This is a genomic window from Aquincola agrisoli, assembly GCF_036621135.1.
In the GTDB taxonomy this organism is placed as follows: domain Bacteria; phylum Pseudomonadota; class Gammaproteobacteria; order Burkholderiales; family Burkholderiaceae_C; genus Aquincola; species Aquincola agrisoli.
In genome coordinates, this window is the sequence record NZ_JAZIBG010000020.1 from 109,534 (window position 1) to 219,294 (window position 109,761).

The 109,761-nt window shown below is 70.4% G+C and carries 109 protein-coding genes and 1 tRNA gene (2 of these 110 cut by a window edge); 46 read left to right on the forward strand and 64 right to left on the reverse strand.

Annotated elements, in window-relative coordinates; translation table 11 throughout:
• Nucleotides 1-215: the beginning of an NINE protein gene (locus tag V4F39_RS08415; protein WP_332288871.1), read on the reverse strand. The gene continues 235 nt to the left of window position 1, outside the view; the window shows 215 of its 450 coding nt (coding positions 1-215); the start codon lies at nt 213-215; the stop codon falls past the left edge of the window.
• On the reverse strand, nt 212-748 hold the full coding sequence (locus V4F39_RS08420) for a GNAT family N-acetyltransferase (protein ID WP_332288872.1): 537 nt from the start codon (nt 746-748) through the stop codon (nt 212-214). Before V4F39_RS08420 ends, V4F39_RS08415 begins: the two co-directional genes overlap by 4 nt.
• 174 nt (nt 749-922) lie before the next feature.
• Between V4F39_RS08420 and rpsP the strand changes: the two genes are divergently transcribed.
• The 6 genes from rpsP to V4F39_RS08450 all read left to right on the forward strand — a co-directional run bounded on the left by rpsP (nt 923) and on the right by V4F39_RS08450 (nt 4,833).
• Nucleotides 923-1,177, forward strand: a complete 255-nt coding sequence (gene rpsP / locus V4F39_RS08425) for a 30S ribosomal protein S16 (RefSeq protein WP_332288873.1) — start codon at nt 923-925, stop codon at nt 1,175-1,177.
• 60 nt (nt 1,178-1,237) lie between these two features.
• Nucleotides 1,238-1,792, forward strand: a complete 555-nt coding sequence (gene rimM / locus V4F39_RS08430) for a ribosome maturation factor RimM (RefSeq protein ID WP_332288874.1) — start codon at nt 1,238-1,240, stop codon at nt 1,790-1,792.
• A gap of 19 nt (nt 1,793-1,811) precedes the next feature.
• Nucleotides 1,812-2,567: a tRNA (guanosine(37)-N1)-methyltransferase TrmD gene (gene trmD / locus V4F39_RS08435; RefSeq protein ID WP_332288875.1), complete on the forward strand. Its 756-nt coding sequence runs from the start codon at nt 1,812-1,814 to the stop codon at nt 2,565-2,567.
• Between the two features lie 123 nt (nt 2,568-2,690).
• A complete protein-coding gene (gene rplS / locus V4F39_RS08440) occupies nt 2,691-3,044 on the forward strand; it encodes a 50S ribosomal protein L19 (RefSeq protein WP_332288876.1) in 354 nt (117 codons plus the stop codon).
• 82 nt (nt 3,045-3,126) lie between these two features.
• On the forward strand, nt 3,127-3,819 hold the full coding sequence (locus V4F39_RS08445) for an NUDIX hydrolase (protein ID WP_332288877.1): 693 nt from the start codon (nt 3,127-3,129) through the stop codon (nt 3,817-3,819).
• A gap of 24 nt (nt 3,820-3,843) precedes the next feature.
• Nucleotides 3,844-4,833, forward strand: coding sequence for a CobD/CbiB family protein (locus V4F39_RS08450; protein WP_332288878.1), 990 nt, complete (start codon nt 3,844-3,846; stop codon nt 4,831-4,833).
• Nucleotides 4,834-4,857: 24 nt separating this feature from the next.
• Here the strand turns inward: V4F39_RS08450 and rsgA are convergent, their stop codons facing one another.
• Both rsgA and V4F39_RS08460 read right to left on the reverse strand, forming a co-directional pair.
• Nucleotides 4,858-5,814, reverse strand: a complete 957-nt coding sequence (rsgA, locus tag V4F39_RS08455; RefSeq protein WP_378235046.1) for a ribosome small subunit-dependent GTPase A — start codon at nt 5,812-5,814, stop codon at nt 4,858-4,860.
• On the reverse strand, nt 5,804-7,075 hold the full coding sequence (locus tag V4F39_RS08460; protein WP_332288880.1) for a M48 family metallopeptidase: 1,272 nt from the start codon (nt 7,073-7,075) through the stop codon (nt 5,804-5,806). The genes rsgA and V4F39_RS08460 overlap by 11 nt, the downstream gene beginning before the upstream one ends.
• Nucleotides 7,076-7,127: 52 nt before the next feature.
• On the opposite strand from V4F39_RS08460, the gene orn reads away from it, so the two are divergent.
• Together orn and V4F39_RS08470 are read left to right on the forward strand one after the other, a co-directional pair.
• Nucleotides 7,128-7,718: an oligoribonuclease gene (gene orn / locus V4F39_RS08465; RefSeq protein ID WP_332288881.1), complete on the forward strand. Its 591-nt coding sequence runs from the start codon at nt 7,128-7,130 to the stop codon at nt 7,716-7,718.
• Nucleotides 7,719-7,970: 252 nt separating this feature from the next.
• Complete coding sequence (locus V4F39_RS08470; protein WP_332288882.1) at nt 7,971-9,353, forward strand: DEAD/DEAH box helicase; 1,383 nt, start codon at nt 7,971-7,973, stop codon at nt 9,351-9,353.
• A 102-nt stretch (nt 9,354-9,455) separates the two neighbouring features.
• Here the strand turns inward: V4F39_RS08470 and V4F39_RS08475 are convergent, their stop codons facing one another.
• Nucleotides 9,456-10,619, reverse strand: coding sequence for a mandelate racemase family protein (locus V4F39_RS08475; RefSeq protein ID WP_332288883.1), 1,164 nt, complete (start codon nt 10,617-10,619; stop codon nt 9,456-9,458).
• Nucleotides 10,620-10,669: 50 nt separating this feature from the next.
• Between V4F39_RS08475 and V4F39_RS08480 the strand changes: the two genes are divergently transcribed.
• The gene (locus V4F39_RS08480) at nt 10,670-11,431 is read left to right on the forward strand and encodes a FadR/GntR family transcriptional regulator (protein ID WP_332288884.1); all 762 of its coding nucleotides are present in this window, start codon (nt 10,670-10,672) and stop codon (nt 11,429-11,431) included.
• Nucleotides 11,432-11,510: 79 nt separating this feature from the next.
• Here the strand turns inward: V4F39_RS08480 and V4F39_RS08485 are convergent, their stop codons facing one another.
• From V4F39_RS08485 to V4F39_RS08495, 3 genes are read right to left on the reverse strand one after another with little or no spacing between them, the layout of a single operon-like run.
• The gene (locus V4F39_RS08485; protein ID WP_332288885.1) at nt 11,511-11,867 is read right to left on the reverse strand and encodes an FKBP-type peptidyl-prolyl cis-trans isomerase; all 357 of its coding nucleotides are present in this window, start codon (nt 11,865-11,867) and stop codon (nt 11,511-11,513) included.
• Between the two features lie 33 nt (nt 11,868-11,900).
• Complete coding sequence (gluQRS, locus tag V4F39_RS08490) at nt 11,901-12,821, reverse strand: tRNA glutamyl-Q(34) synthetase GluQRS (RefSeq protein ID WP_332288886.1); 921 nt, start codon at nt 12,819-12,821, stop codon at nt 11,901-11,903.
• Nucleotides 12,822-12,823: 2 nt separating this feature from the next.
• Complete coding sequence (locus tag V4F39_RS08495; RefSeq protein WP_332288887.1) at nt 12,824-13,813, reverse strand: LysR family transcriptional regulator; 990 nt, start codon at nt 13,811-13,813, stop codon at nt 12,824-12,826.
• Between the two features lie 87 nt (nt 13,814-13,900).
• Here V4F39_RS08495 and V4F39_RS08500 point away from each other — a divergent pair, with 87 nt between their 5' ends.
• From V4F39_RS08500 to V4F39_RS08510, 3 genes are all read left to right on the forward strand, one after another.
• Entirely contained in the window at nt 13,901-14,623 is a 723-nt protein-coding gene (locus V4F39_RS08500) for a pirin family protein (RefSeq protein WP_332288888.1), read from the forward strand.
• A 20-nt stretch (nt 14,624-14,643) separates the two neighbouring features.
• Nucleotides 14,644-15,231 (forward strand): NADPH-dependent FMN reductase, encoded by a 588-nt coding sequence (locus V4F39_RS08505; protein ID WP_332288889.1) that lies wholly within the window; start codon nt 14,644-14,646, stop codon nt 15,229-15,231.
• A gap of 158 nt (nt 15,232-15,389) precedes the next feature.
• Complete coding sequence (locus tag V4F39_RS08510; RefSeq protein WP_332288890.1) at nt 15,390-15,572, forward strand: DUF3563 family protein; 183 nt, start codon at nt 15,390-15,392, stop codon at nt 15,570-15,572.
• Nucleotides 15,573-15,581: 9 nt separating this feature from the next.
• Here the strand turns inward: V4F39_RS08510 and V4F39_RS08515 are convergent, their stop codons facing one another.
• Together V4F39_RS08515 and V4F39_RS08520 are read right to left on the reverse strand one after the other, a co-directional pair.
• A complete protein-coding gene (locus V4F39_RS08515) occupies nt 15,582-16,574 on the reverse strand; it encodes an alpha/beta fold hydrolase (RefSeq protein ID WP_332288891.1) in 993 nt (330 codons plus the stop codon).
• Complete coding sequence (locus V4F39_RS08520; RefSeq protein WP_332288892.1) at nt 16,571-17,329, reverse strand: sulfurtransferase; 759 nt, start codon at nt 17,327-17,329, stop codon at nt 16,571-16,573. Before V4F39_RS08520 ends, V4F39_RS08515 begins: the two co-directional genes overlap by 4 nt.
• Before the next feature lie 40 nt (nt 17,330-17,369).
• Between V4F39_RS08520 and dnaE the strand changes: the two genes are divergently transcribed.
• The 3 genes from dnaE (at nt 17,370) to V4F39_RS08535 (ending at nt 22,723) form a co-directional block, all read left to right on the forward strand.
• Nucleotides 17,370-20,879, forward strand: a complete 3,510-nt coding sequence (gene dnaE / locus V4F39_RS08525; protein WP_332288893.1) for a DNA polymerase III subunit alpha — start codon at nt 17,370-17,372, stop codon at nt 20,877-20,879.
• 113 nt (nt 20,880-20,992) lie between these two features.
• Nucleotides 20,993-21,409: a hypothetical protein gene (locus V4F39_RS08530; RefSeq protein WP_332288894.1), complete on the forward strand. Its 417-nt coding sequence runs from the start codon at nt 20,993-20,995 to the stop codon at nt 21,407-21,409.
• 45 nt (nt 21,410-21,454) lie between these two features.
• On the forward strand, nt 21,455-22,723 hold the full coding sequence (locus V4F39_RS08535) for a patatin-like phospholipase family protein (protein ID WP_332288895.1): 1,269 nt from the start codon (nt 21,455-21,457) through the stop codon (nt 22,721-22,723).
• Between the two features lie 29 nt (nt 22,724-22,752).
• Here the strand turns inward: V4F39_RS08535 and V4F39_RS08540 are convergent, their stop codons facing one another.
• The 17 genes from V4F39_RS08540 to V4F39_RS08620 form a co-directional block, all read right to left on the reverse strand.
• Nucleotides 22,753-23,118 (reverse strand): ComEA family DNA-binding protein, encoded by a 366-nt coding sequence (locus V4F39_RS08540; RefSeq protein ID WP_332288896.1) that lies wholly within the window; start codon nt 23,116-23,118, stop codon nt 22,753-22,755.
• A 131-nt stretch (nt 23,119-23,249) separates the two neighbouring features.
• Nucleotides 23,250-24,287: a polysialyltransferase family glycosyltransferase gene (locus V4F39_RS08545; RefSeq protein ID WP_332288897.1), complete on the reverse strand. Its 1,038-nt coding sequence runs from the start codon at nt 24,285-24,287 to the stop codon at nt 23,250-23,252.
• A gap of 125 nt (nt 24,288-24,412) precedes the next feature.
• On the reverse strand, nt 24,413-25,333 hold the full coding sequence (locus V4F39_RS08550) for a hypothetical protein (protein ID WP_332288898.1): 921 nt from the start codon (nt 25,331-25,333) through the stop codon (nt 24,413-24,415).
• A gap of 7 nt (nt 25,334-25,340) precedes the next feature.
• Nucleotides 25,341-26,441 (reverse strand): glycosyltransferase, encoded by a 1,101-nt coding sequence (locus V4F39_RS08555; protein ID WP_332288899.1) that lies wholly within the window; start codon nt 26,439-26,441, stop codon nt 25,341-25,343.
• The gene (waaF, locus tag V4F39_RS08560; protein ID WP_332288900.1) at nt 26,438-27,502 is read right to left on the reverse strand and encodes a lipopolysaccharide heptosyltransferase II; all 1,065 of its coding nucleotides are present in this window, start codon (nt 27,500-27,502) and stop codon (nt 26,438-26,440) included. The genes V4F39_RS08555 and waaF overlap by 4 nt, the downstream gene beginning before the upstream one ends.
• A complete protein-coding gene (gene gmhB, locus V4F39_RS08565; RefSeq protein ID WP_332288901.1) occupies nt 27,499-28,068 on the reverse strand; it encodes a D-glycero-beta-D-manno-heptose 1,7-bisphosphate 7-phosphatase in 570 nt (189 codons plus the stop codon). Before gmhB ends, waaF begins: the two co-directional genes overlap by 4 nt.
• Complete coding sequence (locus V4F39_RS08570; protein WP_332288902.1) at nt 28,065-28,577, reverse strand: adenylyltransferase/cytidyltransferase family protein; 513 nt, start codon at nt 28,575-28,577, stop codon at nt 28,065-28,067. The genes gmhB and V4F39_RS08570 overlap by 4 nt, the downstream gene beginning before the upstream one ends.
• Nucleotides 28,574-29,503 (reverse strand): D-glycero-beta-D-manno-heptose-7-phosphate kinase, encoded by a 930-nt coding sequence (gene rfaE1 / locus V4F39_RS08575; protein WP_332288903.1) that lies wholly within the window; start codon nt 29,501-29,503, stop codon nt 28,574-28,576. Before rfaE1 ends, V4F39_RS08570 begins: the two co-directional genes overlap by 4 nt.
• Nucleotides 29,504-29,526: 23 nt before the next feature.
• The gene (locus V4F39_RS08580; RefSeq protein WP_332288904.1) at nt 29,527-30,096 is read right to left on the reverse strand and encodes a D-sedoheptulose-7-phosphate isomerase; all 570 of its coding nucleotides are present in this window, start codon (nt 30,094-30,096) and stop codon (nt 29,527-29,529) included.
• 93 nt (nt 30,097-30,189) lie between these two features.
• The gene (gene lapB / locus V4F39_RS08585) at nt 30,190-31,344 is read right to left on the reverse strand and encodes a lipopolysaccharide assembly protein LapB (protein WP_332288905.1); all 1,155 of its coding nucleotides are present in this window, start codon (nt 31,342-31,344) and stop codon (nt 30,190-30,192) included.
• Entirely contained in the window at nt 31,334-31,657 is a 324-nt protein-coding gene (locus V4F39_RS08590; RefSeq protein ID WP_332288906.1) for a LapA family protein, read from the reverse strand. Before V4F39_RS08590 ends, lapB begins: the two co-directional genes overlap by 11 nt.
• A gap of 94 nt (nt 31,658-31,751) precedes the next feature.
• Nucleotides 31,752-31,827, reverse strand: a tRNA-Thr gene (locus V4F39_RS08595).
• Between the two features lie 25 nt (nt 31,828-31,852).
• Nucleotides 31,853-32,863, reverse strand: a complete 1,011-nt coding sequence (locus V4F39_RS08600) for a class 1 fructose-bisphosphatase (RefSeq protein WP_332288907.1) — start codon at nt 32,861-32,863, stop codon at nt 31,853-31,855.
• 3 nt (nt 32,864-32,866) lie between these two features.
• Complete coding sequence (gene pepN, locus V4F39_RS08605) at nt 32,867-35,539, reverse strand: aminopeptidase N (RefSeq protein ID WP_332288908.1); 2,673 nt, start codon at nt 35,537-35,539, stop codon at nt 32,867-32,869.
• A 147-nt stretch (nt 35,540-35,686) separates the two neighbouring features.
• The gene (locus tag V4F39_RS08610; protein WP_332288909.1) at nt 35,687-36,430 is read right to left on the reverse strand and encodes a hypothetical protein; all 744 of its coding nucleotides are present in this window, start codon (nt 36,428-36,430) and stop codon (nt 35,687-35,689) included.
• 64 nt (nt 36,431-36,494) lie between these two features.
• Nucleotides 36,495-37,599 (reverse strand): peptide chain release factor 2 gene (gene prfB / locus V4F39_RS08615; RefSeq protein WP_332288910.1). Its coding sequence is split into 2 segments (ribosomal slippage): nt 36,495-37,517 and nt 37,519-37,599, totalling 1,104 coding nucleotides; the frame shifts between segments, so codons are not numbered across the junction.
• A gap of 45 nt (nt 37,600-37,644) precedes the next feature.
• Nucleotides 37,645-38,571 (reverse strand): alpha/beta fold hydrolase, encoded by a 927-nt coding sequence (locus V4F39_RS08620; protein WP_332288911.1) that lies wholly within the window; start codon nt 38,569-38,571, stop codon nt 37,645-37,647.
• Nucleotides 38,572-38,653: 82 nt separating this feature from the next.
• Between V4F39_RS08620 and V4F39_RS08625 the strand changes: the two genes are divergently transcribed.
• The 7 genes from V4F39_RS08625 to V4F39_RS08655 all read left to right on the forward strand — a co-directional run bounded on the left by V4F39_RS08625 (nt 38,654) and on the right by V4F39_RS08655 (nt 44,091).
• A complete protein-coding gene (locus V4F39_RS08625; protein WP_332288912.1) occupies nt 38,654-39,175 on the forward strand; it encodes a GNAT family N-acetyltransferase in 522 nt (173 codons plus the stop codon).
• On the forward strand, nt 39,172-40,899 hold the full coding sequence (locus V4F39_RS08630) for an acetate--CoA ligase (RefSeq protein ID WP_332288913.1): 1,728 nt from the start codon (nt 39,172-39,174) through the stop codon (nt 40,897-40,899). The genes V4F39_RS08625 and V4F39_RS08630 overlap by 4 nt, the downstream gene beginning before the upstream one ends.
• A gap of 45 nt (nt 40,900-40,944) precedes the next feature.
• Complete coding sequence (locus tag V4F39_RS08635; RefSeq protein ID WP_332288914.1) at nt 40,945-42,030, forward strand: aldo/keto reductase; 1,086 nt, start codon at nt 40,945-40,947, stop codon at nt 42,028-42,030.
• Between the two features lie 43 nt (nt 42,031-42,073).
• Entirely contained in the window at nt 42,074-42,565 is a 492-nt protein-coding gene (ybaK, locus tag V4F39_RS08640) for a Cys-tRNA(Pro) deacylase (RefSeq protein ID WP_332288915.1), read from the forward strand.
• Between the two features lie 82 nt (nt 42,566-42,647).
• Complete coding sequence (plsY, locus tag V4F39_RS08645; protein WP_332288916.1) at nt 42,648-43,325, forward strand: glycerol-3-phosphate 1-O-acyltransferase PlsY; 678 nt, start codon at nt 42,648-42,650, stop codon at nt 43,323-43,325.
• Nucleotides 43,325-43,669, forward strand: coding sequence for a RidA family protein (locus V4F39_RS08650; protein ID WP_332288917.1), 345 nt, complete (start codon nt 43,325-43,327; stop codon nt 43,667-43,669). The genes plsY and V4F39_RS08650 overlap by 1 nt, the downstream gene beginning before the upstream one ends.
• Nucleotides 43,670-43,683: 14 nt before the next feature.
• Entirely contained in the window at nt 43,684-44,091 is a 408-nt protein-coding gene (locus V4F39_RS08655; RefSeq protein WP_332288918.1) for a glutaredoxin family protein, read from the forward strand.
• On the opposite strand, the gene V4F39_RS08660 is transcribed toward V4F39_RS08655, so the two are convergent.
• Nucleotides 44,072-44,713 (reverse strand): L-threonylcarbamoyladenylate synthase, encoded by a 642-nt coding sequence (locus V4F39_RS08660; protein WP_332288919.1) that lies wholly within the window; start codon nt 44,711-44,713, stop codon nt 44,072-44,074. The genes V4F39_RS08655 and V4F39_RS08660 overlap by 20 nt on opposite strands.
• Nucleotides 44,714-44,744: 31 nt before the next feature.
• Nucleotides 44,745-47,891 (reverse strand): PAS domain-containing protein, encoded by a 3,147-nt coding sequence (locus V4F39_RS08665; RefSeq protein ID WP_332288920.1) that lies wholly within the window; start codon nt 47,889-47,891, stop codon nt 44,745-44,747.
• A gap of 165 nt (nt 47,892-48,056) precedes the next feature.
• On the opposite strand from V4F39_RS08665, the gene V4F39_RS08670 reads away from it, so the two are divergent.
• Nucleotides 48,057-48,782, forward strand: coding sequence for a 2OG-Fe dioxygenase family protein (locus tag V4F39_RS08670; protein WP_332288921.1), 726 nt, complete (start codon nt 48,057-48,059; stop codon nt 48,780-48,782).
• A 21-nt stretch (nt 48,783-48,803) separates the two neighbouring features.
• Here V4F39_RS08670 and V4F39_RS08675 read toward each other — a convergent pair whose 3' ends face one another.
• The 5 genes from V4F39_RS08675 to V4F39_RS08695 form a co-directional block, all read right to left on the reverse strand.
• Nucleotides 48,804-49,448 (reverse strand): DUF502 domain-containing protein, encoded by a 645-nt coding sequence (locus tag V4F39_RS08675; RefSeq protein WP_332288922.1) that lies wholly within the window; start codon nt 49,446-49,448, stop codon nt 48,804-48,806.
• Between the two features lie 86 nt (nt 49,449-49,534).
• Nucleotides 49,535-50,575: a VWA domain-containing protein gene (locus V4F39_RS08680; RefSeq protein WP_332288923.1), complete on the reverse strand. Its 1,041-nt coding sequence runs from the start codon at nt 50,573-50,575 to the stop codon at nt 49,535-49,537.
• Nucleotides 50,572-51,522 (reverse strand): DUF58 domain-containing protein, encoded by a 951-nt coding sequence (locus tag V4F39_RS08685; RefSeq protein ID WP_378235050.1) that lies wholly within the window; start codon nt 51,520-51,522, stop codon nt 50,572-50,574. Before V4F39_RS08685 ends, V4F39_RS08680 begins: the two co-directional genes overlap by 4 nt.
• On the reverse strand, nt 51,522-52,535 hold the full coding sequence (locus V4F39_RS08690) for an AAA family ATPase (protein WP_332288925.1): 1,014 nt from the start codon (nt 52,533-52,535) through the stop codon (nt 51,522-51,524). The genes V4F39_RS08685 and V4F39_RS08690 overlap by 1 nt, the downstream gene beginning before the upstream one ends.
• A 40-nt stretch (nt 52,536-52,575) precedes the next feature.
• The gene (locus V4F39_RS08695) at nt 52,576-53,547 is read right to left on the reverse strand and encodes a S1C family serine protease (RefSeq protein WP_332288926.1); all 972 of its coding nucleotides are present in this window, start codon (nt 53,545-53,547) and stop codon (nt 52,576-52,578) included.
• A gap of 101 nt (nt 53,548-53,648) precedes the next feature.
• Here V4F39_RS08695 and V4F39_RS08700 point away from each other — a divergent pair, with 101 nt between their 5' ends.
• The 5 genes from V4F39_RS08700 (at nt 53,649) to V4F39_RS08720 (ending at nt 59,520) form a co-directional block, all read left to right on the forward strand.
• The gene (locus tag V4F39_RS08700; protein WP_332288927.1) at nt 53,649-54,482 is read left to right on the forward strand and encodes a TatD family hydrolase; all 834 of its coding nucleotides are present in this window, start codon (nt 53,649-53,651) and stop codon (nt 54,480-54,482) included.
• Nucleotides 54,479-55,006, forward strand: coding sequence for a DNA-deoxyinosine glycosylase (locus V4F39_RS08705; protein WP_332288928.1), 528 nt, complete (start codon nt 54,479-54,481; stop codon nt 55,004-55,006). The genes V4F39_RS08700 and V4F39_RS08705 overlap by 4 nt, the downstream gene beginning before the upstream one ends.
• Nucleotides 55,006-55,782 carry a class I SAM-dependent methyltransferase gene (locus V4F39_RS08710; protein ID WP_332288929.1) on the forward strand — a complete coding sequence of 259 codons (777 nt, stop codon included), beginning with the start codon at nt 55,006-55,008 and terminating at the stop codon, nt 55,780-55,782. Before V4F39_RS08705 ends, V4F39_RS08710 begins: the two co-directional genes overlap by 1 nt.
• Nucleotides 55,779-57,608, forward strand: coding sequence for a GspE/PulE family protein (locus V4F39_RS08715; protein ID WP_332288930.1), 1,830 nt, complete (start codon nt 55,779-55,781; stop codon nt 57,606-57,608). Before V4F39_RS08710 ends, V4F39_RS08715 begins: the two co-directional genes overlap by 4 nt.
• Nucleotides 57,609-57,771: 163 nt before the next feature.
• Nucleotides 57,772-59,520 (forward strand): ATP-binding protein, encoded by a 1,749-nt coding sequence (locus V4F39_RS08720; RefSeq protein WP_332288931.1) that lies wholly within the window; start codon nt 57,772-57,774, stop codon nt 59,518-59,520.
• Here V4F39_RS08720 and V4F39_RS08725 read toward each other — a convergent pair.
• A complete protein-coding gene (locus V4F39_RS08725; protein ID WP_332288932.1) occupies nt 59,509-60,192 on the reverse strand; it encodes an N-acyl amino acid synthase FeeM domain-containing protein in 684 nt (227 codons plus the stop codon). The genes V4F39_RS08720 and V4F39_RS08725 overlap by 12 nt on opposite strands.
• Before the next feature lie 258 nt (nt 60,193-60,450).
• On the opposite strand from V4F39_RS08725, the gene V4F39_RS08730 reads away from it, so the two are divergent.
• The 6 genes from V4F39_RS08730 (at nt 60,451) to V4F39_RS08755 (ending at nt 66,291) form a co-directional block, all read left to right on the forward strand.
• Nucleotides 60,451-60,921: a tripartite tricarboxylate transporter TctB family protein gene (locus V4F39_RS08730; protein WP_332288933.1), complete on the forward strand. Its 471-nt coding sequence runs from the start codon at nt 60,451-60,453 to the stop codon at nt 60,919-60,921.
• Nucleotides 60,922-60,928: 7 nt separating this feature from the next.
• On the forward strand, nt 60,929-62,434 hold the full coding sequence (locus tag V4F39_RS08735; protein ID WP_332288934.1) for a tripartite tricarboxylate transporter permease: 1,506 nt from the start codon (nt 60,929-60,931) through the stop codon (nt 62,432-62,434).
• A 96-nt stretch (nt 62,435-62,530) separates the two neighbouring features.
• Nucleotides 62,531-64,150: a gamma-glutamyltransferase family protein gene (locus tag V4F39_RS08740; protein ID WP_332288935.1), complete on the forward strand. Its 1,620-nt coding sequence runs from the start codon at nt 62,531-62,533 to the stop codon at nt 64,148-64,150.
• A 102-nt stretch (nt 64,151-64,252) separates the two neighbouring features.
• Complete coding sequence (locus V4F39_RS08745) at nt 64,253-64,480, forward strand: hypothetical protein (RefSeq protein WP_332288936.1); 228 nt, start codon at nt 64,253-64,255, stop codon at nt 64,478-64,480.
• A gap of 102 nt (nt 64,481-64,582) precedes the next feature.
• Entirely contained in the window at nt 64,583-65,500 is a 918-nt protein-coding gene (locus V4F39_RS08750; RefSeq protein WP_332288937.1) for a DMT family transporter, read from the forward strand.
• 2 nt (nt 65,501-65,502) lie between these two features.
• Nucleotides 65,503-66,291 carry an SDR family oxidoreductase gene (locus V4F39_RS08755; RefSeq protein WP_332288938.1) on the forward strand — a complete coding sequence of 263 codons (789 nt, stop codon included), beginning with the start codon at nt 65,503-65,505 and terminating at the stop codon, nt 66,289-66,291.
• On the opposite strand, the gene V4F39_RS08760 is transcribed toward V4F39_RS08755, so the two are convergent.
• Nucleotides 66,273-67,235: a DMT family transporter gene (locus V4F39_RS08760; RefSeq protein ID WP_332288939.1), complete on the reverse strand. Its 963-nt coding sequence runs from the start codon at nt 67,233-67,235 to the stop codon at nt 66,273-66,275. The two genes, V4F39_RS08755 and V4F39_RS08760, sit on opposite strands and share 19 nt — an antisense overlap.
• Nucleotides 67,232-67,537, reverse strand: a complete 306-nt coding sequence (locus V4F39_RS08765; RefSeq protein ID WP_332288940.1) for a putative signal transducing protein — start codon at nt 67,535-67,537, stop codon at nt 67,232-67,234. The genes V4F39_RS08760 and V4F39_RS08765 overlap by 4 nt, the downstream gene beginning before the upstream one ends.
• Nucleotides 67,538-67,590: 53 nt before the next feature.
• Here V4F39_RS08765 and V4F39_RS08770 point away from each other — a divergent pair, with 53 nt between their 5' ends.
• The 4 genes from V4F39_RS08770 to V4F39_RS08785 all read left to right on the forward strand — a co-directional run bounded on the left by V4F39_RS08770 (nt 67,591) and on the right by V4F39_RS08785 (nt 74,008).
• The gene (locus V4F39_RS08770) at nt 67,591-68,589 is read left to right on the forward strand and encodes a quinone oxidoreductase family protein (protein WP_332288941.1); all 999 of its coding nucleotides are present in this window, start codon (nt 67,591-67,593) and stop codon (nt 68,587-68,589) included.
• Nucleotides 68,590-68,931: 342 nt separating this feature from the next.
• Nucleotides 68,932-71,148: a DUF6351 family protein gene (locus tag V4F39_RS08775; protein ID WP_332288942.1), complete on the forward strand. Its 2,217-nt coding sequence runs from the start codon at nt 68,932-68,934 to the stop codon at nt 71,146-71,148.
• A 53-nt stretch (nt 71,149-71,201) separates the two neighbouring features.
• On the forward strand, nt 71,202-71,777 hold the full coding sequence (locus tag V4F39_RS08780) for a carbohydrate binding domain-containing protein (protein WP_332288943.1): 576 nt from the start codon (nt 71,202-71,204) through the stop codon (nt 71,775-71,777).
• Nucleotides 71,778-71,935: 158 nt separating this feature from the next.
• Nucleotides 71,936-74,008, forward strand: a complete 2,073-nt coding sequence (locus V4F39_RS08785; protein WP_332288944.1) for a DUF6351 family protein — start codon at nt 71,936-71,938, stop codon at nt 74,006-74,008.
• A 47-nt stretch (nt 74,009-74,055) separates the two neighbouring features.
• Here the strand turns inward: V4F39_RS08785 and V4F39_RS08790 are convergent, their stop codons facing one another.
• From V4F39_RS08790 to mhpA, 7 genes are all read right to left on the reverse strand, one after another.
• The gene (locus tag V4F39_RS08790; protein ID WP_332288945.1) at nt 74,056-75,015 is read right to left on the reverse strand and encodes an alpha/beta fold hydrolase; all 960 of its coding nucleotides are present in this window, start codon (nt 75,013-75,015) and stop codon (nt 74,056-74,058) included.
• The gene (dmpG, locus tag V4F39_RS08795; RefSeq protein WP_332288946.1) at nt 75,012-76,025 is read right to left on the reverse strand and encodes a 4-hydroxy-2-oxovalerate aldolase; all 1,014 of its coding nucleotides are present in this window, start codon (nt 76,023-76,025) and stop codon (nt 75,012-75,014) included. Before dmpG ends, V4F39_RS08790 begins: the two co-directional genes overlap by 4 nt.
• Nucleotides 76,026-76,147: 122 nt before the next feature.
• Nucleotides 76,148-77,089 (reverse strand): acetaldehyde dehydrogenase (acetylating), encoded by a 942-nt coding sequence (locus V4F39_RS08800; RefSeq protein WP_332288947.1) that lies wholly within the window; start codon nt 77,087-77,089, stop codon nt 76,148-76,150.
• Between the two features lie 16 nt (nt 77,090-77,105).
• The gene (locus V4F39_RS08805) at nt 77,106-78,086 is read right to left on the reverse strand and encodes a Bug family tripartite tricarboxylate transporter substrate binding protein (RefSeq protein WP_332288948.1); all 981 of its coding nucleotides are present in this window, start codon (nt 78,084-78,086) and stop codon (nt 77,106-77,108) included.
• Between the two features lie 38 nt (nt 78,087-78,124).
• Entirely contained in the window at nt 78,125-78,916 is a 792-nt protein-coding gene (mhpD, locus tag V4F39_RS08810) for a 2-keto-4-pentenoate hydratase (protein WP_332288949.1), read from the reverse strand.
• A 26-nt stretch (nt 78,917-78,942) separates the two neighbouring features.
• Complete coding sequence (locus tag V4F39_RS08815) at nt 78,943-79,902, reverse strand: 3-carboxyethylcatechol 2,3-dioxygenase (protein WP_332288950.1); 960 nt, start codon at nt 79,900-79,902, stop codon at nt 78,943-78,945.
• Nucleotides 79,903-79,905: 3 nt separating this feature from the next.
• Entirely contained in the window at nt 79,906-81,717 is a 1,812-nt protein-coding gene (mhpA, locus tag V4F39_RS08820; protein ID WP_332288951.1) for a bifunctional 3-(3-hydroxy-phenyl)propionate/3-hydroxycinnamic acid hydroxylase MhpA, read from the reverse strand.
• 144 nt (nt 81,718-81,861) lie between these two features.
• Between mhpA and V4F39_RS08825 the strand changes: the two genes are divergently transcribed.
• Nucleotides 81,862-82,677 (forward strand): DNA-binding transcriptional regulator, encoded by an 816-nt coding sequence (locus V4F39_RS08825; RefSeq protein WP_332288952.1) that lies wholly within the window; start codon nt 81,862-81,864, stop codon nt 82,675-82,677.
• Between the two features lie 30 nt (nt 82,678-82,707).
• A complete protein-coding gene (locus V4F39_RS08830) occupies nt 82,708-82,878 on the forward strand; it encodes a hypothetical protein (RefSeq protein WP_378235054.1) in 171 nt (56 codons plus the stop codon).
• Nucleotides 82,879-82,911: 33 nt separating this feature from the next.
• On the opposite strand, the gene V4F39_RS08835 is transcribed toward V4F39_RS08830, so the two are convergent.
• The 4 genes from V4F39_RS08835 to V4F39_RS08850 all read right to left on the reverse strand — a co-directional run bounded on the left by V4F39_RS08835 (nt 82,912) and on the right by V4F39_RS08850 (nt 87,005).
• Nucleotides 82,912-83,760, reverse strand: coding sequence for an AraC family transcriptional regulator (locus V4F39_RS08835; protein ID WP_332288953.1), 849 nt, complete (start codon nt 83,758-83,760; stop codon nt 82,912-82,914).
• 118 nt (nt 83,761-83,878) lie between these two features.
• Nucleotides 83,879-84,511, reverse strand: a complete 633-nt coding sequence (locus tag V4F39_RS08840; RefSeq protein WP_332288954.1) for a PEP-CTERM sorting domain-containing protein — start codon at nt 84,509-84,511, stop codon at nt 83,879-83,881.
• A gap of 50 nt (nt 84,512-84,561) precedes the next feature.
• Nucleotides 84,562-85,782 (reverse strand): SGNH/GDSL hydrolase family protein, encoded by a 1,221-nt coding sequence (locus tag V4F39_RS08845; protein ID WP_332288955.1) that lies wholly within the window; start codon nt 85,780-85,782, stop codon nt 84,562-84,564.
• 50 nt (nt 85,783-85,832) lie between these two features.
• Nucleotides 85,833-87,005, reverse strand: coding sequence for an SGNH/GDSL hydrolase family protein (locus V4F39_RS08850; RefSeq protein ID WP_332288956.1), 1,173 nt, complete (start codon nt 87,003-87,005; stop codon nt 85,833-85,835).
• Between the two features lie 621 nt (nt 87,006-87,626).
• Here V4F39_RS08850 and V4F39_RS08855 point away from each other — a divergent pair.
• Complete coding sequence (locus tag V4F39_RS08855; protein ID WP_332288957.1) at nt 87,627-88,724, forward strand: MBL fold metallo-hydrolase; 1,098 nt, start codon at nt 87,627-87,629, stop codon at nt 88,722-88,724.
• A gap of 13 nt (nt 88,725-88,737) precedes the next feature.
• On the opposite strand, the gene V4F39_RS08860 is transcribed toward V4F39_RS08855, so the two are convergent.
• From V4F39_RS08860 to V4F39_RS08885, 6 genes are all read right to left on the reverse strand, one after another.
• Nucleotides 88,738-89,742 (reverse strand): transketolase family protein, encoded by a 1,005-nt coding sequence (locus tag V4F39_RS08860; RefSeq protein ID WP_332288958.1) that lies wholly within the window; start codon nt 89,740-89,742, stop codon nt 88,738-88,740.
• Nucleotides 89,742-90,593, reverse strand: coding sequence for a transketolase (locus V4F39_RS08865; RefSeq protein WP_332288959.1), 852 nt, complete (start codon nt 90,591-90,593; stop codon nt 89,742-89,744). Before V4F39_RS08865 ends, V4F39_RS08860 begins: the two co-directional genes overlap by 1 nt.
• A gap of 31 nt (nt 90,594-90,624) precedes the next feature.
• Nucleotides 90,625-91,884, reverse strand: coding sequence for a TRAP transporter large permease (locus V4F39_RS08870; RefSeq protein ID WP_332288960.1), 1,260 nt, complete (start codon nt 91,882-91,884; stop codon nt 90,625-90,627).
• Between the two features lie 21 nt (nt 91,885-91,905).
• Entirely contained in the window at nt 91,906-92,421 is a 516-nt protein-coding gene (locus V4F39_RS08875; protein WP_332288961.1) for a TRAP transporter small permease, read from the reverse strand.
• Between the two features lie 80 nt (nt 92,422-92,501).
• Entirely contained in the window at nt 92,502-93,494 is a 993-nt protein-coding gene (locus V4F39_RS08880; protein WP_332288962.1) for a TRAP transporter substrate-binding protein, read from the reverse strand.
• A gap of 50 nt (nt 93,495-93,544) precedes the next feature.
• Nucleotides 93,545-94,294 carry an SDR family NAD(P)-dependent oxidoreductase gene (locus tag V4F39_RS08885; RefSeq protein WP_332288963.1) on the reverse strand — a complete coding sequence of 250 codons (750 nt, stop codon included), beginning with the start codon at nt 94,292-94,294 and terminating at the stop codon, nt 93,545-93,547.
• A gap of 111 nt (nt 94,295-94,405) precedes the next feature.
• On the opposite strand from V4F39_RS08885, the gene V4F39_RS08890 reads away from it, so the two are divergent.
• From V4F39_RS08890 to V4F39_RS08900, 3 genes are all read left to right on the forward strand, one after another.
• Nucleotides 94,406-95,311 carry a LysR substrate-binding domain-containing protein gene (locus tag V4F39_RS08890; RefSeq protein ID WP_332288964.1) on the forward strand — a complete coding sequence of 302 codons (906 nt, stop codon included), beginning with the start codon at nt 94,406-94,408 and terminating at the stop codon, nt 95,309-95,311.
• Nucleotides 95,312-95,502: 191 nt separating this feature from the next.
• Nucleotides 95,503-96,078, forward strand: coding sequence for a PEP-CTERM sorting domain-containing protein (locus tag V4F39_RS08895; protein WP_332288965.1), 576 nt, complete (start codon nt 95,503-95,505; stop codon nt 96,076-96,078).
• Between the two features lie 41 nt (nt 96,079-96,119).
• On the forward strand, nt 96,120-97,559 hold the full coding sequence (locus V4F39_RS08900) for an alpha/beta hydrolase domain-containing protein (RefSeq protein ID WP_332288966.1): 1,440 nt from the start codon (nt 96,120-96,122) through the stop codon (nt 97,557-97,559).
• Nucleotides 97,560-97,609: 50 nt separating this feature from the next.
• On the opposite strand, the gene V4F39_RS08905 is transcribed toward V4F39_RS08900, so the two are convergent.
• The 8 genes from V4F39_RS08905 to ileS form a co-directional block, all read right to left on the reverse strand.
• Nucleotides 97,610-98,632, reverse strand: a complete 1,023-nt coding sequence (locus tag V4F39_RS08905; RefSeq protein WP_332288967.1) for a YopT-type cysteine protease domain-containing protein — start codon at nt 98,630-98,632, stop codon at nt 97,610-97,612.
• 118 nt (nt 98,633-98,750) lie between these two features.
• On the reverse strand, nt 98,751-100,454 hold the full coding sequence (locus tag V4F39_RS08910) for a response regulator (protein ID WP_332288968.1): 1,704 nt from the start codon (nt 100,452-100,454) through the stop codon (nt 98,751-98,753).
• Entirely contained in the window at nt 100,451-101,947 is a 1,497-nt protein-coding gene (locus V4F39_RS08915) for an ATPase domain-containing protein (protein WP_332288969.1), read from the reverse strand. The genes V4F39_RS08910 and V4F39_RS08915 overlap by 4 nt, the downstream gene beginning before the upstream one ends.
• 94 nt (nt 101,948-102,041) lie before the next feature.
• On the reverse strand, nt 102,042-102,710 hold the full coding sequence (locus V4F39_RS08920; protein ID WP_332288970.1) for a histidine phosphatase family protein: 669 nt from the start codon (nt 102,708-102,710) through the stop codon (nt 102,042-102,044).
• Nucleotides 102,711-102,770: 60 nt separating this feature from the next.
• Nucleotides 102,771-103,274, reverse strand: a complete 504-nt coding sequence (gene lspA, locus V4F39_RS08925) for a signal peptidase II (protein ID WP_332288971.1) — start codon at nt 103,272-103,274, stop codon at nt 102,771-102,773.
• A 3-nt stretch (nt 103,275-103,277) separates the two neighbouring features.
• Nucleotides 103,278-103,580: a type II toxin-antitoxin system RelE/ParE family toxin gene (locus tag V4F39_RS08930; RefSeq protein WP_332288972.1), complete on the reverse strand. Its 303-nt coding sequence runs from the start codon at nt 103,578-103,580 to the stop codon at nt 103,278-103,280.
• Nucleotides 103,577-103,801, reverse strand: coding sequence for an addiction module protein (locus V4F39_RS08935; protein WP_332288973.1), 225 nt, complete (start codon nt 103,799-103,801; stop codon nt 103,577-103,579). The genes V4F39_RS08930 and V4F39_RS08935 overlap by 4 nt, the downstream gene beginning before the upstream one ends.
• 24 nt (nt 103,802-103,825) lie before the next feature.
• A complete protein-coding gene (ileS, locus tag V4F39_RS08940) occupies nt 103,826-106,723 on the reverse strand; it encodes an isoleucine--tRNA ligase (RefSeq protein ID WP_332288974.1) in 2,898 nt (965 codons plus the stop codon).
• 380 nt (nt 106,724-107,103) lie between these two features.
• Here ileS and V4F39_RS08945 point away from each other — a divergent pair, with 380 nt between their 5' ends.
• A complete protein-coding gene (locus tag V4F39_RS08945; protein WP_332288975.1) occupies nt 107,104-108,255 on the forward strand; it encodes an AAA family ATPase in 1,152 nt (383 codons plus the stop codon).
• Nucleotides 108,246-108,887, forward strand: a complete 642-nt coding sequence (locus V4F39_RS08950) for a hypothetical protein (RefSeq protein WP_332288976.1) — start codon at nt 108,246-108,248, stop codon at nt 108,885-108,887. The genes V4F39_RS08945 and V4F39_RS08950 overlap by 10 nt, the downstream gene beginning before the upstream one ends.
• Here V4F39_RS08950 and V4F39_RS08955 read toward each other — a convergent pair.
• Both V4F39_RS08955 and V4F39_RS08960 read right to left on the reverse strand, forming a co-directional pair.
• Entirely contained in the window at nt 108,874-109,662 is a 789-nt protein-coding gene (locus V4F39_RS08955; protein WP_332288977.1) for an enoyl-CoA hydratase/isomerase family protein, read from the reverse strand. The two genes, V4F39_RS08950 and V4F39_RS08955, sit on opposite strands and share 14 nt — an antisense overlap.
• A 6-nt stretch (nt 109,663-109,668) precedes the next feature.
• Nucleotides 109,669-109,761, reverse strand: partial view of an NIPSNAP family protein gene (locus V4F39_RS08960; protein ID WP_332288978.1) — the 3' portion only. 222 nt of this gene lie beyond the right edge of the window; the window shows 93 of its 315 coding nt (coding positions 223-315); its start codon lies beyond the right edge, outside the window — the gene reads right to left on this strand; the stop codon is at nt 109,669-109,671.

Sequence of the window (109,761 nt, forward strand, 5' to 3'; positions counted from 1 at the left end):
CCCAGCAGCGGGATCAGCAGCCAGCTGACCTGGTCGTCCAGCCCGTGGTCCTGCACGCGCTGCAGGCCGTGCAGCCCGAGGAACGTGGGCACCCAGTAGAACCAGCCGAAGCGGTCCTTCCAGCCGTGCAGGTAGAAGCGGTGCAGCCCAAGGCTGCCGGCCAGAAACGCGATCCAGGTCGCAAGCGTCTTGGATTTGTACGAGACCACGTTCATCGGCCCTCGGCCGGCGCGGTGCCTGCCCCTTCGCCCAGCGCGCGCTGCATCATCACCACGTCGAGCCAGCGGTCGAACTTCCAGCCCACGGCCTTGAGCACGCCGGTGTGCTCGAAGCCGCAGCTGCGGTGCACCCCGACCGAGCCGGCGTTGGCGGCGTCGCCGATCACGGCCAGCATCTGCCGAGCGCCTCGTGCTTCGCATTGCGCCATCAGCTCCGTCAGCAGCAGCCGGCCGATGCCCTGGCCGTGGGCGTCAGGGTGCAGGTAGATCGAGTCCTCGACGCAGAAGCGGTAGGCCCGCCGCGGCCGGAAATGGTTGGCATACGCATAGCCGAGCACCTGCCCGTCGCGTTCGGCGACGAGCCAGGGCAGGCCGTTGGCCAGCACGGCCTCGCGGCGCCGGCCCATGTCGGCCTCGTCGGGGGCTTCCAGCTCGAAAGTGCCGGTGCCGTGCAGCACCGCATGCCGGTAGACCGCCGTGACGGCGGGCACGTCATCCGGCCTGCTGGGACGTATCAGGAGATTGGTCATGCGAGACAGTTTATAATGCGCGGTTTCGGCGCTGGCCGGCGGCATACCGCCTGGCGTATCTACAGGGCCGAACCGTGGCGGGCGCGCATCCACGCGCCCGTTTTGCGATTGCCAGACCTGGTGGTGTCTCCCCGGTGAGGCGGTCGATTCGCAGGAATCATCCGAGGAAACATCATGGTCGTCATTCGTCTTGCCCGTGGCGGCGCCAAGAAGCGCCCCTTCTACAACATCGTCGTCGCCGATTCGCGCGAGCGCCGCGATGGCCGCTTCATCGAGCGCGTGGGTTTCTACAACCCCGTGGCTTCCGGTGCCGCCGAAGCCCTGCGTGTGGCGCAGGATCGCGTCACCTACTGGAAGGGCGTTGGCGCCCAGCTGTCGCCCACCGTCGCCCGCCTGGTCGACGACGCCAAGGCCAAGGCTGCGGCCTGAGGCCCTCGGCCCCGTACCATGCGGGGCCCTTCCGAATGACATGAGCGCCTGCCGATGAACATGAGCGAAGCCGTACCGGGTGAACCTGCCTGGCCGGCGGACGCAGTGGAGGTGGGGCGCATCATCGGTGCCTGGGGCATCAAGGGCGCGGTCAAGGTCGTGCCGTATGCGTCCGATGCCAAGGCGCTGTTTTCTTCGCGGCGCTGGTTCATCCAGCCTGGCGACCGGCTGCTGAAGATCACGGGCGCGCGCGAACAGGGCGACGCCGTGGTCGCCACGGCGCAGGAAGTGCCCGACCGCAACGCCGCCGAGGCGCTCAAGGGCGCCCGGGTCTTCGTCGCCCGCAGCAGTTTCCCGACGCCTGCCGAGGGCGAGTACTACTGGGTCGACCTGATCGGCCTGGAGGTCTTCAACCGTGAAGGCGCGTTGCTCGGCATCGTGAGCGACCTGCTCAGCACCGGCCCGCACAGCGTGCTGCGCCTGCGTCGCACCGACGTGCCGGCGGATGCCCCTCCCGAGGTCGCCGAACGGCTGATTCCCTTCGTCGACGCCTACGTGGACCAGGTCGACTTGCCGGGCCGCCGCATCACCGTCGACTGGGGCCTGGACTACTGACGCGGACAAGCCGAAAGCCATGCGCTTCGACGTGCTGACGCTGTTCCCGGAGCTTTTCGAGCCCCACCTGGCGCTGGGCGTGACGCGCAGGGCGTTCGAGACGCGCCAGGTGGACGTGCGCCTGTGGCCCCTGCGGGAGTACGGCGAAGGCGCCTACCGCCGCATCGACGACCGGCCGTTCGGCGGCGGCCCGGGCATGGTGATGCTGGCCGATCCCCTGCAGCGCGCCCTGTCGGCCGTGCGCGCCGAGCGTACGGATGCCGTGCCGCTGGTGCATTTCAGCCCGACGGGCCGGCCGCTCACGCAGGCGCTGGTGCGGGAGTTCGCCGCGGGGCCGGGGGCGGTGCTGCTCTGCGGGCGCTACGAGGGCATCGACCAGCGCTTCCTCGACCGGCACGTCGATCTGGAACTGAGCCTGGGCGACTTCGTGCTGTCCGGGGGGGAACTGCCCGCGCTGGCGCTGCTCGATGCCGTGGCCCGCCTGCAACCCGGCGTGCTGAACGATGCCGAGTCGCATGAGCAAGACAGCTTCTCCGGCGATGGCCTGCTGGACTGCCCGCACTACAGCCGCCCCGAGTTCTGGGGCGAGGGCGATGCGGCGACGGCCGTGCCAGCGGTGCTGTTGTCCGGCCACCATGCCCAGATCGCGCGCTGGCGGCGCGAGCGATCGCTGCAGATCACGGCACAGCGCCGGCCCGACCTGATCATCGCGGCGCGTGCTGCCGGGCGGCTCTCCCAGGCCGATGAGCGCTACCTGGCCCAACTCGTCATATAATCGTCGGCTTTTCACCGATCCTCTGCCGGGCGCAGGTGCAACGCCGGATGTCATCCGGGGCACTTGCAGCGTTGTCCGCCCAGGCGGGCCTATGAGCGCCGGCACGATCATCTGGAGAACTTTGTGGACCTGATTCAAACCCTCGAGCAAGAAGAGATTGCTCGCCTCAACAAGAAGATTCCCGCTTTTGCGCCCGGCGACACCGTGATCGTCAGCGTGAACGTGGTCGAAGGCACCCGCAAGCGTGTGCAGGCCTACGAAGGCGTCGTGATCGCCAAGCGCAACCGCGGCCTGAACAGCAGCTTCATCGTGCGCAAGATCTCCAGCGGCGAAGGCGTCGAGCGGACCTTCCAGCTCTACAGCCCGCTGATCGCCGCCATCGACGTGAAGCGCCGCGGCGACGTGCGCCGCGCGAAGCTCTACTACCTGCGCCAGCGTTCGGGCAAGTCGGCCCGGATCAAGGAAAAGCTGGCCTGACCGCCGGCCGAGCCTGCCAAGCCGCCTTCGGGCGGCTTTGTCGTTTCTGAGCCGGTTGTCGCCCCTATGCTCTCAGGTGCCCATGACACGTCCTCTCATCCGTGACCCCCAGGCCATTCCCATCGTCGGCATCGACGATGCGCTGCCGCCCATCGACCCGGCGCGGCTGACCGCGGCGGCGGTGCGCGAGCGCTTCGCGCGCACGCTGGACTGGGTGCCCGAGTTCACCGGCGACGGCAGGCTGGCCGACCGTGCGCCCGCCGCCGCATCGGTGCTGATGCCCCTGGTCGAGCGCGAGCAAGGGCTCACGGTGCTGCTGACCCAGCGCACGGCGCATTTGCGCGACCATGCCGGGCAGGTGAGTTTTCCTGGTGGGCGTGCCGAGGCCACCGATGCCGACGCGGTCGACACCGCGCTGCGCGAGACGGAAGAGGAGGTCGGGCTCGCGAGGTCGCACATCGAGGTGGTGGGAGCGTTGCATCCGTACAGCACGGTGACCAACTTCGTCGTGACGCCGGTCGTGGGCTTGGTGCGCCCGGGCTTCGAACTCACGCTCGATGCGTTCGAAGTCGCCGAGGCGTTCGAGGTGCCGCTGGCGTTCCTGATGACGCCCGCCAACCACCGCCGCCACCGCTTCGAGCTCGACGGCATCTCGCGGCAGTTCCTGTCGATGGACTGGAAGGGCCTGGGCGCCGACGGCGCGCAGCGCAGGTTTTTCATCTGGGGCGCCACGGCCTCGATGCTGCGCAACCTCTATCGGTTCCTGGCGGCGTAGCGGGCGTCGCTATCATCGCTGGCGATGAGCTTCTTTGCCGTCCTCTTTGCGCTGCTGATCGAGCAACTCAAGCCGTTGCCGCGTGACAACTGGGTCCACGACTCGCTGATCTCATGGGTGGGCTGGAGCGGCCGCAATTTCGACGCCGGCCGCGAGCGCCACGCCTGGGTGGTGTGGGGGGTGACCGTGATCGCGCCCGCGCTGGTCGCCTGGGGCCTGTACGCCGCCATCGCCCACTACAGCCTGCTGATGGCGCTGGCCTTCGACGTCGGCACGCTCTACCTCACGCTGGGCTTCCGCCAATTCAGCCATTACTTCACCGACATCCGAGATGCGCTCGACCGCGGCGACGAGGCCGAAGCCCGCCGGCTGCTCGCCGAATGGCGGCACCTCGATGCCAGCGAACTGCCGCGCACGGAGCTGATGCGGCACGTCATCGAGCATTCGCTGCTCGCGGCGCACCGCCATGTGCTGGGCGTGTTCTTCTGGTTCATCGTGCTGTCCGCGTTCGGGCTGGGCCCGGCCGGCGCCGTGCTCTACCGCATGGCCGAGTTCGCGAGCCGCTACTGGGCTTACCGTCACCGCGCGCTGCAGGCGCCGGCAAACGACCGCCTGCGCGGCCTGTCGCAGCGGCTCTTCTCCGCGATCGACCATGTACCGGCGCGGTTGACGGCCTTCGGTTTTGCGGTGGTCGGCAACTTCGAGGAGGCCATCAACTCCTGGCGCCGCGACGCGGGCCTGTGGATGCACGCCAACGAAGGCATCATCCTGGCCGCCGCCGCCGGGGCGCTGGGCGTACAGCTCGGGGGTGGGGCGGCCCCCGGCATCACCCCGGACCGTTCCAAGACCTTCGAGAGCGGAGTCGACCCGGAAGCCGTGCTGGCCCAGGGGGCGACGCCGGGCCTGCCGCCGCAGCTCGGCCATCTGCAGAGCCTGGTCGGCCTGGTCTGGCGGTCGGTGGTGTTGTGGATGCTGCTGGTCGCGCTGCTGTCGTTGGCCAACGTGCTCGGGTAGGTTCCGCGGCAGGGTGCGTCCTGCTCAACGGTGCGGGCTGCGGGACAGCTCGTCGAGGATCTCGCCGTAGATGCGCCAGCGCGAGGGGCTGATCTCTCCCCGCTCCACCGCGGCGCGGACGCCGCAGCCCGGCTCCTGCCGGTGCGTGCAGTTGTAGAAGCGGCATCCGCCAACGTGGGCCCGCAGGTCCGGCATCAGCAGGGGCAGCTGCTGCGCGTCGATGTTGTGCAGGCCGAACTCCTGGAACCCCGGTGAGTCGATCAGGGCGGTGGCCTGCGCGCGGTCGACCCAGTACCAGCGCGTGGTCGTGGTCGTGTGGCGCCCGGAGTTGAGCGCCGTGGAGATCTCGCCCACCTGCGCCGAGGCCTCCGGCACCATCAGGTTGATGAGGGTGCTCTTGCCCGTCCCGCTGGGGCCCAGGATCAGCGTCGTGCGGCCGTGCAGCAGCGGCGCGAAGACGGCACGGGCCTCGTCGGGCGCCCGCTTGATCGCGGTTTCCAGGACTGCAATGCCCATCGCACGGTACGGCGCCAGGCGTTCACGCGCGAGGGCAGCTTGCGGAAGGTCCGTCTTGTTCAGCACGATGCAGGCGTCGATGTCGGCGCTCTCGGCGGCGATCAACGCACGCGTGAGCTGCGACTCGCTGAACATCGGGTCCCCCGCGACCAGCACGACGATGCGGTCAAGGTTGGCGGCGAAGGACTTGGTGCGCCATTCGTCCTGCCGGAAGAGCAGGTTGCGGCGCGGCTCGATGTGCTCGATCACACCTTCGTCGTCACCGCCGGAACCGGTCGGCATCCAGCGCACGCGGTCGCCGACGACGCAGTCGCTCTTCTTGCCCCGGGGGTGGCAGGTGAGCCGTTCGCCGTCGGGCGTCTCGACGATGAAATGCCGGCCGTGCGCGGTCACCACCAGGCCGGTGTCCAGGGCGTCGAACTTGCTCAAAGCCGCTGCGGGCGCGTGCCCGTCGTCATGCCGCATGCAGCCGCAGAGCGGCCAGCCGCTCGCTGGCCGGTGGGTGCGAATAGTAGAAGCGCACGTAGACGGGGTCGGGTGTCAGCGTCGAGGCGTTGTCCTCGTGCAGCTTGAGCAGCGCGCTGGCGAGGTCGCGGCCGTCGGCCTGTGCGCAGGCATAGGCGTCGGCCTCGAACTCGTGCCGGCGCGAGCTGCGTGCCGCCAGCGGCCCCAGCAGGAAGGTAAAGGGCGGCAGCGCGAGCATCAGCAGCAGCAGGGCCAGCGCGTCGTTCGGCGCACCCATGTTCGGTTGCACGCCGAGCCCGGTATAGAACCACACCTGGCTCGACAGCCAGCCCAGCAGCGCCAGCCCGGCGAGGCTGAGCGCGAACATCACCGCCATGCGCTTTTGCACATGGCGGTGCTTGAAGTGGCCGAGCTCGTGTGCGAGCACCGCCTCCACCTCGCCCGGGGTCAGCTTGGCGAGCAGCGTGTCGAAGAACACCACGCGCTTGGCGGCGCCCAGGCCGGTGAAGTAGGCGTTGGCGTGGGCGGAGCGGCGGCTGCCGTCCATGACGAACAAGCCCTTGGCGGCGAAGCCGCACCGTGCCATCAGGGCCTGCACTCGCGCCTTGAGCGATTCGTCCGGCAGCGGCTCGAACTTGTTGAAGAGCGGCGCGATCACGGTCGGGTAGAGCACGAGGATCAGGAGCTGGAAGGCCGTCCAAGCCGCCCAGGCCCAGAGCCACCACAACGAGCCGGCCGCCGCCATGATCCAAAGGATCAGCGCCGCGAGCGGCAGGCCGATCACCGCCCCGACCAGCACCCCCTTGACCATGTCGCCCACCGCCATGCGCCAGGTCATGCGGTTGAAGCCGAAGCGCTGTTCGATGCGGAAGGTGTTGTAGAGATCGAATGGCAGTTCGAGCGCCCCGCCGATGAGGGCGAAGGCCGCCAGCAATGCCAACTGGTAGGCAAGGCCGCCAAAGCGGGGGTACACGGCGTCGCGCACCAGCTCGTTCAGGGCGTCGAGGCCGCCGAGCAGGGTCCAGCCCAGCAGCAGGGCGGTCGAGAAGGCGGTGGACAGCAGGCCGAAGCGGCCGCGCGCCAGCGTGTAGTCGGCCGCCCGCTGGTGGGCGGCCAGCGGCACGGTGGCGGCGAAGTCGGCGGGCACGGCGTCGCGGTGGCGCGCGACATGGCGCATCTGGCGCGACGCGAGCCAGAACTTGACCGCCAGCGACGCGAGCAGCGCCGCCGCGAACAGCAGGGTCAGGAGGGAGGCTTGCATGGGTGCGCAGTGTAGGCTGCGACAATCCAGTGTTTACCCGACCGGCGCGCCCATGAACGACACCACGAGCCCCACACTCGCCAAGAGCGATCAGAACCTGATCTGGATCGATCTGGAGATGACCGGTCTCTCGCCCGCCGCCGACCGCATCATCGAAATCGCCGTCGTGGTCACCGACCCGCTGCTGGCGGTGCGCATCGAAGGCCTGGTGTTCGCCGTGCACCAGAGCGACGCGACGCTCGACGCCATGGATGCCTGGAACAAGGGCACGCACGGGCGCAGCGGCCTGATCGACAGGGTGAAGGCTTCGACCATCGACGAAGCGCATGCCGAGGCGCAGGTGATCGCATGGCTGGCGCAGTACGTGCCGCCCGGCAAGAGCCCGATGTGCGGCAACTCGATCTGCCAGGACCGGCGCTTCCTCGCGAACTACATGCCGGGGCTGGAGGCGTTTTTCCACTACCGCAACCTGGACGTCAGCACGCTGAAGGAACTGGCCAAGCGCTGGAAGCCGGGCATCCTCGGGGGCTTCAAGAAGGCGCAGGCGCACACCGCGCTGGCCGACATCCACGAGTCGATCGACGAATTGGATTACTACCGCACGCACCTGCTGGCGGTTGGTGAAAACCCCGATCCGGTATAGAATGCGAGCTTCGGTCGGGGCTGCCCCGGTCGTTTCGTTCATCCCCACTGACTCCGTGGCCGAGCCTTGCTCGGAAGCCCCTCGCGGGCATGGGTCGGCGGCGATGCCGTCGCTTAGGCCCGTTTGTTGTGTGCGGCACCTCTTCCTGCGGTGCCCGTCGAGCGTTCCTCCTGCTGCGACTTGACCCGGCACCACCTTCGGTGGCGCCAGCGCGCGCTTTGCCGTGCGCGCCGTGAGAAGAGAGAGATTCCGATGTTCACCGAACCGAATACCCCGGCCGCCGAGACGCAGGCCATCGACGAGTCCAACGGCTTCGCCGCCCTCGGCCTGCATGCCGCGCTGGTGCGCGCCGTGCGCGACTCCGGCTATGACCAGCCCACCGAAGTGCAGGGCCGGGCGATCCCGCCGGCGCTGGAAGGTGCCGACCTGCGTGTCTCGTCCAGCACCGGCAGCGGCAAGACGGCTTCCTTCGTGCTGCCGGCCCTGACCCGTGTGCTGGCCGCCCGCAACGACGGCAAGCGCCGCGAGAAGGGCATCGTGCACGGACCGCGCGTGCTGGTGCTGGCACCCACCCGCGAGCTGGCCATGCAGGTGTCCAAGGCTGCTGTGACGTACGGCCGCCATGTGCAGGGCCTGCGCGTGGCCACCGTGGTCGGCGGCGTGCCCTACGGCGCGCAGCTGAAGGCGCTGCGCGGCCCGCTCGACGTGCTGATCGCGACGCCCGGCCGCCTGATGGACCACATGGCCAGCGGCAAGGCGATCCTCGCCAACGTCGAGATGCTGGTGCTCGACGAGGCGGACCGTATGCTCGACATGGGCTTCATCGATGACATCCGCCACATCGCCGAGCAGCTGCCGCCGCAGCGCCAGACGGTGATGTACAGCGCCACCTTCGCCGGCCACGTCGGCCGCCTGGCCAGCGAACTGCTGAGCGGTGAAGCGCAGACGATCGACGTCGCCTCGCACACCGACACGCACGAGAACATCGAGCAGCGCCTGCACTGGGCCGACAATGGCCAGCACAAGAACGCGCTCCTCGACCACATCCTGGCCGAGCGCGAGATGGAGCAGGCCGTGGTGTTCACCAGCACCCAGCGCGATGCTGACTGGCTTGCCGACCGGCTGGCCGACATGGGCCACCATGTCGCCTCGCTGCACGGCGGGATGCCGCAGGGCCGCCGCAACCGGGTGCTGCAAGGCCTGCGCAACAAGCAGCTGCGTGTGCTGGTCGCCACCGACGTGGCCGCGCGCGGCATCGACGTGCCGACGATCAGCCACGTCATCAACTACGGCCTGCCGATGAAGGCTGAGGACTACGTGCATCGCATCGGCCGCACCGGCCGCGCGGGCCGCAACGGCCTGGCGATCACGCTGGCCGAGGCGCCGGATGCCGGCATGATCCGCCGCATCCAGCAGTTCACGACGCAACAGATCCCGGTGGCGACGATCGGCGGCCTGGAGCCGCAGAAGCCCGCCCCGCGCCTGTTCGCGCAGCGCCGCGAAGGCTTCGGTGGCGGCGACCGTCCGCGCGGCCGCCCGTTCAACAAGGGTGGTTTCCGCTCGGGTGGCGGTGACAAGCCTGGCTTCGGCGGCCCCCGCAAGAGCGGCGGCGGCTTCAAGTCGCGCGACCGCTGATCGCTGCGCTCGGCGCCGCGGCGCGCCTTGCGCTGCGGTGGCCGACGTGAGGGAGGGCGGCCGGTGCGCCTCCCCGTCGGGGCGATCCTTGTTGCCGCCCCGTCAGTAGCTCGCCACGGTGTGGGCTGCGATGTACCCGAAGTTGATGTCCTCGCCGAGACCGGGCTCCTTCGACAGGTGGACGAAGCCTTCTGCGTCCATCGGATCCGGCAGGCTGTTCAGGTAGGCAGGTACCTCGTCGTAGTCGAGGAACGGGTGCAGCAGGCCGCGCTCGTACCAACGGCAGTTCTTGATCGCCGCGCACACCGCCAGGTTGGCCGCGCCGTTGCCGTGCACCTCACAGTTCATGCCGAAGGCCTCGGCCAGGTGCGCGACCTTCATCGTCGGGCCGATGCCACCGGTGCCGGCCACGCCGGCACGCAGGATGTCGCTGGCGCCGGCCCGTACCCAATCGGCGCGGCTGTAGTGCTTGCCCGACAGGCTTTCCGGGCCGAGGATGGGGATGTCGAGCTGGTCGGCGAGCCAGGCATACGAGGCGCTGCTCTGCTCGTTCATCATTTCCTCGAACCAGGCGAAATCCAGCTTCTCCAGTGCGCGGCCGATCGTCAGCGCATCGGTGCGGCTGTAGTTGTGGTAGCCGTCGAGCATCAGCTCGATGTCCGGCCCCACCGCCTCCCGCACCGCGGCGCAGGCCCGGATGTCCATCCGCGGGTCCGGGGCAAACTTCACCGGCGGCATCCACGTGTGCAGCTTGATCGCCTTGTAGCCGCGCTCCACGAGCTTCAGCGCGAAGTCGCCGTACTCCTGGGGCGTCGACAGCCCGCCCGGCAACTCGTCGCCGCACATCGTGCTGCCGTAGGCGGGTACCTTGTCGCGGTAGCCGCCAAGCAGTTGGTAGACCGGCACGGCAAGGGCCCGTCCGGCGAGATCCCACAGCGCCTGCTCGACGGCGGCGAGCGCGCGGTCCGTCAACTGGCCGGCACTGCCGCGTTGCCAGTGCTCGAGCGCCATCCAAAGCTTCTCGCGGTGCAGCGCATCCTGTCCGATCAACACCTTGCGGACGAAGGTGTCGAGCACGTGGGGCCGGACCACCTCGGGCGGCGCAAAGGCGTGGCCTTGCTGCCCATCGGCGCTCGTGATCGTGATCATCGCCATCCGCGCCGTGCCCGGCGGCCCGGGGTGCGAATGCCCCGCACTGTCGACCGAGCGGCAAGTGGGGTAGGTGAACTCGGTACCACTTACGCTGTCGATCTTCAGGTTTTTCACAGGATTTGCTCATCAGTCGTCTGATGAGTTGATGCTACCGTACATCTCCCATGCCTCCTCCATTGCCAGACCGGCCCGAACGGGCCAAGAGACAACCGCAGCGTGTCGTCGACAGCGTGGCCGGGCGCATCCAGGGCGGCCTGCTGAAGCCGGGCGAGCGCGTGCCGTCGGAGCCCGAGTTGATGCGTGAGCTGGGCGTGAGCCGCTCCGTCGTGCGTGAGGCCATGTCCCGGCTGCAGGCGGGCGGCATGGTGGAGACGCGGCAGGGCGTCGGCACGTTCGTGCTGGCACCGCCTGCAGCCCGGCCGCTCCTGGGCGTGGCCGGTCAGGATCTTCAGCTGCGCCAAGTGTTCTCGATGCTGGAGCTGAGGGTGAGCGTCGAGTCGGACGCTGCCAGCCTGGCCGCCTCGCGGCGCAGCGATGCGCACCTGGCGGCGATGCGCGAGGCGCTGGACGCGTTCGACGCCCATCGGAGGGCGGGTGCCGGCACCGCGGAGGACGACTTCCGCTTCCATGCGCTGATCGCCGCCGCGACGGGTAACGAATACTTCGAGGAGGTGATGGGCTGCCTGGGAGGTGCCACCATCCGCTGCCATGGATCGGCTGCGCAGGTGGCGCTAGGGGCGGGCCCTGCGGGCGGTCCTCGCTTCGGCGAACCCCGGACCTCGCTGGAGGCAGGCAAGGCCGTGGCCCAGGCCGAGCACGAGGCCATCTACGAGGCGATACACCGGGGGGATCCGGCTGCGGCGCGGGCGGCGATGTTCATGCACTTGAACAACAGCCGCGAGCGGCTGCGGCGGCTGGCCGAGTGACGCGAGCTTGTCTGACGACTGATGTATCAACGGAAAGGCCCGCATCGCGGGCCTTTGTTCAGCCGGCGTGCGGCTGCCGTCAGACGCCGAGCAGCTCGACCTCGAACACCAGCGTCGCATTGGGCGGAATCACGCCGCCGGCGCCGCGTGCGCCGTAGCCGAGGTCGGCCGGGATCGTCAGCACGCGCGTGCCGCCGACCTTCATGCCCTGGACGCCTTCGTCCCAGCCGCGGATGACCATGCCCTGTCCCAGACCGAACTGGAACGGGTCGTTGCGGTCCTTGCTCGAATCGAACTTGCGCCCGCGCTGGTTGGCGGCGGCCGGATCGTGCAGCCAGCCGGTGTAGTGCACGGTGACGTGCTGGCCGGCGCGGGCTTCGTCGCCGGTGCCCGGCACGGTGTCCTCGTACTGCAGGCCCGAGGGGGTGGTGACCATGATGAGCGTTCCTCTGTAGTTGTCAGGCGCGCATCATGCCAGCCCCGAGACGCGGGCCCACGCGGCCGTGGCGTCGGCCAGCCAGGCTTCGCGAGAGCCGGTGGACGCCGTCGCCACCGAGCCCAGGCCGAGCGTCGCAGCGGCCGCACGCAGGGCTTGCAGCACGTCGGCAGGCGTTTCGAGGCGCAGCGGGGCCGCGCCGTTCTGCTTCGACAGCTTGTCGCCATCCGGTGCGAGCACCAGCGGCGTGTGCAGGTAGCGCGGCAGCGGCAGGCCCAGCAGGCGCTGCAGGTGGATCTGCCGCGGCGTGTTGTCGGCCAGGTCTTCGCCGCGGACGACATCGGTGATCCGCTGCGCGGCGTCGTCGACCACCACCGCCAGCTGGTAGGCCCACAGGCCGTCGGCCCGGCGCACGACGAAGTCGCCCACGGCGTGGGTCAGGTCCTGGTGCTGGGGGCCGAGGCGGCGGTCGTGCCAGTCGATGGCGACGGGCGATTCGTCGGTGCCGCAGCGAACGCGCCAGGCGCGGGCAGGCCTGCCGTGCAAGCCATGCCGGCAGGTGCCCGGGTAGACCAGCTCGCCATGCTTGGCCGGCGCGCGGCCCTGCGCCACCAGTGCGGCCTCGATCTCCTTGCGCGTGCAGCCGCACGGATAGGCCATGCCGTGCAGGCGCAACCGCTCCAGCGCAGCGGCATAGGCGTCGCCACGCAGTGATTGCCACCAGGGCGGTTCGTCCGGCTGCAGGCCCAGCCGTTCGAGCTGCTGCAGGATCGAAGGATCGGCACCCGGCACGCAGCGAGGCGTGTCGACGTCCTCGATGCGCACCAGCCAGCGGCCGCGGTGTGCCCGCGCGTCGAGCCAGCTGGCGAGCGCGGCGACCAGCGAGCCGGCGTGCAGCAGCCCGGTGGGCGAGGGCGCGAAGCGGCCGCGGTAGCCGGGTGCGGTCCGCGGCACGCTCAATCCACCCGCTGCGGCAGGCCCGTGTGGCGCTCGAGCAGGGCCTGCCGGGTGGTCGGGCTCTCCAGCTGCTGCAGCCACCAGCCCAGCGCCAGCCCCTGCGCCGCCTTCTTCGGCTGCGGTGCCGCATCGGCGCGCCAGGCGTAGCCGAAGCGCGCGCGCTCGCGGGAGCGTTCGACCTGCTTGACGACGAGCCGGCCGGCGCCGATGTGTTCGCGCGCCAGCGGCTCCGGAACGAAGCCGCAGCCGAGGCAGCGGATCTGTGCCTCGATCTTGGCCTGGGTGCTGGCGACGGTGAAGACGTCCTGGCCAGGCAGCAGGTTCACCGTGACCGGCGACAGCCGGTGCGCCGAGTCGGCCACCGCCACGGCGCGGTGGCGCAGCAGTTCGGCGTCGCTGATCGGCACGTCGAGCGCCGCCAGCGGGTGGTGCGGCGCGACGGCGAACACGAAGTCGATCTCGCCGAGCGGCCGCATCTCGATGCCGACGGGCGGTGCGCCGCCCAGGCTGACGCCGATGGCCAGGTCGGCCTGGCCCGAGACCAGCGCCTCCCAGGTGCCGGCGAGCACCTCGGTGCGCAGCCGCATCCGCGTGCCGGGGCCTTCGTCGCCGTCGGTGCGCATCGCGAAGAAGGCTTCGCAGAGCTCGAACAGCGTCAGCCGGGAGATCACGCCGTCCGCCGCGATCGTCAGTGCCGACTCCCAGCCGGTGGCCACCCGCTTGACCCGGTTGGCCACCGCATCCATCTCGGCGAGCAGCCGGCGGCCTTCGTTGAGCAGTTCCTCCCCCGCCGCCGTGAGCCGCGCCTGGCCGGAGCGCCGGTCGAACAGCAGCACGTCCAGCGCATCTTCGAGCTGGCGCACGCTGTAGGTCAGCGCGGACGGCACCTTGCCCAGTTCGCGCGCGGCGGCCGCGAAGCTGCCCAGCCGGCCGATGGTGTCCATCATCGTCAGGGCTTCGGGCGTCAGGGCGTTGCGTCGGTCGGGCATCGCTTCATGTTATTTGAATGGGCGCTTCAAGCGCGTTGGCGGCGGCAGCCGGGGCGGCTCCTACAGTGGATCCGTTCTGGAGCACCCATGATCACCCTGCGCACGAGTGACGACCGCGGTTACGTCGACCACGGCTGGTTGAAGAGCCACCACAGCTTTTCCTTTGCCGACTACCACGATCCGGCGCAGGTCGGCTGGGGCAACCTGCGTGTGCTCAACGAGGTCCGCATCGGGCCCGGCACGGGCCTCGGCACCCATGGCCACCGGGACATGGAAATCATCACCTATGTGCTCGACGGGACCCTGGTGCATCGCAACGACGCGGGAGGTGGTGCGGGCCGTGTGGGCTGTCCGGACCTGATCCGCCCCGGCGACGTGCAACGCCTGACGGCTGGCACCGGCGTGCGGCACAGCGAGTTCAATCTCTCCCGTGAGGCCACGGCGCACGTCCTTCAGATCTGGCTGCTGCCCGCGGAGCGCGGCCTGCCGCCGGGGTGTGCACAGAAGCATGTCGATGCGGCGGCAAGGCGGGGGCGACTTTTGCTGTTGGGGGCGCCGGGCGGCGAGGGCGGCGCCGTCTGCTTGAACGCCGAGGCGCGCTTCCATGCGGGGCTGTTCGACGGCGACGAGCACGCCGAACTGGCGCTGGATCCGCGCCGCCCGGCCTATGTGCACCTGGCGCGTGGCAAGCTGGAGGTCAACGGCCTGCCGCTGCGCGGCGGCGACGCGGCGTGTGTGCAAGACGAGTGCAGGCTCGTGTTCGGCGCCGGGCAGGGGGCCGAGGTCCTGGTGTTCGAACTGGCTGCCTGACAGCCTCGAGAGGAGAAGACATGCTGAAGGTTCTGGTGATGGCGGGGAGTGCCCGCCAGGGTGCGCTCAGCGGCCGTCTGGCGGCGGCAGGGGCGGCGGTGCTGGCCGCGCAAGGGGCGCAGACCACGACGCTCGATCTGCGGGCGCTGGCGCTCCCGATCTACGACGGCGACCTCGAGGCGGCGCACGGCGTGCCCGCACCGGCCGTCCGGCTGCGCGATGCCGTGGCCGGCCACGACGCCTTGCTGCTCGTGACCCCGGAGTACAACGGATTTCCGACGCCGCTGTTCGTCAACGCGTTCGACTGGCTGTCGCGGGTGCCCGCCGATGCCGGCGGCCCGCAGGGCTTGGCAGCCACGGCGGGCAAGGTGGCGGCGGTGCTGAGCAGTTCACCGGGCGCCCTCGGCGGCTTGCGCAGCCTGAACTACGTGCGCCAGTACCTGCAGATGGCTTTCGGAATGTGGGTGGTGCCCCAGCAGCTTGCGCTGGGGCAAGCGGCCGCGGCCTTCGACGAGCGCGGCGGGCTGAAGGATCCCCGACAGGCGCAGACGCTGGAGCGGGTGATGCAGGCTTTGCTGCAGGCGGCCCCGGCACTGCGCGCCCCCTGATGCATCGGCGCCACACGGGCGCCTGCTGGAAGCGTGATCTCGTGAACAGCCCTGCCGTCAAGGCACACCTTTCACAGCAGGGGTAAACCCTAGGGTTTACACTTACATCAAGGGTTAACACCTAGATTGACCTTCTTGCTGAGTCGAAAGAGATCGCTATGAACACGTTTTTTCAGTTGGTGAACCATCTGTTCCGCCCGGACCAGGGCGCCGCCGCACGCGAGGAGGCCTACTTGGCCGAGTCGGTCGACATCTACGACCTGGAACGCCGCATGCGCGAGCTGGACGACCGCCGGCTGAACCCGCAATGGGGTTCGCTGGTGTCGCACGGCACGGCCTGACCGGCTTCTTCAGCGCGCCAGGAAGGCGCGCACGGGTGCCAGCGAGGCGACAGGGTTCTCTTGCTGCGGAAGGCGGCCGAGTGCCGGCAGCCGCATGAGCGTCACGTTCGGCGGCATGGCGGCCCAGCGGTTGGCCTCGGCGGGTGGTAGTCCGCCGTCAGTTGTGCCCCACATCAGCAGCACTGGCCTGTCCACGCGCCGCAGCAGTGCCGTGAGGTCGGATCCGGGCTGCCCGCTTTCATATCCCAGTTGCAGCAACTGATGGTGCAGCGCGCGGCGATTGCCCTCGCGCAGCAGCAGTTCGAAGCTGCGGTCGACCTGTTCTGCCGTGACCTTTGCGGGGTCTGCGTACTGCGTCGACAGCATCGCGGCGACGGCGTCGCGCGGCAGCAGTGATTCGAGCAGCCAGTGCAGCACCGGCAGCCTGGCGGCGGTGAAGAGTGCAGGCTCCGGCACGGCCCGCCACGGCAGCCCCGTCGGGTCCAGCAGCACCAGCTTGTCCACGCGCTGCGGTGCGATCGCCGCGATGTGCGCCGCGACGTCGCCGCCCCGGCCGTTGCCTGCCAGCTGCACCCGCTGCAGCTTCAGCGCGTCCAGCGCGGCCAGCACGAACTGCGCGGTCGTCTCGAGGCGGTAGTCGCCGTCGCCGCGGGGGCCGGTGAGGCCCGAGCCCGGCAGATCGAGGCTGACGACGCGCCGATCGCGTCGCAGCGCGGCAGCCCATGCTTCCCAGGTATGCAGGCTGCTGCCGAGGCCGTGCAGCAGCACGAGCGGCACCGCGTCGTGCACCGGGCCTTCGTCGCGCAGGTGCACGACCTGCCCGTCGAGCTCGATGAAGTCCGACGGCGGCGGAGCCCAGCGCGCCACCAGCGACTGCACCGGGCGGTCGGGCGCGCGGGACAACGACACCGCCAGCGCGGTCAGCATCAGCAGCAGGCCGGCGATCCTCAGCAGCCGGCCGCTGGCCGCCGAGCGTTCGGCAGCGCCGGCGGTGCGCCTCACGAGCCGGCGGGCGCGGGGGCCAGCGTGGCGTCGAGCAGCTCGCGTTCGTCGAAGACGAAGCAGCCGCCCCGCCAGTGCGGCGCGCCCTGCGTTTCCTCGAAGTACTTCAGGATGCCGCCTTCGAGCTGGTAGACGTGCTCCACGCCGGCGTCCTGCATCGCCAGGGCAGCCTTTTCGCACCGGATGCCGCCGGTGCAGTAGCTCACGACCGTCTTGCCCGCCAGCGCCGCGGCGTTGCGCGCCAGCGCCCGCGGAAAGTCGCTGAAGCGCCGCAGCTGCCAGTCGACCGCGTGTTCGAACGCGCCGGCCTTGACCTCGAACGCATTGCGCGTGTCGAGCATCACCACGGGGCGCCCGTCGTCGTCGTGGCCCTGGCCGAGCCAGCGTGCGAGCGTCGCGGCCGCCACTGCCGGCGCACGGCGTTCCTCCGGTCGGATTGCGGGCTGGTTCATCCGGATGATCTCGCGCTTGACCTTCACCAGCAGCCTGCGGAACGGCAGCTTGTCGCTGAAGCTTTCCTTGTGCGCGAGGTCGGCGAAGCGCGCGTCGGTGCGCAGCAGCGCGAGCCATTCGCGCAGGCCCTCCGGGCCGCCCGCGACGAAGAGGTTGATGCCTTCCTCGGCCAGCAGCACCGTGCCCTTGAGGCCCCGCGCCGCGGCCGCGTCGAAGAGGCGGTCGCGCAGCGCCGGCAGGTCGTCCAGGGTGACGAACTTGTAGGCCGAGACGTTGAGGATGGAGGGGGCGGAAGTCTGCACGGCGGGGATTCTAGGCAGGGTGGCTGCCTACAATCCCGCGATGTCCTTTGTCCATCTTCGCACCCACACTGAGTACTCCGTCGTCGACGGCACGCTGCGCATCGACGAGGCCGCCAAGGGCGCGCGCAAGGATGGCCAGGTGGCGCTCGCGATCACCGATCTGTCCAATCTGTTCGGCGCGGTGAAGTTCTATTCCGCTTGCCGCAAGGCGGGCGTGAAACCGCTGGTGGGCGTCGATGTGTGGATGGAGCCGGAAGGCAGCGACAAGCAGCCCAGCCGGCTGCTGCTGCTGGCCCAGGACGCCGAGGGCTACCTCAACATCAACCAGTTGTTGTCACGCGCGTGGACGGGCAATGCACAACGTGCCCAGGCCTGGATCAAATGGGCCTGGCTGGCCGAACTGCCGGCAGGCCTGATCGCGCTGTCCGGCGCTGACGGCGGCGCCGTCGGGCAGGCCTTGCTGGCCGGCGACGAAGCCCGCGCCACGGCCGTGGCGCGCCGCCTCGGCGGCTGCTTCCCGGGCCGCTTCTACATCGAGCTGCAGCGTGCGGGGCTGCCAACCAACGAGGCCCACGTGCGTGCGGCGGTGCCGCTGGCCGCGGCGCTGCGCCTGCCGGTGGTGGCGACACATCCGGTGCAGTTCGCCACGCCCGACGACTTCGAGGCGCACGAGGCGCGTGTCTGCATCGCCGAAGGCGAGACGCTGGCCAACCCCCGGCGGGTCAAGCGCTTCACACGCGAGCAGTACTTCAAGTCGCAGGCGGAGATGGAGGCCTTGTTCGCCGACATCCCGAGCGCGATCGCCAACACGGTGCACATCGCGCGGCGCTGCAACCTGACGCTGGTGCTCGGCAAGCCGCGGCTGCCCGACTTCCCCACGCCGGGCGGCATCCCGATCGAGCAGCACTTCCGCGCCGCTTCGCTCGAGGGTCTGGAGCTGCGGCTCGCCCAGCTCTACCCCGACGAGGCGCAGCGCGCCAAGGAGCGGCCGCGCTACGTCGAGCGGCTCGACTTCGAGATCGACGTGATCCTGAAGATGGGCTTCCCGGGCTACTTCCTGATCGTGTCCGACTTCATCACCTGGGCCAAGCACAACGGCTGCCCGGTGGGCCCCGGGCGGGGCTCGGGCGCGGGCTCGCTGGTGGCGTACGCGCTGTCGATCACCGACCTCGATCCGCTGCGCTACAACCTGCTGTTCGAGCGCTTCCTGAACCCGGAGCGCGTGTCGATGCCCGACTTCGACATCGACTTCTGCCAGGGCAACCGCGACCGCGTGATCGACTACGTCAAGCAGAAGTACGGGCGCGACGCGGTGAGCCAGATCGCCACCTTCGGGACGATGGCCGCGAAGGCGGCGCTGCGCGACGTGGGCCGGGTGCTGGGCATGGGCTACGGCCATGTCGACTCGATCGCCAAGCTGATCCCCGCGCCGCCGGGCAAGACGGTCACGCTGGCCAAGGTGCCCGAGAACCCCGACGGCGGCGTCATCTACGCCCGCAAGGAAGCGCCCGAGCTGGAGCAGCGCGAGGCCGCCGAAGAAGAGGTGGCCGCGCTGCTCGACCTGGCGGCCCGCGTCGAGGGCATGGTGCGCAACATCGGCATGCACGCGGGCGGCGTACTGATCGCCCCCGGCAAGATCACCGACTTCTGCCCGCTGTACCAGCAGCCGGGCAGCGACTCCGCGGTGAGCCAGTACGACAAGGACGACGTCGAGGCCATCGGCCTGGTCAAGTTCGACTTCCTGGGCCTGGCGACGCTGACGATCCTGGAAACGGCAAAGGAATTCATCGTCGCGCGGCACCCGGACCGCAAGGACTTCGCGTACGAGACCATCCCGCTCGACGATGCGCGCGCCTACAAGCTCTTCGCCGACGGCCTGACCGAGGCGGTGTTCCAGTTCGAATCGCCCGGCATGCAGCGCATGCTGCGCGATGCACGGCCCAGCGTGTTCGAGGACATCATCGCGCTGGTGGCGCTGTACCGGCCGGGGCCGATGGACCTGATCCCGAGCTTCTGCGCGCGCAAGCACGGGCGCGAGGAGGTCGTGTATCCGCATCCGCTGCTGGAGGGCGTGCTCGCCGAGACCTACGGAGTGATGATCTACCAGGAGCAGGTGATGCAGTCGGCCCAGGTGCTGGGCGGCTACTCGCTCGGCGGCGCCGATCTGCTGCGCCGGGCAATGGGCAAGAAGAAGCCCGAGGAGATGGCCAAGCACCGCGAGATCTTCCGCGAAGGTGCCGCCAAGAAGGGCATAGCCGCCGCGACGGCCGACGAAGTCTTCGACCTGATGGAGAAGTTCGCGGGTTATGGCTTCAACAAGAGCCATGCCGCCGCGTACGCACTGCTGGCGTACCACACGGCCTGGCTCAAGGTGCACTACACGGCCGAGTTCTTCGCGGCCAACATGTGCATCGAGACGGACGACACCGACAAGCTGAAGGTGCTGCTCAACGATGCCCGGAACCTCGGCCTCTCGTTCGAGCCGCCCGACGTCAACACGGGCGTGTACCGCTTCATGCCGATCAGCGACAAGGTCGTGCGCTACGGCCTGGGCGCCATCAAGGGCACGGGCCAGGGAGCGATCGAGGCCATCGTCGCGGCGCGTGAGGCGGGCGGGCCGTTCCGCAGCCTGTTCGACTTCTGCGCGCGCGTCGACCGCCAGCGCATCAACAAGCGCGTGGTCGAGGCGCTGATCAAGGCGGGCGCCTTCGACAAGCTGCATGCCGACCGCGCCAGTGCGCTGGCCAGCGTGGGCCTGGCGCTCGAATGGGCCGACACCCAGGCCGCCCATGCCGACCAGGGCGGGCTGTTCGACTTCGGCGACTGCCATGCCGCCAGCACGCAGGAGCCGCCGCTGGTGGCCGCGGAGCCCTGGAGCGTCAAGGAGCGGCTGACGCTCGAGAAGACGGCGATCGGCTTCTACCTCTCCGGCCACATGTTCGACCAGAGCGAGCAGGAGGTGCGCCAGTTCGTGCGCCGCCGCATCGCCGACCTGGCCGACAGCCGCGACCCGCAGGTGGTGGCGGGCATCGTCGGCGACCTGCGCATCGTCAATGGCAACCGCGGGCGCGTCGCGATCTTCAAGCTCGACGACAAGAGCGAGTTCATCGAGGCCGTCGCCGACGAGAAGACGCTCGATGCCCACCGCGACCTGCTGCGCGACGATGAGCTGCTGGTGGTGCAGGGCCGCGTGCAGCCGGACCGCTTCAGCGGCGGCCTGCGGCTCAATGTCCAGCAGCTCTGGGACCTGCCCACCGCACGCTGCCGCTTCGGCCGCTACCTGCATGTGGCGTTCGGCGCGGCGGGGCCCGAGGCGCTGCCGCCGCTGGCGGCGCTGCTGCAGGAGTTCCCGGTGCGCCGCGCCGTCACCGAGGAAGGCGAGCGCCTCGAGGGCCTGCCGGTGCGGCTGGCGCTGCAGCGCGAGCAGGCGGTGGGCGTGGTGGACCTGGGCGACGCGGGGCGCTTCTTCCCGAGCGATGCGGCGCTCGAGCGCTGGACGCGCAGCGTGCCGGGCGGCGCCAGCGTGGTCTATGCGGCTGAAACCACCTGATACGCGGCGCAGGTCGGCGCCATCGCCGGCTGCTGCGTTGTCCTGGCGTGATGGCTTCCCCTGAAAGACCCATGAAAAGACTGCTCACCCGCGCTGCCCTTGCCTTGGGCGCCATGCTCCTTTTGCCGGCGCACGCCGCGGACGTCGGCGTGTCCGTCAGCATCAGCGAGCCAGGGGTCTACGGGCGCGTGGACATCGGCCGCTTCCCCGCGCCGCAGGTCATCGTGGCCCAGCCGGTGATCGTGCGATCGCCGCCGCGCGGGCCGCGGCCGCAGCCGGTCTACATGTGGGTGCCGCCCGGCCACCAGAAGAACTGGGGCAAGCATTGCGCACGCTATGGCGCCTGCGGCGTGCCGGTGTACTTCGTGCGCGACCAGTGGTACCACGACCATGTGTCGCACGACCGCCGCCGCCATGACGACCGCCACCGGGACCGCCACCACGACCGCGACCATGGCCACGACCGGCGCGATCGGGGCGGCGACCACGGCCCCGGCAGGGGCCACGGCAAGGGCCACGACCGCGACTGACCCCCGCGCGGGCGCGCCGCGCAGGCGCCGCTACACTCCGCGCGCATGACAAAGCCGGTCACGGGTCTGGTGCTCACCGGAGGCGGTGCGCGGGCCGCCTACCAGGTGGGCGTGCTGAAGGCGATCTCCCGCATCCGCCGCGAGGCAGGGATACGTGGCGGCAATCCCTTCCCGATCATCACCGGCACGTCCGCGGGAGCGATCAACGCGGCGGCCCTCGCGTGTTACGCGGACCACTTCGACCTGGCCGTACAGGGGCTTGCCGGCATCTGGCAGGACTTCCATGCGGAGCAGGTCTACCGCGCCGACGCGTTCGGCGTCATCCGCACCGGGGCCCGCTGGCTGACCATGCTGACGGCCGGCTGGGCGCTGGCCCGGTGGCGCCGTGCGCGGCCCCGCTCGCTGCTGGACAACGCGCCGCTGTCTGAACTGCTGCAGCGCATGCTGCACCTCGACCGGCTGAAGGACGTGCTGCGGGGCGGCCACCTGCGTGCGGTGGCGGTCACGGCCTCCAGCTACACCAGCGGCAACCACGTCACGTTCTACGACGCGGTGGACGGCTTGTCCCCCTGGACCCGCTCTCAGCGCCTGGCCGTGCGCGACGACATCCGCGTCGAACACCTGCTGGCTTCATCGGCGATCCCCTTCGTCTTCCCGGCCGCGCAGCTCTCGATGCGCGACGGACACGGCCACACCTGGCCCGAATGGTTCGGCGACGGCTCGATGCGGCAGACGGCGCCGATGTCCCCTGCCGTGCACCTCGGTGCCGAGCGCGTCGTCGTGATCGGCGCCGGCCGCATGCAGGAGCCCGAGCTGAGGAGATCGGTCGATACCGCCTATCCCACGCTGGCGCAAGTCGCCGGCCATGCACTGTCCAACATCTTCCTGGATGCGCTGGCCGTCGACGTCGAGCGCCTGCAGCGCATCAACCGCACCTTGGCGCTCCTGCCTGCGGAAGCACGGGTGGCCGCGAGCCTGCGCCCGATCGATGTGCTGTTGATCGCCCCCAGCCAGCGCCTCGATGACCTGGCCGCGCGGCACCTGGGCAGCCTGCCGGTGCCGGTGCGTTCGCTGCTGCGCGGGGTCGGTGTGGGAGGGCAGGGGCCGGCGGCGCATGGCGCGGCGCTGGCCAGCTACCTGCTGTTCGAGTCGCCCTATACGCGCGAGCTGATGGCGCTGGGTGAGGCGGATACGCAGGCGCGCCGCGGGGAGGTCGAGCGCTTCTTCGGTTGGGTGCGTCGAGACGGCGGGCTGCCACACCGTGCGGACACGCTGCCAGCGCCGGCCGTGCCCCAGGCCGTCGGCGGCGACTGACGCGCTGCCGGCGGCGAAGGCCGGCAGGCCTACTTCTTCGCGGCCGTTTCGGGGCTGGTGGCCGGCTTGGCAGGGCGATCGACCTTTTGCTTGTCGGCCTTGTCGGTGGCGGCGGCGCCGGCGTAGGTGGCGCCGTTCACGGTCAGCCCTTCGGCCGACAGCTTGGCCGCCTTGCCCGCGCCGATGCCCTGCACCCGGTCGATCAGGTCGTCCCAGTCCTTGAACGGGCTGGACTTGCGGGCTTCCAGGACCCGGGACGACACGGAGGGGCCGATGCCCTTGATGGTCTCGAGTTCGGCCTGCGTCGCCTTGTTGGCGTCGACGGCGGCCATCGCGGCCGCGGAGGCCAGCGAGAGCAGCGAAGCGAGGAGGAGAGTCAGCAGATGTTTGATCATGGCGATGTCCTGGAGGGTTGGCGAGCCGTGGCGAACATCGGGCTCCCGAGCGTTTTCAGCACATTGGCGGTGCCGAAATATCCCTCCATCGGGTCACCCTGAAGGGGGTGCCGACGGACACGCAGTTGCGTTCACTGATCGATGACAACGCCGCAGGACTTGAAGGTCCGCTCCATGTCGCGCCGCTCGGCCGCGGACTTGAATCGCACCTGGCCCCAACCGAACGCCATCACCTCGGTCGACGGGCCGTACAGCTGCCGGGCGAACAGCAGGGCGGTGGAGCGCACGCCGACGATCGCATCGAACCGTTGCCGGGCCAGCCAGAGTTCGAGCGGTTCGTCCAGCGACAGCACCTCGTCGCCGGGTGCGCAGAGTTCGAGGTTGGGATCCTTCGGATGGCCCTTGTACTGGATGCGCTCGATGCCCTGCTCGCGCAGCCATCCGTGCAGGCGGGCGGACACGGCAGGCAGGTCCTGCGCATCGAGCAGGCCGGCGCCGACGAGCGGCTGGCCCACCACCAGCGCCCTGCGTTCGCGCGGGGCGTCCTCGGCGGGCTGCGCGGCACTCGGCTGCGCCAGGGGCTGGAGCGTCACCACCTTGGCGGACGGGTATTCGTGCGGCATGCCGGGCAGCACGTAGATGCGGTCGCAGAAGGCGGCGTCCGAGCCGATGCGGTCGCCGGAGAAGCCGGTGTACTTGAGCTCCGGTGCGGCGAGGCGACGCAGCCACCGCAGGCGCTGCAGCGCACGCTTGGCCGGCGACAGCGGATAGCGCCGGACGCTGATCAGCCCGTCAGGCAGGATGCGGGCGCGCATCTCGCGGGCGCCCGCAGCGCGCGGCAAGGCGTGCAGGAAGTAGTTGATGGCCTCGGTGTCGAAGACGGCGCTGTGCAGGTGCAGCGTGTCGCAACGGCCCACCAGCGACGCGACGAGGCGGATGTTCTCCCGCAACCGGCGATGGCGGCCGAACCGCCCGGGCAGCGGCGAGAGCCGGGGCCAGGGCATGTAGGCGGTGGCATCCCAGTGTTCGGGGCGCACGATCGGGCCGACGCCCGGCTGGTACCACACCAGGAGCTGGCGCGCACCGGCCTCGTGCGTCTGCGCGATCTGGCGTGCCGCGAGGTACTGCAGCGGCGACGCGACGAAATAGACGGCGACGGTCGACGCCATCAGCCTGCTCCCCGTGCGAGGGCGCACGGCCGGTGTGCTGCCTCCCGCATGGGCCTGCGTTGTTCCACACGCTTCTCCCGTCTGGCTCTTCTGATGGCAGAGAACGGAGGAGCCAGCCGCCTGGTTTACCTGGCGGACCGCAGCTTCTGCAGGTCGTCGACCCGGTAGCTGGCAAGCAGCTGCGCATCGTTGCCGCCGCCCCAGACGTTGCCTTGCGCCAGGCCTTGGGCCTGCGTTCCAGGCAGCTTGTAGAAGAGCCGGCCCCGGGGCCGCACCTGGCGCACGGCGATCCCAGCGCGCAGCGCGACGAGGTTGAGCCAGATGTCGTCGGCGCGCGGGCAGCAGGCGGTGAAGCCGTCGCCGGCTGCGCGCAAGGCGTTCTGGGCCGCCACGGGATACAACACGCCGGCGACGCCCGTCAGGAAGTGCCGATGCGACGGATGGGTCGATGTGCAGCCTCTCCACTCGCGGTAGGGCCTCATCCGGCCCTGTACGTCGAAGGCGATGCGATGGGCGCGGAAGCAGTGGATGACCCCGGGCATGCGGCGCCCCTCGGCCGCCAGCCGTTGCAACCAGTACGCCGGATAGAGCGCGTCGTCGTCGGCCGTCACCAGGGGCAACACCGGATGCGGTTCCGACAGGACTTGCGGGAAGTACTTGGTGTGCGGGCCGACATCCTGGGTGCTGCGCACCTCCAGCCCGCGCGACATCAACCGCTTCAGTGCGTCGGGCAGGCCTGCCTTCGCCAGGCCCTCGTCGATCCACAGCACCAGCCGGGACGGCTTGAGCCGGCCGGCACCGATGCTCTCCAGCACATAGAAGACGTTCTGCAGGCGCGGCCCGTAGGTGGTCAGCGACACCACGGGTCCGCCGGGGGCGATCACGGACTCGTGCGAGCTGCGGTTGCGTTCGGCCAGGCGCTGCATCAGGCAGGGGCGCAGCACCCGCTTGAAGGTGCGGGCGAACCGGGCACGTGCGATTTCGCCGCACGTGCCCCAGAAGGCGGCGGCCGTGGACGGCGGCGCGGGATCCGTCGAATGGTTCATTCCACCCTCATGCCTTTGCACGGTCGGCCAGCACCTCGCGGTACACGGCCAGATTGCCTTCGACCATCGCGTCGACCGAAAAATGCGCCAACACCCATTGCCGCGCCGCGTCGCCGTACTGCCGGCGCAGGCGCGCATCGCCCAGGAGCTTGAGCATCGCCTGCGCCAGGGCGGGCGCGTCCCCGGGTTCGACCAGTTCGCCGTTGAGGCCGGGCTGCACGATCTCCGGGATGCCCCCGGCGCGGGTCGCGACGATGGGGATCCCGCAGGAAGCAGCCTGCAGCAGCGACACCCCGAGCCCTTCCGTCGCGGCAGGGTGCACGACCAGGTCGAGGCTCGGGACCACACGCTCCAGGTCGCTGCGGAAGCCTGCGATCTGCACGTTGGCGCCCAGCCCGCGCTCGGCGATCAGCTGCCGCACGGGCTCGACCTGGGGGCCTTGCCCGAACAGCAGCACCTTCGTCTGCGGTTGCCGTGCCAGCACGGCGGGCAGCGCGTCGATCAGCACGCGGTGCCCCTTGCGCGGGATGAACTGCGCGATGAGCGCGACCGCGAGGTCGCCGGGCAGGAGGCCGAACTGCGCATCGAGCCAGGCGCGGTCGTCGCCGCGGGGCTGGTAGCGCGCCGTATCGACCGCCGAATGCACGCACACCACCTGCGCCGGCGGCACGCCCTCGTCGATCAACACCTCGCGGATGCCGTGCGAGATGGCGACGACCTTGTCGTACAGCGGGTACTTGAGCCCGACGATCCAGCGCCGCTCGCGGTTGTCCACACGGCGGCTGTGCACCACCGGCACCTGCTGTCCGCGCGCTGCGAGCGCGCCCCACACGTCCGTGCCGAAACGGGCGTGCAGGTGCACGACGTCGGGCTCGATGCGGCGGATCAGCTGCCGCAGCCGCCACCAGGTGAACACGTCGACGTCGCCCTTCATCGTGGTCTCGTGCACCGCGGTGATCTGCGGCGCCGCGGCCTGCCCGATCGCCGCGCCGGTGCGGCAGGCCAGGTGGCATTCGACGCCCCGCTGCTCCAGCCCCTGCATCAGCAGCACGGCCTGCAGCGCGCCGCCATAAAGATGGCGGCCGGATTCGACATGCAGCACTTTCATGGCAGGGGATGCAGCAGCCGCTGGGCCTGCTGGAGGACGTGGTCGACGGTGTGGGCGCGCATGCAATCGAAGCGGCCGCCGCAGGTGGGGTTGCGGCGGCAGGGGGAGCAGGGGAGCGGTTCGTAGAGGATGGCGGTGCGTGGCGAATCGGCATCGGCATACGGCCGCGTCGAGCCGAAGAGCGCGATGGTCGGCACGCGGAACGCGCTGCCGGCGTGCGTGAGGCCGGTGTCCACGCCGATCAGCAGGTGGCTGTCGGCGATGAGCGCCACGCTCTCGTCGAGCTTGAGCTGGCCCGCCAGGTCGACGGCCGACGGGGCAGCGGCATGGATGCGCGCGGCGGCCTCCCGGTCCGCCGGTCCGCCCAGCAGCACCGGCGTGCATCCGCCGGCGGCCAGCCGTTCGGCGAGGGCGGCCCAGCGCTCCTCGAACCAGTGCTTCTGCGGCCGTGTGGTGAAGGGGCACAGCACGGCGAACGGGCCGTGCACGCCAAGGGCGGCGAGCTGGGCGCGTGCACGTTGCCGCACCGCTTCGTCGAAGCGCAGGTCGAGGCGGAACGTCTCGTCGGGCGCACCGACGTGGCGGGCGAGGGCGCGGTACTCCGCGCCGATGCGCACATCGGCATCGCGCGGCGGATCCAGCCTTTCGGTGGCCAGCCACTGCGCGCCTTCCCGCGCGCGCAGGCCGATGCGCCGTGGCGCTCCGCTGAGCCACCCCCACAGCCCGCTCTTCAGCAGGCCCTGGGCGTCGAGCGCCAGATCGAAGTGCCGTTCGCGCAGCGCCCGCCGGAAGCGCCGCATCTCCTGCCACAGCGTGCCGAAGCGGCGCTCGCGCCAGAGCTTCTGCCATTGGTGGCGCGGCCAGACGATCACCTCGTCCAGAAGCGGATGCTGCTGGATCAGCGGGGCCGCCGGTGCCTCGGTGAGCCAGGCGATGTGTGCGTCGGGGTAGCGGGTGCGCAGGGCAGGGATCAGGCCCGAGGCCATGATCACGTCACCCAGCGCGGACAGGCGGATGACGAGGATGCGGCGCGCCGCAGCGGCAGGAGCGGCGTGGGTCACGACGATACCGCGGCGCCGAGCAGGTGGCCGATGGCCTGCGCCAGGTCCGGGTGCACGCTGTCGGCCAGCGCGGCGGCACCGGCCGGCAGCGCGTGGCCGGACTCGACCAGCAGCACGCGGCCCACGCCGGCGGCACGGGCCGCCTCGGCGTCGGAGCCCTTGTCGCCCACCATGAAGGAATCGGGCAGCGACAGGCCCAGCTCGTGTGCGGCCCGCAGCAGCAGGCCGGGCCGGGGCTTGCGGCAGTCGCAGTCGATCGAGAGGGCCGCGACGCTGCCGCCCGGGTGGTGGGGGCAGTGGTACACGCCGGCCACCGGCACGCCGAGGCCGGCGAGGTGCCCGCGCATCTGCCGGGTGAGCGCCTGGTAGTCGGCCTCGGTGTACATGCCGCGTGCGATACCGGACTGGTTCGTGATCACCACGATGAGCCAGCCTGCTTCGTGCAGCCGGCGCATCGCCTCGACCGCACCGGGCAGGAACTCGAAGTCCGCCCAGCGGTGCACGTAGCCGTGCTCGGCGTTGATGACGCCGTCGCGATCGAGGAAGGCGGCGCGGCGCGGCGTCACGGCCGTCCTCCGGTGCGTGCCGGCGCGGCGGCAGCCATGCGCTGCACGAGTCGCGTGGTCGAGTAGCCGTCGACGAAGGGCAGCGCCTGCGCCCGCCCGCCCCAGCCGCGCACCAGCGCGGTTTCGGGCAGGCGCTCGATGTCGTAGTCGCCGCCCTTCACGTAGCACTCGGGCCGCACACGTTCGAGCAGAGCGAGCGGCGTGGACTCGTCGAAGAAGGTCACCAGCGCCACCGAGGCCAGGCCGCCGATCACCAGCGCCCGGTCGAGTTCAGCGTTCAAGGGCCGCTCGGGGCCCTTGCCCAGCAGGCGGGTGGAGCGGTCGGTGTTGAGCGCGACGATCAGCGAGGCACCGAGCTGCGATGCCTCGTGCAGGTACTGCACGTGGCCGCGGTGCAGGATGTCGAACACCCCGTTGGTGAACACCCACGGCTTGGGCAGCGCGGCCAGGCGGGCCGGCAGTTCACCGGGCAGGCAGATCTTGTCCGCCGGGGCGATGGGGGGCGTCATCCGAACAGCTCCTCGTGGCTGACGCCTGCCGTGCCGAACTTGCCGACCACGATGCTGCCCGCGCGGTTGGCGTGCGGCACGGCTTCGCGCAGCGGCATGCCGGCGGCGACCAGCGCGGCGAGCGTGGCGATGACGGTGTCGCCCGCGCCGGTGACATCGAAGACCTCGCGCGCCTGGGCCGGCACGTGCAGGGCGCCTTCGGCGTCGAACAGCGTCATGCCTTCGTCGGAACGCGTGAGCAGCAGCCCCTGCAGCCGCAGCCGCTCGCGCAGCGCCTGGGCGCGGGCCTGCAGCGTGGCCTCGTCGGGCCAGCGGCCGATCACCTGCGCCAGCTCGGCGCGGTTGGGAGTGATCACGGTGGCGCCGGCGTAACGGTCGAAGTCGCTGCCCTTCGGATCGACCAGCACCGGCCGGCCGGCGGCACGCGCGACTTCGATCATGCGCGGGATGTGCGCCAGGCCGCCCTTGCCGTAGTCGGAGAAGAGCACCGCATCGTGCCGCTGCACCTCGCGCTCGACGTCGCCGAGCAGCTGCGCCAGTACCTCGTGGCTGGGCTGGCTCTCGAAATCGATGCGCAGCAATTGCTGCGAGCGGCCGATGACGCGCAGCTTCACGATGGTCTGCAGCGCAGGGTCGTGCCCCAGCACGTGCGCGACCTGGCGGTCCTCCAGCAGGCGCTGCAGCCGCTGCGCCGCCTCGTCGGCGCCCACCACGGTGAGCAGCGTCGTGGGCACGCCGAGCATCTGCACGTTGTAGGCGACGTTGGCGGCACCCCCCAGGCGTTCTTCCTCGCGCACGATGCGCACCACCGGGACGGGCGCCTCGGGCGAGATGCGCTCGACGTCGCCGAACCAGTAGCGGTCCAGCATCACGTCGCCGACGACCATGACGCGCCGTTCGGCGAGGACGTCTCGGGTCGGGGCCACGGTGTTCGAAGCCTTCGCCTGCTTCACGCGACGCCCAGGCGTTGCTCGATCAGGCCGCACAGCGTGTGGATCACGAGCGAGTGCGCTTCCTGGATGCGCGCGGTGACGTCGCTGGGCACCACCACCGCGGCATCGCATTCGGCCCGCATCGCGCCGCCGTCGCGGCCCAGGAGCCCGGCCACCGTGGCCCCGGCCCGGCGCGCGGCCGCCGCGGCGCGCAGCACGTTGGCCGACCGGCCCGACGTGGTGATGCCGATGAGGCAGTCGCCAGGGCGGGCCAGCGCCTCCACCTGGCGTGCGAACACCTCGTCGAAGCTGTAGTCGTTGCCGATGCAGGTGAGGGCCGAGCTGTCGGTCGAGAGCGCGATCGCGGCGAGCGGGCGGCGGTCCTTGATGAACCGCCCGGTCAGTTCAGACGCCATGTGCTGCGCATCGGCCGCCGATCCGCCGTTGCCGCACAGCAGCAGCTTGTGGCCGGCCTGCAGCGTGTCGGCCAGCAGGATGCCCATGCGCTGGACATCGGCATCGAGCGCCGACAGGCGGCGTATCACGTCGAGGTGCTGGTCGACGTTGTCGAGAAAGAGGGAGGTCATGAGGGGTGCGGTGAGCTGCGTGCTTGCCTGCGGCCCGAGCCTGCGGTGCAGGTCCGTGGGACTATAGCGGACGGCCCGCAACGGGGCCGGTCCTCACTGGTCGTCCAGGCGCTGCGGCGGGAAGCTGTCCCAGCTGAGGCAGGCCGGGCACTGCCAAAAATAGTGTTGCGCTTCGAAACCGCAGGCGGCGCAGCGGTACCGGTGCAAGGGTTTGGCCGCCTGCTCGATGGCCTGGCGCAGGCCCGCGCGGGCGGCGTCGCCCCAGGGTGCCGGCGGCAGCTGCATCAATGCCGTGGCCGCGGCGATCGACGGGTGGTTGGCCAGGTGCTGTGCCATGCGCTGTACCGCGCTCGCCTCGCTGCCGGGCGGATCGACCAGCGCCAGCGCCTGCAGCAACTCGATGCCGGGGTGGCGTTCGTACAGCCCCTGCAGCGTCGCGCGGGCGGCATCGGCCTGGCCGATGGCCAGCGCGCTGCGCGCCCAGTCGCGCGCGATCAGCCCGAACGCGCTGGGGTGCCGTGCGCGCAGGTCGTTCCACACCTGCACGGCTTCGGCATGGCGGCCGGTGCGCGCCAGGCGCTGGCCGGCCAGCACCAGCGGGCGCGGCGAGGTTGGCGACGCGGCCTGCGCCTTCTGGAGTGCGGCGTCGGCCTCCTCGGCCTGGCCGCGCTCGTCGGCCTCGATCGCCAGTTCGCACCAGTAGTGCGCGATGCGGGGGGCGAACGAGCCGGTGTTGCTGCGTTCGAGCCGGGCGGCGACCTCCGCGGCCGCGCGCCAGTCGCGCGAGCGTTCATGCAGCGACAGCAGCGCCAGCCGGGCCTCGGTGTCGAAGGGGGTGCCCTCCAGCGCCCGGTAGGCTTCTTCGGCGCGATCGAAGAGGCCGGCCTTCATGAAGTCCTGCGCCAGCGCGTGCTGCGCGCGCTCGCGGTCGGCCGACGACAGGTCGCCCCGCTGCAGCAGGTGCTGGTGCACCCGCACGGCGCGCTCGAACTCGCCGCGGCGGCGGAACAGGTTGCCCAGTGCGAAGTGCAGCTCGGTCGTGTCGGGGTCGTTCTGCACCGCCTCGATGAAGGCGTCGATGGCCTTGTCGTGCTGCTCGTTGAGCAGCAGGTTCAGTCCCTTGAAGTAGGCCTTGGGCGAATCCCGCTGCTCGCGCCGCCATTGGCGCAGGTCGAAGCGCGAGGCCATCCATCCCAGCGCGAACACCAGGGGCAGGCCCAGCAGCAGCCACTGCAGATCAAAGTCCATCGCGAGGAGGGTGTTCCGGTATGGCGGTCTCGGCCGGCGGCACCGCGATGGCGGCGGGCGCCGCAGGGGCCGTGGCCACGGGCTCGGGCGCGATGCGGCGCGCCACCCGGCGGTGGCGCCACCAGCTCGGCACCATGGCCAGCACGCCGATCGTGCAGCCTGCGGCGAAGGCCACCAACACGATGATCACCATCGGGGCACGCCACTCCACGCCGAAGAACCAGCGCACGATCGCTTCCTGCTGGTTGTTCAGCGCAAAGGCGAAGAGGGCGAAGAAGACAAAGGCTCGAACGAGCCAGACGAGGATGCGCATGGCGCGCGGATTCTAGCCACGCGCCCGTGCCGTCCTGCGAGGGCGCAGCCGCAAAGAAAAAGCCGACCCGGAGGTCGGCTTTCATGGGGACTTCTGGTGCCGGTGAAGAGAGTCGAACTCCCGACCTTCGCATTACGAATGCGCTGCTCTACCAACTGAGCTACACCGGCGACAGCCCAAGAGTATAGCCTGAAATCAGGCGGATTCGTTGTGATATCGCGTGACGCGCTCGACTTCGTTCTTCGAGCCCAGCACCACGCTCACCCGCTCGTGCAGCTTGCTCGGCTGGAGGTCGAGGATGCGCTGCCGACCGTTGGTCGCGGCGCCGCCGGCCTGCTCGACCAGGAAGGCCATCGGGTTGGCCTCGTACATCAGGCGCAGCTTGCCGGGCTTGTCGGGTTCGCGCTTGTCCCAGGGGTACAGGAACACGCCGCCGCGGCTCAGGATGCGGTGCACGTCGGCCACCATGCTGGCGATCCAGCGCATGTTGAAGTCCTTGCCGCGCTCGCCTTCCGTGCCGGCCAGGCATTCGTCGATGTAGCGCGTCACCGGGGCATCCCAGTGGCGCTTGTTGCTCATGTTGATCGCGAACTCCTTGGTGTCCTCGGGGATCCGGACGTCCTCCGACGTCAGCACCCAGGAGCCCTGCTCGCGGTCGAGCGTGAACATCGCGACGCCGTCGCCCACCGTCAGCACCAGCGTGGTCTGCGGGCCGTAGACGCAGTAGCCCGCGGCCGCCTGGCGCGAGCCGGGCTGCAGGAAGTCGCGCTCGGTCACGGCCTCGTGGTCGCCGAGCTTGCGCAGCACCGAGAAGATGGTGCCGATGCTCACGTTGACGTCGATGTTGCTGGAGCCGTCGAGCGGATCGAACAGCAGCAGGTATTCGCCCTGCGGGTAGCGGTTGGGCACCACGTGGATGGAGTCCATCTCCTCGCTGGCCATGGCCGCGAGCGCGCCGCCCCATTCGTTGGCCTCGATCAGCACCTCGTTGGCGATGATGTCGAGCTTCTTCTGCACCTCGCCCTGCACGTTCTCGCTGCCGGCGCTGCCCAGGACTTCGCCGAGCGCGCCCTTGTTGACGGCGATGGCGATGCGCTTGCAGGTGCGCGCCACGACTTCGATCAGCAGGCGCAGCTGGCCGGGGATGTGGCCGTGCTTGCGTTGCTGTTCGACGAGGTACTGGGTGAGGCTGATGCGTTTTTCCATGATTCAGCTTTCGAGTGCACGCGAAACGACTTCCCGGGTGTCGTCGCTCAGGTTGGGTTTGGCGGCCACGCGCGCGAGCGCTTCGCGGGCAGCACTTTGCCAGGGTTCGGCCAGGCGGCGCCACCGCTCCATCAGGCGCGCCAGGCGCGATGCGAGCTGCGGGTTGGCCGCGTCGATCTCGATCACCAGCTCGGCCCACAGCGCATAGCCCGCCGCATCGCTGCGGTGGAAGGCGGCCGGGTTGTTCATGAAGCTGAAGACCAGGCTGCGTGCGCGGTTCGGGTTCTTCAGCGAGAAGTCCGGGTGCTTCAGCAGCGCCTTGACCCGCGTGAAGACGCGGCCGTCCGCCGTCTCGGGCGCGCCGGCCTGCAGCGCAAACCACTTGTCGATGACCAGCGCCTCGTCCTTGAACAGGGTGTGGAAGCGCTCGAGGGCAGGCGCCGCCAGCTCGGCGTGCGCGTCGACCAGTGCAGCGAGGGCGCCCAGACGGTCGGTCATGTTGGCGGCCTCTTTGAAGCGGCCGTAGGCCTTGCCCGGCCACACGGCGTCGCCCGTGGCCACGGCATGCCGCACCAACATGCCCAGCGCGCGGTTGGCCAGCGCGCGGCGGCCGCTCTGTTCGCTGTCGGGCCGGTAGCCTTCGGTGACCTGGTGGTGCTCGAAGGCCCATGCCCAGTCGTCGTGCAGGCGCTCGGCCAGCTGCGCCTGCAGCGCCTGGTGCACCGCGTGGATGCGCTGCGGATCGGACGTGTCGAGCTGCTCGGCGACGTAGCGCTCGGTGGGCAGCGTCAGCACCAGTTCCTTGAAAGCGGGGTCGAGCGACGGGTCGCGCAGCACCGCGCGCAGGGCATCGACCAGCGCGTCGTCCAGCACCGCGGGCGCCGCACCGGGCACCGCCGCGAGCATGCGCGACAGCGCCAGCCGCTGGCCGGCCTCCCAGCGGTTGAAGGCGTCGCTGTCGTGCCGAAGCAGCGTCAGCAGGTCGGCGTCCGACAGGCCATCGTCCAGCCGCACCGGTGCCGAGAAGCCGCGCAGCAGCGAGGGCACCGGCGGCACGTCGACGTTGACGAAGACGAGTTCGAGCCGTTCGTCGTCGATGACGATCACGCGTTCGGTGCCCGAATGGCCGTATTCGCCCTCGAGCTGCAGCGTCAGCGCCTGGCCTTCGGGCCCCACCAGCCCCATCACCACCGGGATCACGTAGGGCAGCTTCACGGGCTGCTGCGCGCTGGGGCTGCTCCACTGCGACAGCGTGAGCACGTAGCGGCGCTGCTCGGCATCGTAGCGGCCGCGGGCCTCGACGTGCGGCGTGCCGGCCTGCGCATACCAGCGCTTGAAGGTCTCGAGCCGCGTCGACAGCATGCTGCCGGGGTTGGCGTCGGCGATGGCCTGCGCGAAGTCGTCGCAGGTCACGGCGAAGCCGTCGTGGCGCTGGAAGTACAGCGTCATGCCGCGTTCGAAGCCTTCGCGGCCCACCAGCGTCTGCATCATGCGGACGACTTCGGCGCCCTTCTCGTAGACGGTGGCGGTGTAGAAGTTGTTGATCGCCTGGTATTCGTCGGGCCGCACCGGGTGCGCCATCGGGCCGGCGTCTTCCGGGAACTGCACCTGGCGCAGGCCGCGCACGTCGTCGATGCGCTTGACCGCACGGGCGCTCGGGCCGCCGGCCATGTCCATGCTGAATTCCTGGTCGCGAAAGACCGTCAGGCCTTCCTTCAGGCTCAGCTGGAACCAGTCGCGGCAGGTGATGCGGTTGCCGGTCCAGTTGTGGAAGTACTCGTGGCCGACCACGCTCTCGACGCCCATGAAGTCGGTGTCGGTGGCGGTGGCGGGGCTGGCGAGAACGTACTTCGTGTTGAAGATGTTCAGGCCCTTGTTCTCCATCGCGCCCATGTTGAAGTCGCCGACGGCGACGATCATGAAGCGCTCCAGGTCGAGCGGCAGCTTGAAGCGGGCCTCGTCCCAGATGATCGACGCGATCAGCGAGTTCATCGCATGCTCGGTCTTGTCGAGGTCGCCGCGGCGCACGTAGACCTGCAGCAGGTGGTCCCTGCCGCTGCGCGTGCGGATCAGCTGCTCGCGCGCCACCAGGTCGGCGGCCACCAGCGCGAACAGGTAGCTCGGCTTGCGGAACGGATCGTGCCACTTGGCGTAGTGGCGGCCGTTGTCCAGCGGGCCCTGCTCGAGCAGGTTGCCGTTGGACAGCAGCACCGGGTAGCGCTTCTTGTCGGCACGCAGCGTGACGGTGTAGACCGCCATCACGTCGGGCCGGTCGAGGAAGTAGGTGATGCGGCGGAAGCCCTCGGCCTCGCACTGGGTGAACAGGCCGCTGTCGGACGAGAAGAGGCCCGAGAGCTGCGTGTTCTTGTCGGGGCAGCAGGTGTTGCGGATGTCGAGGGTGAAGTTGTCGCCCGGCGGGTTGTCGATCACCAGCAGGCCGGGCTCGTGCCGGAAGCTGACGCTCTCGCCGTTGGCCTGCACACGCAGCAGCGTGATGTCCTCGCCCTGCAGCTTCAGCGGCTGCGGCGGCGTGTCCAGGTTGCGCTCGATCACCAGCCGGCTGGTGACGATGGTCTTGCCGGGATCCAGGTCGAACGTCAGCTCGACGCTGCGGATCCAGTACGCGGGGGCGGTGTAGTCCTGGCGACGGACGGGTGTGGCTGTGCCTTCACGCATGGTGTGGGTGTTCGCTGGCTGGAGCTGGGGAAGCGACGGCTGCGGCCATCGCGGTGGACCGCATCTCGCATGTCGATGCAGCGTGGCGCCGCGGGGTCGGTCGGAGGCTTGAGTTTAGCGGCTGCTCACCTGGCGGCGCGCGGCGCGTCAGGAGTTGCCGGTCCACTCCCGCCGCAGCTCGGCCAGCGGCAGCACGGGGGCCAGGTGCCCGCGCAGCAGTTCGGGCAAGCGCACGCGCAGCCACCGGTAGCGCAGTCCGAAGGCCTCGTGCATCTTCGGCTGGCCGTGGAACTTCACGATGGTGGCGGCGCGCAGCTGCTCCCCGGCCGCGACGGGGTCGCGGCCCAGCAGGCGCACGGCGCTCTTGAAGCTCGCGATCTGGCCCGGCGGGAACAGCGCCACGCGAGACTGCAGGCCGCGCGCCGTCACGACGCCGTGGATGAACTCCTGGTCGCCCATCACGCGCTGCTCGAAGCGCTCGCCGTCGACGAACGCGTCGTAGATGGCGCGCAGGGGCCCCCGCCGGATGCGCATCACGGACGAGTTGTAGCCCGCGTGATTCCAGTCGCTCACGATCACCAGGTCTTCCGGCCGGTCCATGGCGTGGTCCAGCAGCGGCGCCAGGCTGCGCTGGATGACCAGGCTGAGGTCGAGGTACAGGAAGCTGTCGAACTCGACGTAGGCCGGGTTGAACAGGCCGAGCTTGCGTGTCGTCGGGCGCATCCCTTCGCGCTCGAGCTCGGTCCAGCCGCTGCAGTCGCGCGCGATCACGCCCTCCGGCAGCGACCGAGGCCGGTCCGTGTAGCAGTACAGCTGGAAGGGGCGCGGGCAGTGGCGCCCCAGCATGTCGGAGAGGCGCCGCACGTACACGTCGGCATCCCCGTGGGGCATGCCGACTGCCATGCAGATCACCGGCAGCGTGCGCTGCGGCGATGCGGAGGCCGGCCCCACGGTGCTACACGCCCTGCTTCAGGCTGGCCTCGATGAACGGATCGAGGTCGCCGTCGAGCACCTTCTGGGTGTTGCTGATCTCGACGTTGGTGCGCAGGTCCTTGATGCGGCTCTGGTCGAGCACGTAGCTGCGGATCTGGTGGCCCCAGCCGACGTCGGTCTTGCTGTCTTCCAGCTTCTGCTGCTCGGCCATGCGCTTGCGCATCTCGTGCTCGTAGAGGCGCGAGCGCAGCATCTGCCAGGCCTCGTCGCGGTTGCGGTGCTGCGAACGGTCGTTCTGGCACTGCACGACGATGCCCGTCGGGATGTGCGTCAGGCGCACCGCCGAGTCGGTCTTGTTGATGTGCTGCCCGCCCGCGCCGCTGGCGCGGAAGGTGTCGGTGCGCACGTCGGCCGGGTTGATGTCGATCTCGATCGAATCATCCACCTCCGGATAGACGAACAGGCTCGCGAACGAGGTGTGGCGGCCGCCGGCCGAATCGAACGGGCTCTTGCGCACCAGGCGGTGCACGCCGGTCTCGGTGCGCAGCAGGCCGAACGCGTAGTCGCCCTCGACCTTGATGGTGGCCGAGCGGATGCCGGCGACGTCGCCTTCCGTCTCTTCCATCACCTCGGTCTTGAAGCCCTTGCGCTCGCAGTACTTCAGGTACTGGCGCAGCAGCATGCTCGCCCAGTCGCAGGCCTCGGTGCCGCCGGCGCCGGCCTGGATGTCGATGAAGCAGTTGCTCGGGTCGGCCGGGTTGTTGAACATCCGGCGGAACTCGAGCTGCTCGACCGTGCCCTCCAGCTTCTTCGCATCGGCCTCGATGGCGGCCAGGCTGTCGAAGTCGCCTTCTTCCTTGGCCATGTCGTACAGCTCGGTGCTGTCGGCCAGGTTGCTCGTCAGGTGGTTGATGGTCTCGACCACGGTGTCGAGCGAGCGCTTCTCGCGGCCGAGTTCCTGCGCGCGCTTGGGCTCGTTCCAGACGCTCGGGTTCTCCAGCGCGGCGTTGACCTCGTTCAGCCGCAGTGCTTTGCGGTCGTAGTCAAAGATACCCCCGTAGCGCGTCGGTGCGCGCGCTGAGGTCGGCGAGCAGGGCGCCGATCTCGTTGACCTTTTCGTTGTCCATGAGTGCCATCCTTCTTGAAGGGCGCGGATTTTCGCATGGGCCGCTTCAGGCGGCCGCGGCGAGGAAGCGCTCGATGTGGGCCGCGAGCGCCTCGGGCTCGTCGTGGTGCAGCATGTGGCCGCTGGCGGCCAGGCGCTGGCGCTCGACGGGCGCCCGCACGGTCGCCAGGCGCGCCTCGAACTCCTCGCGCCCGTAGCGCTGCCCCCACCATCCGGCCATGTCGGTCAGCGCGCCGTCGATCCACAGCAGCGGCGCCTCGATGCGCTGCCACACGGCCAGCACCTCGTCGGCCTGGTAGAGCTGCGGTGCGACACCCTTGTGGCCGGGCTCGGCGCGCAGGTGCCAGCGGCCGTCGCCGCGGCGCTCCGACCACTGCAGGGCCAGCCACGCCGCCTTGTCCGCCGCCAGCCGCGGGTTGTTCTTCATCAGCCGCCGGCTCACGCCGTCGACGCTGTCGTAGCTGCCGAGGGCCGGCGGCTCGCGCAGCTGGTCGAGCCACTGCGCGTAGCGCGCGGGCGCATCCTGCGGCCGGCTGCGCGGCATGCCGAAGCCTTCGAGGTTGACCAGCCGCCGCAGGCGCTGCGGCCGCACGCCGGCGTACAGCATGGCGACGTTGCCGCCCATGCTGTGGCCGAGCAGGTCGATCGTGCGGCCGGGCAGCAGCGTGTCGAGCAGCACGTCCAGGTCGCCGAGGTAGTCGGCGAACCAATAGGTGTCGGCCGGGGCCTGCGTGCGACCGAAGCCGCGCCAGTCGAGCGCCACGACGTACCGGTGCTGCGGCAGGGCATCGACGACGAACTGGAAGGAGGCGCCGACATCCATCCAGCCGTGCAGCATCACGAGCGGCGGCTGCGCGGGATCGATGTCGTCGCCCCAGCAGGTGACGTGGTACTGCAGGCCCCGTACGGGCACGAAGCGGCTGCGGCCCGGCCGGCGCGGCACGTAGGCGAAAGGCAGGTGGGGGGCTGTCATGGCGTTCACTGTAGACGCGGCGCCGGCCGCCGCGGGAAATCGCCCAGCCGGGCGCACAGCCCGCACTGACAGAATCGGCCGCATGCCCGAACGCTCCCCTCCAGAACCGCCCACCCTGCGCGCAGCCGAGCCGCACGACGTGCCCGCCATCGTCGGCCTGATCCGCGAGCTGGCCGAGTTCGAGCGCCTCACGCACCTGCTGAAGGTCACGCCCGAGACGCTGCATCCGCACCTCTTCGGCCCGCGGCCGGTGGCCGAGTGCCTGGTCGGCGAAGCCGGCGGCCGCGTGGTGGCCTTCGCGCTCTTCTTCACCAACTTCTCGACCTTCCTCGCGCAGCCCGGCCTCTACCTCGAGGACCTGTACGTGCAGCCCGCACACCGCGGCAGCGGCCTCGGCAGGGCGCTGCTGGCGCAGCTTGGCCGCATCGCGGTGGCGCGGGGCTACGGCCGCTTCGAATGGAGCGTGCTCGACTGGAACGAGAACGCCATCCGCTTCTACCAGCGCATGGGGGCGACGGTGCTGCCCGACTGGCGCATCTGCCGCGTCACCGGCGATGCGCTGCAAGCCTTCGCCACCGGCCTGCCGCCGGCCTCCACGCCATGACGACGACCGACCGCCACGACGCGATCCACCGCGAGTTCCGCTGGCACGTGCCCGCCCGTTTCAACCTGGCGGAGGTCTGCTGCGCCCGCTGGGCACGCGACACCCCCGATGCCATCGCCATCCTGCACGAGCGCGACAGCGGCGAGCGCAGCGCCTACACCTATGCCCGCCTGCAGGCCGATGCGCACCGGCTGTCGAACGTGTTGGCCGGCCTGGGCGTGGCCCGCGGCGACCGCGTGGCCATCGTGATGCCCCAGCGCTTCGAGACCGCGGTGGCGCACATGGCGATCTACCAGCTCGGCGCGGTGGCGATGCCGCTGTCGATGCTGTTCGGCCCCGAGGCGCTGGCATACCGGCTGCAGGACAGCGAGGCCTGCGTCGCGATCGCCGACGAGAGCGGCATCGAGGCCTTGCGCAGCGCCCGGCCCGCGTGCCCCGCGCTGCGCCACGTGCTGGCCGTCGGCAGCGCGCAGGTGCAGGGCGATCTCGGCTGGCGTGCCGCGCTGGCCGGGGCGCGCGATCGCTTCGACCCCGTGGACACGCGGGCGGATGACGCGGCGATCCTCATCTACACCAGCGGCACCACCGGCCCGCCGAAAGGCGCGCTGCTGCCGCACCGGGCGCTGATCGGCAACCTGCCGGGCTTCGTCTGCAGCCACAACGGCTTCATCGCGCCGGACGCCGAAGGCACGGTGTTCTGGAGCCCGGCCGACTGGGCCTGGACGGGCGGGCTGGTCGACGCGCTGCTGCCCACGCTCTACTTCGGGCGGCCGCTCGTGGGCTACCAGGGGCGCTTCGACCCCGATACGGCCTTTGCCCTCATGGCGCGCTACGGCGTCACGCACACGTTCCTGTTCCCCACCGCGCTCAAGGCGATGATGAAGGCCGTGCCCGCGCCGCGGGAGCGCCATCCGGGCCTGCGGCTGCAGTCGGTGATGGCTGCCGGGGAGCCGGTGGGCGACGCGGTGTTCGCCTACTGCCGCGATGCGCTGGGCGTGCCGATGAACGAGATGTTCGGCCAGACCGAGATGAACTACATCGTCGGCAACTGCGCGCACCTCCCTCGGCCCGACGGCAGCCTCGGGCCCGGCTGGCCCGCCCGCCCGGGCAGCATGGGCCGGGCCTACCCCGGCCACCGCATCGCGGTGATCGACGCCGAGGGGCGCGAGTGCCCGGCGGGCACGCCGGGCGACGTGGCGCTGCACCGCCGGGACGTGCACGGCGACCTCGACCCGGTCTTCTTCCTCGGGTACTGGCGCAACGACGCCGCGACGGCGGCCAAGTTCGCTGGCGACCCGGACGACGCCTGGTGCCGGACCGGCGACACCGCGGTGATGGATGCCGACGGCTACCTCTGGTACCAGGGGCGCAGCGACGACGTGTTCAAGGCCGCCGGCTACCGCATCGGGCCGAGCGAGATCGAGAACTGCCTCGTCAAGCACGAGGCCGTGCTGAATGCCGCCGTCGTGCCCAAGCCCGACCCCGAGCGCGGCGCGGTGGTCAAGGCGTACGTGGTGCTGGCGCCGGGCTTCGAGGGCGACGATGCGCTGGTCGCCCGGCTGCAGGCCCACGTGCGCGGCCGCCTCGCGCCCTACGAGTACCCGAAGGAGATCGAGTTCGTCGATGCCTTGCCGATGACCACCACCGGCAAGGTGCAGCGGCGCGTGCTGCGGCTGCAGGAGGAGGCCCGCGCGCAGCAGGCCGCCCCGCGTCCGCCGGAATAGGAGCCTGCCGGCACGGTGTTTCGCTGTGGGGGCACACTCGCCGCCATGAGCATTCCCAACTTCTCCGACCAGGACTTCCACACCCGCCTGGGGCGCAGCGACCTCACGGTCACGCGCATCTGCCTCGGCACGATGACCTTCGGCGAGCAGGTCGACGAGCCGACCTCGTTCGCGATCCTCGACCGTGCGCTCGAGCGCGGCGTGACCTTCATCGACACCGCCGAGATGTACCCGGTGCCGCCGACCTCGGAGCGCTTCCAGCTCACCGAGAGCATCATCGGTCGCTGGCTCGCCGCGCGGCCGCAGGCCCGCGGCCGCATCGTGCTGGCCACCAAGGTCGCGGGGCCTGCGCGCGGTTATGCCTGGATCCGCAACGGCGTGGCCGACCTGACGGCCGACGACATCGTCGCCGCCTGCGAAGGCAGCCTGCGCCGTCTGAACACCGAGGTGATCGACCTCTACCAGATCCACTGGCCGGTGCGCAACGTGCCGGCGTTCGGCAACCTCTACTTCGATCCGCAGCGCGAGCAGCCGATGACGCCGATCCTGCAGCAGCTCGAGGCGCTGGGCCGCCTGGTGAAGGCTGGCAAGGTGCGCGCCATCGGCCTCAGCAACGAGACGCCCTGGGGCGTGCACGAGTTCGTGCGCGTCGCCGAGGCGCACGGCCTGCCGCGCATCGCGACCGTCCAGAACGGGTACTCGCTGCTGAACCGCAGCGTCGACAACGGCCTCGACGAGACGCTGTTCCGCGAGCAGGTCTCGCTGCTGCCGTACTCGCCGCTGGCGTTCGGGCTGCTGACCGGCAAGTACGACGTCAACGGCCTCGAGGACGCGTCACGGCCGGGCCGGCTGTCGGTCTACGAGAGCATGCGCAAGCAGCGCTGGGGCCGCCCCGAGGCGCTGGACGCCGCACGCCTGTACAGCGCGCTGGCGCGCGAGCACGGCCTGACGCCGACGCAGCTGGCCCTGGCCTTCTGCTACCGCAGTGCGCGCGTGGCGAGCACCATCATCGGCGTCACCTCGGTCGCGCAGCTCGACGAGAACATCGATGCCTGGAGCGTCGCCGTGTCGCCCGAGCTGCTGGCCGCGGTCGACCGCATCCGCTGGCTGCACCGCGATCCGGCGCAGTGACGCGCCGCCGCCCCGCGTGGGCGGCCCTCGGCACAATCCCCGCATGGCGAAGAAGGATCAGAAACACGTCAGCGAGACACCGGCCACGCAGTGGCTGCGGCGCGCGGGCGTGGCGTTCACCGAGCATGTGTACGACTACGTCGACCATGGCGGCACGGCGGAGTCGTCGAAGCAGCTCGGCGTCGACGAGCACAGCGTCGTCAAGACGCTGGTGATGCAGGACGAGAAGGCGCAGCCGCTCATCGTGCTGATGCACGGCGACAAGCAGGTCAGCACGAAGAACCTCGCGCGCGCCATCGGCGCCAAGAGCGTGGAGCCGTGCAAGCCCGAGGTCGCGCAGCGCCACAGCGGCTACCTGGTCGGCGGCACCTCGCCGTTCGGCACCCGCAAGGCCATGCCGGTCTACGTCGAGGCCGGCGTGCTGGCCCTGCCGACGATCCTGATCAACGGCGGGCGCCGCGGCTTCCTGGTCGGCATCGATCCCGCCGTGCTCGTGCGGCTGCTGGGTGCCAAGCCGGTCGCCTGCGCGCTCTGAGCCTGCCTGCCAGCCTGCGTGACGGCGGGCCGTACACTGGCCGGCTTCGTCTTTTCATCGGCTTTGGGCAAGGAGTGTGGGCATGGGTTGGTGGTGGAGCCTGCTGGCGGTGGCGGGGGCCTATGCGGTCGGGTCGCTGTCGTTCGCGGTGATCATCAGCCGCGTGATGGGCCTGTCGGACCCGCGCTCGTACGGCTCGGGCAATCCCGGCGCCACCAACGTGCTGCGCTCGGGCAACAGGAAGGCCGCGCTGCTGACGCTCGTGTTCGATGCGCTGAAGGGCTACCTGCCGGTGCTGGCCGCGCTGCTGCTGGCGCCGCGCATGGGCTGGGGCGAAACCACGGTGGCCGCCGTGGGCCTGGCCGCCTTCGTCGGCCACCTGTGGCCGGTGTTCTTCCGCTTCCAGGGCGGCAAGGGCGTGGCGACCGCGGCCGGCGTGCTGCTGGCGCTCAACCCGCTGCTCGGCGCCGGCACGCTGGCGACCTGGCTGGTCATCGCCTACTTCTTCCGCTATTCGTCGCTGGCCTCGCTGGTGGCCGCGGCGTTCGCGCCGTTCTACCAGCTGCTGGTCTGGGGCCCGGGCCCCACTGCCATCGCGGTGGCCGTGATGAGCCTGCTGCTGGTGTGGCGCCATGCCGGCAACATCCGCAAGCTGATGAACGGCACCGAATCCAAGATCGGCGCCAAGGCGGCACACGCCGCCGCCGCGCCGGGCCCCCGCGGAGCCCATCCGCGCAAGCACAAGTCAGGAGTGAAATGATGGTTCAGCGTTTCGATGTCGGCACCCGCCTGTCGGAGATGACCGTGCACAACGGCACCGTGTGGCTCGCCGGCCAGGTGCCGTCCGATGCCACGCAGGACATGACGGGCCAGGCCAGGCAGGTGCTCGGCGCGATCGATGCGCTGCTGGCCCGTGCCGGCACCGACAAGTCCAAGATCGTGATGGCGCAGGTCTTCGTGACCGACCTCGCCGAGTTCCCCGCCTTCAACGCGGTTTGGGACGCCTGGGTGGCCCCGGGCAACGCGCCGCCGCGCGCGACGGTGGAGGCCAAGCTGGCCAAGCCGGAGTGGAAGGTCGAGGTCGTCGTCACCGCTGCCGTCTGACGGCCGGCGCCGCGATGTCGTCGCGCCCGTCCGCCCGGTCGCTGCTGGGGCTGGCCGTGCTGCTGGTGGCCGTCAGCAGCGCCAGCCAGTGGTGGCGGACGCACTCGCAGCGCCAGATCGGCGAGGCCCTGGCCGCCGTGGCACGGCCGGGCGACATCCGCCTCGTCTCGTCGGTCGTCTGCCCCTACTGCGCCGAGGCGCGGCTGTGGCTGCAGCAGCAGGGCGTGCCGTTCGAGGAGTGCTTCATCGAACGCGACGACGCCTGCCGGGCCACCTATGAAGCGCTGATGTCGCCGGGCACGCCGATGGTGCTGCTGGCGGACGGACGGTCGCTGCTGGGCTTCGATCCGCGGCGTGTGCTGCTGATGCTCGAACGCACGGGGGCCGGCGCGCCGGTGCCGCTCACGGCGCCTCGAAGCTGAGCCCCAGCCGCGCCGGCGCGCCGCTGCCCAGGCGCACGAGCCGCGGCTCGTTCTCGTCGGTCAGGTCGATCACGGTCGTCGGCGACATCGGACAGGCGCCCGCATCCACCACGGCCTGCACCAGCCGCTGGAAGCGGTCGCGGATTTCGTGGGGATCGTTCATCGGCTCGGTCTCGCCGGGCGGGATCAGCGTGGTCGCGAGCAGCGGCTCGCCATGGGCCTCGAGCAGCGCCTGCGTGACCCTGTGGTCCGGCACGCGCAGACCGATCGTGCGCCGCGACGGATGGCTGACGCGGCGCGGCACCTCCTTCGTTGCCTCCAGCACGAAGGTGAACGGCCCGGGCGTGCCCAGCTTCAGCAGGCGGTACTGCTTGTTGTCGACGCGTGCGTAGTTCGCCAGCTCGCTCAGGTCGCGGCACAGCAGCGTGAGGTGGTGCTTGTCGTCGACCTCGCGGATGCGGCGCATCTGCTCGGCGGCCGACTTGTCGTCGAGGCGGCAGACCAGCGCGTAGCTCGAATCGGTCGGGATGGCGGCGATGCCGCCCTGCTGCAGGATCTGTGCGGCCTGCTTCAGCAACCGGGGCTGAGGGTTGTCGGGGTGGACTTCGAAGTACTGCGACATGCCTGCATTGTCCGGCAGCGCGCGCCCCGTCTCATCGGGGATCCCTCGGGGCGAGCGCCGATGCCTGCGCCGCCGGCCGCGGTGCGCCGAACAGCGCATCGAGCGCGGCGAGGAAAGCCTGGAGGTCGATGGGCTTGGTCCAGTAGTCGGCGAAGCCGGCGGCCAGCGCCTGCGCGATGTCGTCGGGCAGCACGTTGGCGGACAGCGCGATGCAGGGCATGCCGGCGGTGCGCGGGTCGGCGCGCAGCTGCCGCAGCACCTCGTGGCCGTCGGCGTCCGGCAGCTGCATGTCGAGCAGCACCAGGTGGGGCTGCAGTTCCGCGGCGCGGGCCACGCCCGTGGCGCCGTCCGTGGCCACCGCCAGCACGATGCCCGGCCGCTGCGCCACCGCGGCCTGCACGATCATCGCGTTGACCGGGTTGTCCTCGATGTAGAGCACCCGGCCGCGGCCGTCGCTGCGCAGCGGGGCCAGCCGCCCGCCGGGGTGCGGGGCCTGCAGGCGGGCCGAGGCGGAGTCGAGCATGTCCTCGGCGCAGCGCAGCCAGACCTCGAAGCGGCTGCCCCGGCCCGGCTCGCTGTCCACCTCGATGCGGCCGCCCATGCCCTCGGCCAGCGTCTTCACGATGGCCAGGCCGATGCCGGTGCCCTCGATGCCTTCGTGCTCGCGCCCCAGCCGGTTGAAGGGCTGGAACAGGTGCTGGCGCTGGCCCGGCTCGATGCCGTGGCCGGTGTCTGCGACGGCCAGCACCACATGCCCGTCCTCGTCGCGCGATTCCACACGCACCCGGCCGCCGTCGCGGTTGTACTTGACCGCGTTCGACAGCAGGTTCACGAGCACCTGCCGCAGGCGCGTGGGATCCGCCCAGGGCATCGAGGCCGCGCGCAGCGCGGTGGCCAACCCGATGCGGCGCGCCGCCGCGGCCGATTCGACCAGCGGCAGCGATTGCGCGACGACGGCCTGCAGGTCGACGGCCTGGAGGTCCGGCTTCATCTCGCCGCCCTCGTAGGCCGAGAGGTCGAGCACACCGTCGATCAGCGCCAGCAGGTGCCGGCTGGCCGCCTGGATCTGCTCGAGCTGCCGCCGCTGCAGCGCCGGATCCGGCGGCTGGCCGCCCATCAGCATCAGCTGCGTGACGCCCAGCACCGCGTTCAGCGGCGTGCGCAGCTCGTGGCTGATGCGGGCGAGCAGGCGTGACTTGGCCTGGCTTTCGCGCCGCGCCAGCTCGCGCTCGCGCTGTGCCAGTTCGGTGTTCTTGTTGTCGGTGATGTCCCAGTTCACGCCGATGCGCCGCACCTCCGCGCCGTGCGGGCCGAGGATGGGCGTCGAGCGCGAAGCCAGCCAGCGGATCCGCCCGTCGGGCAGCACGATGCGGAACTCGTAGGTCGGCGACATCGCCGCGCCGCTCGAGGGCAGGTGGAAGCTGCGGATCGCCTCGCGGTCGTCGGGGTGCACGATCGCGACGCGGGCAGGCTCGTCGGGCGCCCGCGGCGCGGCCTGCATGTCGCGCAGGCGGAACATCTGCTCGTCCCACAGCACGGTGCCGTCGGCCAGGCGCTCCCAGGTGCCGATGCCCACGCCGCGGGTCGCCAGTTCGGCCCGCTCGACCGCGGCCTGCAGTCGCTGCAGCGACTGGTGGCGCTCGGTCGTGTCCATCACGACGCAGAAGATGCGCGCCGGCGCCCCCGAGGGTGCCCCCGCGTCGCCGCGCAGGGACAGCCAGCGCACGGCCCCGCGGCCCTGCGCATCCGCCGCTCGGAATTCGACTTCCACCGGCGCCGTGGGCTGCCGCAGCCAGCGCCGCAGGCTGTCGTGCACCCGGGCCGCATCGTTCGGGTGCACGCAACGCCGGATCCAGCGGCCGAGCGACATCGGCGGCGGCGCACCCGGTGGGCAGCCGAACAGGGACTGCATCTGCGTGTTCCAGCTCACCGTCCAGCCCCGCCGGCCCGAGGCGGAGCGCTCGACCGCGCAGATGCCGATGCCGGTGGCGCGGGCGGCGGCCTCCAGCGTGTGGGCGAGGTCGAGTGCACGCTGGGCGTCGACGGCCTGGTCGGTCACATCGAAGGCGACGCCGAGCAGGGCCACCGGCTGGCCGTGGTGGTCGCGCTGCGCGACGCGGCGCGTCATCACGTAGCGCCAGTCGCCCGCGGGCCCGCGGTAGCGGGCCTGGAGGTTGGTGGGCGTGCCCAGCCGCGCGGCGCTCAGGTCCGCCTCGACCTTGCCGAGGTCTTCCGGGTGCACGATGGCGAGCCAGCGGCCGTGATGGAAGCTGCAGGCGTCGGCGGGGATGCCGACGATGTTCGAGAGCACGTCGTTGCACTCGACCTGCTCCGTCTGGAGATCGTGCCGCCACATCGCGATGCGCCCCAGTTCCACCGCGAGCGACAGGTGCGTGTTGGCATCCTCGAACGAGCGCACCAGTTCAGCCGAATCGGTGACGTCGCGCAGGATGCCGACGACACGCCCCGCGCCTTCTCCGCCTGGCACGCGCCACTGCGAATGCAGGTGCCTGACCGTACCGTCGTCCTTCAGGTGGCGGAAGCGGGCGGAGTAGTCGCCCGGCGTGGCCAGCGATGCCAGGAAGGCCGCGGCCGCGTTGTCGTCGGGATGGGTGTGGCGCAGCGCGCGATGGATCCGCGGCGGCTGGGCCGCCTGCGGCAGCCCCACCAGCCGGAACATGTGGCGGTCCCAGCGGCCGTCCAGCGACGCCGCGTCGCGTTCCCAGAGTCCGATGCCGGCGAGCTGCTGCACCGTCTCGAGCAGCTCCGCCAGGCGCTCCGCCTCCCGGGCGTAGTGGATCGCCGCGGCGGCGTCGGTCATCGTCACGACGAAGCTGAGGCCGGCGTTGAACGGCGTGATGGTGAGGCGGCAGCACAGTTCGCGCCCGTCGTGCCGCCGCCCGACGAACTCCAGCCTGTCGACGCCGCGGCCGTCGGCGAGCTGTTGCGCGATCCACAGCGGCAGGGCCAGGTTGGTGCCCGGCCCGCTCAGCAGTGCGGCGAGGTGGCGGCCCTCCGCGTCGTGCAGCGGCAGGCCGATGGATTGCGTGAATGCCTCGTTCTGCCAGACCAGGGTACCGCCCACATCGAGCAACGCGATGGCGCAGTCGCTGGCATTCAGCAGGCCGCTCGGGTCCGGCGGGGCAGGGTGCCAGGCGGGGTTATGCGTGTAGGGCATAGATTCACCCGCAGTCTATGGAAACGGCATGATTCTGTAAATTTGGATCAGTGTATTTGTGAATAACTCCACTTCTTACAGAAATGCTGTGGTTTTTGCCGGGCTGGGCGTAGTATTAGCACCGGCATGACACCCCCGTCGGCCGCCGGTTATCCTCGAACGACGATGTTGTCGCCTCCCATCACTCCTTCCCCGCAGATCGACGCGGCGCTGCAACGGCAGGGCCATGCGGTCCTCGATGTCGCCGGCCTGTCGGAGCGCCTCGACACCACGGCCGCTGCGCTCGACCGCTGGCGGCCCTATTGGGACCGCCTGCCGCCTGACCAGCACCTGCGCGACGGCGGCCGCTACCGCCGCCGGCGGCACGGCTGCTTCGTGGTCGATGGCCCGCGCGTCGAGGCCGTCCCCCACCGGGCGCATTGGCAGCCGGTGGAATACAACGCACTGCATGGCGGCATCGAACGCTGGTTCGAGCCGATCGAGGCCGGCCTGACCGACGATCCCCTCTGGCGCCGCTTGCTCGTCATGCTCGCGGAGCGGGCGTCGGCGCTGCGCGGCCCCCAGCCCTGGTACGTCGAGGCCCACCCGTTCCGCATCGACACCGAGGGCGGCATCGGCCGCCCGACGCCCGAGGGCGCGCACCGCGACGGTGTGGATCTCGTCGCCGTCATGCTCGTCGGGCGCCACCACGTCAAGGGCGGCGAGACGCGTGTCTTCGAGGCCTCGGGCCCGCACGGGCTGCGGTTCACGATGACCGCGCCGTGGACCACGCTGCTGCTCGACGACAGCCGGGTGATCCACGAGAGCACGCCCATCCAGCCCGACGGCGAGCACGGCCACCGCGACACGCTGGTGATCACCCTGCGCGCCGGGGGCTTCCAGGGCCCTTGAGCGGCGGCGGGGCGCGGCGGCTCAGCCGCGGCCGAGGTGCTGCGAGGACGTGAGGCCCATCGACACGTAGATGCTGGTGACGGCGTCGATGCCCACGTCGGCGCGCTCGACCCATTCCTCCGGCACGTAGAGCAGCCCCCCGCCCACCGGCACCGGCGAGGTCGGGATCAGCACGGCCAGGTAGCGCTTGCCGCCCAGCGTCACCGCGTCGGGGCTGCCGAGCAGCGCGAGTGCGGCGGCCCCGCCGGGCCCGCCGAAGTGGCACCACACCGGGCTCATCGACTTGAGCCCGTCGCTGCCGCCGGGCGTGAACAAGCCGACCATCTTGCGGACCAGGTCGTAGACGGTGCTGACCACCGGGATGCGCAGCATCACGGCGTTCACCAGCTTGGCCAGCCCGCGCTGCAGCCCGGCCTCGACCAGCAGGCCGAGCGCGAACACCGCGCCCGCGACGATCGCCAGCCCGAAGAGGTAGCCGAACACCTCCGAGCCCGCCAGGCCGAAGCCGATGGCGACGAGCAGCTGGCCGACGGCGCTTTCGGGGCCGACCCAGCCCAGCAGCAGGTTGATCACCCACGCGAAGATGGCCACGGTCGCCGCGAGCGGCAGCGCCGCGAGGAGCCCGGTGACGAACACACGAAACAATGGGCGGGCTTGGCCGGTCATGAAACGCAATCCTTGCTGAGAGAGGTTGCGCATCGTAGCGAGGACGCGGGCCGCGGCCCCGCGTGCCTCGTGTTGGCGGATGGGCCTCAGAGCACGCGGTGGAACCACAGCAGCGACAGCGCCGCCGCGGACACCGCCAGCGCGGCACCCAGGCCTGCGAACAGCGCGGTGATCTCGGTCTCCTTCTTCTGCGCGGTCAGGCGCGAGCCGAGGGACTGGTAGACCTTCTTCAGGTCTTCGGCGGTGCCGGCGTAGAAATATTCCGCACGGGTCGCCGAGGCCACGTTCTTCAGGGTGTCCTCGTCGAGCCGCACGCGCATCGACCAGCCTTCGAAGCCGATGGTCTCGCCCTCCTTGGTGCCGATGCCGACGGTGTATACCTTCACGCCGCGGTCGGCCGCCATGCGCGCTGCGTCCAAAGAGTCGGGGCCGGTGGTGCGCTGGCCGTCGGTCAGCAGGATCACGGCGGCCGAGTTGTACGAGCCCGGCTCGACGGGGGGCGCGTCGCGCTCGGACTTCTGCTCGGCCAGCGCGCCGGGCATCGGCCGCTGGCCGGTGACCTGCGACAGGTCGATGTTGGCGTCGGGGAAGATGGTGGCGAGCGACAGCACGATGCCGCTGCCGATGGCCGTGCCGCGCTGGAGCTGGAAGCGGTCGATCGCCGCGACGACGTCGTCACGGCTGGTCGTCGGCGGCTGCACCACCGCCGCGGTGCCGGCGAACGAGACCACGCCCACGCGCACCTGCCGTGGCAACTCGGCGATGAAGGACTTGGCCGCGTTCTGCGCCGCGACGAGGCGGTTGGGCTCCACATCGGCGGCGCGCATGCTGCCCGACACGTCCATCGCGAGGATGATGGTCTGCTCCACCAGCGGCAGCGTGATGACCGCGGCGGGCCGCGCGGTGGCCAGCAGCAGCGACACCAGCGCCGCCAGGAAGAGCGCGGGCGGCACGTGGCGGCGCCAGGCGCGCGAGCCGCCCATCGCCTCCTTCACGATGCCCAGGCTGGCCCAGGCGACCGCGGTGCGCTTGCGCCGGCGCAGCAGCCAGAGGTAGAGCGCCACCAGCAGCGGCACGGCCAGCAGCAGCCACAGCAGGTCGGGCCAGAGGAAACTGAATCCGTTCATGCAAACCTCCGCGTGCCGGGTGCGCCCGCCGCGAGCCGGCTGCGCTGCTTGCGCGCATCGACGAAGCGCAGCAGCGCGTCGGCCAGGTCATCTTCGGTCGAGAGTTCGAGCGCGTCCACCCCGGCGCGTGCCAGGCCGTCGCGCAGGTCGGCCTCGCGCTGCGCGGCGATCGCCTCGAAGCGCTGGCGGAAGCCGCGCGCCCCGGTGTCGACGAACAGCTGTTCGCCCGTCTCGGCGTCCTGCATCAGCACCATGCCGAGGTCGGGCAGCTTCATCTCCAGCGGGTCGTAGAGCCGCACCGCCACCACGTCGTGGCGCCGCGCCAGCTGGGCCAGCGGCTTGTCCCAGCCGGGCTCGCTGATGAAGTCGGAGACGACGAAGACGCTGGAGCGCCGCGGCATCACGCTGGCGGCGCGCACCAGCAGGTCGGCCAGCCGGGTGGCGGTGCCGGGGGCCGCGCCGGGCCGCGTCTGCAGGCGGTGCAGCAGGTGCAGCACGTGCCGGCGCCCGCTGCGTGCCGGGATCACGGTGTCGACCTGGCTGCCGTAGAGCAGGGCACCCACCCGGTTGCCGTGGCGTGTGAGCCCGCGTGCCATTGCCCCCACGAAGTGCGTGGACAGCGTGCGCTTGCGCACCCGGGCACCGAAGTCGATCGACGGGCTCAGGTCGAGCAGGAACCACGCGCTCAGCTCGCGGTCCTCGGTGAACTCGCGCACGTGCGGCTGCTGCAGCCGGGCGGTCACGTTCCAGTCGATGTGGCGCACGTCGTCGTGGAACTGGTATTCGCGCAGGTCGGCCAGGTCGAGGCCGTTGCCGCGCATCAGCGTGCGGTAGTCGCCCTGCAGCCAGCCGTCGAGGCGGCGCAGCACCGTCCATTCCAGGTGCGTCAGCAGGGCCTCGGTGCCGCCGGGGGCCGCGCTGGGCTGCAAGGGGGCGTTCACCGGCATCACCCGTTCGCCACCCTGGGCTCGTTGTGCTCCAGCGGCCGCGCGGGCGCGGGCACCTTCTGCAAGATCTGCTGGATGATGGCGTCCGGGCCGATGCCGTCGGTCAGCGCCTCGTAGCTGAGCGACAGGCGGTGGCGCAGCACGTCGGTGGCGAGGTCGGACACGTCCTCCGGCAGCGCATACGCCCGCCCGCGCAGGAAGCCCAGCGCGCGTGCGCCCTCGATCAGGTTGATGGTGGCGCGCGGGCTGGCGCCGAAGGTGATGTACTTGGCCAGCTCGGGCAGCCCGCAGCGCGCCGGCTCGCGCGTGGCCGCCACCAGCTTGACCGCGTAGCCGATCAGGGCCGGGTCCACGTAGGACTTGCGGCACTCCTGCTGCAGCGCGGCGAGCTGGTCGGTGGTGCAGACCGGCGCCACGTCGATCGGCGCGCCCGTCACCCGCTGCACGATGACGAACTCCTCCTCGTCGCTGGGGTAGCCGACGATCACCTTCATCATGAAGCGGTCGACCTGGGCCTCGGGCAGCGGGTAGGTGCCTTCGGTCTCGATCGGGTTCTGCGTGGCCATCACCAGGAAGGGCCGGGGCACGGGGTAGGTCTCGCCGGCGATCGTTACCTGGCGCTCCTGCATCACCTCCAGCAGCGCGCTCTGCACCTTGGCCGGCGCCCGGTTGATCTCGTCGGCCAGCAGCAGGTTGGCGAACACCGGGCCGAGCGAGGTGCTGAAGTCGCCGCTTTTCTGGTTGTACACGCGGGTGCCGACCAGGTCGGCCGGCACCAGGTCGGGTGTGAACTGGATGCGCTTGAAGCGGCCCGATACCGTCTTGGCCAGCGTGTTGACCGTCAGCGTCTTGGCCAACCCGGGCACCCCCTCCACCAGCAGGTGGCCCTGCGCGAGCATGGCCACCAGCACACGCTCCAGGAAGCGGTCCTGCCCCACGACGACGCGCTTCACTTCATAGAGCACCTGCTCCATCAAGGTGCTGACGTCGGCGGCGGTACGGTTGTTTTCCATCGATGGAGCTCCGGGTGGTCGAGGATCGGGACAGGCTGCGTCAGAACGGGGGCATGCCGGCGCCGGCCGCGGCGTTCTCGATCGGCACGGCGAAGCCGATCCCGACGAAGAAGCGCTGCTGCACCGGATTGAGGATCGCGGTGACGATGCCCACCACCTCGCCCTCGTCGGTGACCAGCGGCCCGCCCGAATTGCCGGGGTTCGCCGCCGCGTCGAACTGGATCAGGTTGGTCAGCACCTGCTTGCCCTCGGGGGAACGGAACTCCCGCTTCAGGCCGGAGACCACGCCGTGCGACACCGAAGGCCCGATGCCGAAAGGGAAGCCCACCGCTGTTACCCGGTCGCCCGGGCGCAGATCGCCCGTGGAGCGCATGGTCGCGGGCGTCAGGTCGTCGGGCAGCTTGGAGGCCTGGAGCACGGCCAGGTCGTTCTCCGGCTGCACGTTGATGACGGAGGCGTCGGCTTCCATGCCGTCGGCGAAGGTCACCTTGATGCGGCGCGAGCCGGCCACGACGTGCAGGTTGGTCAGGATCACGCCGCGGTCGGTGATGACCACGCCGCTGCCCACGCCGCCCTCGTCGTCGTCCTTGGCCTCGGCCTCGCTGGCACTGGACAGGCCCACCACGCGCACCACCGAGGGGCGCACGATCTCGGCCGCCTTCGCCGCGGGCGAGGGCAGCGGCTTGGTGGCCAGCGTGTGCAGCACGGCCTTGTCGATGTCCTTCTGGGTCAGGCGCTGGGCCGGCGGCTGCAGCGCGAGCAGGGAGCCCAGCGCCAAGGCGAGCCCGGCGAGCGCGCCGCCGCCGGCCCAGGCCCACCGGTCGCGGCGCCGCCCGCCCGGCCGCGCGGCAGCGGCAGCGGCCGGCGCCTGCGCCGGGGCGGAGCCTGCCGCAGACCGGGACGCACGGGGCGCGGCGGCGGCCTGTGGTGCATCCGCCGGCAGGGCGGTGCGGTCCGGCGGGGCGGCGGGCCGGGAACGGCTGGCCGCGCTGTAGAGCGGAGTTCGTTTCATGGCACTCCCTGCGTTGCGGGGCCGTCGACCGGCGACGGCGGAACCACAGTAGCACGCCCTGCGGCTTTGCGCAGCAGGCCGGGCTTCGCGGAGCGTGGGGCATGATCCGTGCCATGCAGTGGATCGATACCCATCACCACCTCGATGCCCCCGAGTTCGACGCCGACCGGGCCGCCGTGGTCGCGCGCGCGCGGGCTGCCGGCGTGGGCATGCTGGTGCTGCCGGCGGTCATGGCGAAGCATTTCGATACCGTTCGGACGCTGGCTTACGAGCACCGGCTGTCGTACGCGCTCGGCATCCATCCGCTGTGCACCGGCGAGGCGGCGGACGACGACCTCGACCGCCTCGCCGACGCGCTGCGCGCGCACGCCGGCGACCCGCGGCTGGTGGCGGTCGGGGAGATCGGGCTCGATCTGTTCGTGCCGCGGCTCGATGTGCCGCGGCAGGAGCACTTCTATGCCGCGCAGCTCAAGCTGGCGCGCGACGCCGGCCTGCCGGTGCTGCTGCACGTGCGCCGCTCGGCCGACCTGCTGCTGAAGCACCTGCGCCGCATCGAGGTGCCGGGCGGCATCGGCCACGCCTTCAACGGCAGCGACGTGCAGGCGGCGGCGTTCGTCGAGCGCGGTTTCCGGCTGGGCTTCGGCGGCGCGATGACCTTCGAGCGTGCGCTGCAGATCCGCCACCTGGCGGCCACCGTGCCGGACCACGTGCCGGTGCTGGAGACCGACGCGCCCGACATCCCGCCGCACTGGCTCTACCGGACCGCCGACGACCGTGCGGCCGGCGAGGCCAGCGCGCGCAACGAGGCCGCCGAACTGCCCCGCATCGCGCGGACGCTGGCCGAACTGCGTGGCTGGTCGCTCGAGCACACCGCCGCGCAGACCTCCGACAATGCCCGGGCCGCGCTGCCGCGGCTGGCGGGCCTGGCCGCATGAGGCCCTCCGGGCCGCCCGAAGGCGGCGCCGCGGCGCTGCTGGCCGGCCTGGGCCCGGTCATTGCCGGCGGCACGCGGCTGGTGGTGCTCGGCAGCTTTCCGGGTGCCGCGTCGCTGGCCTCGCAGCAGTACTACGCCCATCCCCGCAACCACTTCTGGCCGATCCTGTCGGCCCTCTGGGAGATCGACCTGCGTTCCATGACCTACCCCCTCCGGCTCGAAGCCCTGCAGGCCCGCGGCCTCGGCCTCTGGGATGTCTATGCCGGCTGCCGCCGCGAGGGCAGCCTGGACAGCGCCATCGAGGACGCGCAGCCCAACGACCTCGCGAGCCTGCGCACTCGCGCCCCCGGGCTGCGGGCGATCGCGCACAACGGCGGCGAGTCGGCGCGCTCGATGCGCATCACCCGCGCGCTGGGCGTGCCGGTGTGGCGCCTGCCGTCCACCAGCCCGGCCAACGCGAGCTGGTCGTTCGAGCGCAAGCTCGCCGCGTGGCGCGAGGCCTTCGTGGCCGCCGGGGTGATCTGATGGACGTTGGCCGTGAACTGCCCGAAGTCACGCTGTCGGAGCTGGACGGCGTGCGCTACCTGCACCTGGACTCCATCTGGGTGCAGGGCGCGATGCGCATCGCCAAGCCGCGTGTGCTGGAGCTGGAGTACATCCAGCGCATGATGGCCTGGATGCTGTGGCGGCCGGCCGCCGAACTGGCGCAGGGCCATGCGGTGCAGCTCGGCCTGGGCGCCGCGGCGATCACGCGTTTTTGCCACCAGGTGCTGCGCATGCGCACGACGGCCGTGGAACTGAACCCCGCGGTGATCGCGGCCTGCCGCATGCGGTTCCGCCTCGGCGACGACGACGACCGGCTGACCGTGCGCCAGCAGGACGCGGGCGAGTGGGTGCGCGAGCCCGCGCACCTGCAGACCGTGCAGGTGCTCAACGTCGACCTGTACGACCACGAGGCCGCCGCGCCGGTGCTCGACGACGAGGGCTTTTACGCCGCCTGCCGCGGCGTGCTGGCGCACGGCGGGCTGATGACGGTGAACCTGTTCGGCCGCCATGCCAGCTTCGCCGCCAGTGCGGGCCGCATCGCCGCGGCGTTCGGCCGCGACCAGGTATGGAGCCTGCGGCCCACCCGCGAGGGCAACACCGTGGTCGTGGCCGGCCGGGGCGTCGAGGTCCCGGGCCGTGAAGAACTGCTGGCACGCGCCGATAACATCGAAAAACGGTACGGTCCGCTGGGCCTGCCGGCCCGCAAATGGCTGCGCATGGTGCGGCCGCTGCCCGCCCCGATCGACGCCGCATGAAATCCACCAGCACTGCCGCCGCACCGGGGCGGGGCGCATCGCCCGCCGCGCCGCCGGCACGCCGGCTCGAATGGCGCCAGCTGCTGCAGTGGCTGCATGCCGCGGGCTGGATCACCGCCGACGACGCCGAGCGCGTCGCCCGCCGCTTCGGCGCCGGCGACAGCCGCCAGCACCCGCTGGTGCGCCTGGGCGCCGCCGGGCTGGTCCGCCAGGGCACGGGCGCCGAGCTCGACACCGAAGCGCTGACCGAGTGGCTGGCCGGCTACCTCGGCCTGCCCTACATGCGCATCGATCCGCTGAAGGTGGACGTGGGCCGCGTGGCCGACGTGATGTCGATCCACTACGCCGAGTCGCGCCGCGCGCTGCCGCTCAACGTCGGCGCGGCGGAGGTCACCATCGCCACCAGCGAGCCGCTGGACGTGGGCTGGGTGCCGGAGATCGAGGCGCACACGCGCAAGAAGCTGCGGCTGGTGCTGTGCAACCCGGTCGAGGTGCAGCGCTACACGACCGAGTTCTACACGCTCGCGCGCTCGGTGCGCGCGGCGGCCAAGAGCGGGGAGACCTCGGCCATCGCCAGCTTCGAGCAGCTGGTCGAACTGGGCAAGACCAACAAGCAGCTGGACGCCAACGACCAGGGCGTGGTGCAGGTGGTCGACTGGCTCTGGCAGTACGCCTTCGACCAGCGCGCAAGCGACATCCACCTGGAGCCGCGGCGCGACATGGGCGCCATCCGCTTCCGCATCGACGGCGTGCTGCACACCGTTTACCAGCTGCCCACGTCGGTGATGACCGCGATGACCGCGCGCATCAAGCTGCTCGGCCGCATGGACGTGGTGGAGCGCCGCCGGCCGCAGGACGGCCGCATCAAGACCGTGCGGCCCGAGGTCAACGGCCAGCCGGGCGGCGAGGTGGAGATGCGCCTGTCGACGCTGCCCACCGCGTTCGGCGAGAAGATGGTGATGCGGATCTTCGACCCCGACACCGTGGTCAAGAGCATCGAGGCGCTGGGCTTCGGCTCGCACGACGCGCAGCGCTGGCAGGAGCTGACCTCGCGCGCGCACGGCATCATCCTCGTGACCGGCCCGACCGGCTCGGGCAAGACGACCACGCTCTATTCCACGCTGAAGAAGCTGGCGACGGACGAGGTCAACGTCTGCACCGTCGAGGATCCGATCGAGATGGTCGAGCCGGCGCTCAACCAGACGCAGGTGCAGCCGGCCCTCGACCTGGGCTTCGCGGAAGGGCTGCGTGCGCTGATGCGCCAGGACCCGGACATCATCATGGTCGGCGAGATCCGCGATCTCGCCACCGCGGAGATGGCGATCCAGGCGGCGCTGACCGGCCACCTCGTCTTCAGCACGCTGCACACCAACGATGCCGCCAGCGCCATCACCCGGCTCGCTGACCTGGGCGTGCCGCCCTACCTGATCGCGGCGACCGTGATCGGCGTGCTCGCGCAGCGGCTGGCGCGCACGCTGTGCCCGGCCTGCAAGGCGCGCGACGAGGGGGCTGGCCGCGACACGCTGGATGCGGCCGCCCATCCGTGGCGCCTCAAGGGCGGGGTGCGCGCTTACCGGCCGGTCGGCTGCCTGGAGTGCCGCATGACGGGCTACCGCGGCCGCGCCGGCCTCTACGAGCTGATGCTGATGACCGACGCCGCGCGCGCCGCGGTGCATCCCGTGCTCGACGTCGCGGCGCTGCGGCGCCAGGCGCTGGCCGACGGCATGCATCCGCTGCGGCTGGCGGGGGTCATGAAGGTGGCCGACGGCAGCACCACGCTCGAGGAAGTGCTGCGCACCACGCCGAAGTGGAGCGAAACCGGTTAGGGTGCCCGGAACCTAGGGAATCGGGCGCACCGGCAGTGGGTGAGCGGCGCCATACTCGGCCGGCATGTCCCGCTTCGAAGTACGCCCCCCTGGTGACCCACCGTCTCACGCGCCGCCGGCGCCCCCCGAGGTGTCGGACCAGGTGGCGACCGAGCAATTGCGCATGCTGTTCGCGCACACCGCGCTCGGCACGCTGGTGGCCACGGGCTTCGCGATGGTGCTGGCCGCCCACGTGCAGGGCCGCGTGGATCCGGCGGCGCTGCTGCTGTGGGTCGGGCTCAAGCTCGGCGTGGCCTTGCCGCGCGTGGTGCAGGCCCAGCTGTACCGGGCGCGGGGCCGGCCCGGCACACCGGGCTGGCAGCGCTGGACGGTGGGGCTGCTGGCCCTCGACGGCGCCTGCTGGGGGCTCGGCGGCGCATGGTTGATGCAGTCATCCGACCAGGAGCTGGTCGCGGTCATCGCCGCGAGCCTGTGCAGCGTCGCCGCGGTGGCGACCTTCGGGCTGCAGGTGCGGCAGCAGGCCACGCTCGCCTACGTGGTGCCGATGATCCTGCCCACCGCGCTGTCGCTGATGGCCCGCGGCGACCAGCTCGGCTGGACCGGCGGCGTCGGGCTGCTGCTGTTCCTGCTGCTGCTGCTGTCGACCGCGCGCCGTTCCGAGCTGCGGCTGGCGGAGGTGTTCCGGCTGCGCTTCCTCACCGCACGCATCGCCGAGGAGCGGGCCGAGGCGCTCGCGATGGCGCAGCGCGAGAGCCAGGTCAAGACGCGGTTCCTCGCGACCATGAGCCATGAGCTGCGCACGCCGCTGCACGGCATCCTGGGCCTGGCGCGGCTGATGGCGGCGGAGCAGCCCGATTCGCCGCTGCGCCACCGGCTCGGCCTGATCGAGCATTCCGGCGAGCACCTGCTGCAGATCATCAACGACCTGCTCGACCTGTCGCGCATCGAGGCCGGCCGCGTCGAGCTCAAGCCGGCGCCGTTCTACCTGCTGGCGGAGCTGGAGGAACTGGTCGACATCTACCTGGTGCGCTGCCAGGAGCACGGGATCGGCTTCCGGGCGCAGGTCGACATCGAGCCCGAATGCCAGGTGATCGGCGATGCCACGCGGCTGCGCCAGGTGCTGCACAACCTGCTGGGCAATGCCGTCAAGTTCACGGAACGCGGCGAGGTCCGGCTCGAGGTGCGCTGGGTGGATGTCGGGCTGGCGATCACCGTGGCCGACACCGGCCCCGGCATCGACGAGGCGGACCTGCCGCACATCTTCGACGCGTTCACGCAGGTGCGGCGCCCGGGCACCGTGCCGGGCGCGGGCGTCGGCCTCGGGCTGAACATCGCGCGGGAAATCACCCAGGCGATGCAGGGCCGTCTGCGCTGCGACAGCACGCCGGGCCGGGGCACGACCTTCGAGCTGCTGCTGCCGCTCGCCCCGCTGCCCGCGGCCCCGCACGACCGGGCCGCCGAGCCGCCGCCGGAGGCGGGCGGGCTGCCGCAACATGTGCTGCTCGCGGAGGACAACGACGTCAACGCCTTGCTGGCGGAGGCGATGCTGGAGCGCCTGCGCTGCGCCGTCACGCACGTGCGCGACGGGCAGGCGGCGGTCGACGCCGCCGCGGCGCCCGGGGGGCGGCCCGACCTCGTGCTGATGGACTGCCAGATGCCCGTGCTCGACGGCCTCGAGGCCACGCGGCGCATCCGCGATGCCGAGCGCCGCGCGGGCTGGCCGCGGCTGCCGGTGGTCGCGCTCACGGCCAACAGCGCGCAGGAGGATCGTCAGCGCTGCGCCGCCGCCGGCATGGACGCCTTCCTCAGCAAGCCCTTCACCGAGGAGGAGCTGAAGGCGGTGATGGCCGCGGTCAGCGGCGGGCGGCGGCCGCCGGAGGGGTGCTTCCAGCACTGGACGTCACGCGGCTAGCGCCGGGGCCGCCGTGCCCAGCCCGGCGGCCGGCGCGCGGGCCGGCGTGCCGATCTGGATGTCGGGGTGCTGCTGCTCGACCATGAAGTCGTAGAACGGATGCCGGATCGCCTGCCAGTCGGCCTGCGCCGTGCGCACGTTGAACGACAGCACGCGGTGCGGCAGGTCGCCGGCGTGCGCGAGGGGCACCATCGCCCCGCCCGGCAGCACGTCGGTGAAGCCCAGGCGCTGGTAGCCGCGCACCAGGCTGGGCAGCCGGGCGCCGATCACCATCCATTCGACCCGCTGCGCCAGGGCGGCTTGGTACACCGCCTTCATCAAGGCGAGCTTGAGGGTGGGGTCGTCCTGGCCCGGCAGCACCGCCAGCCGGGTGATCTCCGCGTTGCGGGTGCCCCGGTAGTCCGCCGGCAAGGTGGTGCTGCCCTCGATCTGCAGCGGGCGATGGGCGTTGCTGGCCAGCCGGGCGGTGCCGAGCACCTCGCCCGTGGCCTTGGAGAACGCGGCGAACACGGTGACGCCTGCCTGGCGGTCGAGCTCGTCGGGCTCGCCCCAGAGGCCGAGGACGTCCGGCAGGCGGCGGCCGTAGGCCGCGGCGCGCACCGCGCAGGCGGCTCGCAGCTCCATTTCGGTGCGAACGGGACGGACGGTGAAGTGCAGCAGATGGGTACGCATGGCGACAAGACCTTTCCTGGTGTTCTTGAAAGGAGTTCCCCCGCTGCGGCCCCGCAGGCCACACAGACGAGGGGATTCCGGTGGCGAGTGTCTGCGCGGCGCACCCTGCGCTAAACCCTTGTCAGTGCGGCATTCGCTGGTTTGGTCGGCGGCCGCGGGGCGGCGCCCCTGTGGTATCGCCTTACGTGTAATCCACACCGGACGCCCGGTACCCCCTGCCTAGAATCCGCCGCCATCAACGCATCGCAAGGAGACAGCGTGAAGATCAAGAGCCAGAAGGACTTCTGGTCGGGGCTGATGTTCGTGGTCGTGGGTATCGCCTTCGCCTGGGGAGCCACCAGCTACAGCTTCGGGTCGTCGGCCCGCCCGGGCCCCGGCTATTTCCCATTCGGACTGGGCATCCTGATGGCCATCCTGGGCGCCTTCGTGCTGTTCCAGTCGCTGACCATCGAGACCGAGACCGGCGATCCCATCGGCCGCTGGGCCTGGAAGCCCCTGGCCATCGTGGTGGGTTCGGTCGCCGCCTTTGGCTGGCTGCTGCCCCACCTGGGCATGTTCGTGGCGCTGCCGGTGCTGGTGTTCGTCGCCAGTTCGGCGGGCGACGAGTTCCATTGGCTGGAAGCGGCGATCAACGCCGTGGTGCTGACCGCGTTCTCGTGGCTGGTGTTCATCAAGGGCTTGAACCTCACCATCCCCCTGATGCCTGCTTTGATGGCCTCTGGCGCCTGAGGTTTCCATGGACCTGTTGCAGAACCTCGCTCTCGGTTTCGGCGTCGCGTTCACGCTCGAAAACCTCCTCTACGCCTTCGGTGGCGCCGTGCTCGGCACGCTGATCGGCGTGCTGCCCGGCCTGGGGCCGGTGGCGACCATCGCGATGCTGCTGCCGTCGGTGTACGCGCTCGACGCGACCCCGGCGCTCATCATGCTGGCCGGCATCTATTACGGCGCGCAGTACGGCGGCTCCACCACCGCCATCCTGATCAACGTGCCGGGCGAATCGAGCTCGGTCGTCACCGCGATCGACGGCTACCAGATGGCCCGCCAGGGCCGCGCCGGCGCAGCGCTCGCGGCCGCCGGCCTGGGCTCGTTTTTCGCCGGCTGCGTGGGCACCATCGTCATCGCGGCGTTCGCGCCGCCGCTGACGGAGCTGGCCTTCAAGTTCGGCCCGGCGGAGTACTTCTCGCTGATGGTGCTGGGCCTGATCGGCGCGGTGGTGCTGGCCTCGGGCTCGCTGCTCAAGGCCATCTCGATGATCATCCTGGGCCTGCTGCTCGGGCAGATCAACACCGACGTGATCTCAGGCACGCCCCGCTTCTCGTTCGACATCCCCGAGCTGACCGACGGCATCAACTTCGTCGCGATCGCGATGGGCGTGTTCGGCTTCGGCGAGATCATCGCCAACCTCGGCCAGCCGGCCGAGAACCGCGAGGTCTTCACGAAGGACGTCAAGGGCCTGTGGCCGACCAAGAAGGACTTCCGCGAAGCCGCACCCGCCGTGCTGCGCGGCACGGCGCTGGGCTCCATCCTGGGCGTGCTGCCCGGCGGCGGGGCGCTGCTGTCGTCGTTCGCGTCGTACACGATGGAGAAGAAGATCGCCGGCGCCTCGGGCCGTTTCGGCAAGGGCGACATCCGCGGCGTGGCCGGTCCCGAGTCAGCCAACAACGCCGGCGCGCAGACCAGCTTCATCCCGATGCTGACGCTGGGCATCCCGCCCAACGCGGTGATGGCGCTGATGGTGGGCGCGATGACCATCAAGGGCATCCAGCCCGGCCCGCAGGTGATGTCGAGCAACCCCGAGCTGTTCTGGGGCCTGATCGCGTCGATGTGGATCGGCAACCTGATGCTGATCGTGCTGAACCTGCCTCTGATCGGCATGTGGATCAAGCTGCTGACGGTGCCCTACCGTTTCCTGTTCCCGGCCATCATGTCGTTCTGCTGCATCGGCCTCTACACGCTGAACAACAACGCGTTCGACGTGTACATGGGCGCGGGCTTCGCGATCGTCGGCTACATCTTCTACAAGCTGGGCTGCGAGCCGGCACCGCTGCTGCTGGGCTTCATCCTGGGGCCGATGATGGAAGAGAACCTGCGGCGCGCGCTGCTGCTGTCGCGCGGCGACTGGTCGACCTTCGCGACCCGCCCGCTGTCGGCCGGCCTGCTGATCGCCGCGGCGCTGATGATCGTCATCGTGCTGCTGCCGTCGGTCAAGAAGAAGCGCGAAGAGGCCTTTCAGGAAGAGTGACCCCCACGCTGGGCGCCCGCGCGCCACGGCATCAAAAGGGCTGCTTCGGCAGCCCTTTTTCATGCAGCGTGCGGGCTGCCGGCCCACAATGGCCGCATGAGCTTCGACTACGCCCAACCCTACGCGAGTGCGCGCCTGCCGGTCTTTGCGCGCAACCTCGTCGCCACCTCCCATCCCCTGGCGGCCCAGGCTGGCCTGCGCATGCTGGCGCAGGGCGGCAATGCCGTCGATGCGGCCATCGCCACGGCGGCGGCGATGACCTTGGTCGAGCCCTGCAGCAACGGCCTCGGGTCCGATGCGTTCTGCATCCTCTGGGACGGGCAGCAGCTGCACGGGCTCAATGCCAGCGGGCGGGCGCCTGCGGCCTGGACGCCGTCGTACTTCGCGGACCGCCATCCGGCCGGCGCGGCCGCGCCGCCCCAGCGGGGTTGGGATGCCATCACGGTGCCGGGGGCCGTGGCGGGCTGGGCGGCCTTGAGCGAGCGCTTCGGGCGCCTGCCGTTCGCCGACCTGATGCAGCCGGCCATCGAGATCGCCGAGCGCGGCTACGCCGTGCCGGTGGTGGTGCAGAAGAAGTGGGCCGCCGCCGCGGCGGACGCGGCGCTCGCCTCGCAACCCGGTTTCGCCGATGTCTTCTTGCCCCGCGGCCGCGCGCCGGCGGTGGGCGAGCTGTTCAAGATGCCGGGTGCCGCCCGCGCGCTGCGTGCCATCGCCCGGACGCGCGGCGAGGCGTTCTACCGCGGCGAGATCGCCGAAAGCCTGGTGAAGCAGGCGGCCCGCCGCGGAGGCGCGCTGTCGCTGGACGACCTGGCCGGCTGCCAGCCCGAATGGGTGGCGCCGATCAGCCAGCGCTACCGCGACTGCATGGTGCACGAGATCCCGCCGAGCGGGCAGGGCATCGCCGCCTTGATCGCGCTGGGCCTGCTCGAGCACTTCGATCTCGCCGGCCTGCCGCCCGACGATCCTCGAGGCCAGCATCTGCAGATCGAGGCGATGAAGCTCGCGTTCGCCGACGTGTACCGCTACGTCGCGGAGCCCTCGGCGATGGAGGTCACCGCGGCGCAGCTGCTTGATCCGGCCTACCTCGCCGAACGGGCCCGGCTCATCGATCCGTCCCGCGCCCAGGACTTCGGTGCCGGCAACCCGGCGCGCGGCGGCACCATCTACCTGACCACGGCCGATGAGCACGGGATGATGGTGAGCTTCATCCAGAGCAACTACCAGGGCTTCGGCTCGGGCGTGGTGCTGCCCGAATGGGGCCTGAGCCTGCACAACCGCGGGCACGGCTTCAGCCTGCGTGCCGGCAGCCCCAACATCGTGGCGCCCGGCAAGCGGCCCTTCCACACGATCATCCCCGGCTTCCTGACGCGTGACGGCCAGCCGCTGATGAGCTTTGGGGTGATGGGCGCCAACATGCAGCCGCAGGGGCATGTGCAGACGCTCGTGCGCATGATCGACCATGCGCAGAATCCCCAGGCCGCCTGCGATGCGCCGCGCTGGCGCTTCAACCAGGGCCTGTCGCTGAATGTCGAGTCGGCGATGCCCGCGTCGACCGTGCAGGCGCTGGCGGCGCTGGGCCACCGCTTCGAATCCCTCAACGACAGCTACCAGGACTTCGGTGCCGGCCAGTTCATCTGGCGCCTGGGCGACCCGGGCAGCGAGGGCTACGTGGCCGCAAGCGATCCGCGGCGCGACGGCGCGGCCGTGGGTTTCTGAGGCGTAAAGCCGTCAACGGGGCCGCTTCAGGGCTCGTTCTCGAGGGGCCCGGCGCGCCGCGCCGGGACAACCCTCCGATCGATTGCCCGCTGGAGTTCCCGCATGAACAAGCTGATCCCCTTCGTCGCCGCCTCGATGTTCGCCGCAGGCGCCTTTGCCGCCGAGCCCGCCGCGCCCGCGGCCGCACCGGCGCAGGCCGCCGCCACCGCGGACACGGCCACCGCCAAGCCCGCCAAGCCGATGGTCCACCAGCAGGCCAAGGCCGCCAAGCAGGGCAAGCACGCGAAGCACGCCAAGAAGTCGGCGAAGAAGGCCACGCCCGCGGCCTGATCCGCTGGCTCCCCGGGCGGCTGCCGCCGCCCCAGGGGCGATGAAGGGCAAGTGGCCGCCTGACGGCGCCGCCGGGGCGCCTTGGCTATAGTGCCGCGGCCCATGCCCGCCAAGCCCCTCGCGCCAGCCTCCTCCCCGCCGCCGGCAGCCGTCTGGCCGGGCCTGCTGCTGGCCTCGGCGGGCGCCATCGCCTTCTCCGGCAAGGCCATCGTCGCCAAGCTGATGTACCGGCATGGCGTCGACGCGGTGCAGGTGCTGTTCTGGCGCATGCTGCTCGCGCTGCCCCTGTTCATGCTGCTGGCCTGGTGGGCCGGCCGCGGCAAGCCCGCGCTGACGCGGCGCGACCTGGGCACGGTGGTGCTGCTCGGCTTCACCGGCTACTACCTGGCGAGCTTTCTCGACTTCATCGGGCTGCAGTACATCAGCGCCAGCCTCGAGCGCCTGATCCTCTACCTCAACCCGACGATCGTGCTGCTGCTCGGCTGGATCGTGTTCAAGCGGCGCGTGACGGCGCGGCAGCTGCTGGCGCTGGCGGTGGGGTATGCGGGCGTGGCCCTCGTGTTCGGACGCGAATTCAGCTTCGAAGGCCCGCGCGCCGCCTGGGGCGCAGCGCTGGTGTTCGGCAGCGCGGTCAGTTATGCGGTGTACCTGGTACTCAGTGGCGAGGCGGTGCAGCGGCTGGGCTCGGCCCGGCTGAGCGGCCTGGCCAGCACGGTGGCCTGCCTGTTCTGCATCGGGCAGTTCTTCGTGCTGCGGCCGGTCGCCGCCTTGCAGGTGCCCGAGCCGGTGCTCTGGATGAGCCTGCTCAACGCGACCGTGTGCACGGTGGCGCCGGTGCTGATGGTGATGATGGCCATCGAGCGCATCGGCGCATCCGCGGCGGCGCAGGTGGGCATGGTCGGGCCGATGAGCACGCTCGCGATGGGGGTGCTCATCCTCGGCGAGCCTTTCACGCCGTGGTTGGCCGCCGGCACCGTGCTGGTGCTGGGCGGCGTCTGGTTGTTGACACGTTGGAGGTAACTATGGACTTGGGTCTCGCAGGATCCTGGGCGCTGGTGTGCGCCGCGAGCAAGGGGTTGGGCAAGGGGTGCGCCGGGGCGCTGGTGCGCGAAGGGGCCAACGTGGTGATCACGGCGCGGGGCGACGAGGCCCTGCAGGCCACCGCGGCCGCGCTGCGGGCGCTGAACCCCGCGGTGGAGGTGCGCGCGGTGGCGGGCGACATCGCCACGCCGGCCGGCCGCGCCGCGGCCCTGGCGGCCTGCCCGCAGGTCGACATCCTGGTCAACAACGCCGGCGGGCCGCCGCCCGGCGATTTCCGCCAGTGGGACCGCGAAGCGTGGATCCAGGCGCTGGACGCCAACATGCTCACGCCCATCGAGCTGATCAAGGCCACGGTCGACGGGATGGCCGAGCGCGGCTTCGGCCGCGTGGTCAACATCACCTCGGGCGCCGTCAAGGCGCCGATCGACGTGCTGGGCCTGTCCAACGGCGCGCGCAGCGGCCTCACCGGCTTCGTCGCCGGCCTGGCCCGGCAGAGCCGCCTGGCGGGCCGCAACGTGACCCTCAACAACCTGCTGCCGGGCGCGTTCGACACCGACCGCCTGCGTAAGACGATGGCCGCCGGCGCGCAGCAGGCCGGGATCGAGGTGGAGCAGGTCGCCGACAAGCGCCGCCTGGCCATTCCGGCGCAGCGCTTCGGCAGCGCCGAGGAGTTTGGCGCCGTCTGTGCCTTCCTCTGCAGCCGCCAGGCCGGCTACCTGACCGGGCAGAACATCCTGCTCGACGGTGGTGCCTACCCCGGCACCTTCTGATCCGCGCCTGCGCTGCCGCGCGGTCGCGACGACGACACCACGATGCCGCCGACGATCAGCACGAAGGCCGCGGCGTGGTAGGGCCGGGGCGGCTCGCCCAGCAGCACGGCCTGCAGCAGCGCCGCGAAGAGCGGCGTCAGGTTGACGAAGAAGGCGGCCGTGGCGGGCCCCACCGCGGCGACGCCCCGGCCCCAGCACAGGTAGGCGGCGATCGACGGGCCGATGGCGATGTAGGCCATCGCGAGCATCGTGCCCGCGGTCCAGTGGATGCGGTCGGGGACCACCATCATCTCGGCCGCCGCGGCGGCGCCCGCCCAGGCGAGGCCGAAGATCGTCTGCAGCAACAGGAAGGCCGTCGCGTCCCAGGCCGGGCGCTGCGCGCCGCGCATCGAGGGCGCCGGCCTCGCGAGCATCCAGCTGTAGAACGCCCACGACGCCATCGCCGGCAGCATCAGCAGGTCGCCCGCGACGAACTGCACCGATGACAGCGCACGCAGGTCGCCGCGTGTCAGCACCGCGGCCACGCCCACCAGCGACAGGGCCGCACCGGCCAGGCCGCGCCGGCTGGGGCGCTGGCCGTAGAAGAGGGCACCGACGACCATCATGCACAGCGGCGAAGCGGCGGCGATCAACGTGATGTTGAGCGGCGTCGAGGTGGTAAGCGCCATGTACTGCAGCGCGTTGTAGCTGCCCACGCCGACGAGCCCCAGCAGCGCCAGCGGCTTCCAGCGTTCGATCACCTGCCGGCGCGCGGCGGGCGTGGCCAGCGCGGGCCAGCCCAGCGGCAGCAGCAGCACGAGCACCAGCAGCCAGCGCAGGGCGTTCAGCGTGATCGGCGGCACGAGCCCCACCATCAGCCGGCCGGTGACCGCGTTGCCCGCCCACAGCAGCGGGGGCACGGTCAGCAGCAGCACGTGGCGGAGGTTGAGGGCTTGCGCGGTCATGCGGGCATCATCGCACCGCAGTTCCAGCATTGTTCGAAGCCGCCCTCGATGGCTTCGCCGCAGGCCCGGCACATCCACTGGCGCCGCGGCCGGTTGCGCAGTTCGTCGAGCAGCGCCCGCGCCCGCTCTAAGTATTCGTCGTCGGCCAGCCAGACCTCGGGCAGCGCCTGGTCGGGCGGTATCTCGCCCGCGATGCTGCTGGTGAACACCCGCTGCACCGAGGCTTCGATGCCCCCCTGGCGCAGCCAGTCAGCCCACAGCGTGGCAATGGCGAGGTTGGGGGCAAGGGCGAGTCGGCGCATGGCGGCAGGGTACTGCGAACGGCGGCAAGATGCCGCATCCGAACCATGAGGAGATGACCTTGCCGACGAAGTCCCCCGCCATCCAGATCACCGCCTTCGGCGGCCCCGACGTCATGAAGCTCGTCGACGTCGAGGTCGGCGAGCCCGGCCCTGGCGAGATACGCATCCGCCACCACGCCTGCGGCCTCAACTACATCGATGTCTACCAGCGCACCGGCCTCTACAACAACCCGCTGCCGCTCACGCTGGGCATGGAGGGCGCCGGCATCGTCGAGGCCGTGGGCGAGGGCGTGGCGCACCTGAAGCCCGGCGACCGCGCGGCCTACGCCACGCAGCCGCCCGGCGCCTATGCGCTGCTGCGCGTGATGCCGGCGCGCAACGTGGTGAAGCTGCCCGACGCCATCTCCTTCGAGGAGGGTGCCGCGATGATGCTGAAGGGCCTGACGGCGCAATACCTGCTGAAGAAGACGCTGCCCGCCGAAGGCCTGCATGCCGGCGACTTCGTGCTGTTCCATGCCGCGGCCGGCGGCGTGGGCCTCATCGCATGCCAGTGGGCCAAGGCGCTCGGGCTGCAGCTCATCGGCACCGCCGGCAGCGATGCCAAGTGCCGGCTCGCGCTGGAGCACGGCGCCTCGCATGCCATCAACTACCGCAGCGAGGACTTCGTCGCCCGGGTGAAGGAGATCACCGGCGGCGCGGGCGTCAAGGTCGTCTACGACTCGGTGGGGAAGGACACCTTCGAGCGTTCGCTCGACGTGCTGCGGCCCTTCGGCCTGGCGGCCAACTTCGGCAATGCCTCGGGCAAGGCGCCGCCGGTCGAGCTGGGCGCACTGGCGGCCAAGGGTTCGCTGTACGTCACGCGGCCCACGCTGTTCACGCACCTGTCGTCGCGTGAATCGACGCAGGCGATGGCCGACGACCTGTTCGCGGTGGTGCTGAGCGGCGCCGTCAAGCTGCGCATCGACCAGCGCTATGCGCTGGCCGACGTGGGCCGGGCGCACCAAGAACTGGAGGGCCGGGCGACGACAGGATCGAGCGTGCTCATTCCCTGACGCCCCGTCTCCATCGCCCGGCGCCCCCCCCCCCCCGGGGTGGCGAGCAGCGTGCGCATGCCCCGAGGGGCGGGTTTGTCAGTAGCTGCCGCAAGCGGCCCGTTTCTCGCAGAGGGAAACGGGCCGTTTCATCTGGGTTTTCGATCAAGTCATCCAAATTGACGAATTCCCGGATGAATGGCGTGTTCCTACATTTGCCGGCGAACGAAGGCAGCGGAGACCCAGGCGACAGGTTCTTCGCATCGGCTGCGCTGCGGGCCTCTCCCGAGCCCGCCCCACGTTCCACCACTCGACCCCTCCAACAACGGCCGTAGGGAGTGGCGGCCAACACAGGAGACCTGCATGAGAAGAACCACCCTGGCACAGGCGTGTGCCACCCTGGCTGCCGCCTGCGCGTCGCTGCCCTCGCAGGCGGCGCTGGACGCGCCGGAGATCGTCGTCCTGTCCGGCCGGGCGGACCTGGTGTCGGGCGGCGACGCGCTGGTCGAGATCAAGTGGCCTGCCGGCGCCGCGACGGCGATGGCCAAGGTCTCCCTCAACGGCGTGGCGCTGCCAGGCGTCTTCGCAAAGCGGCCCGACGGCCGCTACGTCGGCCTGGTCAAGGGGCTGAAGGACGGGGCCAACGTGCTGGCGGCGCGTGTGCCGGGCGCCGGCGCCCAGATCACGCTGACCAACCACCCCCTCGGCGGGCCCGTCATCTCCGGGGCGCAGGTCGGCCCCTGGCAATGCGCGACGAAGGTGGCGAACCCGACGGCCACCAACCCCGACCTGGGCGATCCGCTCGACGCGCAGTGCAACATCGCCGCGCCGGTGCTGCGCTACCAGTACCGCACGCTGAACGGCAGCTTCGCCGTGTACGACCCGGCCAACCCGCCGCCGCCGGGCCAGATCGCCAGCGTCACCACCGATGCCGGCAAGACGGTGCCGTACATCGTGCGCATCGAGCGCGGGGTGATCAACCGCGGCAAGTACGACATTGCCGTGCTCGCCAACCCGGCCGATCCCACGGCCGGCTGGCAGCCCTGGGCGGTGGCGGACTCGTGGAACCGCAAGCTGTACTGGAAGTTCGGCTCCGGCTGCGAGTTCGGCCGTGCGCAGGCCAATCCCGGCAGCGTGCTCGACGACGTCGCGCTGCGCCGCGGCTACATGGTCGCCAGCTCGGAGATGACCAACTACGGGACCCACTGCAACGACGTCACCTCGGCCGAGACCGTCATGATGCTCAAGGAGCACATCACCGAGCGCTACGGTCCCATCCGCTATACCTTCGGCGAAGGCAATTCGGGCGGCGCGCACCAGTTGCACCTGCATGCCACCAACTACCCGGGGCTGCTGCAAGGCCTCCTGCCCTCCAACGGCTGGCAGGACACCTGGACCACCGGGCGCGAGTTCGCCGACTGCGGCCTGCTCAAGCGGTACTACGACAGCGGCGTGGGCGGCCAGGCCTACACGGTGATGGACCGCGCGCTTATCGCCGGCCACCGCTGGAACCAGGTCTGCGAGGGGCCGGCCAACGTCAACATGGCGAGCCGCACGGCCTTCTACATGGATCCGCAGGTGGGCGGCGGCGGCTGCGGCACCCACCCCGACCGCTGGTCGGCCAGCAACCTGGATGGCATCCGCTGCACGCTGCAGGACTACAACATCGCCGTCTTCGGCCCGCGCGACGCCACCGGCTACGCGAAGACGCCGCAGGACAATGTCGGCATCCAGTACGGCTTCGCCGCGCTGCAGGCCGGCCGCATCACTGCGGAGCAGTTCGTCGCGCTCAACGAACACATCGGCGGCTACGACATCAACGGCCAGTGGCAGGCCGCACGCATGCAGGCGGACCCGGGCGCCGCCGAGGTGGCCCATGCCTCCGGCCGTGTCGCCCACGGCAAGGGGCTGGGGGAGGTGGCCATCATCGCCGGCGTCAACTGGCAGGTCGACGAGGAGCACTACGACTTCCGCAACTACGTGATCCGCAACCGCATCCTGAGCCACCACGGCGACCACGACAACCAGGTGCTCTGGCGCTACAAGGGCACGCCGCCCGACTTCGCGGCCCTGCGCTTCGACCTGATGAGCGAGTGGCTGGCCCGGGTGGAGGCGGACACGAGCGGCCGTACGCCGCGTCAGAAGATCGTCGCGAACAAGCCCGACGCGGCCGTGGACGCCTGCTACAGCGCCGCGCGCGGCTGGAGCACGGATGCCGCGTACTGCAACACCTCGGCCCAGCCCAGCATGGCCTCCACCGTCGCCGGCACGGGTGCAAACGCGGTGTTCCAGCCCGGCGCCGATGAATGGCCGGTGTTCCGCGACACCCGGGTGGCCTCTGGCGAGGCGCTGACGAGCGACATCATGAAGTGCCAGCTGAAGCCGCTGTCCGCGGCCGACTACACCGCGTCGTTCACCGGCGCGCAGTGGGCCCGGCTGCAGGCGGTGTTCCCGAACGGCGTGTGCGACTACACCCGGGCCGGCGTCGGGCAGGTCGTGCCCGCGCCGTGGCAGAGCTACATGGCCGGCCCCGGCGGCACGCCGCTGGGCGAGGCGCCGCGCTCGGTGCGCATTCCCTGATCCCGCGATCCACAAACGGAGGGCTCGGCCCTCCACCATTCAGGAGACTTCCCATGAAAAAAATCGATACGCCCTGGACCCGGGCCGCGCTGGTCGCGGCGGCCGCGGTGGCCTTCAGTGCCGCGGCGCAGGCCGCGCTTGTCAACGGCAGCTTCGAAACCGGCGACCTGAGCGGATGGACCGCGGCCGGCGACGCCTCGTTCATCGGCGTGGCAGACGGCATCGGCCGTGCGGACAGCCACGCCGCCTTCTTCGGCCCCGATCCGCTGGGCGGCATTTCCCAGACGCTGCAGACCGCCGCGGGCGGCCTGTACCAGGTCGAGTTCTGGTTGGCGCTGGACGACAGCGCCACGCCGAGTTCCTTCTCTTGGGCCTGGAACGGTGTCCAGCAGGGCGTGGTCACGAACGCGGCCGCGTTCGACTTCACGCGCTTCACCGCCACGGTCACCGCCACCGGCGGCAGTTCGCAGCTGTCGTTCGACTTCGCGAACCCGCAGTCCTTCTTCCGCATCGATGACATCACCGTATCGGCGGTGCCCGAGCCGTCCGCGGCGATGATGGCCCTGGCCGGCATGCTGCTCCTCGCGGCGGCCCGCCGCGGCGGCCGCCAACGCCCGCCGGCCGGCTGAGCGCGCCGAAGCGCCGATCGAGCCTGCGTGCACGGCCGTCGCCGGCCGTGCAGCGCCGTGCGCCGCAGTGGACTGCGGGCGCATCCGCTTTCCACCGAGCACCCCTTCCGCGGCCCGTGACGGCGCCGCGGATCGCCCCTGCGCAAGGAGTTGTCGCGATGAAGAAGACACTGTTGGCGGCCGCCTTGGCCGCCGTTCTGAGCCCGGCTTCCGCCGCCTTGCAGGCGCCGGAGATCCTGGTGCTGTCCAACCGTGCCGACCTGGTTTCCGGCGGCGACGCCCTGGTCGAGATCAAGTGGCCGGCTGGTGCCGCCGCCGCCATGGCCAAGATCTCGCTCAACGGCGCGCCGTTGAACGGCGTGTTCGCCCAGCGCGCCGATGGCCGCTACCTCGGCCTCGTGACCGGGCTGCGCCAGGGCGCCAACGTGCTGGCCGCGCGCGTGCCCGGCGCCGGTGCGGAGATCACGTTGCAGAACCATCCGATCGGGGGGCCGGTGTTCTCCGGCGCGCAGCTCCAGCCCTGGACCTGCAGCACCACCTCGTCGCCCAGCCTCGGCCAGCCGCTCGATGCGCAGTGCAATGCGCCCGCGGCCTACCGCTACATGTACCGCACGACGACGGGCCAGTTCAGTGCCTACGACCCCACGGGCCCCGTGCCGGCCAACATGACGACGGCCAGCACCGACACCGGCGCGACGGTGCCGTACATCGTGCGCATCGAGCGAGGCACGCTGAACCGCGGCATCCACGAGATCGCGGTGCTGGCGGATCCCGCGAGGCCGTGGTCGCCCTGGACGCCGGCCGACCAGCCGGGCTGGAACCACAAGGTGGTGATGCAGTTCGGTGCCGGCACTGGGCAGACCTACCGCCAGGGCACGCCCGAGTCGGTGCTGAACCACGAGGCCTTGTCGCGCGGCTTCGCGGTCGTCTCGTCGTCGATGATGGTCAACAGCCAGCATGCCAACTTCGTGACGGTCGCTGAGACGGTGATGATGCTGAAGGAGCACCTGGCCGAGCGATACGGCGCCATCCGCTACACGATCGGCCAGGGCGGCTCGGGCGGCGCGCTGCTGCAGTACCTGGTGGCCGAGAACTATCCGGGCCTGGTCGACGGCCTGCGTCCCACGCAGGACTGGGAGGACTCGATCTCCGGGGCGTACCGCGAATTCGCCGACAGCGCCGCCGTCACAGCGGCGTTCACGTCGTCGCCGCTCACCTACTCCAACGAGGAGCGCGCCGCCATCGGCGGCTGGGGCCTGGCCAACGTCAACGTGTTCAACATCGAGAACGGCCGGGTCGGCGACTACATGCGGCCGGACGACGGCACGCAGTGCGCCGGCACGGCGAGCTACCACCCGCAGACCAACCCCGCCGGCACCCGATGCACCTTCCAGGACTTCATGTCCAGCGTGCTGGGGCTGCGGCCGGACGGCAAGGCCAACCCGGTGTTCGACAACGTGGGCGTGCAGTACGGGTTGCAGGGCCTGCTCGAGGGCCGGATCACGCCGGAGAAGTTCGTCGACGTGAACCTGCGCGCGGGCGGCTTCGACATCGACGGCCGGTGGCAGCCGCAACGCAGTGAGATCAGCGGCGAGATGGCCGCGCTGCTGCACCGCACCGGCCAGGTCACGTACGGCAAGCAGCTGGGCAACGTGCCGATCCTCGCCATTCGCGGCACCAACAACAACGATTACCACTACCCCTTCCGTACCGTCGTGAAACGTGCCCGGTTGGCCGCGGCCAACGGCCACGCCGGCAACCACGTCTACTGGATCACGCCGGTGCAGGGCATGAGCACGCTGGCGCGCATGGACGAGTGGCTGTCGAACCTGCAGGCCGACACCAGCGGTGCACCGCTGGCCCAGCGTGTCGTCGCCAGCCGGCCTGCCGACCTCGTCTCGGGCTGCGGCGTCTCGGGCACCTTCGTCACCGACCTGGCGGCCTGCGATGCCACCTATCCCTACTTCAGGGAGCCCCGAACGGTGGCCGGCGATGCCACCACCGTCTACACGATGAAGTGCCAGCTCAAGCCGCTCGACCGCAGGGACTACGCCGGCGTGGTGTTCACCGACGACCAGTGGGCCGCGCTGCAGTCGACCTTCCCCTCCGGCGTTTGCGACTTCAGCAAGCCGGGCATCGGCTTCCAGGAGAACGTGCCCTGGCTGACCTATGCGGCCGGTGCCGGCGGGCAGCCGCTGCCGGCACCTCCGCGGTCGACGGCGTTGCGTTGACGGCCTCCCTCGGCGGGCACGGGCGCACAAGGGGGCCGGCAGCCGGGTCAGTCCGCCAGGAAGGCCCGCACCATCCGGTTGAACTTCTGGGCGTGCTCCCACTGCGCCCAGTGGCCGCAGCGGCTGAACACGTGCAGCTCGGCATCCTGCAGCCCGGCGACCAGGCGCAGGCCGACGTCCAGCGGCACGAAGCGGTCGTCGCGGCCCCAGATCACCAGCGTCGGCGCGCTGATTTCGCCGAGCCGGTGGCCGACGTCGGGGAACTGCTTGGGGTTGGCCTCGCTGCTCTTGACGAAGTTCTCGAGGTGCTCGCGGCGCGCCAGCATGTTGTCCAGCCGCGCCTGGTAGAGCGCGTCGGTCAGGCTGCCCGTGTCGTAAACGAACACGCTCATCATCCGCTTCAGGTTCTCGATCGTCGGCTGGCGGTACAGCGCGCCGATCAGCTTGATGCCCTCGGTCGGCATCGGCACGAAGGGGCTCGTGCCGCCGGTGCCGCCGCCCATCAGCACGAGTTTGCCGACCCGCGTGGGATGCTCGAGCGCGAAGGCCACCGCGCTGTGCGCGCCCATCGAGTTGCCGATGACATGGGCCTTGGCAATGCCCAGCGCGTCCATCAGCCCCTTCAGCGCGCGGGCGTTCAGCGCCGAGCGCGAGCCGGTGTTGACGATGGTGTCGCTCCTGCTCCAGCCCGGGCAGTCGAGCAGCACCACGCGGTAGCCCGCCTCGACCAGCGGCTCGACGTTGCGGTTGAAGTTCGCCCAGCCGCTGGCGCCCGGGCCGGAGCCGTGCAGCATCACGACGGTCTCGTCGCCGGTGCCGCAGTCGTTGTAGTGCAGGCGCAGCGGCTGGCCGCCTTCCTCGATGGTGACGAAGCGGCTGGTCGCGGCTTCGGTGATGTCTGCCCCTCGTCCGACGGGTACGTCGGCCGATCCCCCGAGGGGATGCGGGCCGGCTTGGGAGCGGCCCGGCGCTCGGCCCGCTGGCGTGGTGGATGCGGGGTGTGTCATGCGGTCTCCTTCTGCTTCAGCAGGTCGAGCGCGACGTCGACGATCATGTCCTCCTGGCCACCGACCATGCGGCGCTTGCCCAGCTCGACGAGGATGTCGACGGTCTTCAGCCCGTACTTCTTCGCGGCCACCTCGGAGTGGCGCAGGAAGCTCGAATACACGCCGGCGTAGCCCAGCGCCAGGGTCTCGCGGTCGACGCGCACCGGCCGGTCCTGCAGCGGCCGCACCAGGTCGTCGGCGGCGTCCATCAGGCCGTACAGGTCGGTGCCGTGGTGCCAGCCCAGCCGCTCGGCCGCGGCGACGAAGACCTCCAGCGGCGCGTTGCCGGCGCCCGCGCCCATGCCGGCCAGGCTGGCGTCGACGCGGTCGCAGCCTTCTTCCACCGCGGCGATCGAGTTCGCGACGCCCAAGCTCAGGTTGTGGTGTGCGTGGATGCCGGTCTGCGTCTCGGGCTTCAACACGTCCTTGAAGGCACGGAAGCGCTCGCGCACGTCGTTCATGCCGAGCGCACCGCCGGAGTCGACGACGTAGCAGCAGGTCGCGCCGTAGTCCTCCATCAGCCTGGCCTGCTCGGCGAGCTTCTGCGGCGTCGTCATGTGGCTCATCATCAGGAAGCCGACCGCTTCCATGCCCAGGTGGCGCGCGTATTCGATGTGCTGCCGCGAGATGTCGGCCTCGGTGCAGTGCGTGGCCACGCGCACGATGCGCGCACCGGCCTCGTAGGCGGCCTTCAGGTCGTGCACGGTGCCGATGCCGGGCAGCAGCAGCGTCGCGATCTTCGCGTGCTTCACCACCGAGGCCACCGCCTCGATCCACTCGAGGTCGGTGTGCGCGCCGAAGCCGTAGTTGAAGCTCGAGCCCTGCAGCCCGTCGCCGTGCGCGACCTCGATCGAGTCGACCTTCGCGTCGTCGAGCGCCTGCGCGATCGCGCGCACCTGGGCCACCGAGTACTGGTGGCGGACCGCGTGGCTGCCGTCGCGCAGCGTCACGTCGGAAACATAGATCTTCATGGATGACGACCCCTCGGTCGATGAGTACATCGCCCGATCCCCCGAGGGGATGCGGGCCGGCTTGGGAGCGGCCCGGCGCTCGGCCCACGGCTCCCGATGATTGAAGTTGGCGTCCATCGCCTTCACGCGGCCACGGCCGCGAGCAGCCGTGCGGCCATGCGCTCGGCCGTGGTCAGCGCGGCGCTGGTCATGATGTCAAGGTTGCCGGCGTAGGCCGGCAGGTAGTGCGCGGCGCCTTCCACTTCGAGGAAGACGCTGGTCTTCAGGCCCTTCAGCCGGCCGACGCCGGGGATCAGCATCGGCTCGTCGATGCGGTCGAACTGCACCCGCTGCTTCAGCCGGTACCCGTGCACGTAGCGCTGCACGTCGGCGGCCATGCGCTCGACGGACGCGGCGATGCGGCCCTCGTCGGCCACGTCGCTCAGCGTGTAGACCGTGTCGCGCATCATCAGCGGCGGCTCGGCCGGGTTCAGCACGATGATGGCCTTGCCCTTCTTCGCGCCGCCGACGGTCTCGATCGCCTTGCTGGTGGTCTCGGTGAACTCGTCGATGTTGGCGCGTGTGCCGGGGCCGGCGCTCTTGCTGGAGATCGACGCGACGATCTCGCCGTAGTGCACCGGCACCACGCGCGAGACGGCCGCGACCATCGGGATCGTCGCCTGGCCGCCACAGGTGACCATGTTGACGTTGGGCGCGTCGAGGTGCGCCTCGCCGTTGACGACCGGGATGCAGTAAGGCCCGATCGCCGCCGGCGTCAGGTCGATCATGCGCAGGCCGGGCTTGAGCGCGCGCAGCAGGGCGTCGTTCTTCACGTGCGCGCCGGCCGAGGTGGCGTCGAACACCACGTCGATGTCGGCGAACACCGGCAGCCGGGTCAGGCCCTCGACGCCTTCGTGCGTGGTCGCCACGCCCAGCCGCGCGGCGCGCGCCAGGCCGTCGCTGGCCGGGTCGATGCCGACCATCGCGCCCATCTCCAGCGCCTTGCCGTGGCGCAGGATCTTGATCATCAGGTCGGTGCCGATGTTGCCGCTGCCGATGATGGCGGCCTTGAGTTGGCGGGTCATGTCCTGCTCCTTGTGCTCATTCCACCGTCGCGCCGCTGCTCTTGACGAGCGCGGACCAGCGGGTCGTTTCGTCCTTCATGAAGGCGCCGAACTGCGCTGGCGTCATCGGCATCGGCTCCAGGCCCTGGTCGCCGAAGCGCTTGCCGAGGTCCGGGCCCTTCAGCGCTTTCAGCACCTCCTCGTTGAGCCTGGCGACGACGGGCGCCGGCGTGCCGGCCTTGGCCAGCAGGCCGAACCACACGCTCGCGTCGACGCCGGGCACGCCGAGCTCGGCCAGCGTCTTCACGTCGGGCAGCGCCGGCGCGCGCTTGGTGGCCGCGATGCCGATGGCCTTCAGCTTGCCGCTCGTGATCAACGGCGAGGTGGTGATGACGGGGTCGAACATCATGTCGACCTGGGCGCCCATCACGTCCTGCAGCGCCGGGGCCGATCCCTTGTAGGCGACGTGGTTCATCGGCGCGCCGGTCTTGGCGCGGAACTGCTCGCCGAGCAGGTGGCCGATCGAGCCGATGCCTTGCGACGCGAAGTTCAGCCCCTGCTTGGCCTTGCCCGCCGCGACGAGTTCGCCGACGGTGCCCACCGGGCTCGCCTTCGGCAGCACCAGCACCAGCGGCGACGAGAAGAGGGTCGTGACCGGGTCGAAGTCCTTCAGCGGGTCGTACGAGAACTTGCGGTACAGGCCGGGGTTGATCGCGACCATCTCGGTGGCTGCGATGAAGAGCGTGTGGCCGTCGGCCGGCGCCTGCTTGACGGCCTGCGCGGCGATCTGCCCGCCGCCGCCCGGCCTGTTGTCGACGACCACGGTCTGGCCGAGCTGCTCCTGCAGCTTCTGGCCGAGCGCGCGGGCGATCTGGTCGGTGATGCCGCCGGCCGGGAAGGGCACGACGAGCGTGACCGGGCGGGCGGGGAAGGGCTGCTGCGCGAGCGCGGGCAGCGTGAAGGCGGCGCTCGCGACGAGCGCGGCGGCGCGGTGGATCCAGGTGCGGCGGGTGGCCATGGGTTTGTCTCCTCGGAAGGTGGGAAGGGGTGGGCGGATCAGTCGTTCGTGAAGCGCGCGCGCACGGCGCCGACGCCGTCGATGCGGGCCTCGAAGGCATCGCCCGGCTGCACGGCCACCATCGGGCCGAGCGCGCCGGTCAGCACCAGGTCGCCGGCGCGCAGCGGCTGGCCGAGCGCGGCCATGCGGCGTGCGAGCCAGACGGCGGCGTTCAGCGGGTGGCCGAGGCAGGCGGCGCCGCTGCCGGTCGACACGGTCTCGGCGCCGCGGGTCATCTGCATCGCGCAGGTCTTGAGGTCGAGCCCGTCCAGGCGCGTCGGTACGCCGCCGAGCACGACCAGGCCGCTCGACGCGTTGTCGGCGACGGTGTCGACGAAGCGGATGTTCCAGGCCGCGATGCGGCTGCCAACGATCTCGATGGCCGGCAGCACGAAGGCGGTCGCGCGGATCAGCTCGACCAGCGTGGTGTCGGCCGCGGGCAGGTCGCGCTCCAGCACCAGCGCGACCTCGGCCTCGACCTTGGGCTGCAGCGTGCGCGCGAGCGGCACCGGCTCGTCGTCGCCGTACAGCATGTCGGCGAAGAGGGTACCGAAGTCGGGCTGGGCTACGCCGAGCTGCTGTTGCACGGCGAGCGAGGTGAGGCCGATCTTGCGGCCGACGACGCGGCGGCCCGCGGCCACGGCGTGCGCGACGTTGAGCTGCTGCACGGCGTAGGCCGTCTCGGCGTCGGCGGGCATCTCGTCGCGCAGCGGCGCGATCGGTTCGCGCTGCGCCTCGGCCTCGCGCAGGCGGCGGGCCCAGTCTTCGATCCTGGCGTTCGGTGCGGTCATCGGTGTCTCCTTGAAGGGCTGCGTCGTCATTCGCTGCGCAGGAACAGCGCGCCGTAGCCGGCGATGTATTCGGGGATCGCGCGGTACCAGCGCAGCGGGCAGGGCAGCGCGCGGCCTTCGGGCAGCGCGGCGCGGGCGACGAGCCAGGTCTTCGATTCGTGGGCCGACAGGCCGGCCTGCCGCTCGATGCTGTCTTCGCTGTCCTGCACCAGCAGGTCGAGCCGGCCGCTGGCCAGTGCCTCCATCCAGCGCAGGTCCCAGCCGGGGTTCAGCGGCTTCATCGAGGCCTCGCCGGCGGCGAGCGCACGGCCCGCGGCCATCACGCGCTGCGTCTTCGCGTCGCGCTCGGCCGGTGTCGGTTCGTGCTTGACGGTGATGCGCTCGCGCACGGCCGCGTCGGCGTGCGCGAGCGTCGGCACCGGCGGCTCGTGCGACAGGCCGCCGGAGCCGATCAGCAGCGTGCGCTGCGGCAGCCCGTCGAGGAAGCGGCCGATCGCGGCGCCGAGCTGGCGGCAGCGCGCGAGCCGCGGGATGCCCGGCTGCGCGACCGCGTTGAGGAAGAGTGGGATCACTGGCGGCGACGCGTCGAGCCGGTCGCCCCACAGCAGCTGCAGCGCCTGCGCGAAACCGTGGTCGACCTGCATGCGCCGCGAGACGGCGAGGTCGAAGCCCTCGTCCATCAGCCGCTCGGCGAGCGCGAGCGTGGTGTCGGCGGCCACGTTCAGCGGACCGGCGGGCGTCGTGTAGTCGCCCACCGCGGCGGCCTGCGTGCCGAGGCAGAACGGCGGCATCAGCTCGTTGAAGAAGCCGTTGTAGTGGTCGGGGCCGACGAGCACGACGAGCTCGGGCTCGAAGGCGTGCACGAGCGCGCGGGCGGCGGCCAGCGTGCGCTGCAGTGCGGCGTCGACCTCGGCGGTGACGGGGTTGAGCCCCATCAGCGGCGTGTGCGACAGGCCGAGGAAGGCGCGGGGCGCGGGCGTGCCCATCGCTCAGGCCGCCGACAGGTGAAGCACGTTGTTCGCAGGCAGCGCCGACGGCGCCGTGTCGGTGGCCGACAGCGCCTGCGCGAAGGCCATCGTCGTCGCCGAGGTCTGCTGCGGCGAGCACAGCGCGCCGACGAAGCGGTCGGGCCGCAGGAAGACGACCGACTGCGGCCAGCGCGCGAACCAGTCCTTCAGCCGGTTCCCGACGTCGCCGATGCGGATCACGCCGGGGCGCAGGTCGTCGCGGTGCTTCATCTGCACGGCCGGCAGCGCGCAGACGAACTTCGCGCCCAGCCGCTCCCAGACCGCGCGGGCCTCGGGCGTCAGGCCGTAGGTCGGGTCGGTGCCCCAGGCGATGACGGCGAAGTTCAGGCCGATCACGTCGTCCAGGCGGCGGGTCTGGCCGTCCTCGCACAGCACGCGCGGCTGGATGAACATGCGGCCGACCGGCGTCGGCACCGGCGCCTGCAGCCCGCGCACGAGGCGGCCGAAGAGCGACTCCTTGTTCTCGGCCATCAGCCCGAAGAGGCGGCCCAGCGCGGTGTTGCCGCTGCGGTCGAACAGGCCGCCCAGCAGCGCGGCCGGCGGCGCGCCGGCGGCGATCGCCTCGGGCTGCACGATCGCGCCCTGCTCGTAGCGGGGCATCGGCTTGAAGCGCATCTCGACGAAGTACTGCTTGATGGCCGGCACCGCGTTCAGCGCGAGGGTGATCGCGTCGCGCGCCTTGGCGGCGGCCTGGCTCTCGGGCGCGAAGATGTCGCCGGCCACCTCGGAGAGCTGGATCATCATCCGCGCGTGGTCGCGGCGCTCCTGGCCGTAGGTGTCGAGCAGGGCTTCGCCGGCCAGGCCCTTGACGACGTGCGCGAGCTTCCACGCCAGGTTGCAGGCGTCGCGCATCCCGCTGTTGTAGCCCTGGCCCTGCCACACCGGCATGATGTGCGCGGCATCGCCCGCGAGCAGCACGCGCTCGACGCGGAAGCGCTCGGCCAGCCGCGCGTTGTGCGTGTAGACGCGCTTGCGGATGTAGTCGACGGCGTCGGGGTCGGCGACGACCTTGTGCATCAGCTTCGCGAGGTTCTCGGGCCGGCTCAGCTCCTCTTCCGTCTCGCCGGGCATCACCATGAACTCGAAGCGGCGGATGCCGTGCGGCAGCGCGGCCGAGACGTAGGGCCGCTCCGGGTCGCAGTGCATGGTGATGTGGGGCGTGCCCAGCGGGTCGTTGCGCACGTCGACGACGATCCACTGGTTGGGCTTGGTGCGGCCCTCGAAGGCGACGCCCAGGCTGCGGCGCACGAAGCTGTTGCCGCCGTCGGCACCGACCAGCCAGCCCGCGCGCACGCTGCGCGCGCTGCCGTTCGGGCCCTCGAGCTGCAGCGTGACGCCGGCGTCGTCCTGCGCGAAGCTCGCCAGGCCGTGGCCGAACAGCACCTGCACGTGCGGAAAGCGCGCCAGGCCGCGGTAGAGGATCTGGTCGATCTGGGGCTGGATGAAGGCATTGCGGCGCGACCAGCCGAACTCGTCGGTGCGCGGCTCGATGCTTGCGAAGCAGCGGCCGCTGGCGGTGACGAAGCGCATCCAGTGGTCGGGCGTGATGTGGGCCTCGACCTCGTCGGCGAGGCCGGCGGCCTGCAGCGTGCGCAGCGCCTCGTCGTCGATGCCGATCGCGCGCGGGTAGTCGATGATCGCGTCGAGCTTCTCGATCAGCAGGACGCGCACGCCATAGAGGCCCAGCGTGTTGGCGATGGTCAGGCCGACGGGGCCGGCGCCGACGATGGCGACGTCGGCGTCGAAGGCGGCGTTGGGGGGCCGGGTGGTCATGTCGTGTCTCCTCGTCTCGGGTGGAACTCCGCGGCGCCTGCCACGGCATGGACCGCATCGTCTTTGCGCCAGGTCAATGCGTAAACTGCGTGCACCTGGTGCACGTCGATGCCCGGGTTAGCCCGGGTGGCAGGAGGCACACGCATGCGGCGCGTCGTGGCGAAGAACACCGGCCGCCAGGCCTACAAGGAGGTGCGCGGCCTCGCGCGCGGGCTCGACGTGCTGAAGGCGCTCAACGGCGCGCCCGGCGGCATCGCGTCGATCACCGAGCTGGCGGCCGCCACCGGCGTCCACCGCACGACGGTCAAGCGCCTGCTGGAGACGTTGCGCACGCAAGGCTTCGTGCGCCAGGGCGAGCGCGAAGGGCAGTACTACCTGACCTTCGAGGTGCGGCGGCTGTCGGAAGGCTTCGCCGACGAGGCCTGGGTCACCGAGGTCGCGACGCCGCTGATGCAGGCCGCGGTGCGCGAGCTGGTCTGGCCCTGCGATCTGGCGACCGTGGAGGCCGGCTTCATGGTCGTGCGCGAGTCGACGCACCGCTGGAGCATGCTGTCGCAGCACCGGGCGATGATCGGCGAGCGCCTGCCGCTGCTGGTGACCGCGATCGGCCGCGCCTACCTGGCGGCCTGCGGCGACGACGAGCGAGAGGCGCTGCTCGCGCTGCTGCGCGGGCGCGACGACGCGGCCGGCGCGCTGGCGCGCGACGAGCCGGCGGTGCGCGCGCTGCTCGACGAGACGCGGCAGCGCGGCTACGCGGTCAACGAGGGCGAGTGGATCCGCGAGGCGGACTTCGCGGCGGTGGCGGTGCCGGTGTTCGCGGGCCCGCGCCTGCTGGCCGCGGTGAACCTGGTGTTCCCGAAAACGGCGGTGTCCGCGGACGATCTGCAGGCGCTCTTCGTGCCTGCGCTCGGCCGCCTGGCCGCCAAGATCGGCCAGCGCAGCCGGGGCTGGCTGGAGTGACCCGCCCAGCGTGCGGGTGAAGCGTTCGGCGTGCGGGCGAAGCTGGTCGAGCCCGGCTACGGCCCCACGACCCGCTTCACTGCCAACGGCCAGCAGCGCATGCAGGGCCTGGTGACCGAGCCTTACGCGCACTACGCGCAAGGCGTCTTCGCGCGCTTCGCCGGTGCCCGGTCGACGACGACGCCGGCCGACGCGCTGTGACGCGCGGGGCGGCAGGGGCCGCGGCGGCCCGGCTCAGGCCTGCCTGAACCTCGCGGGCGTCAGCCCGACGCGGCGGCTGAAACACGCCGTGAAGTGGCTCTGGTCGGCGAAGCCGCACTGCACGGCGACCTGGGCGAGCGGGGCGGCGGAACGGCGCAGGAGGGCCTTGGCCAGCTCCACGCGCTGCCGCAGCACGTACTGGTAGGGCGTTTCGCCGAAGCTGCGCCGGAACAGGCGCACGAAGTGCTGCTCGCTGAAGCCGACCTCGCGCGCCATGGCGCCGATGGTGATGTCACGGGTGAGGTGGCTGTCGACGTACTGGACGATCCGCGCACGCTGCGCGCTCGACAGCGCGATCCGCCGCTCCCGCCACGGCGTGTCGGGGCCGCTGACGGCATACCGGGTCTCGACGTAGCTGAGCAGCGCCAGCGAGACGGCCTCGGTGTAGAGCCTGCCGAACGGCTCACCCTCCACGCACTGGCGTTCCAGCGCGAGGGCGAGCTCGGTCAGGTGGTCGTCGTGCAGGTTGAAGCCGGCGCGCAGCCGCCGCCGGGGGCGCCGTGCGGATCCCTCCATCGACTCCCGCACCTCGGTCGGCAGCGCGACCAGCAGGCACTGGCCTGGCGATTCGGGGCGGTCGTGCGCGATGTGGGTCTGCTCGTCGGCGACCATCAGGTCGAGCACGCCCCGATGCCGCTCGTAGTGGTGGATGCTGCGCGCGGTCCGCACCGATGCCTTCGAGGCACCGTCGCGCCAGACGAACAAGGTGTCCTGGGCCGCGGCGACCGGCACGAACTCGGCGTGGCCGGGGGGCGAAAATCGACCCAGCGGCAGTCCGGTCCAGTCGGTGTCGCTGATCGGTTCTCCGATGCACAACTTCATTCATCGGTCTCCTGGTGGCGGGGGCGATCATCCGGACGGAAGGCGCCGCCGGGAGCCGGGGGAATCCCGGACGGACGCCCCCCGGCCGCACCGGGGCGGCGCCGCAGGCCGCGCGGCCTCAACCGGCGGGGCGGCGCTTGTGCAGGGCGACCAGCGCGGTGATGCCGGCCAGCATCAGCAGGTAGGTGCCTGGCTCCGGCACCGCGGCCACCAGGTTGTTGGCCGTGGCCCATGCGCCCATCGAGTCCACCTCGACCGTCAGCGACACCAGCGCCGCGGTGCTGACGAAGCCGGCGAACGACGAAGGCAGCGCGTTGGTCAGCAGGTGCGTTGCCGTGGCGCCGTCGGCGTCGGTCGCCGTCAAGGTGACCGTGGCACCCTCCAGCAGGAAGCCGGTGATGTCGGTCGCGAAGAAGTTGCCGCCGATCGCACGCACGCCGCCGCCGAAGGCGCCGAAGGTCATCGTCATGCCCGACAGCGAGGTCGAGAGCCACGTGTCCGCCGCGGAACCCGTGCCGTACAGCCCGCCGCTGGCGTCGACCGAGTAGCTGTAGCCGCCGGCCGAGCGGGCCAGCGGGCCGGGGATGAAGTCCAGCGGCAGGGCATTGAAGCCGTCCGTGGCCGGCAGGGCGCTGGCCTCGGCGAAGCTGGCGGCGCTGCCGAAGCTGGCGATCGAGGCGTGCGCGCTGCCGCACATCGAGGCCAGCAGGGCCAGTGACGCGGCGAGGGGGGTGAACAGGCTGGAAGTCATGTCGGGGTCCTGGTAAGGGGGGTCATCGGGATGGCGGGCGGTGGCGCCCGTCACCGCAGCAGGGTCAGGTCGACGGCGTTGCCCATGGCCTCGTAGCCGGCATCGCTCGGGTGCAGGCTGTCGCCGCTGTCGTACAGGGGCAGCATGCGCCGCGGGTTCGACGGGTCGCGCAGCGCGGCGTCGAAGTCGACGACCCCGTCGAACTCCCGGCTCGTGCGTATCCACTGGTTGACGGCCAGCCGATGGGCCTCGCGGGCCTCGGGCGCGTTGCCGTAGGGCGTGAGCGTTCCCCCGAAGATCTTCAGCTGCTGCGTGCGCGCCCGGGTGATCACCTGCCGCAGGGCGGCGATGACGTCGTCGGCCGTGGCGTTGCCGCTGATGTCGTTGATGCCCAGCATGATGATCACGTGCGTGGCGCCGCTCTGCGCCAGCACGTCGGGATCGAAGCGGGCCATCGCGCTCGGGTTGGTCGCGCCGCCGCCGGTCCAGACGCGGTTGCCGCTGATGCCCAGGTTGGCCACGCCCATCCGGCGCACCGGCAGCAGCCGTTGCGCGAGCACGTCGGGCCAGCGGCGGTTGGTGTTGGCGGTGGAGCGCAGCCCCTCGGTGATCGAGTCGCCGAAGGCGATGACGGCCGGCGTCTTCGATGCCGCCTGCACGTCGACGGCCGCGAGGAAGTTCCACTGCAGGCGGTTGGATGCCACGGGGAAGCCGGTGGCGCCGAGGTGGTTGCCTTCGGTGGAGACGTAGGTCGTCTGCAGGGCGCCGTTGCGCACGGTGAGGGGCGAGCCCGCGGCGGCCGTGTCCGCGGGCAGGTAGAGGTCGATCGCGAGGTCGGCCGCATCGCCCACGGGCAGGTCGGCCCAGTCGCTGAGCAGTTCGCCGCCGGCCGGCACCGTGAAGGTGGCCGCGCCGCCGAAGCTCAACACGCGGCGCGACGCCGGATCGATCTCCGGGCCGGCCGTGCGCAGGGCGACCGTCGCGCCGCCGATCTCCAGCGGCTGGCTGCCCCAGCGGTTCGAGAACTTGACGCGGACGCGCTCCCCGCCCACGCTGATGTGCGCGATCTGCCGCAGCGTCTGGTTGTTGATGCGGTTGTTGGCGCTGGCGTTGGCCGACACCACGGGCGCGGCCCAGGTCACCACGGCGTTGTCGCGCGTCTGGGCATGCACCGGCAGGCTGGCCGGCAGCGACAGCAGGGCGGCGCCCGCGGCGCCGAGCAGCGCCTTGCGCAGCCTGTACCACGGCGATGTCGTTCGTGCAGAGGTCATCGGGTTGTCTCCTGGTTCTGATGGATGGGGATGTGCACGGGCCGCCCGCTTCAGCGGCGCAGCTTCGGGCCGGCGAAGAGGTTCAGGTCGATGGCGTTGGCCATGGCGGCATAGCCGGCGCTGTTGGGGTGCAGGCTGTCGCCGCTGTCGTAGCGCGCGAGCATCACGCGCGGATTGCCCGGGTCGCGGATGGCGGCGTCGAAGTCGATCACCGCGTCGTAGGCGCCGCTGCCGCGGATCCATGCATTGAGCGCCAGCCGCTCGTCCTCGCGGGGCTGCGGTGCATTGCCGTACGGGGTGACGGTGGCGCCGTAGATCTTCAGGCCGCGGGCCCGTGCCCGGGCGATCATCTGGCCGTGGCCGCGGATGATGTTGGCGGCGGTGTTGCCGCCGCTGATGTCGTTGATGCCCTCGAGCACGATGACGTGCGACGCGCCCGACAGCGACAGCACGTCGCGGTCGAAGCGAGCCAGTGCGCTGGCGCCCGTGCCGCCGACCAGGACGCGGTTGCCGCCGATGCCGAGGTTCACGACGCCCATCGGCGCGATCGTGCTGCCGTAGATCACGCGGTTCGCGAGGTAGTCCGGGTAGCGCGCGTTGGCGTAGAGGCTGGACTGGCTGCCGTCGGTGATCGAGTCGCCGAAGCAGACGATGGCGCCGGGCGCGCGTGGATTGGACACCTCCACCCCGGTGATGAAGTAGTACGCCGCGCGGGTCGCCTCGGTGGGCAGCACCGTGGCGCCCACCTGGTTGCCGCCCGCCAGGTACGACACGATCTGGCCGCTGGGCCGCGAGTTGTGCAGCGTCAAGGGCGAGGTGCCCGCCGACGTGTCGGCGGCGATGTGCACGTCGATCGCCAGTTCCGTCAGGTTGCCCGCGGCGAAGGTCAGCCAGTCGCTGTACAGCTCCCCGTAGGCCGGGATGGTGAACGACTCGCGGCCGCTGAACGTCAACGCCTTGCCGCTGCCGGCGATGATCCGCTCGTTGCCGTTGCGCAGGGCGATGCCTGCGGCCTGGATCACCAGCGGCGCGCTGCCGTAGCGGTTGGAGAGCTTCACGCGGATCGATTCCCCGCCCAGGCTCAGCCGCAGCACCTGCCGCAGGGTCTGGTTGTTGACGCGGTTCGCGTCCGAGGGGGCGGCGGCGACCGGGGGGGTCGCCCAGCTCCCCAGGGCGTAGAAGTCCTGGCGCGAGGCGGCGTGGGCGGGCGCGTGCAGCGCCATGAGCGCCCCTGCGGCAGGCAGCCCGATGACGCATGCGCGTCGTCCGGAATCGAATGGTTTTCTTCGAAGCATTATTGTCTCCTGAATACTCTGTGCTTGCGGTAAATGGTTTGCCGGAAAGGTCGTGAGGCACCCCTTCCGGTAAATCGCACGCTAATTAGCGTCGCTGACGGCAGTCTTACGGAGTTATTCAGAGAAAATGCGGATTGAACTGCCTCGAAAATCAGAAAACGCGCGCAGGAATAAGGGATTCACCGGTGCGTGGTTATTATTTTCCGCGCCTCTATTTGTGATTTGCCGCGCGATTTGTGACCGGATGTAGAGGGCGTGCCGGCATGCAACGGCGCACACTGCCGCCATGGCGAACACCTTGGAGCCCGGAGCCGGGCAGTTCTGCGATCACTTCCCACCCGGCCCGCCAGTTATGCGCCTGGCGCCGGTGAATAACCTCCATGGCATCGGTGGAGTGTTTACAAAAGGTGGTCACCGCGGCCAGCCGGCTTGATTGCGGGAGCCGGCGCGGCGCAGTTGAAAAACGCCAGCGGCGGCCTAGAGTGATTCGTTGGGCGGGTTGCCAGCCCGGCACCCGCTCATGTCAGCAATCCGCGGAGGAGGTGGTTCATGCTGAAGCATTCCATGGGGCTGGGCGTGGCCCTCGCCCTGGCGGCCGGCGCCGCGCCGGCCCAGACGCCCACGATCGAAGCGCTGCAGGCCTCGGCCAAGGCGTACGCCGGCACCGACTGGCCGGGCACCTACACACGCCTGTGCATCCCGACGATCAGCGCGGCCAACCGGGTGGTGCCGACGATCGATCCTGCGGGCTACCCCACCGGGGACCTGCCCACGCCGCCCGGGGGCGTCCCGCCCCGGGCGAACTGGTACGCCCCGCCGGCGCAGATCGGCGACAACCTCTACTTCCTCGGCACGCGCAACCACAGCACCTATGCGCTGGTCTCGCGCCGGGGCGACATCATCCTTATCGACGGCAACTTCGAGTACGCCACGGAGGACGAGATCCACAAGGGGCTGCGTTTCCTCGGCCTCGATCCGAAGAACGTGCGGTATTCCATTTATGCCCACGCACACGCCGACCACGACGGCGGTGCCCACCTGACGGAGGCGGCCATCCCGGGCGCCACGCTCATCTACGGCGAGGGCGACTGGCCGAGCGTGCTCGCCCGCACCGGGCCGCACGCGACCCGCTACGGCCCGCAGAACGACGGCACCGACGGCCGCTTCATCACCCTCGGCGACGTCTCGCTGCAGATCGTCACGATGCCGGGGCACACGCCCGGTACGCTGTCCTTCCTGTTCGAGTTCAAGGACGGCGGCAAGCGCATCCGCGTCGCCTACCCGGGCGGCACCGCGATCTCGTTCACCAACCCGGATCCTGCCTACTACGACGGGTACATCGCGTCGGCCAGGAAGTTCGCGCAGGCGACTGCGGCCTACGGCGCCACCGCGCTGTTGTCGAACCACACCGAGTTCGACAACGGCTACTACCGGGCCCACACGGCGGCCTCGCTGCGCGCGCTCCGCGACGACGACGGGCGGCACAAGCGCCATGGGCACGACCGCGACGGCGTCGACGTGCCCAACCGGTACCTGAAGGACGTGCCCAATCCCTACTTCGTCGGCCAGCGCGAGGTGCTGAACTACATGGGCGTCGTCGAGCTCTGCGCGATGGCGGCGAAGCTGCGGGCGACCGGCGGCCTCTAGGGCGGGGGGCGCCTCATCCCAGCCACGCCTTGATGCGCCGGCCCAGGGCCTCCCGGCTGATGCCGTAGCGGTCGTGCAGCGTCGGCAGGGCTCCGGCGTCGAGGAACTGGTCGGGCAACCCGGCCAGCTGGAAGCCTGCCGGCTGCACCCGGTGGCGCAGCAGCGCGCTCGCGACCGCTTCCCCGAGGCCGCCGACGACCGAGTGGTTCTCCGCCACCACCACCATGCGGTGCTTGTACCGGACGGCTTCGACGATCGCCGCCTCGTCGAGCGGCTTGATCGTCGGGCAATGCAGCACAGCCACCCCGACGTTGTCGCGGGACAGATCCTCGGCGGCTTCCAGCGCCCGCATCGTCATGATCCCGCTGGCGATCAGCAGGACGTCGTTGCCGTCGCGCAGCAGCTTGGCCTTGCCGAGCTCGAAGCTGTAGCCGTACTCGTCGAGCACCAGCGGGACATTGCCGCGCAGCAGGCGCATGTACACCGGCCCCGGGTGCGCGGCGATCTGCGGCACCGCCTGCTCGGTGTCCAGCGCGTCGCAGGGATCGACGATGGTCAGCCCGGGGATGCCGCGCATCAAGGCGAGGTCCTCGGTGGCCTGGTGGCTGGGCCCGTAGCCGGTGGTGAGGCCGGGCAGGGCGCAGCACATCTTGACGTTGAGGTTCTCCTCCGCGATCAGCTGGTGGATGAAGTCGTAGGCGCGCCGCGTCCCGAACACGGCGTAGGTCGTCGCGAAGGGCACGAGCCCCTCCTTGGCCATGCCACCGGCCGCCGCCATCAGCAGCTGCTCGGCCATGCCCATCTGGTGGAAGCGCTCCGGATAGGCCTGCGCAAAGAGGTGCAGGTCGGTGTACTTCGCGAGGTCGGCGGTCAGGCCGACGATCTCGGGCCGGCCGGCGGCGAGTTCCACCAGCGCCTTGCCGAACGGCGCCGCCTTGACGCGCTGGCCCTCCGAGGCGATCGACGCGATCATGGCCGAGGTGGTCAGGCGGGGCTTGTTTGTCGCGGTGGTGTTCATCACACGGCCTCCTCGGGCTGCGATTGGTCCAGGATCTGCAGGGCCTGCTGCCATTCCGGCGGGTCGACCCGAATGAAGTGGTTCTTCTCGCGCTGCTCGAGGAATGGCACGCCCTTGCCCATCAGCGTGTCGAAGAGGATCACGCGCGGCCGCGGCTCGGTGAGCTGGCGGGCCCGGTCAAAGGCCGCCAGCACTGCCGGCAGGTCGTTGCCGTCGACCCGCTGGACGTGCCACCCGAACGCCGCCCACTTGTCGGCCAGCGGCTCGAAGCCCATCACCTTGCCCGACGGGCCGTCGGCCTGCTGGTTGTTGATGTCGACGAGGCAGATCAGGTTGTCGAGCCGGTGGTGGGCCGCGCCCATGGCCGCTTCCCAGGTCGATCCTTCGTCGAGTTCGCCGTCGGACATCGAGTTGTAGACGAAGGCGGCGTTGCGCTTGTGCTTGAGCCCCAGTGCCATGCCGACGGCGATCGGCAGGCCCTGGCCCAGTGAGCCGCCCGAGATTTCCATGCCGGGGGTGTAGGTCGCCATGCCGGACATCGGCAGCCGGCTGTCGTCGCTGCCGTAGGTCTCGAGTTCGCTTTCCGGAATGATGCCGGCCTCGATCAGGGCCGCATAGAAGGCGATCGCATAGTGGCCGTGCGACAGCAGGAAGCGGTCACGATCCTCCCATTCGGGCTCGTCGGGGCGCAAATTGAGCGCGTGTGCATACGCCACGGCCAGCACGTCCGCCCAGCCCAGCGCCTGGCCGATGTAGCCCTGGCCCTGCACTTCGCCCATGCGCAGCGCAAAGCGGCGGATGCGGTAGGCGCAGCGCCGCAGGGACGCCAGCGTCTGCTGTTGGTTTTCCATTTCCGTTCCTTGTGAGTGAGTGAGGCAGCCGTCAGCGCACGATGCTGGCCGGCACGTAGGACACCAGCGCGAGCACGCCGAACGCCACGAGGTAGAAGGGGCCCAGTTCCCGGACGGTCTGCCCGACCTTCACCTTGGCCAGCGCGCTGGTGATGAAGAGCGTCGTGCCGACGGGCGGCGTGTACAGGCCGATGGCGAGGTTGACGACCATCATGATTCCGAGCTGCGTCATGTCCATGCCGATCGCCTGCGCCATCGGCACGAACACCGGCGTGAGCAGCAGCACCGCGGCGGGCAGGTCGATGAACATGCCGAGGAACAGCATCATCAGGTTCATCAGCAGGATGACGAGCCAGGCGGCGTGCACGTTCTGCTGCACCCAGTTGGCGATGCCGGTGGGCATCTGGTCGTAGGTCAGGAGCCAGCCGATGGCGGCCGACGCCATGATCACGAGCAGCACCACGCCCGTGGCCAGCCCCGCATGCACCACCGCATCGTTCAGCCGCTTCCAGCCGAGGTCGCGGTACACGATCGCCGACACGGCCCCCGCGTACAGCGTCGACAGCACCGCGACCTCGGTGGGCGTGGCGATGCCGAAGCGAAGGAAGACGATGATCAGGACCGGCAGCACCACGGCCGGCGATGCATACATCAGGTGGCGGCGGAAGGCCGGGCCATCGAATGGCGCCGTCTCGCGCGGGAAGTTCCGACGGCGCCCCACCCACCAGCAGGCCAGCATGAAGCCGCCGCACATGAGCAGGCCCGGGAGCACGCCGGCGACGAAGAGCGAGGCGATCGACGCGTTCGAGCTCAGCGCGAAGAGGATCAACGGAATCGACGGCGGGATCAGGATGTCGATCGTCGCCGCGGCGGCCAGCGTCGCCGCGGAGAAGGCCGCGGGGTAGCCCAGGCGCTTGTGCCACGGGATCAGCAGCGAGCCGATCGCCGATGCATCGGCCACGGCGGAGCCCGAGACGCCGCCGAACAGGGTCGACGACAGCACCCCGACCTGTGCAGGCCCGCCGTGGAAGCGGCCGATCAGCGTCGACAGCACCCCGATCAGCGCCTCTCCGAGCTTGCCGCCCATCATCAACGAGCCGGTGAGCATGAAGAACGGGATGGCGATGAGCGGGAAGCTCTGCACCTGCGCCACCATCTGCTGGACGAGCAGGTCCAGGGGCACCCGGTCCGAGCTGGCTGCTGCGGCGAGCGCGGCCACCAGCAGCGCGTGGGCGATCGGCATCGCGAGCGCCGCGCTGCCGAGGAACACAAAGAGAATCAAGGCAGTCATGAAAGTCTCCAAAGTGCCGGCTCACCAGTGGGGTGCGGGCACGGGGTGGTCGGTGCCGGTCGGTGGCACGGGCGTTCCGTGCATCCACACGGTCCAGGCCGACTTCAATGCCAGCAGGCCCAGCATGGCCATGCCCACCATCACGCACGCGTAGGTGATCGACCCGGGCACCTGCAGGATCGGCGTGCGCTCGTCGTGGACGATCTCCAGCATCCGGTAGGTCGCGAAGCCCAGCACGGCATAGAGCGCGGCGACCACCAGCCAGCTCAGCGCCGAGACCACGCGCCGCATACGGGCCGGCAATACTTCGACGAGGAAGGTGGTGGTGATGTGCGCGCCGCTCGCGGCGGCGAGCACCACGCCCGACATCACCAGCCAGGGGAACAAGAGCTCCGGCACCTCGTTAGCCCACTGCAGGCTGGCACCCGTGGCGTAGCGCAGCACGGTGTTGGCCACGAGGATCACGAAGATCACGGCCGTGCTGGCCCACAGCACGATCCGGCAGAGGCCGACGACCATGCGTTCTAGAACGTTCATCGATGTCTCCTGCGAGCGTCACGCTCGTTGCAGCGCTGCCCCCGCGCCGCGAGGGCAGCGTCCGTCCGGCCTGCGCCCGATCAGTTGGCGCGCGCCGCCGCGACGACACGCTTGACGTAGGCGCCGATCGGACCCGACGTCCACTTCTCCTCCACCTTGGCGGTGGCCTTCTCGAAAGCGGCCTTGTCGACGGTGGTGACCTGCACGCCCTTGGCCTTGAGGTCGGCCAGCAGGTTGTCGTCGGCCTCCTGCGACAGCCTGCGCTGCAGCGCCGTCGCCTCGGCGGCGGCCTCCGTCACGGCCTTCCGGTCGGCCTCGCTCAGGCGGTCCCAGCTGCGCTTGCTCATCAGCAGCGGCGTCATCTGGAACATGTGGCTCGTCAGCGCGAGGTGCTTCTGCACTTCGAAGAGCTTGCTGGCGTGGAAGTTGGCGAGCGGGTTCTCCTGCCCGTCGACCACGCCTTGCTGGAGCGCCACGTAGAGCTCGGCGAACTTGATCTGCTGCGCTTCGGCGCCCAGGGCCTGCATGATGTCGACCAGGACGGCATCGGGCGGCGTGCGCATCTTCAGGCCCTTCACATCCTCCACCTTCACGATGGGATGCTTGCTGTTGGTCATGTGGCGGATGCCGTTGTCCCAGTAGCCGAGCACGACCATGCCCTTGGCGGCCGACTTGTCCGCAAGCTCCTTGCCCAGCGAGCCGTCCAGCACCTTGAAGGCCTGGGCGGGCGTGGCGAACAGGAACGGCATGCCGAACGCCGCGTACTCCGGCACCGCGGTGGACACGGCCCCCTGCGAGTTGGCGGTGATGTCGAGCGCGCCCGTGCGCACCGCGGTCACCATGGCGGCGTCGTCGCCGAGCTGGGCCGAGGGCGCCACCTGCACCTCGATGCGGCCGCCGGTCTTCGCCTTCAGCACCTCGGCGAACTTGACCGAGGCCTCATGGCGCGGGTTGCCGGGCGCGGCGCCGTGCCCCAGCGTCAGCTTGACGGGCTGGGCGAGCACGATGCCCGAAGAAAGCAGGGCCGTGCCGGCGAGTGCGGCCAGGATCTTGTTGAGGGACTTTCGTTGCATGGTGTTGTCTCCTTGAAGAGGCGGACTGTTCGGATGGGCCGCCGTGGTGGTCAGTGAATCAGCATGCCGCCGTTGACGTCGAGCGTGATGCCCGTGCAGTACGAGGAGAGGTCGCTGGCGAGGAAGACGCAGGCGCCTGCCACGTCCGCGGCCCGGCCGAGGCGGCCCAGGGGGATGGTCTCGGCGATCTCCGCCTTGCGTGTCTCGTCGAGCTTGCCCTTGATGATGTCGGTGCCGATCAGGCCCGGCGTGATGCAGTTGATGCGGATGCCCTCGGGCGCGAACTCGCGGGCCATGGCGCGGGCCAGCCCCAGCACCCCGGCCTTGGCCGCGGAGTAGTGCGGCCCGCCCAGGATGCCGCCGCCCCGCTGCGCGGAGACCGAAGAGATGCAAATGACCGAGCCGGCCTGCTGCGCGCGCATGGCGGGCAGGACTGCCTGCGTCATGTAGAGCGTGCCGCGCAGGCTCACGTCGAGGATGCGGTCGTAATCGGCGCCCGAGATCTCGAGCGTCTTGACGGGCTGCGTGATGCCGGCGTTGTTCACGAGGATGTCGATCCGGCCCAGCCGTTCCAGCACGGCCGCGACGGCCGCATCGCACGAGCGCTTGTCCGTGACGTCGGCGACGAGCCCGAGGTGGTCCGTGCCGATGCGCTGCGCGGCCTCGGCCGGCGCGGCGCGTTCCAGGTCGAGCACCACGACGCGGGCCCCCTGCTGCGCCATCAGGCTGGCCGTGGCATAGCCCAGGCCGTTGATGCCGGCGCCGCCGGTGATGAGCGCAACCTTGTCCTTCAGCAACATGTCGGTATCTCCTAGTGGGTGTAGGCATATTGGCTGGCGGTGCCGGTGAAGACAAGCGACGTGTTATCAGCCTAAGATGACGGTTCTTCATCTGACGGCGGGGTTCTCCCTATGGCCACGGTCCCCTCGGTCGCAAACCTCCTGGCGTTCGAAGCGGTCGCGCGCCGCCGCAGCTTCGCCCTCGCCGCGACGGAACTGCACCTCACCGCCTCGGCGATCAGCCACCAGGTCGCCAAGCTGGAATCGCAGCTGGGCGTGCGGCTGTTCGAGCGCAGCGCGCACGGCGTGTACCTGAGTGCGGCCGGCGAGTCCTACCTGAGCCGCGTCGGCGGTGCCATCGCGGCACTGGTCGCCGCCACGGACGACATGCGGCAGGGCGTGAGCAACAGCTTGTACGTGCATTCGGCGCCCAGCATCGCGAGCCTCTGGCTCATGCCGCGGCTGAGGGGCTTCGCCGAGGCCTACCCGGACATCAGCCTGAACCTGTCCGCAGCCCACACGCCCAGCGACTTCGCGCTCGGGCAGGCGGACATCGACATCCGCTACGGCGTGCCGCAATGGCCGAACCTGGAGGTGGAGCCGCTGTTCGAGGAGTCCATCCTGCCGCTGGCGAGCCCGCAGTTCATCAAGGAACACCGCCTCAAGCGGATCGATCAACTGCTCGAGGTGCCGCTGATCCAGAGCAACGTCAGCATCGTGCAGTGGTCGGACTGGTTCCGCACCTTCAGCGACCGCAGGGCGCCCGAGCGTTTTGCCGTGCGCTTCGACCGGGCGCAGATGTCGCTCGACGCGGCCACGCAAGGGCTGGGCGTGGCGCTCGAGAGTGCCGTCAATGCCGGCGGCCACCTCGCCGCCGGCCAGCTGCGCCCGGTCTACGGCTTCGAGAAGGCCATCAAGGTCAAGGCGCACTTCGCGGTGTATCCGGCGCGGCATGCGCGCCGCCCCGCCGTCGCGGCCTTCCTGTCGTGGCTCCACGGGGAGGCGAGCAGGACGCGGACCGGCGGCAGGACGAGCTGAGGAGCCGATACACCGCCTGAGCTTGTCTAGCCAAGAGGGACAGCCCGTGTTTTCCGGGTTATCCCGCCATGATCGATGTTCATCCTAGCCTGACGAAATATCGCTTTTCACAGGTCTCCTCCGGCCAAAAAAATGGCCCCGGCAGTTGCAACCGGCATCTGCTGATCGAGCAATCAAGAGGAGACCCAGCAATGAAGAAGTTGTGTGCACAGTCGGCCGCCGCGATGGCGGCCGCGTGCTTGTTCGGCGTGGCGGCCCCCGGCGTCAGCGTCGCCGGCACGCTCACGATCGATGTCTCGTCCATCGCCAGCGCGGGCGAGTTCCTGGGGGGTGCCAACCCGGTGTTCCAGTACGACATCGGGGCGAATTCGGTCGTCAAGGCGGTGAGCTACGACGTGGTGCTGCAGGCCTATGAGCCGAGCTGGCTGTCCGAACTTGGCGCTGCCTTCACCGACAGTTCGACGCTCAACGGCTTCCTGCTGCGGCCGGCGTTCGGTACGAATGCCGCGGGCAGCGGCAGCTTCGCCGGATCCATCGATCTCGCCGGAGGCGGTCTCGGCTTCGCGGTCGGCGCCGACGGCATGCTGCGGGTCGAGTTCGCCGAGGACGCCTACGACGGCCTCACGCCGGATGGCCTCTGGCGCAGCGGCGCCATCACGGTGGAGTTCACCTCCGCGGTGCCGGAGCCCGGCACCTATGCGCTGATGGCGCTCGGCCTTGCCGGCATCTACCTGTCTGCCCGCCGGCGCCCGCGTGCCGCCGCCTGAGACCCACGGCCATGCCTCCATCCCATTTTCGAAAGCTGACCATGTCGCGCAACTCCGTCTCGCGGATCTCCCGCACGCTCGTCGCCACCGCACTCGCCGTGGCGTTTGCAGGCGCCGCACAGGCCCAGGTGGCCAGCAGCCACTCGGCACCCAAGGTCATCGGGCCGGTGCAGGTCAACGCCACCCCGGGCGCCGGGCTGACGAAGGACTATCCGCATTTCGGCGCCGAGCCGAACTTCGACCTGACCGCCTCAGGCTATGTCGAGGAGGAGTTCTTCCTCGAAGGCCAGGCCACCCGCTACGAAACGCCGTCGATGCAGAACGCCGTGGCGGTCTCGAACGGCCATCCCTACAAGACGCGCATCCTGGTGCGAAAGCCTTCAGATCCCGCCAAGTTCAACGGCGTCGTCATCGTCGAGTGGGACAACGTGACCTCGGGCTACGGCATCGACCTGCACTGGCAGTACTCGCGCGAGTACCTGACGCGGGCCGGCTACATCCATGTCGGCGTCCAGGCCCAGCGCGTGGGCGTCCATAACGCCCCCAACGGGCTGAAGGCCTGGAGCCCGACGCGGTACGGCGACCTCGACGTGACGGCCGGCGGCACCGTGATGGACGACTCCCTGTCCTACGACATCTTCACGCAGGTCGCACGGGCGCTGAAGGGCCCGGGCAAGCAGGAACTGCTGGGCAGCATGAAGCCCCGTGCGGTCCTCGCCGTCGGCCAGTCGCAGTCGGCGGGCCGGCTGACCTCGTACTACAACTCGGTGCAGCCGCTGCACAAGGCCTACGACGGGTTCCTGGTCCAGGTCGCCGGGGGGCCGTTCCGCACGGACGTGAAGGAGCCCATGATCCGGGTGCTGAGCGAGTCGGAGGTCAACCGCAGCAGGGTGCTGGCGCGCCAGCCCGACTCGCCCACCTACCGCGGGTGGGAGGTCGCCGGCGCCTCCCACGTCGACTACTGGTGGGTGATGTTCCGCCACGGCATGGCGGTGCGCGACGGCATGCCGCCGCCGAACCTGGCCTGCCAGCCCGAGCCGGCCAGCCACGTCCCCCTGCGCTTCGTGCTGAACGCCGGTTACCACCACCTCGCGAAGTGGGTGCTCGACAAGGTGCAGCCACCGTCCGCCACACCGATCCAGGTCGCATCGATGGACCCCTTCGCCATCGCGCGGGATGGCCATCAGATCGCCCAAGGCGGCATCCGCATGGCGGAGGTCGATGTGCCGACGGCGACCAACCGGGGCGACCAGGTGGGCATGAGCCCCGGCTGCCCCGGCAACTACGGCATGCACGTGCCGTTCGGCGCGCAGAAGCTGGCCCAGCTCTATCCGTCGAAGGCGAGCTATGTCCAGGCTGTCGAGGCCTCGGTGCAGCGGAACGTGCAGCAGGGCTTCGTCCTGCCGCAGGACGGCGAGGAGATCGTGCGCCGCGCGAGGAACTCGCCGGTGGGCACCGGCCGCCCCGTGCCCATCCACTGAAGCGCCTCGCCACGAGCCCCGCGGGGGCGCGGCGCGGCCGCTCCTTTGGGTCACGCCGCGCGGCGGTAGGTCGAGTACTCGACCTGGTTCAGCACGGCCCGCACCGACCTGTAGGTGGGGTAGACCTGTGCGAACAGGTACCGCAGCGCGCTGCGCACGCTGCGGCCCTGGTGCAGGCTGTCGAACTCGAACATGCCGTAGTTCGGGTCCAGGAACACATGCTGGTTGTTGCCGCTCCAGTGCATGGCCACCGCATGGCCCGAGTCGCCGTCGGTGGTCCGCATGTCGATCCCGATCACCATGGCCATGCCGTTGGCGTAGGCGTTCATCGCCGGGTCCGTGACCGAGGCGACCACGTCGTCGAGCGTGTTGAAGCGGGTCGTCGGGTTGAGGTGGACGAGGTCGATGTTCTGGAAGGCCCGGCGCTTCCCGTACGCCTGGTCCATGCGCTGGGTGAAGCGCTGCCAGGTCCGCTGGTCCTGCGCCGCGGCGGGGGTTCGCTGGGGCGCCTGCAAGGCTGATCGCTCGGCCTGCAGGTCCGTGATGATCTGTTCCAGCAGGCCCACCTGCGCCTGGCCGGCGGGGCCCGTCCAGCTGTAGCGGGCGCGCAGCCGCGTGCCCAGCGTGCCCGGCAGGGTGACCTGCTTCGAGTCCCCGAGGTCCGCGTTGTCGTTGTACAGCGGTATCAGCTGGCGAATGAGGTCGCTGAGGTCGTTGAACCGGGATTCGTAGTCCGACCGCGCGCTGGTGTAGTTGGCGTTGTTGACGCGCCGCACGTCCTCCCGGATGGCGTAGAACTGGTTCCAGGCATTGCCCTGGCGCCGCGCCTGGTTCTGCCGGCGGGCGTTGAAGTCGTAGCCGGCGTCGTTCTGCCGGGCGGGGTTCGGCCCGTAGGCGGCCCGCCCGCCCTGCAGCACGCGCCGCACCCAGTCCAGGCAGATGCCGTGGCAGTAACCCTGGGCCATGGCCACGCCCGCCTGCCAGGCCCGGTGTTCGTCGCTCTGGTTGAAGTTGTCGACCTGCCGGACGGCCAGGGCGGACAGGCGCTGGATGACTTCGGCTCGTTCCGGCATGGATCGCCTCCGTGTTCACACACCAGGCACCGCGCCGGGCAGGCGCAGCGGGGGACCGATTCTGAAGGCCCTCCCGCCGGCAATGCAAGCACCGGCCGACGGCCGGCGGCGCGCCGGCTCAGTCCTGCTGCGGCGGCCGGCCGCCGTCGTCGCCCCGTGTCGCCTGGGACACCGCGGAACGCAGCGCGTCCAGGTCGAAGGGCTTGATGAGGATCGACCGGGTGCCCAGCACCTTCGCGACCTCGGCCATGTCGGCATACCCGGTCGCGAGGATGATCGGCAGCTCGGGCCGCAGGCCGCGGGCGCGGCGGATCATCTCCGCGCCGTTCATGTGGGGCATCGCGTAGTCGACCACCATCAGGTCGTGCTCGGCGCGCGACAGCTTCTGCAGCCCCTCCATGCCGTCGGACGCGGCGGCAACGGCATGGCCTTCCATGCGCAGGCTCTCGACGAGCACGCGGCGCACTTCCGCGTCGTCTTCCACGACGAGGATGCGCAGCGGCCGGCCGCTCGCCTCGCCCGGGGATGGCTCCGGATCCTGGGTCGCGTCGGGCGGCGCCACCACGGGGAAGCCGATGGTCACGCAGGTGCCTTCGCCGACCCGGCTGTCCAGCGTGGCGAAGCCGCCTGACTGCTGCGCGAAACCGTAGACCTGGCTGAGGCCGAGGCCGGTGCCGCTGCCCACGGGCTTGGTCGTGAAGAACGGATCGAACACCTTGCCGAGCAGGTGTTCGGCGATGCCCGTGCCTTCGTCGCACACGCTCACGAGCAGGTAGCGGCCCTCGGGCAGGCCATCGGGCTTCAGCGTCTCCAGGCGCGACCCGATCGTGAGGCGGCCGCCGTCCGGCATGGCGTCCTTGGCGTTGACGGCCAGGTTGAGCATCGCCATCTCGAGCTGGCTCGAGTCGAGCTTGACCCAGGCCGGGCTGGGGCTCAGCGCCATCTCGAGCTGGATGGTCGATCCGATCGACAGGCTGACCAGTTCCTGCATGCCCCGCAACAGGCCCTGGACCTCGGTGAGGCGGGGCACCAGGGAGCGGCTGCGCGCGAAGGTCAGCAGCTGGACGGTGAGCTTGGCGCCGCGCCCGGACGCGCGCCGCGCGCGCTCGGCGATGGCCGTGATGGCCGGCTCGGCGCTCTGGCGGGTGAGCAGCTCCAGGTTCATGTTGACGACCTGCAGCACGTTGTTGAAGTCGTGGGCGATGCCGCCGGTCAGCCGGCCGATCGCCTCCATCTTCTGCATGTGCACCATCGCGGCCTGCGTGCGCTCCCGTTCGGCGATCTCCGCCATCAGGCGATCGTTGGCGGCGGCGAGCTCATGGGTGCGCGCGGTGATGCGGTCTTCGAGCTGGCGGTTCAGCCGCTCTTCGGCCGAACGGGCCTCGTGCAGCTCGTGCAGGTGCTGCCGCGTCTGGTACTGCCGCAGCCGGGCCCGCACGGCGGACTCCACCGCGCTGGCCAGGGTCTCGGCGTTCAACGGCCGTTCGAGCAGCATCACGTTGCCCAGCGTGCGCAGCACGGCGCGCGCCTCGGCCGGGCGGCGGCCGGCCTGCCGGGTGGCGAGCACCACGAACGGCAGCTCCGACCAGCTCGGCTGCTCGGCCAGCCACTGCACCAGCCGCTCCTGCACGAGGGTCGCGAGCGTCTCCTCGGCCACCACCGCCGCAGCGGCGCCCTCGGCAAGCCGCTCCTGGAAGGCGCCGGCGGTCGGGCAGACCGCCGTGGGGATCGACTGGCGTTGCAGCACGCCGTCGATCACGTCCGCATCGCGGCCCCGGGGCGCGTGGATCAGCACGCGGCGTTCGATGGCCGGCGCGCTCACTGTGCGGACTCGCCATCGCCCAGCAGCGGCTGCGCGCCGCGGTAGGTGGGCACGCCCCGCATCACGCCTTCGAAGTCGACCAGGGCCTCGCCGACCTCGACGCCGCCCCGCTGCAGCCGGAACTCCCGGATGGTGGTTTCGTGCGCCGCCATCCGGCTTTTCACCGAAGCCACGGCCTTCAGCAGGCGGCCGCGGGCCTCGAAGAAGCGGAACAGCACAATGCCGTCGCTGAGGTAGCTGAGGTCGATGTCGGGGTTGCCCTCGCCGAAGAGGCCGTGCTGGCCCAGCACGAGCAGCGTCGCCACCTCGCGCTGGTTCAGGTAGGACAGCAGCTCGTGCATCTGCAGCAGCAGGAACTTGCTGCCCGTCATCGCCTGCAGGTAGGCGTTGAGGCTGTCGATGCACAGGACGTGCACGCCGCTGCCGTCGACGGCCCGCCGCACCATGTGCGAGAACTCCCCCGGCGACACGGCGGCTGGGTCCAGCGCATGCACCTCGAGCTGGCCGTTCTGGAGGTAATCGCGGATCGGCATGTCCAGCGCGTCGCATCGCGAGAGCAGGGTGCCCAGGCCTTCGTCGAACAGGTAGTAGGCGGCCCGCTCCCCACGGCGCAGCGCGGCGAGGATGCAGGCCATCGCGGTGGTGGTCTTGCCGACCCCGCTCGGCCCGGCGAGCAGCATGTTGCTGCCGGACATGAGGCCGCCGCCCAGCAGCGCGTCGAACTGGTCGCTGCCCGTGCTCAGGCACCGGGGCTGAAAGGGCACGCCATGTTCCGCGGCCACGAGCCGGGGGAAGACCGAGAGGCCGCCGGTGTCCAGCTTGAAATCGTGTTCGCCGCCGCGGAACTTGGCGCCGCGCAGCTTGGCGATGCGCAGGTGCCGCTTGTCCTCGCCGTAGGTGCCCGCGGTCTGGCCGAGGGTGATCACGCCGTGCGCGATGCTGTGCAACTGCACGTCGCTGCCCGCGGAGGATTTGTCGTCGAGCAGCAGCACGGTGCAGCCGCACTGGGCGAAGAAGTGCTTCAGCACCAGGATCTGCCGGCGGTAGCGCAGCGGATCCTGCGCCAGCATGCGCATCTCGGAGAGGCTGTCGAACACCACGCGCCGGGGCCGCTGCGCCGTCACGGCAGCCATGACCGCGCGGGTGGTCTCGCCGAGCTCGACCTCCGACGGATGCAGGACCGATTGCTCCGACTCCGCCGCCAGCCCGTCGGGTGTCACCAGCTCGAAGAGCTCGAGCCCGTCGACATCGAGTGACCAGCCGTGCGACGCGGCGATCGAACGCAACTCGTCGGAGGTTTCCGACAGCGTAACGTACAGGCCGGCTTCGCCGGCCGCGAGCCCGGCCAGCAGGAACTGGATGCCCAGCGTGGTCTTGCCGGCGCCCGGCTCGCCCTCGACCAGGTAGAAATGATTCGTGGGCAGGCCGCCGCCCAGGACATCGTCCAGTCCGCGTATGCCCGTTGAATCGCGTTGGGGCCGTAGGGGTTCCATATCACCCCAGCGTAGCGGGGAGGTCGTGGCTCTGCTGTAGGACGCTGCCGTCTGAGGAGGTGAGCAGGCTGGTCTGTCGTGCGTCGGGCCGGCCTCAGGTGTAGGTCATCCAGCCGGTGCAATCGGGATGCTCAAAATGCGGCAATCCGTTGAAGCTGACGAGCGTGTGGCGCTTGGGATTGAACGCGAACTCGGTGACCGAGCAGTTGCGCATGCGCAGGTTCAGCTCGATCGTGGTGCCGGCCGCGGTGCCCAGCACGTGGCCGACCGCGGTGGCGATGGGCCCGCCGCTCGACACCAGCAGCACGTCGCCGGCATAGGTGGCGCGCACGTGGTCGAGCGCGCCGGTCACGCCGGCGAGGAACGCTTGATAGCTCGGCATGCCCGCGGGCTGCGTCTCGCCGCGCATCCAGCGCGCGAGGCCTTCGCGCAGCAGGCGGAAGTGGTGGCGCACGAGGTCGGGCGTGTCGGGCCGGCCGACCGGATCGGGGTGGAAGGCGCCGATCACCGCGGCGCTGTCGTACTCGTTCAGGCCGGGCCAGGGCGTGGCGGGCAGCGGCGCTTGCAGGCCTTCGGCGATGCCCTCGAAGGTCTGCACGTGGCGCCGCAGCGTGCCCACGAGCGCGCCGTCGAAGCGGATGCCCTTCGCGCGGAAGTAGTCGCCCAGCCGCACGGCCTGCCGGCGGCCCAGCGCGCTGAGCTGGTCGTAGTCGTCGGCGCCGAAGGAGGCCTGGCCGTGGCGCACGAGGTAGAGCGTTCCCATGCGCCGATTCTGCGGGCGCGGCCGGCGCCGCGGCGTCGCGCAGGCGTCAGCCCGCGGGTGCTACTTCGTGCCGCGCACGCGGCGCAGCTCGTCGACGATCAGGCAGATGGCGCCGAGCGTGATCGCGCTGTCGGCGATGTTGAAGCTGGGGAAGTACCAGCCCCCGGCGTGCACCTGGATGAAGTCGACCACGTAGCCGTGCAGGCCGCGGTCGACCACGTTGCCGATGGCGCCGCCGAGGATCATCGACAGCGCGAAGCAGAAGAGCCTCTGCCCCGGGTGCTTCTTCAGCATCACGACGATGAACACCGACACCACCGCCGCCAGCCCGATGAAGAACCAGCGCTGCCAGCCCGAGGCCCCCGCGAGGAAGCTGAACGCCGCGCCGGTGTTGTGCACCCGCACGACGTTGAAGAACGAGGTGACGGTGCGGCTGTCGCCCAGCTGGAAGTAGCCCAGGATCAGCGTCTTGGTGAACTGGTCGAGCAGGATGACCAAGACGGCCAGGCCGAGCCAGAGCCAGAGGCCGGGGGTGGAGGAGGAAGCGGTAGGGCGTTTGGCCATGGGTCAATGAGCAGAGAGTCGGCCGAGCGCTTTGGCAGGATCCTGAGCCGTACGGAAGACCAGAAGCACCACGATGCGTTGTGCATCGAACCGGTAGTAGATGTGGTGAGGAAATCGGCGGACGGCGACGCGCCGGAACGGCTCGACCGTCAGGGGCAAGCGCTCCGGCGCGCGCTGCACCTGCGCGAGCGCTGCCTCGATCGCGGATTCGAACGTCGCACCCAGGCCGGCACGCCGTTGTTCGTACCAATGGTGTGCGGTGTCGATGTCGTCATGGGCGTCGGGCGTGAAGACGATGGTTCTCATCGATCCTCACGCAATCGCCTTTTGACTTCGTCCCAGGAGATGGCGGTCGACGGGTCTGCGTCGTAGCGTGCAAGCCTGTCGCGCAGCTCCTCGAGGATGGCCGGATGGAGCGGTTCCTCGAGGCTGCTGTCGGCCAGGCTTTCCCATAGATCTTCGATGAGTTGCAGCCGCTCGGCCGGCGGCAGTTTCAGCAATTCCGTGTAGTCGGGGCGGCTTTGCATCGGAGACTCCAGTGGGGTCTGTGTTCACGCGACTGTACGCCGCTCGCCCTCGCCATACAGGTTGCTGACGCAGCGCCCGCAGATCGTCGGGTGCGCGGGGTCGGCGCCCACGTCGTCGCGCCAGTGCCAGCAGCGCTCGCACTTGGTGGCGGTCGACGGCGTCACCTCGATGCGCAGCTCGTCCGCCGCCTCCAGCAGCGCGGCCGAGGTGATGAAGACGAACTTCAGGTCATCGCCGAGCGAGGCGAGGATGGCGTGGTCGTCGGCCGGCACCCCGACCTTCACGTTGGCCTGCAAGGACGAACCCACGCCGCCTTCGGCGCGCACCGCCTCGATCGACTTGTTCACCGCGTCGCGCACGGCATGCACCCGGTCCCACTTGGCGATCAGGCCTTCGTCGGCGATCGGCAGCGACCAGTAGGTCTCGGTGAAGATCGTCTTCTGGCCGCCGAAGGTGCGCCAGGCTTCCTCGGCGGTGAAGCTGAGGAAGGGCGCCATCCAGCGCAGCATCGCCTGCGTGATGTGCCACAGCGCCGTCTGCGCACTGCGGCGGGCATGGCTCTTCGGCGCGCTGGTGTAGAGGCGGTCCTTCAGCACGTCGAGGTAGAACGCGCCCAGGTCCTCGCTGCAGTAGACCTGCAGCTTGGCCACCACCGGGTGGAACTCGTACCGGTCGTAGTGCGCCAGGATCTCGGCCTGGAACTGCGACGCCCGTGCCAGCGCGTAACGGTCGACTTCGAGCAGTTCGTCGAACGGCACGGCGTCCTTCACGGCGTCGAAGTCCGACACGTTGGCCAGCAGGAAGCGCAGCGTGTTGCGGATGCGGCGGTAGGCGTCGACCACACGCGCCAGGATCTTGTCGTCGCCGGCGATGTCGCCGGAATAGTCGCTCGCGGCCACCCACAGGCGGATGATCTCGGCGCCCAGCTTCTTGGTGATCTCCTGCGGGTCGATGCCGTTGCCGAGCGATTTGCTCATCTTGCGGCCCTGGCTGTCGACCGTGAAGCCGTGCGTGAGCAGGCCGCGGTACGGGGCGCGGCCGTAGAGCGCGCAGGCCAGCAGCAGCGACGAGTGGAACCAGCCGCGGTGCTGGTCGTGGCCTTCGAGGTACAGGTCGGCCTCGGGGCCCTGGTGGTGGTAGCCCGGGTGCTCGGCCGTGCCCTGGTGCGTGCCGCGCAGCACGTGGAAGAACGTCGAGCCGGAATCGAACCACACCTCGAGGATGTCGGTGCTCTTCGCGTAGTCGGGCGCGTCGGCAGCGCCGAGGATCTCCTCGGCCGTGACGCGGCTCCAGGCCTCGATGCCGCCTTTTTCGACGATGTCGGCGGCCTGGTCGAGGATCTCCATCGTGCGCGGATGCAGCTCGCCCGAGACCTTGTGCAGGAAGAAGGGGATCGGCACGCCCCAGCTGCGCTGGCGGCTGATGCACCAGTCGGGGCGGTTGGCGATCATGTCGTGCAGCCGCGCCTTGCCGTTCTCGGGGTAGAAGCTCGTGTGCTCGATCGCGTCGAGCGCGAGCTGGCGCAGCGTCTTGGGCGCCTTGTCCTTGGTGAACACGCCTTCGCCTTCGTCCATCCGCACGAACCACTGCGCCGCGGCGCGGTAGATCACCGGCGTCTTGTGGCGCCAGCAGTGCGGGTAGCTGTGGCTGATCTCCTTCGTGGCGAGCAGCCGGCCGGCGTTCTTCAGCGCCTCGATGATCTGCGGCACCGCCTTCCAGATGTGCTGCCCGCCGAAGAGCGGGAAATCGGCCGCGTACACGCCGTTGCCCTGCACGGGGTTCAGGATGTCCTGCACCTTCACGCCGTGGGACACGCAGGAGTTGAAGTCGTCCAGGCCATAGGCCGGCGCCGAGTGCACGATGCCGGTGCCGTCGTCGGCGGTGGCGTAGTCGGCCAGGTAGACGGGACTCAGCCGGTCGTAGCCTGGGTGCACGTCGGCCAGCGGATGGCGGAACTGCAGGTGGTCGAGCGCCTTGCCCTTGGCGGTGGCGCGCACCGTGCCCTGCAGGCCCCAGCGCTCCAGGCATTGCTCGACCAGCGCGGAGGCGACCAGCAGCACGCGGTCTTGGCCGTCGATCTCGACCAGGCTGTAGTCGAGCTCGGGGTTGAGGTTCAGCGCCTGGTTGGCCGGGATCGTCCACGCGGTGGTCGTCCAGATCACGACGAAGATGTCCTTCTGCAGCCACGGCAGCTCGTGCGTCAGCGCGAGCTGCTCGGCCACGTTGAAGCGGCGCTGGACCTCGGCCTTGTCGGCGGCCTGGAAGGCCACGTCGACCGTGCTGCTCTTCTTGTCGGCGTATTCGATCTCGAACTCGGCCAGCGACGAGCCGCAGTCGAAGCACCAGTACACCGGCTTCTGGCCGCGGTAGACGAAGCCGCGCTCGATCACGCGCTTGAACGCGCGGATCTCGCCCGCCTCGTTGGCGAAGTTCATCGTCTTGTACGGGTCGTCCCAGGTGCCCAACACGCCCAGGCGCTTGAAGTCGACCCGCTGCTGCTCGATCTGCTCGGCGGCGTAGGCGCGGCTCTTGGCCTGCATCTCGTCGCGGCTGAGGTTGCGGCCGAACTTCTTCTCGATCGCGTTCTCGATCGGCAGGCCGTGGCAGTCCCAGCCCGGGACGTACTGCGCGTCGAAGCCGGCGAGCTGCCGTGCCTTGACGATCATGTCCTTCAGGATCTTGTTGACCGCGTGGCCCATGTGCAGCTGGCCGTTGGCGTACGGCGGGCCGTCGTGCAGCACGAAGAGCGGGGCGCCGCAGCGGGCGTCGCGCAGCTGCTTGTACGTGCCTTCCTCGTCCCACTGCTTCACCCAGCCCGGCTCGCGCTTGGGCAGGTCGCCGCGCATCGGGAAGGGTGTGTCGGGCAGGTTGAGGGTGGCGCGGTAGTCCGTGGCGGAGGGGGTGTCGGTCTTGTCGGTCATGGCGCTTGACGCGCCCGGTCTGCGGGCGCGTTCGTGGCGTATCGGGTAGGAAGTCGTTGCCGCCGCGCCGATGGATGGCCGGTGGCCGCTGCGGGCAGGATCAGCGCGCGTGCCGAATTCGGTCACGCGTGGTCTGCCGGCGCCCGGCAGCATGCCAGCGCAGCAGATCGAGCAAGGTCCGGTCGGAAGCCATCCAGCGATTCTAGGGTTTTTGGCGCAGTGGCCGCCTCCGGCGGCTGGCAAGCGCGCCATGGGTGCGCGGCGGCCCGGGGGCTGGACGGGTTGTCCCCGAAACGCTTGTTTCTGATGCGAAGATGTGTGGGCCTTGCGTTGAAATCGACCGCCTGTCGTTTTTGTTGCGGCCCTACTGAAGAATCCGCATGTTTGTCATCCATCTCAAACTGAAGAACTGGCGCAACTTCCGCGCGCTGGATATCCCGCTGCGCGGCGTGACTTACCTCCTGGGGCCGAATGCATCAGGAAAGTCGAACTTGCTGGATGTCTTCCGGTTCCTGAGAGACATCTCCAAACCCCGAGGGGGCGGCCTTCAAACGGCCATCAGCGACCGTGACGGCATCACGAAGGTCCGATGTCTGCACGCGAGGCGCGATCCGGAGGTGCTGATCGACGTCGCCCTGGCAGAAACCGCGGACGGCCCGGTTCAATGGCGCTATGTGCTGGGTTTCAAGCCGGAAGGAAAAGGGGCGCAACGCATCCTGGTTTCTCGGGAGCAGGTGTGGCGCGGGGGGGAGTTGATTCGCACCCGCCCTACGGAACTGGATGAAAAGGACGCCACGCTGCTGACGCAGACCCACCTTGAGCAGATCCAGGTCAACGGCGAATTCCGTGAGCTGGCCGAGTTCTTCAGTAGCACCACCTACCTGCACCTCGTGCCGCAGTTGCTGAAGTTCGCTGACAAGATCGGCGGCCGCCGTCTGGAGGACGACCCGTTCGGACAGGGTTTTCTCGAGCGCCTGGCCAAGACGCCGGAGAAGACGCGCCGCGCCCGGCTGAGCAAGATCGGCAAGGCACTGACGCTGGCCGTGCCGCAGTTCAAGGAGCTGCGCTACACACAGGACGAACTGGGCCACCCGCACCTCGAAGCCCTCTACGCGCATCACCGCCCGAATGCCGGATGGCAATCGGAAGAGCATTTCTCCGATGGCACGTTGCGCCTGCTGGGCCTGCTCTGGTCACTGCTCGATGGCAACTCGACCTTGTTGCTGGAGGAGCCCGAAATCTCGTTGAACGATGCGATCGTCAAACAGATTCCGCTGATTCTCGACAGGCTGCAGAGGGATCGCAAGGTTCGGCGTCAGATCATTCTGAGCACGCACAGCGATGCACTGCTGAGCAATCCCGGTATCGACGGCCGCAGCGTGGTGGTGCTGGAAACCGGACCGGAGGGAACCACCGCCCGCACGTTGGATGCCGGCGAGAGCAGTGCGCTCGAAGCCGGTTTGTCCGTGGCAGAAGTTGTATTGCCGAAGACGCGCCCCGCCTCCGTCAATCAGCTGGGCCTATGGCAATAGCACCCATCGCGCTGGCCACCGAAGACGTCCTCAGCGAATCCATCGGCCAAAGGTTGTTGGCGGAACTCCCGCCTGTTTTTCTGCCCCCGCTTTTGCTGAGAAGGGACGGTGCGGGCTATCTCCGGGCTGGGATGAACAAATGGCGGCAACTGGCCCAAAGGCAAGCCGTCGTCGTCCTGACCGACTTGGACAACCTCGCCTGTCCGTTGGCGTTGCTGGACAACTGGTACGGTGCAGGGTCCAGGCCGCCCGATTTGCTGCTGCGGGTTGCGGTTCGCGAGGCCGAAGCCTGGCTGTTGGCGGATCACGACGCGATGAAGCAGTTGCTCGGGGCAAGCGCGGTGCTTCCGCCCGACCCCGATCGCCTGCCAGATCCGAAGCAGCACCTGTTGCAGCTGGCCCGGCGTGCTCCGCGTGATGTCAGGCGAGATCTCGTCAAGGAGGCCGGTGCGGTCAGCAGCCAGGGGATCGGCTACAACGCCCGGCTGACGAGCCTGGTGTCGGGCGCGTGGAGCCCGGAGAGGGCCGCGCAGCGCTCGCCCAGCCTCGGGCGCGCGCGCGTCCGCCTAGCTCAACTGGCCCAGAGGCGGATGGCCCGCCCCGGCCCTGCCGCCGGCCTCACTGCCCGGTGAACTGCGGCTTGCGCTTGCCCGCGAAGGCCTCCACGCCCTCGGCGTGGTCGCGCGTCAGGTTGGTCAGGCACTCGTAGGCGGTGCCGGCGTCCATGTGGCCGTGGGCGAGCTGGCGCAGCGGGATGGTGTAGCCCGCCTTGGTCCAGCGGATGGCCTTGGCCGCGCCGGTGCGCAGCTTGCCGACGATGGCCTCGACCTTCGTGTCCAGCTCGGCCGCCGGCACCACGTGGCCGATCGCGCCGAGCTGCTTGGCCTCGGCCGCGCCGAGCAGGTCGCCCGTCAGCAGCAGCTCGCGCGACTTGCCGAAGCCGATCACCGCCGGCCACAGGAAGCCGCCGCCGTCGGCCGCGTTCAGGCCCACGCGCACGTGCGGGTCGCCGATGCGTGCGCTCTCGTCCATCACGGTGATGTCGCACAGCAGCGCCAGCGTGGCGCCCAGGCCCACCGCGTCGCCGTTGATGCGGCCGACGATGGGGATCTCGCAGTCCAGCATCGAGTAGACGATGCGCTTGGCTTCCCAAGTCACGACCTCGAACTGGTCCGGGTCGCGGATGGCGTCGCGCATCCACTCGATGTCGCCGCCGGCGCAGAAAGCGCGGCCGGCGCCGGTGAGCACGATGGCGCGCAGGTCGCGCCGCTCGCCCAGGTCGATGAAGATGCGCGAGAGCGCGGTGTGCAGCGCGCCGCCCACGGCGTTCAGCGCATGCGGCCGGTTGATGGTGACGCGGGCGATGCCGTCCTGGATGTCGACGAGCAGCGGGTTCTCAGCATTCATGGGTCATTACCTCAGGGGGGAGAAGGAAGTGGGCTTGAGCAAGCGGGTTTCCATGCGCACGATCCAGGGCAGCACCTTGTCGGCGTAGGCGATCCAACG

Coding starts and splice junctions, on each gene's coding strand:
- V4F39_RS08420 (WP_332288872.1), bottom strand. CDS start 748: ATGACCAATCTCCTGATACGTCCCAGCAGGCCGGATGACGTGCCCGCC.
- rpsP (WP_332288873.1), top strand. CDS start 923: ATGGTCGTCATTCGTCTTGCCCGTGGCGGCGCCAAGAAGCGCCCCTTC.
- rimM (WP_332288874.1), top strand. CDS start 1,238: ATGAGCGAAGCCGTACCGGGTGAACCTGCCTGGCCGGCGGACGCAGTG.
- trmD (WP_332288875.1), top strand. CDS start 1,812: ATGCGCTTCGACGTGCTGACGCTGTTCCCGGAGCTTTTCGAGCCCCAC.
- V4F39_RS08445 (WP_332288877.1), top strand. CDS start 3,127: ATGACACGTCCTCTCATCCGTGACCCCCAGGCCATTCCCATCGTCGGC.
- V4F39_RS08450 (WP_332288878.1), top strand. CDS start 3,844: ATGAGCTTCTTTGCCGTCCTCTTTGCGCTGCTGATCGAGCAACTCAAG.
- rsgA (WP_378235046.1), bottom strand. CDS start 5,814: ATGCGGCATGACGACGGGCACGCGCCCGCAGCGGCTTTGAGCAAGTTC.
- V4F39_RS08460 (WP_332288880.1), bottom strand. CDS start 7,075: ATGCAAGCCTCCCTCCTGACCCTGCTGTTCGCGGCGGCGCTGCTCGCG.
- orn (WP_332288881.1), top strand. CDS start 7,128: ATGAACGACACCACGAGCCCCACACTCGCCAAGAGCGATCAGAACCTG.
- V4F39_RS08470 (WP_332288882.1), top strand. CDS start 7,971: ATGTTCACCGAACCGAATACCCCGGCCGCCGAGACGCAGGCCATCGAC.
- V4F39_RS08480 (WP_332288884.1), top strand. CDS start 10,670: ATGCCTCCTCCATTGCCAGACCGGCCCGAACGGGCCAAGAGACAACCG.
- V4F39_RS08485 (WP_332288885.1), bottom strand. CDS start 11,867: ATGGTCACCACCCCCTCGGGCCTGCAGTACGAGGACACCGTGCCGGGC.
- V4F39_RS08495 (WP_332288887.1), bottom strand. CDS start 13,813: ATGCCCGACCGACGCAACGCCCTGACGCCCGAAGCCCTGACGATGATG.
- V4F39_RS08500 (WP_332288888.1), top strand. CDS start 13,901: ATGATCACCCTGCGCACGAGTGACGACCGCGGTTACGTCGACCACGGC.
- V4F39_RS08505 (WP_332288889.1), top strand. CDS start 14,644: ATGCTGAAGGTTCTGGTGATGGCGGGGAGTGCCCGCCAGGGTGCGCTC.
- V4F39_RS08510 (WP_332288890.1), top strand. CDS start 15,390: ATGAACACGTTTTTTCAGTTGGTGAACCATCTGTTCCGCCCGGACCAG.
- dnaE (WP_332288893.1), top strand. CDS start 17,370: ATGTCCTTTGTCCATCTTCGCACCCACACTGAGTACTCCGTCGTCGAC.
- V4F39_RS08530 (WP_332288894.1), top strand. CDS start 20,993: ATGCTCCTTTTGCCGGCGCACGCCGCGGACGTCGGCGTGTCCGTCAGC.
- V4F39_RS08535 (WP_332288895.1), top strand. CDS start 21,455: ATGACAAAGCCGGTCACGGGTCTGGTGCTCACCGGAGGCGGTGCGCGG.
- V4F39_RS08540 (WP_332288896.1), bottom strand. CDS start 23,118: ATGATCAAACATCTGCTGACTCTCCTCCTCGCTTCGCTGCTCTCGCTG.
- V4F39_RS08545 (WP_332288897.1), bottom strand. CDS start 24,287: ATGGCGTCGACCGTCGCCGTCTATTTCGTCGCGTCGCCGCTGCAGTAC.
- V4F39_RS08550 (WP_332288898.1), bottom strand. CDS start 25,333: ATGAACCATTCGACGGATCCCGCGCCGCCGTCCACGGCCGCCGCCTTC.
- V4F39_RS08555 (WP_332288899.1), bottom strand. CDS start 26,441: ATGAAAGTGCTGCATGTCGAATCCGGCCGCCATCTTTATGGCGGCGCG.
- V4F39_RS08570 (WP_332288902.1), bottom strand. CDS start 28,577: ATGACGCCCCCCATCGCCCCGGCGGACAAGATCTGCCTGCCCGGTGAA.
- V4F39_RS08580 (WP_332288904.1), bottom strand. CDS start 30,096: ATGACCTCCCTCTTTCTCGACAACGTCGACCAGCACCTCGACGTGATA.
- lapB (WP_332288905.1), bottom strand. CDS start 31,344: ATGGACTTTGATCTGCAGTGGCTGCTGCTGGGCCTGCCCCTGGTGTTC.
- V4F39_RS08590 (WP_332288906.1), bottom strand. CDS start 31,657: ATGCGCATCCTCGTCTGGCTCGTTCGAGCCTTTGTCTTCTTCGCCCTC.
- V4F39_RS08600 (WP_332288907.1), bottom strand. CDS start 32,863: ATGGAAAAACGCATCAGCCTCACCCAGTACCTCGTCGAACAGCAACGC.
- pepN (WP_332288908.1), bottom strand. CDS start 35,539: ATGCGTGAAGGCACAGCCACACCCGTCCGTCGCCAGGACTACACCGCC.
- V4F39_RS08610 (WP_332288909.1), bottom strand. CDS start 36,430: ATGCCCCACGGGGATGCCGACGTGTACGTGCGGCGCCTCTCCGACATG.
- V4F39_RS08620 (WP_332288911.1), bottom strand. CDS start 38,571: ATGACAGCCCCCCACCTGCCTTTCGCCTACGTGCCGCGCCGGCCGGGC.
- V4F39_RS08625 (WP_332288912.1), top strand. CDS start 38,654: ATGCCCGAACGCTCCCCTCCAGAACCGCCCACCCTGCGCGCAGCCGAG.
- V4F39_RS08630 (WP_332288913.1), top strand. CDS start 39,172: ATGACGACGACCGACCGCCACGACGCGATCCACCGCGAGTTCCGCTGG.
- V4F39_RS08635 (WP_332288914.1), top strand. CDS start 40,945: ATGAGCATTCCCAACTTCTCCGACCAGGACTTCCACACCCGCCTGGGG.
- ybaK (WP_332288915.1), top strand. CDS start 42,074: ATGGCGAAGAAGGATCAGAAACACGTCAGCGAGACACCGGCCACGCAG.
- plsY (WP_332288916.1), top strand. CDS start 42,648: ATGGGTTGGTGGTGGAGCCTGCTGGCGGTGGCGGGGGCCTATGCGGTC.
- V4F39_RS08650 (WP_332288917.1), top strand. CDS start 43,325: ATGGTTCAGCGTTTCGATGTCGGCACCCGCCTGTCGGAGATGACCGTG.
- V4F39_RS08655 (WP_332288918.1), top strand. CDS start 43,684: ATGTCGTCGCGCCCGTCCGCCCGGTCGCTGCTGGGGCTGGCCGTGCTG.
- V4F39_RS08660 (WP_332288919.1), bottom strand. CDS start 44,713: ATGTCGCAGTACTTCGAAGTCCACCCCGACAACCCTCAGCCCCGGTTG.
- V4F39_RS08665 (WP_332288920.1), bottom strand. CDS start 47,891: ATGCCCTACACGCATAACCCCGCCTGGCACCCTGCCCCGCCGGACCCG.
- V4F39_RS08670 (WP_332288921.1), top strand. CDS start 48,057: ATGTTGTCGCCTCCCATCACTCCTTCCCCGCAGATCGACGCGGCGCTG.
- V4F39_RS08675 (WP_332288922.1), bottom strand. CDS start 49,448: ATGACCGGCCAAGCCCGCCCATTGTTTCGTGTGTTCGTCACCGGGCTC.
- V4F39_RS08680 (WP_332288923.1), bottom strand. CDS start 50,575: ATGAACGGATTCAGTTTCCTCTGGCCCGACCTGCTGTGGCTGCTGCTG.
- V4F39_RS08685 (WP_378235050.1), bottom strand. CDS start 51,522: ATGCCGGTGAACGCCCCCTTGCAGCCCAGCGCGGCCCCCGGCGGCACC.
- V4F39_RS08690 (WP_332288925.1), bottom strand. CDS start 52,535: ATGGAAAACAACCGTACCGCCGCCGACGTCAGCACCTTGATGGAGCAG.
- V4F39_RS08695 (WP_332288926.1), bottom strand. CDS start 53,547: ATGAAACGAACTCCGCTCTACAGCGCGGCCAGCCGTTCCCGGCCCGCC.
- V4F39_RS08700 (WP_332288927.1), top strand. CDS start 53,649: ATGATCCGTGCCATGCAGTGGATCGATACCCATCACCACCTCGATGCC.
- V4F39_RS08705 (WP_332288928.1), top strand. CDS start 54,479: ATGAGGCCCTCCGGGCCGCCCGAAGGCGGCGCCGCGGCGCTGCTGGCC.
- V4F39_RS08710 (WP_332288929.1), top strand. CDS start 55,006: ATGGACGTTGGCCGTGAACTGCCCGAAGTCACGCTGTCGGAGCTGGAC.
- V4F39_RS08715 (WP_332288930.1), top strand. CDS start 55,779: ATGAAATCCACCAGCACTGCCGCCGCACCGGGGCGGGGCGCATCGCCC.
- V4F39_RS08720 (WP_332288931.1), top strand. CDS start 57,772: ATGCTGTTCGCGCACACCGCGCTCGGCACGCTGGTGGCCACGGGCTTC.
- V4F39_RS08725 (WP_332288932.1), bottom strand. CDS start 60,192: ATGCGTACCCATCTGCTGCACTTCACCGTCCGTCCCGTTCGCACCGAA.
- V4F39_RS08735 (WP_332288934.1), top strand. CDS start 60,929: ATGGACCTGTTGCAGAACCTCGCTCTCGGTTTCGGCGTCGCGTTCACG.
- V4F39_RS08740 (WP_332288935.1), top strand. CDS start 62,531: ATGAGCTTCGACTACGCCCAACCCTACGCGAGTGCGCGCCTGCCGGTC.
- V4F39_RS08745 (WP_332288936.1), top strand. CDS start 64,253: ATGAACAAGCTGATCCCCTTCGTCGCCGCCTCGATGTTCGCCGCAGGC.
- V4F39_RS08750 (WP_332288937.1), top strand. CDS start 64,583: ATGCCCGCCAAGCCCCTCGCGCCAGCCTCCTCCCCGCCGCCGGCAGCC.
- V4F39_RS08755 (WP_332288938.1), top strand. CDS start 65,503: ATGGACTTGGGTCTCGCAGGATCCTGGGCGCTGGTGTGCGCCGCGAGC.
- V4F39_RS08760 (WP_332288939.1), bottom strand. CDS start 67,235: ATGACCGCGCAAGCCCTCAACCTCCGCCACGTGCTGCTGCTGACCGTG.
- V4F39_RS08765 (WP_332288940.1), bottom strand. CDS start 67,537: ATGCGCCGACTCGCCCTTGCCCCCAACCTCGCCATTGCCACGCTGTGG.
- V4F39_RS08770 (WP_332288941.1), top strand. CDS start 67,591: ATGACCTTGCCGACGAAGTCCCCCGCCATCCAGATCACCGCCTTCGGC.
- V4F39_RS08775 (WP_332288942.1), top strand. CDS start 68,932: ATGAGAAGAACCACCCTGGCACAGGCGTGTGCCACCCTGGCTGCCGCC.
- V4F39_RS08780 (WP_332288943.1), top strand. CDS start 71,202: ATGAAAAAAATCGATACGCCCTGGACCCGGGCCGCGCTGGTCGCGGCG.
- V4F39_RS08785 (WP_332288944.1), top strand. CDS start 71,936: ATGAAGAAGACACTGTTGGCGGCCGCCTTGGCCGCCGTTCTGAGCCCG.
- V4F39_RS08790 (WP_332288945.1), bottom strand. CDS start 75,015: ATGACACACCCCGCATCCACCACGCCAGCGGGCCGAGCGCCGGGCCGC.
- dmpG (WP_332288946.1), bottom strand. CDS start 76,025: ATGAAGATCTATGTTTCCGACGTGACGCTGCGCGACGGCAGCCACGCG.
- V4F39_RS08800 (WP_332288947.1), bottom strand. CDS start 77,089: ATGACCCGCCAACTCAAGGCCGCCATCATCGGCAGCGGCAACATCGGC.
- V4F39_RS08805 (WP_332288948.1), bottom strand. CDS start 78,086: ATGGCCACCCGCCGCACCTGGATCCACCGCGCCGCCGCGCTCGTCGCG.
- mhpD (WP_332288949.1), bottom strand. CDS start 78,916: ATGACCGCACCGAACGCCAGGATCGAAGACTGGGCCCGCCGCCTGCGC.
- V4F39_RS08815 (WP_332288950.1), bottom strand. CDS start 79,902: ATGGGCACGCCCGCGCCCCGCGCCTTCCTCGGCCTGTCGCACACGCCG.
- mhpA (WP_332288951.1), bottom strand. CDS start 81,717: ATGACCACCCGGCCCCCCAACGCCGCCTTCGACGCCGACGTCGCCATC.
- V4F39_RS08825 (WP_332288952.1), top strand. CDS start 81,862: ATGCGGCGCGTCGTGGCGAAGAACACCGGCCGCCAGGCCTACAAGGAG.
- V4F39_RS08835 (WP_332288953.1), bottom strand. CDS start 83,760: ATGAAGTTGTGCATCGGAGAACCGATCAGCGACACCGACTGGACCGGA.
- V4F39_RS08840 (WP_332288954.1), bottom strand. CDS start 84,511: ATGACTTCCAGCCTGTTCACCCCCCTCGCCGCGTCACTGGCCCTGCTG.
- V4F39_RS08845 (WP_332288955.1), bottom strand. CDS start 85,782: ATGACCTCTGCACGAACGACATCGCCGTGGTACAGGCTGCGCAAGGCG.
- V4F39_RS08850 (WP_332288956.1), bottom strand. CDS start 87,005: ATGGCGCTGCACGCGCCCGCCCACGCCGCCTCGCGCCAGGACTTCTAC.
- V4F39_RS08855 (WP_332288957.1), top strand. CDS start 87,627: ATGCTGAAGCATTCCATGGGGCTGGGCGTGGCCCTCGCCCTGGCGGCC.
- V4F39_RS08860 (WP_332288958.1), bottom strand. CDS start 89,742: ATGAACACCACCGCGACAAACAAGCCCCGCCTGACCACCTCGGCCATG.
- V4F39_RS08865 (WP_332288959.1), bottom strand. CDS start 90,593: ATGGAAAACCAACAGCAGACGCTGGCGTCCCTGCGGCGCTGCGCCTAC.
- V4F39_RS08870 (WP_332288960.1), bottom strand. CDS start 91,884: ATGACTGCCTTGATTCTCTTTGTGTTCCTCGGCAGCGCGGCGCTCGCG.
- V4F39_RS08875 (WP_332288961.1), bottom strand. CDS start 92,421: ATGAACGTTCTAGAACGCATGGTCGTCGGCCTCTGCCGGATCGTGCTG.
- V4F39_RS08880 (WP_332288962.1), bottom strand. CDS start 93,494: ATGCAACGAAAGTCCCTCAACAAGATCCTGGCCGCACTCGCCGGCACG.
- V4F39_RS08885 (WP_332288963.1), bottom strand. CDS start 94,294: ATGTTGCTGAAGGACAAGGTTGCGCTCATCACCGGCGGCGCCGGCATC.
- V4F39_RS08890 (WP_332288964.1), top strand. CDS start 94,406: ATGGCCACGGTCCCCTCGGTCGCAAACCTCCTGGCGTTCGAAGCGGTC.
- V4F39_RS08895 (WP_332288965.1), top strand. CDS start 95,503: ATGAAGAAGTTGTGTGCACAGTCGGCCGCCGCGATGGCGGCCGCGTGC.
- V4F39_RS08900 (WP_332288966.1), top strand. CDS start 96,120: ATGTCGCGCAACTCCGTCTCGCGGATCTCCCGCACGCTCGTCGCCACC.
- V4F39_RS08905 (WP_332288967.1), bottom strand. CDS start 98,632: ATGCCGGAACGAGCCGAAGTCATCCAGCGCCTGTCCGCCCTGGCCGTC.
- V4F39_RS08915 (WP_332288969.1), bottom strand. CDS start 101,947: ATGGAACCCCTACGGCCCCAACGCGATTCAACGGGCATACGCGGACTG.
- V4F39_RS08920 (WP_332288970.1), bottom strand. CDS start 102,710: ATGGGAACGCTCTACCTCGTGCGCCACGGCCAGGCCTCCTTCGGCGCC.
- lspA (WP_332288971.1), bottom strand. CDS start 103,274: ATGGCCAAACGCCCTACCGCTTCCTCCTCCACCCCCGGCCTCTGGCTC.
- V4F39_RS08930 (WP_332288972.1), bottom strand. CDS start 103,580: ATGAGAACCATCGTCTTCACGCCCGACGCCCATGACGACATCGACACC.
- V4F39_RS08935 (WP_332288973.1), bottom strand. CDS start 103,801: ATGCAAAGCCGCCCCGACTACACGGAATTGCTGAAACTGCCGCCGGCC.
- ileS (WP_332288974.1), bottom strand. CDS start 106,723: ATGACCGACAAGACCGACACCCCCTCCGCCACGGACTACCGCGCCACC.
- V4F39_RS08945 (WP_332288975.1), top strand. CDS start 107,104: ATGTTTGTCATCCATCTCAAACTGAAGAACTGGCGCAACTTCCGCGCG.
- V4F39_RS08950 (WP_332288976.1), top strand. CDS start 108,246: ATGGCAATAGCACCCATCGCGCTGGCCACCGAAGACGTCCTCAGCGAA.
- V4F39_RS08955 (WP_332288977.1), bottom strand. CDS start 109,662: ATGAATGCTGAGAACCCGCTGCTCGTCGACATCCAGGACGGCATCGCC.